The organism is Azospirillum sp. A29, from assembly GCF_042604625.1.
GTDB lineage: Bacteria > Pseudomonadota > Alphaproteobacteria > Azospirillales > Azospirillaceae > Azospirillum > Azospirillum palustre.
This window is the reverse complement of sequence record NZ_CP170466.1, coordinates 56,393-168,480: the sequence shown is the minus strand read 5'-3', so window position 1 is coordinate 168,480 and position 112,088 is coordinate 56,393. Positions and strand designations below refer to the sequence as shown.

At 67.1% G+C, this 112,088-nt stretch carries 106 protein-coding genes and 1 pseudogene (1 of these 107 cut by a window edge); 52 read left to right on the top strand and 55 right to left on the bottom strand.

The genetic code is table 11. The annotated features are described in order from the left end of the window. The 12 genes and pseudogenes from ABNQ38_RS15655 to ABNQ38_RS15600 form a co-directional block, all read right to left on the bottom strand. Window positions 1–1,735, bottom strand: partial view of a methyl-accepting chemotaxis protein gene (locus ABNQ38_RS15655; protein ID WP_377809208.1) — the 5' portion only. Its footprint begins 212 nt before the window's first position; the window shows 1,735 of its 1,947 coding nt (coding positions 1–1,735); its start codon is at window positions 1,733–1,735; its stop codon lies off the left edge, out of view. Between the two features lie 263 nt (window positions 1,736–1,998). Beyond that, window positions 1,999–2,334, bottom strand: coding sequence for a tRNA-binding protein (locus ABNQ38_RS15650; RefSeq protein WP_377809207.1), 336 nt, complete (start codon window positions 2,332–2,334; stop codon window positions 1,999–2,001). Between the two features lie 184 nt (window positions 2,335–2,518). Beyond that, a complete protein-coding gene (locus tag ABNQ38_RS15645) occupies window positions 2,519–2,953 on the bottom strand; it encodes a phasin family protein (RefSeq protein WP_098739651.1) in 435 nt (144 codons plus the stop codon). Window positions 2,954–3,126: 173 nt separating this feature from the next. Continuing rightward, window positions 3,127–3,825, bottom strand: a complete 699-nt coding sequence (locus tag ABNQ38_RS15640; RefSeq protein ID WP_377809206.1) for a TetR/AcrR family transcriptional regulator — start codon at window positions 3,823–3,825, stop codon at window positions 3,127–3,129. Window positions 3,826–3,903: 78 nt separating this feature from the next. Beyond that, complete coding sequence (locus tag ABNQ38_RS15635; protein WP_377809205.1) at window positions 3,904–4,386, bottom strand: YbaK/EbsC family protein; 483 nt, start codon at window positions 4,384–4,386, stop codon at window positions 3,904–3,906. A 264-nt stretch (window positions 4,387–4,650) separates the two neighbouring features. After that, complete coding sequence (locus tag ABNQ38_RS15630) at window positions 4,651–4,797, bottom strand: hypothetical protein (RefSeq protein WP_377810133.1); 147 nt, start codon at window positions 4,795–4,797, stop codon at window positions 4,651–4,653. Window positions 4,798–4,800: 3 nt separating this feature from the next. Beyond that, a pseudogene (locus ABNQ38_RS15625) lies at window positions 4,801–4,917 on the bottom strand (calcium-binding protein); the annotation flags it as partial. Between the two features lie 186 nt (window positions 4,918–5,103). Further along, window positions 5,104–5,964 carry a hypothetical protein gene (locus ABNQ38_RS15620; protein ID WP_377809204.1) on the bottom strand — a complete coding sequence of 287 codons (861 nt, stop codon included), beginning with the start codon at window positions 5,962–5,964 and terminating at the stop codon, window positions 5,104–5,106. Window positions 5,965–6,135: 171 nt separating this feature from the next. Then, complete coding sequence (proC, locus tag ABNQ38_RS15615) at window positions 6,136–6,960, bottom strand: pyrroline-5-carboxylate reductase (protein ID WP_377809203.1); 825 nt, start codon at window positions 6,958–6,960, stop codon at window positions 6,136–6,138. A gap of 55 nt (window positions 6,961–7,015) precedes the next feature. Then, complete coding sequence (locus tag ABNQ38_RS15610; RefSeq protein ID WP_109048371.1) at window positions 7,016–7,519, bottom strand: YbjN domain-containing protein; 504 nt, start codon at window positions 7,517–7,519, stop codon at window positions 7,016–7,018. 224 nt (window positions 7,520–7,743) lie between these two features. Then, complete coding sequence (locus ABNQ38_RS15605) at window positions 7,744–8,121, bottom strand: accessory factor UbiK family protein (RefSeq protein WP_377809202.1); 378 nt, start codon at window positions 8,119–8,121, stop codon at window positions 7,744–7,746. 115 nt (window positions 8,122–8,236) lie between these two features. Continuing rightward, window positions 8,237–11,503 (bottom strand): AsmA family protein, encoded by a 3,267-nt coding sequence (locus tag ABNQ38_RS15600; protein WP_377809201.1) that lies wholly within the window; start codon window positions 11,501–11,503, stop codon window positions 8,237–8,239. Window positions 11,504–11,779: 276 nt separating this feature from the next. Here ABNQ38_RS15600 and ABNQ38_RS15595 point away from each other — a divergent pair, with 276 nt between their 5' ends. Both ABNQ38_RS15595 and ABNQ38_RS15590 read left to right on the top strand, forming a co-directional pair. Then, window positions 11,780–11,962: a DUF4169 family protein gene (locus ABNQ38_RS15595; RefSeq protein WP_109048374.1), complete on the top strand. Its 183-nt coding sequence runs from the start codon at window positions 11,780–11,782 to the stop codon at window positions 11,960–11,962. Window positions 11,963–12,139: 177 nt separating this feature from the next. Next, entirely contained in the window at window positions 12,140–12,952 is an 813-nt protein-coding gene (locus ABNQ38_RS15590) for a DUF2189 domain-containing protein (protein WP_377809200.1), read from the top strand. A 66-nt stretch (window positions 12,953–13,018) separates the two neighbouring features. On the opposite strand, the gene ABNQ38_RS15585 is transcribed toward ABNQ38_RS15590, so the two are convergent. Continuing rightward, window positions 13,019–13,216 carry a DUF1192 family protein gene (locus ABNQ38_RS15585; protein WP_377809199.1) on the bottom strand — a complete coding sequence of 66 codons (198 nt, stop codon included), beginning with the start codon at window positions 13,214–13,216 and terminating at the stop codon, window positions 13,019–13,021. Between the two features lie 121 nt (window positions 13,217–13,337). On the opposite strand from ABNQ38_RS15585, the gene ABNQ38_RS15580 reads away from it, so the two are divergent. The 5 genes from ABNQ38_RS15580 to ABNQ38_RS15560 all read left to right on the top strand — a co-directional run bounded on the left by ABNQ38_RS15580 (window position 13,338) and on the right by ABNQ38_RS15560 (window position 17,104). Continuing rightward, complete coding sequence (locus tag ABNQ38_RS15580) at window positions 13,338–14,354, top strand: NAD(P)H-quinone oxidoreductase (protein ID WP_377809198.1); 1,017 nt, start codon at window positions 13,338–13,340, stop codon at window positions 14,352–14,354. A gap of 285 nt (window positions 14,355–14,639) precedes the next feature. Further along, window positions 14,640–15,254, top strand: coding sequence for a DUF1013 domain-containing protein (locus tag ABNQ38_RS15575; RefSeq protein ID WP_109442700.1), 615 nt, complete (start codon window positions 14,640–14,642; stop codon window positions 15,252–15,254). Window positions 15,255–15,318: 64 nt separating this feature from the next. Continuing rightward, complete coding sequence (locus ABNQ38_RS15570) at window positions 15,319–15,912, top strand: UbiX family flavin prenyltransferase (protein WP_377809197.1); 594 nt, start codon at window positions 15,319–15,321, stop codon at window positions 15,910–15,912. A gap of 119 nt (window positions 15,913–16,031) precedes the next feature. Continuing rightward, the gene (locus tag ABNQ38_RS15565; RefSeq protein WP_109452532.1) at window positions 16,032–16,712 is read left to right on the top strand and encodes a carbonic anhydrase; all 681 of its coding nucleotides are present in this window, start codon (window positions 16,032–16,034) and stop codon (window positions 16,710–16,712) included. A 131-nt stretch (window positions 16,713–16,843) separates the two neighbouring features. Beyond that, on the top strand, window positions 16,844–17,104 hold the full coding sequence (locus ABNQ38_RS15560; RefSeq protein WP_377809196.1) for a hypothetical protein: 261 nt from the start codon (window positions 16,844–16,846) through the stop codon (window positions 17,102–17,104). Here ABNQ38_RS15560 and ABNQ38_RS15555 read toward each other — a convergent pair. Then, window positions 17,080–18,855, bottom strand: coding sequence for a hypothetical protein (locus tag ABNQ38_RS15555; RefSeq protein ID WP_377809195.1), 1,776 nt, complete (start codon window positions 18,853–18,855; stop codon window positions 17,080–17,082). The genes ABNQ38_RS15560 and ABNQ38_RS15555 overlap by 25 nt on opposite strands. Before the next feature lie 195 nt (window positions 18,856–19,050). On the opposite strand from ABNQ38_RS15555, the gene ABNQ38_RS15550 reads away from it, so the two are divergent. Continuing rightward, window positions 19,051–19,464, top strand: coding sequence for a hypothetical protein (locus tag ABNQ38_RS15550; RefSeq protein ID WP_377809194.1), 414 nt, complete (start codon window positions 19,051–19,053; stop codon window positions 19,462–19,464). 1 nt (window position 19,465) lies between these two features. Here ABNQ38_RS15550 and ABNQ38_RS15545 read toward each other — a convergent pair whose 3' ends face one another. Together ABNQ38_RS15545 and ABNQ38_RS15540 are read right to left on the bottom strand one after the other, a co-directional pair. Beyond that, entirely contained in the window at window positions 19,466–19,924 is a 459-nt protein-coding gene (locus ABNQ38_RS15545; RefSeq protein ID WP_377809193.1) for a TIGR02444 family protein, read from the bottom strand. Between the two features lie 17 nt (window positions 19,925–19,941). Continuing rightward, window positions 19,942–21,036: an ATP-dependent 6-phosphofructokinase gene (locus tag ABNQ38_RS15540; protein WP_109096817.1), complete on the bottom strand. Its 1,095-nt coding sequence runs from the start codon at window positions 21,034–21,036 to the stop codon at window positions 19,942–19,944. A gap of 273 nt (window positions 21,037–21,309) precedes the next feature. Here ABNQ38_RS15540 and ABNQ38_RS15535 point away from each other — a divergent pair, with 273 nt between their 5' ends. Beyond that, the gene (locus tag ABNQ38_RS15535) at window positions 21,310–21,510 is read left to right on the top strand and encodes a YdcH family protein (protein WP_012974357.1); all 201 of its coding nucleotides are present in this window, start codon (window positions 21,310–21,312) and stop codon (window positions 21,508–21,510) included. A 143-nt stretch (window positions 21,511–21,653) separates the two neighbouring features. Here the strand turns inward: ABNQ38_RS15535 and ABNQ38_RS15530 are convergent, their stop codons facing one another. Continuing rightward, window positions 21,654–22,118 carry a group III truncated hemoglobin gene (locus ABNQ38_RS15530; protein WP_246307229.1) on the bottom strand — a complete coding sequence of 155 codons (465 nt, stop codon included), beginning with the start codon at window positions 22,116–22,118 and terminating at the stop codon, window positions 21,654–21,656. Between the two features lie 215 nt (window positions 22,119–22,333). Here ABNQ38_RS15530 and purE point away from each other — a divergent pair, with 215 nt between their 5' ends. From purE to ABNQ38_RS15510, 4 genes are all read left to right on the top strand, one after another. Continuing rightward, window positions 22,334–22,870 carry a 5-(carboxyamino)imidazole ribonucleotide mutase gene (gene purE, locus ABNQ38_RS15525; RefSeq protein ID WP_174471927.1) on the top strand — a complete coding sequence of 179 codons (537 nt, stop codon included), beginning with the start codon at window positions 22,334–22,336 and terminating at the stop codon, window positions 22,868–22,870. A 46-nt stretch (window positions 22,871–22,916) separates the two neighbouring features. Further along, window positions 22,917–24,041 carry a 5-(carboxyamino)imidazole ribonucleotide synthase gene (locus tag ABNQ38_RS15520; protein WP_377809192.1) on the top strand — a complete coding sequence of 375 codons (1,125 nt, stop codon included), beginning with the start codon at window positions 22,917–22,919 and terminating at the stop codon, window positions 24,039–24,041. A gap of 556 nt (window positions 24,042–24,597) precedes the next feature. Further along, window positions 24,598–25,773 (top strand): acyltransferase family protein, encoded by a 1,176-nt coding sequence (locus ABNQ38_RS15515; RefSeq protein ID WP_377809191.1) that lies wholly within the window; start codon window positions 24,598–24,600, stop codon window positions 25,771–25,773. A 333-nt stretch (window positions 25,774–26,106) separates the two neighbouring features. After that, a complete protein-coding gene (locus tag ABNQ38_RS15510) occupies window positions 26,107–27,858 on the top strand; it encodes an EAL domain-containing protein (RefSeq protein ID WP_377809190.1) in 1,752 nt (583 codons plus the stop codon). A 32-nt stretch (window positions 27,859–27,890) separates the two neighbouring features. On the opposite strand, the gene ABNQ38_RS15505 is transcribed toward ABNQ38_RS15510, so the two are convergent. The 4 genes from ABNQ38_RS15505 to fumC form a co-directional block, all read right to left on the bottom strand. After that, complete coding sequence (locus tag ABNQ38_RS15505; RefSeq protein WP_377809189.1) at window positions 27,891–28,106, bottom strand: hypothetical protein; 216 nt, start codon at window positions 28,104–28,106, stop codon at window positions 27,891–27,893. Between the two features lie 137 nt (window positions 28,107–28,243). Then, window positions 28,244–28,966 (bottom strand): DUF599 domain-containing protein, encoded by a 723-nt coding sequence (locus ABNQ38_RS15500; protein ID WP_377809188.1) that lies wholly within the window; start codon window positions 28,964–28,966, stop codon window positions 28,244–28,246. 93 nt (window positions 28,967–29,059) lie between these two features. Then, window positions 29,060–29,266, bottom strand: a complete 207-nt coding sequence (locus ABNQ38_RS15495) for a ribbon-helix-helix domain-containing protein (protein WP_376959508.1) — start codon at window positions 29,264–29,266, stop codon at window positions 29,060–29,062. 88 nt (window positions 29,267–29,354) lie between these two features. Then, complete coding sequence (fumC, locus tag ABNQ38_RS15490) at window positions 29,355–30,746, bottom strand: class II fumarate hydratase (protein ID WP_377809187.1); 1,392 nt, start codon at window positions 30,744–30,746, stop codon at window positions 29,355–29,357. 283 nt (window positions 30,747–31,029) lie between these two features. Between fumC and ABNQ38_RS15485 the strand changes: the two genes are divergently transcribed. Together ABNQ38_RS15485 and ABNQ38_RS15480 are read left to right on the top strand one after the other, a co-directional pair. Next, window positions 31,030–31,278 (top strand): hypothetical protein, encoded by a 249-nt coding sequence (locus tag ABNQ38_RS15485; protein ID WP_377809186.1) that lies wholly within the window; start codon window positions 31,030–31,032, stop codon window positions 31,276–31,278. 365 nt (window positions 31,279–31,643) lie between these two features. Next, window positions 31,644–31,859, top strand: coding sequence for a hypothetical protein (locus ABNQ38_RS15480; protein ID WP_098739627.1), 216 nt, complete (start codon window positions 31,644–31,646; stop codon window positions 31,857–31,859). A gap of 10 nt (window positions 31,860–31,869) precedes the next feature. Here the strand turns inward: ABNQ38_RS15480 and ABNQ38_RS15475 are convergent, their stop codons facing one another. Then, window positions 31,870–32,367 carry a GNAT family N-acetyltransferase gene (locus ABNQ38_RS15475; protein ID WP_377809185.1) on the bottom strand — a complete coding sequence of 166 codons (498 nt, stop codon included), beginning with the start codon at window positions 32,365–32,367 and terminating at the stop codon, window positions 31,870–31,872. Between the two features lie 111 nt (window positions 32,368–32,478). Then, window positions 32,479–33,561: a glycosyltransferase gene (locus tag ABNQ38_RS15470; RefSeq protein WP_377809184.1), complete on the bottom strand. Its 1,083-nt coding sequence runs from the start codon at window positions 33,559–33,561 to the stop codon at window positions 32,479–32,481. A 359-nt stretch (window positions 33,562–33,920) separates the two neighbouring features. On the opposite strand from ABNQ38_RS15470, the gene ABNQ38_RS15465 reads away from it, so the two are divergent. Further along, window positions 33,921–35,195, top strand: coding sequence for a lytic murein transglycosylase (locus ABNQ38_RS15465; protein ID WP_377809183.1), 1,275 nt, complete (start codon window positions 33,921–33,923; stop codon window positions 35,193–35,195). A gap of 27 nt (window positions 35,196–35,222) precedes the next feature. Here ABNQ38_RS15465 and ABNQ38_RS15460 read toward each other — a convergent pair whose 3' ends face one another. Further along, entirely contained in the window at window positions 35,223–35,777 is a 555-nt protein-coding gene (locus tag ABNQ38_RS15460) for a hypothetical protein (RefSeq protein WP_377809182.1), read from the bottom strand. A 389-nt stretch (window positions 35,778–36,166) separates the two neighbouring features. Here ABNQ38_RS15460 and ABNQ38_RS15455 point away from each other — a divergent pair, with 389 nt between their 5' ends. The 4 genes from ABNQ38_RS15455 (at window position 36,167) to ABNQ38_RS15440 (ending at window position 45,571) form a co-directional block, all read left to right on the top strand. Beyond that, window positions 36,167–37,222 (top strand): response regulator, encoded by a 1,056-nt coding sequence (locus tag ABNQ38_RS15455; RefSeq protein ID WP_377809181.1) that lies wholly within the window; start codon window positions 36,167–36,169, stop codon window positions 37,220–37,222. 259 nt (window positions 37,223–37,481) lie between these two features. Then, window positions 37,482–40,997, top strand: a complete 3,516-nt coding sequence (locus ABNQ38_RS15450) for an indolepyruvate ferredoxin oxidoreductase family protein (RefSeq protein ID WP_377809180.1) — start codon at window positions 37,482–37,484, stop codon at window positions 40,995–40,997. Between the two features lie 470 nt (window positions 40,998–41,467). Continuing rightward, window positions 41,468–43,159 carry a methyl-accepting chemotaxis protein gene (locus ABNQ38_RS15445; RefSeq protein ID WP_377809179.1) on the top strand — a complete coding sequence of 564 codons (1,692 nt, stop codon included), beginning with the start codon at window positions 41,468–41,470 and terminating at the stop codon, window positions 43,157–43,159. 363 nt (window positions 43,160–43,522) lie between these two features. After that, on the top strand, window positions 43,523–45,571 hold the full coding sequence (locus ABNQ38_RS15440; protein WP_377809178.1) for an ATP-binding protein: 2,049 nt from the start codon (window positions 43,523–43,525) through the stop codon (window positions 45,569–45,571). A gap of 62 nt (window positions 45,572–45,633) precedes the next feature. On the opposite strand, the gene ABNQ38_RS15435 is transcribed toward ABNQ38_RS15440, so the two are convergent. Together ABNQ38_RS15435 and ABNQ38_RS15430 are read right to left on the bottom strand one after the other, a co-directional pair. After that, window positions 45,634–47,157 carry a diguanylate cyclase gene (locus ABNQ38_RS15435; protein ID WP_377809177.1) on the bottom strand — a complete coding sequence of 508 codons (1,524 nt, stop codon included), beginning with the start codon at window positions 47,155–47,157 and terminating at the stop codon, window positions 45,634–45,636. Window positions 47,158–47,589: 432 nt separating this feature from the next. Then, window positions 47,590–49,500, bottom strand: a complete 1,911-nt coding sequence (locus ABNQ38_RS15430; RefSeq protein WP_377809176.1) for a PAS-domain containing protein — start codon at window positions 49,498–49,500, stop codon at window positions 47,590–47,592. A 333-nt stretch (window positions 49,501–49,833) separates the two neighbouring features. Between ABNQ38_RS15430 and ABNQ38_RS15425 the strand changes: the two genes are divergently transcribed. After that, window positions 49,834–50,298 carry a hypothetical protein gene (locus tag ABNQ38_RS15425; RefSeq protein WP_377809175.1) on the top strand — a complete coding sequence of 155 codons (465 nt, stop codon included), beginning with the start codon at window positions 49,834–49,836 and terminating at the stop codon, window positions 50,296–50,298. 42 nt (window positions 50,299–50,340) lie between these two features. On the opposite strand, the gene ABNQ38_RS15420 is transcribed toward ABNQ38_RS15425, so the two are convergent. From ABNQ38_RS15420 to ABNQ38_RS15385, 8 genes are all read right to left on the bottom strand, one after another. Then, entirely contained in the window at window positions 50,341–53,460 is a 3,120-nt protein-coding gene (locus ABNQ38_RS15420; protein ID WP_377809174.1) for an efflux RND transporter permease subunit, read from the bottom strand. Beyond that, complete coding sequence (locus ABNQ38_RS15415) at window positions 53,457–54,782, bottom strand: efflux RND transporter periplasmic adaptor subunit (protein WP_377809173.1); 1,326 nt, start codon at window positions 54,780–54,782, stop codon at window positions 53,457–53,459. Before ABNQ38_RS15415 ends, ABNQ38_RS15420 begins: the two co-directional genes overlap by 4 nt. 42 nt (window positions 54,783–54,824) lie before the next feature. Next, window positions 54,825–55,433 carry a TetR/AcrR family transcriptional regulator gene (locus ABNQ38_RS15410; protein ID WP_377809172.1) on the bottom strand — a complete coding sequence of 203 codons (609 nt, stop codon included), beginning with the start codon at window positions 55,431–55,433 and terminating at the stop codon, window positions 54,825–54,827. Window positions 55,434–55,674: 241 nt separating this feature from the next. Continuing rightward, on the bottom strand, window positions 55,675–57,249 hold the full coding sequence (locus tag ABNQ38_RS15405) for a BON domain-containing protein (protein ID WP_377809171.1): 1,575 nt from the start codon (window positions 57,247–57,249) through the stop codon (window positions 55,675–55,677). 266 nt (window positions 57,250–57,515) lie between these two features. Further along, window positions 57,516–57,917 (bottom strand): response regulator, encoded by a 402-nt coding sequence (locus ABNQ38_RS15400; RefSeq protein WP_098739611.1) that lies wholly within the window; start codon window positions 57,915–57,917, stop codon window positions 57,516–57,518. 71 nt (window positions 57,918–57,988) lie between these two features. Continuing rightward, window positions 57,989–58,327 carry an STAS domain-containing protein gene (locus ABNQ38_RS15395; RefSeq protein ID WP_098739610.1) on the bottom strand — a complete coding sequence of 113 codons (339 nt, stop codon included), beginning with the start codon at window positions 58,325–58,327 and terminating at the stop codon, window positions 57,989–57,991. Window positions 58,328–58,710: 383 nt separating this feature from the next. Then, a complete protein-coding gene (locus tag ABNQ38_RS15390) occupies window positions 58,711–59,025 on the bottom strand; it encodes a hypothetical protein (RefSeq protein WP_377809170.1) in 315 nt (104 codons plus the stop codon). A gap of 157 nt (window positions 59,026–59,182) precedes the next feature. Next, window positions 59,183–59,968: a tetratricopeptide repeat protein gene (locus ABNQ38_RS15385; RefSeq protein WP_377809169.1), complete on the bottom strand. Its 786-nt coding sequence runs from the start codon at window positions 59,966–59,968 to the stop codon at window positions 59,183–59,185. Between the two features lie 274 nt (window positions 59,969–60,242). Between ABNQ38_RS15385 and ABNQ38_RS15380 the strand changes: the two genes are divergently transcribed. After that, window positions 60,243–60,659 (top strand): ATP-binding protein, encoded by a 417-nt coding sequence (locus ABNQ38_RS15380; RefSeq protein WP_377809168.1) that lies wholly within the window; start codon window positions 60,243–60,245, stop codon window positions 60,657–60,659. Between the two features lie 379 nt (window positions 60,660–61,038). After that, on the top strand, window positions 61,039–61,224 hold the full coding sequence (locus tag ABNQ38_RS15375; protein ID WP_146255415.1) for a hypothetical protein: 186 nt from the start codon (window positions 61,039–61,041) through the stop codon (window positions 61,222–61,224). 60 nt (window positions 61,225–61,284) lie between these two features. Here ABNQ38_RS15375 and ABNQ38_RS15370 read toward each other — a convergent pair whose 3' ends face one another. Next, complete coding sequence (locus ABNQ38_RS15370; protein ID WP_098739607.1) at window positions 61,285–61,467, bottom strand: hypothetical protein; 183 nt, start codon at window positions 61,465–61,467, stop codon at window positions 61,285–61,287. A gap of 175 nt (window positions 61,468–61,642) precedes the next feature. Between ABNQ38_RS15370 and ABNQ38_RS15365 the strand changes: the two genes are divergently transcribed. Next, window positions 61,643–62,059 carry an RcnB family protein gene (locus tag ABNQ38_RS15365; RefSeq protein ID WP_377809167.1) on the top strand — a complete coding sequence of 139 codons (417 nt, stop codon included), beginning with the start codon at window positions 61,643–61,645 and terminating at the stop codon, window positions 62,057–62,059. A 15-nt stretch (window positions 62,060–62,074) separates the two neighbouring features. Here the strand turns inward: ABNQ38_RS15365 and ABNQ38_RS15360 are convergent, their stop codons facing one another. Next, window positions 62,075–63,961: a response regulator gene (locus ABNQ38_RS15360; RefSeq protein ID WP_377809166.1), complete on the bottom strand. Its 1,887-nt coding sequence runs from the start codon at window positions 63,959–63,961 to the stop codon at window positions 62,075–62,077. A gap of 8 nt (window positions 63,962–63,969) precedes the next feature. Further along, on the bottom strand, window positions 63,970–66,549 hold the full coding sequence (locus tag ABNQ38_RS15355) for a response regulator (protein ID WP_377809165.1): 2,580 nt from the start codon (window positions 66,547–66,549) through the stop codon (window positions 63,970–63,972). Between the two features lie 307 nt (window positions 66,550–66,856). Here ABNQ38_RS15355 and ABNQ38_RS15350 point away from each other — a divergent pair, with 307 nt between their 5' ends. Then, the gene (locus ABNQ38_RS15350; RefSeq protein ID WP_377809164.1) at window positions 66,857–67,159 is read left to right on the top strand and encodes a cupin domain-containing protein; all 303 of its coding nucleotides are present in this window, start codon (window positions 66,857–66,859) and stop codon (window positions 67,157–67,159) included. Window positions 67,160–67,167: 8 nt separating this feature from the next. On the opposite strand, the gene ABNQ38_RS15345 is transcribed toward ABNQ38_RS15350, so the two are convergent. The 5 genes from ABNQ38_RS15345 to betB all read right to left on the bottom strand — a co-directional run bounded on the left by ABNQ38_RS15345 (window position 67,168) and on the right by betB (window position 72,835). Further along, window positions 67,168–67,680: a hypothetical protein gene (locus tag ABNQ38_RS15345; RefSeq protein ID WP_377809163.1), complete on the bottom strand. Its 513-nt coding sequence runs from the start codon at window positions 67,678–67,680 to the stop codon at window positions 67,168–67,170. A gap of 155 nt (window positions 67,681–67,835) precedes the next feature. After that, window positions 67,836–68,258: a nucleoside-diphosphate kinase gene (gene ndk, locus ABNQ38_RS15340; protein ID WP_012974418.1), complete on the bottom strand. Its 423-nt coding sequence runs from the start codon at window positions 68,256–68,258 to the stop codon at window positions 67,836–67,838. Window positions 68,259–68,478: 220 nt separating this feature from the next. Continuing rightward, window positions 68,479–69,486: a choline ABC transporter substrate-binding protein gene (locus ABNQ38_RS15335; RefSeq protein WP_377809162.1), complete on the bottom strand. Its 1,008-nt coding sequence runs from the start codon at window positions 69,484–69,486 to the stop codon at window positions 68,479–68,481. Window positions 69,487–69,545: 59 nt separating this feature from the next. Next, entirely contained in the window at window positions 69,546–71,270 is a 1,725-nt protein-coding gene (gene betA, locus ABNQ38_RS15330; RefSeq protein WP_377810132.1) for a choline dehydrogenase, read from the bottom strand. Between the two features lie 95 nt (window positions 71,271–71,365). After that, the gene (gene betB, locus ABNQ38_RS15325) at window positions 71,366–72,835 is read right to left on the bottom strand and encodes a betaine-aldehyde dehydrogenase (RefSeq protein ID WP_377809161.1); all 1,470 of its coding nucleotides are present in this window, start codon (window positions 72,833–72,835) and stop codon (window positions 71,366–71,368) included. A gap of 280 nt (window positions 72,836–73,115) precedes the next feature. Here betB and ABNQ38_RS15320 point away from each other — a divergent pair, with 280 nt between their 5' ends. The 12 genes from ABNQ38_RS15320 to ABNQ38_RS15265 all read left to right on the top strand — a co-directional run bounded on the left by ABNQ38_RS15320 (window position 73,116) and on the right by ABNQ38_RS15265 (window position 85,110). After that, on the top strand, window positions 73,116–75,011 hold the full coding sequence (locus ABNQ38_RS15320; protein WP_377809160.1) for an ABC-F family ATP-binding cassette domain-containing protein: 1,896 nt from the start codon (window positions 73,116–73,118) through the stop codon (window positions 75,009–75,011). Continuing rightward, window positions 75,008–75,742 carry an exopolysaccharide biosynthesis protein gene (locus ABNQ38_RS15315; RefSeq protein ID WP_377809159.1) on the top strand — a complete coding sequence of 245 codons (735 nt, stop codon included), beginning with the start codon at window positions 75,008–75,010 and terminating at the stop codon, window positions 75,740–75,742. The genes ABNQ38_RS15320 and ABNQ38_RS15315 overlap by 4 nt, the downstream gene beginning before the upstream one ends. Window positions 75,743–75,794: 52 nt before the next feature. Then, window positions 75,795–76,382: a class I SAM-dependent methyltransferase gene (locus ABNQ38_RS15310; protein ID WP_377809158.1), complete on the top strand. Its 588-nt coding sequence runs from the start codon at window positions 75,795–75,797 to the stop codon at window positions 76,380–76,382. A 42-nt stretch (window positions 76,383–76,424) separates the two neighbouring features. Further along, on the top strand, window positions 76,425–76,817 hold the full coding sequence (locus ABNQ38_RS15305) for a VOC family protein (protein ID WP_377809157.1): 393 nt from the start codon (window positions 76,425–76,427) through the stop codon (window positions 76,815–76,817). 85 nt (window positions 76,818–76,902) lie between these two features. Then, entirely contained in the window at window positions 76,903–77,694 is a 792-nt protein-coding gene (locus ABNQ38_RS15300; protein ID WP_377809156.1) for a YdcF family protein, read from the top strand. 132 nt (window positions 77,695–77,826) lie between these two features. Next, entirely contained in the window at window positions 77,827–78,810 is a 984-nt protein-coding gene (locus ABNQ38_RS15295; RefSeq protein WP_109047816.1) for a septal ring lytic transglycosylase RlpA family protein, read from the top strand. An 87-nt stretch (window positions 78,811–78,897) separates the two neighbouring features. Further along, window positions 78,898–80,088 carry a D-alanyl-D-alanine carboxypeptidase family protein gene (locus ABNQ38_RS15290; RefSeq protein ID WP_377809155.1) on the top strand — a complete coding sequence of 397 codons (1,191 nt, stop codon included), beginning with the start codon at window positions 78,898–78,900 and terminating at the stop codon, window positions 80,086–80,088. A gap of 11 nt (window positions 80,089–80,099) precedes the next feature. Next, the gene (gene tmk / locus ABNQ38_RS15285; RefSeq protein WP_377810131.1) at window positions 80,100–80,771 is read left to right on the top strand and encodes a dTMP kinase; all 672 of its coding nucleotides are present in this window, start codon (window positions 80,100–80,102) and stop codon (window positions 80,769–80,771) included. Continuing rightward, window positions 80,768–81,898, top strand: coding sequence for a DNA polymerase III subunit delta' (locus tag ABNQ38_RS15280; RefSeq protein WP_377809154.1), 1,131 nt, complete (start codon window positions 80,768–80,770; stop codon window positions 81,896–81,898). Before tmk ends, ABNQ38_RS15280 begins: the two co-directional genes overlap by 4 nt. A 51-nt stretch (window positions 81,899–81,949) precedes the next feature. Further along, window positions 81,950–83,500 carry a methionine--tRNA ligase gene (metG, locus tag ABNQ38_RS15275; protein WP_377809153.1) on the top strand — a complete coding sequence of 517 codons (1,551 nt, stop codon included), beginning with the start codon at window positions 81,950–81,952 and terminating at the stop codon, window positions 83,498–83,500. Between the two features lie 9 nt (window positions 83,501–83,509). Continuing rightward, entirely contained in the window at window positions 83,510–84,304 is a 795-nt protein-coding gene (locus ABNQ38_RS15270; protein WP_377809152.1) for a TatD family hydrolase, read from the top strand. Further along, the gene (locus ABNQ38_RS15265; RefSeq protein ID WP_377809151.1) at window positions 84,301–85,110 is read left to right on the top strand and encodes an MBL fold metallo-hydrolase; all 810 of its coding nucleotides are present in this window, start codon (window positions 84,301–84,303) and stop codon (window positions 85,108–85,110) included. The genes ABNQ38_RS15270 and ABNQ38_RS15265 overlap by 4 nt, the downstream gene beginning before the upstream one ends. Before the next feature lie 46 nt (window positions 85,111–85,156). Here the strand turns inward: ABNQ38_RS15265 and ABNQ38_RS15260 are convergent, their stop codons facing one another. After that, window positions 85,157–86,254 (bottom strand): TRAP transporter substrate-binding protein, encoded by a 1,098-nt coding sequence (locus tag ABNQ38_RS15260; protein WP_377809150.1) that lies wholly within the window; start codon window positions 86,252–86,254, stop codon window positions 85,157–85,159. A 609-nt stretch (window positions 86,255–86,863) separates the two neighbouring features. Between ABNQ38_RS15260 and ABNQ38_RS15255 the strand changes: the two genes are divergently transcribed. From ABNQ38_RS15255 to ABNQ38_RS15245, 3 genes are read left to right on the top strand one after another with little or no spacing between them, the layout of a single operon-like run. Beyond that, on the top strand, window positions 86,864–88,036 hold the full coding sequence (locus tag ABNQ38_RS15255; protein WP_377809149.1) for an OpgC family protein: 1,173 nt from the start codon (window positions 86,864–86,866) through the stop codon (window positions 88,034–88,036). A 7-nt stretch (window positions 88,037–88,043) separates the two neighbouring features. Beyond that, complete coding sequence (locus ABNQ38_RS15250) at window positions 88,044–88,862, top strand: hypothetical protein (protein WP_377809148.1); 819 nt, start codon at window positions 88,044–88,046, stop codon at window positions 88,860–88,862. Then, a complete protein-coding gene (locus tag ABNQ38_RS15245; RefSeq protein ID WP_377809147.1) occupies window positions 88,859–89,656 on the top strand; it encodes an SGNH/GDSL hydrolase family protein in 798 nt (265 codons plus the stop codon). The genes ABNQ38_RS15250 and ABNQ38_RS15245 overlap by 4 nt, the downstream gene beginning before the upstream one ends. Before the next feature lie 46 nt (window positions 89,657–89,702). Here ABNQ38_RS15245 and ABNQ38_RS15240 read toward each other — a convergent pair whose 3' ends face one another. Then, window positions 89,703–90,086, bottom strand: coding sequence for a hypothetical protein (locus ABNQ38_RS15240; RefSeq protein ID WP_109096859.1), 384 nt, complete (start codon window positions 90,084–90,086; stop codon window positions 89,703–89,705). A gap of 36 nt (window positions 90,087–90,122) precedes the next feature. Then, complete coding sequence (locus ABNQ38_RS15235) at window positions 90,123–92,663, bottom strand: EAL domain-containing protein (RefSeq protein WP_377809146.1); 2,541 nt, start codon at window positions 92,661–92,663, stop codon at window positions 90,123–90,125. A 193-nt stretch (window positions 92,664–92,856) separates the two neighbouring features. On the opposite strand from ABNQ38_RS15235, the gene recO reads away from it, so the two are divergent. Next, entirely contained in the window at window positions 92,857–93,579 is a 723-nt protein-coding gene (gene recO, locus ABNQ38_RS15230) for a DNA repair protein RecO (protein ID WP_377809145.1), read from the top strand. Window positions 93,580–93,599: 20 nt separating this feature from the next. Further along, entirely contained in the window at window positions 93,600–95,825 is a 2,226-nt protein-coding gene (gene parC / locus ABNQ38_RS15225; RefSeq protein WP_377809144.1) for a DNA topoisomerase IV subunit A, read from the top strand. A gap of 57 nt (window positions 95,826–95,882) precedes the next feature. On the opposite strand, the gene ABNQ38_RS15220 is transcribed toward parC, so the two are convergent. Genes ABNQ38_RS15220 through ABNQ38_RS15205 form a run of 4 tightly spaced genes read right to left on the bottom strand, consistent with a single transcriptional unit; the run spans window position 95,883 to window position 99,169 of the window. Continuing rightward, complete coding sequence (locus ABNQ38_RS15220) at window positions 95,883–96,866, bottom strand: magnesium transporter MgtE N-terminal domain-containing protein (protein WP_377809143.1); 984 nt, start codon at window positions 96,864–96,866, stop codon at window positions 95,883–95,885. After that, window positions 96,863–97,516: a DUF6468 domain-containing protein gene (locus ABNQ38_RS15215; RefSeq protein ID WP_377809142.1), complete on the bottom strand. Its 654-nt coding sequence runs from the start codon at window positions 97,514–97,516 to the stop codon at window positions 96,863–96,865. The genes ABNQ38_RS15220 and ABNQ38_RS15215 overlap by 4 nt, the downstream gene beginning before the upstream one ends. Further along, window positions 97,513–98,586, bottom strand: coding sequence for a flagellar motor switch protein FliM (fliM, locus tag ABNQ38_RS15210; RefSeq protein WP_085089732.1), 1,074 nt, complete (start codon window positions 98,584–98,586; stop codon window positions 97,513–97,515). The genes ABNQ38_RS15215 and fliM overlap by 4 nt, the downstream gene beginning before the upstream one ends. A gap of 28 nt (window positions 98,587–98,614) precedes the next feature. Next, a complete protein-coding gene (locus tag ABNQ38_RS15205) occupies window positions 98,615–99,169 on the bottom strand; it encodes a flagellar basal body-associated FliL family protein (protein ID WP_109047803.1) in 555 nt (184 codons plus the stop codon). A 539-nt stretch (window positions 99,170–99,708) separates the two neighbouring features. On the opposite strand from ABNQ38_RS15205, the gene flgF reads away from it, so the two are divergent. Genes flgF through flgH form a run of 4 tightly spaced genes read left to right on the top strand, consistent with a single transcriptional unit; the run spans window position 99,709 to window position 102,872 of the window. Beyond that, entirely contained in the window at window positions 99,709–100,431 is a 723-nt protein-coding gene (gene flgF / locus ABNQ38_RS15200) for a flagellar basal-body rod protein FlgF (RefSeq protein WP_098739578.1), read from the top strand. Between the two features lie 31 nt (window positions 100,432–100,462). Beyond that, window positions 100,463–101,248 (top strand): flagellar basal-body rod protein FlgG, encoded by a 786-nt coding sequence (flgG, locus tag ABNQ38_RS15195; protein WP_377809141.1) that lies wholly within the window; start codon window positions 100,463–100,465, stop codon window positions 101,246–101,248. 54 nt (window positions 101,249–101,302) lie between these two features. Next, window positions 101,303–102,094: a flagellar basal body P-ring formation chaperone FlgA gene (flgA, locus tag ABNQ38_RS15190; RefSeq protein WP_377809140.1), complete on the top strand. Its 792-nt coding sequence runs from the start codon at window positions 101,303–101,305 to the stop codon at window positions 102,092–102,094. A gap of 13 nt (window positions 102,095–102,107) precedes the next feature. Further along, window positions 102,108–102,872 (top strand): flagellar basal body L-ring protein FlgH, encoded by a 765-nt coding sequence (gene flgH / locus ABNQ38_RS15185; protein ID WP_377809139.1) that lies wholly within the window; start codon window positions 102,108–102,110, stop codon window positions 102,870–102,872. Window positions 102,873–103,069: 197 nt separating this feature from the next. On the opposite strand, the gene ABNQ38_RS15180 is transcribed toward flgH, so the two are convergent. From ABNQ38_RS15180 to ABNQ38_RS15170, 3 genes are all read right to left on the bottom strand, one after another. Then, window positions 103,070–103,261, bottom strand: coding sequence for a hypothetical protein (locus tag ABNQ38_RS15180; protein ID WP_174472750.1), 192 nt, complete (start codon window positions 103,259–103,261; stop codon window positions 103,070–103,072). A gap of 164 nt (window positions 103,262–103,425) precedes the next feature. Beyond that, a complete protein-coding gene (locus ABNQ38_RS15175) occupies window positions 103,426–103,590 on the bottom strand; it encodes a hypothetical protein (RefSeq protein WP_377809138.1) in 165 nt (54 codons plus the stop codon). An 85-nt stretch (window positions 103,591–103,675) separates the two neighbouring features. After that, on the bottom strand, window positions 103,676–103,816 hold the full coding sequence (locus ABNQ38_RS15170) for a DUF1289 domain-containing protein (protein WP_377809137.1): 141 nt from the start codon (window positions 103,814–103,816) through the stop codon (window positions 103,676–103,678). Between the two features lie 287 nt (window positions 103,817–104,103). Between ABNQ38_RS15170 and ABNQ38_RS15165 the strand changes: the two genes are divergently transcribed. Further along, on the top strand, window positions 104,104–105,201 hold the full coding sequence (locus tag ABNQ38_RS15165) for an ATP-grasp domain-containing protein (RefSeq protein ID WP_377809136.1): 1,098 nt from the start codon (window positions 104,104–104,106) through the stop codon (window positions 105,199–105,201). On the opposite strand, the gene ABNQ38_RS15160 is transcribed toward ABNQ38_RS15165, so the two are convergent. From ABNQ38_RS15160 to ABNQ38_RS15150, 3 genes are all read right to left on the bottom strand, one after another. Then, window positions 105,164–105,382 carry a DUF6494 family protein gene (locus ABNQ38_RS15160; protein WP_377809135.1) on the bottom strand — a complete coding sequence of 73 codons (219 nt, stop codon included), beginning with the start codon at window positions 105,380–105,382 and terminating at the stop codon, window positions 105,164–105,166. The genes ABNQ38_RS15165 and ABNQ38_RS15160 overlap by 38 nt on opposite strands. Window positions 105,383–105,636: 254 nt before the next feature. After that, window positions 105,637–106,056, bottom strand: a complete 420-nt coding sequence (gene dksA, locus ABNQ38_RS15155) for an RNA polymerase-binding protein DksA (RefSeq protein WP_012974451.1) — start codon at window positions 106,054–106,056, stop codon at window positions 105,637–105,639. 274 nt (window positions 106,057–106,330) lie between these two features. Next, a complete protein-coding gene (locus ABNQ38_RS15150) occupies window positions 106,331–106,756 on the bottom strand; it encodes a flagellar assembly protein FliX (RefSeq protein WP_109047796.1) in 426 nt (141 codons plus the stop codon). A gap of 230 nt (window positions 106,757–106,986) precedes the next feature. On the opposite strand from ABNQ38_RS15150, the gene ABNQ38_RS15145 reads away from it, so the two are divergent. The 5 genes from ABNQ38_RS15145 (at window position 106,987) to ABNQ38_RS15125 (ending at window position 112,008) form a co-directional block, all read left to right on the top strand. After that, the gene (locus ABNQ38_RS15145) at window positions 106,987–108,129 is read left to right on the top strand and encodes a flagellar basal body P-ring protein FlgI (protein WP_174472755.1); all 1,143 of its coding nucleotides are present in this window, start codon (window positions 106,987–106,989) and stop codon (window positions 108,127–108,129) included. Next, window positions 108,129–108,518, top strand: a complete 390-nt coding sequence (locus ABNQ38_RS15140) for a rod-binding protein (RefSeq protein ID WP_211105829.1) — start codon at window positions 108,129–108,131, stop codon at window positions 108,516–108,518. Before ABNQ38_RS15145 ends, ABNQ38_RS15140 begins: the two co-directional genes overlap by 1 nt. Next, window positions 108,511–109,020, top strand: a complete 510-nt coding sequence (locus tag ABNQ38_RS15135; RefSeq protein ID WP_377809134.1) for a flagellar basal-body protein — start codon at window positions 108,511–108,513, stop codon at window positions 109,018–109,020. The genes ABNQ38_RS15140 and ABNQ38_RS15135 overlap by 8 nt, the downstream gene beginning before the upstream one ends. A gap of 271 nt (window positions 109,021–109,291) precedes the next feature. After that, window positions 109,292–111,178: a flagellar hook-length control protein FliK gene (locus ABNQ38_RS15130; RefSeq protein ID WP_377809133.1), complete on the top strand. Its 1,887-nt coding sequence runs from the start codon at window positions 109,292–109,294 to the stop codon at window positions 111,176–111,178. A 77-nt stretch (window positions 111,179–111,255) separates the two neighbouring features. Continuing rightward, the gene (locus tag ABNQ38_RS15125) at window positions 111,256–112,008 is read left to right on the top strand and encodes a flagellar hook assembly protein FlgD (RefSeq protein ID WP_377809132.1); all 753 of its coding nucleotides are present in this window, start codon (window positions 111,256–111,258) and stop codon (window positions 112,006–112,008) included. Window positions 112,009–112,088: the final 80 nt, after the last annotated feature.

Genomic DNA, 112,088 nt, shown 5'->3' with positions numbered 1-112,088 from the left:
GGCGAGAAATGTCGAGCAGCCGGACGGTCAAACGGCCCTCCGGCCCCTCCACGGTGCAGGGCGCCTCGACGCGGTAGCGCGGCAGGCTGCGGCGGTCGACATCGTCGGTCGCCGTGCGCACGGCGCGGACCAGCACATGCATCAGCTCGTCGATGCTGTGGGTCACCTCCGACGCGCCGGCGCGCAGCACGTCGGCCCGCTCCTCCGTCACCTTGGCCTCGCGCGACACCTCGTCGATGCGGGTCGACACATCGGTTGCGGCACCGGCGGTCTGGGCGACGTTGCGCGAAATCTCCTGGGTTGCTGACGCCTGCTGCTCCACCGCGGCGGCGACCGTGCCGGAAATGGCGTCGATCTCGCCGATGGTGCGGCTGATGTCGCGCACCTCCTCCACGCTACGGGCGGTGACCGACTGGATCTCGGCGATCAGGCGCGAAATCTCCTCGGTCGACCGCGAGGTCTGGTTGGCGAGGTTCTTCACCTCTCCCGCCACGACGGCGAAGCCCTTGCCCGCCTCCCCTGCCCGCGCCGCCTCGATGGTAGCGTTCAGCGCCAGCAGGTTGGTCTGAGCGGCAATGCCCTGGATCAGTTCCGCCACATCGCCGATGCGGCCGACGGCCGAGGACAGCGACTCGATGGTGGCCTCGGTCCGGTCGCTGGCGGCGACAGCCGCACGCGTGACGCCGACAGCATGGCCGACCTGGGTGCCGATCTCCTCGATAGAAGCGGAAAGCTGCTCCGCGGCCGACAACACCGCCTGGGCGTTGCTGAGCGCCTGGGCCGCCGCGGCAGCGACATTCTGGGCGTTGGCGCCGACAAGCCCGGCCGATTTCGCCATGGCGCCGGCATTGTGGTCCATCTCCTGGGTTCGGGCGGCGACCCGCTCCACCGCATGGCGGCTTTCCAGCTCCACCGTGTCGGCCATCGATTGCAGGGCCCTGCGCTTCTGCGCCTCCCCCTCGACGCGCTGGCGCTCCTGTTCGGCACGCAGGCGTTCGGCCTCGGCCATGCCGTCACGGAAGACGAGGACGGAGCGCGACATGGCACCGATCTCGTCCAGACGCTCGGCGCCCGCCACCCTGGCGGTCAGGTCGCCCGACGACAGGGCGGTCATCACATGGCTGAGCTGGCTCAGCGGGCGCAGCAGCCGGCGCGACACCAGATAGCCCGGAACCGCCAGCACGACAGCGCACAGCACCACCAGCATGGTGGCGAAGCGCATGCTGTCGTCGAAGGTCTTGAACATCTCCGCCTTCTTGATGCCGACATAGAGGATGCCGACCGGGTTGCCGGATGCATCCTTGATCGGGTCATAGGCGGCATAGTAGGGCTCGCCCAGGATCTCGACCATGCCGCGGAAGGGCGCGCCCCGGCGCAGCACCGAATCGTAGGCCGGCCCCTGCGCCAGCGTCGTGCCGACGGCACGGCTGCCGTCGGCGGCGGTGACGTTGGTGGCAATCCGGCGGTCGCCCAGGAACAGGGTGGCGGTGCCGCCGGTGATGCGCTTGATCTTGTCGACCGCCAGATTGTTGTCGTTCATCACGACACCGTCCAGCAGCAGCTTCCCGTCGGCGACGGAGAATCGGCCCCCGCGCTCCTGCAACGACGACCACGCGATGTCCATGCTGAGACGCTGCATCTCGATCGCCTGCCGTTCCAGATCGCGGACGATCACCTGTCCGATGGCGAACAGGATCGCAGTGCTGAGGACCAGCATGCCGACAAGATTCAACATGGTGACTTTCGTGGAAATCGAAAGCCGGCCGACGAAGGAGCGCAGGGCGTCCATGAGTGCCATCCACCAGAAAAACATATTGCAGATGCGAAGTCGTATTCGCTCCGTACTATGCCATCCGGTTTAGATTGCATTCATTTAAAATACACATTACCCCTGCGGCAACTTGTCGCCTTATGGCGCCTGCATCACTTCATCCCTGAAGCGATATTTCAGAACATAAAGCATGTTTGAATCTTTCACGACGACTTGTTGGAACGACTTCAGAACAGCCGGGAACCCTCCGGCACCGAGTGATCCGGACCGACCAGCACCACGGCACCCTCGGCATCGGGCAGGCCAAGGCACAGGACCTCGCTGGTGAAGGGGCCGATGCGCTTGGGCGGGAAGTTCACCACCGCCAGCACCTGCCGGCCGACCAAGGCATCGGCTCGGTAGTGGCTGGTGATCTGGGCCGAACTGCGCTTGGTGCCGATCTCGCCGCCGAAATCGATGGTCAGCTTGTAGGCCGGCTTGCGCGCCTCGGGAAAGGCCTCGACGGCGCGGACGGTGCCGACGCGGATGTCGACCTTGGCGAAATCGTCGTAGCTGATGGTCATGACGGGTCCGATGCTGTTCTGGCGATCCGCGCCAGGGTAGCGCGCCAGGGTCGGCATCGGAATGGGCAAGCGCACGCGGCCTCCATCGGACCAGAGTGGGGACCGAACGAGACAGACGCCGCAAACGAAAAAGGGGCCGCCGATGGCGACCCCTCTTCATGGAAATCCGGCTGACCGGAAAGGATCAGGCCTTCGCCTTGGCGATGGCGGCCTTGACCTCGTCCAGGCTGTCCGAGACGCGCTTGGTCAGGATCTCGGCGGCTTCGGTGTTCGACTTGGCGATCATCTCGCTCAGTTCGCGGATGTTCGACAGCGACTTCTCGAAGGCAGTCTTGACCAGATCGGCCTGCTTGGCGGCCTTCTCTTCCGGGGTGCCGGCAGCCGTCAGCTCACCGACGGCGCGGTTCACGTCTTCGGCGACGGTGCGCAGCACTTCGGCCTGACGGCGGACGATGGCCTGGAAGCCTTCGAAGGCCAGCTGGTTGGCGGCGGTAACCGCCTCGATGTTGCGACGCTGGCTGGCGATGATGGACTCTACGTCCACACCCGGAACCTTCAGGTCACCCATCAGCTTGGACGGATCGAATTCGAGAAAGGGGTTACCGCTGATCTTGGCCATGTTTCTCATCCCAGCATCGGTGTTTGCTGCCCGCATCTGAATACGGGCATGTTGCGTCGCAACATTACAGAGGCCGACTATGCAGAGTGCCGAAAAGTTAGTCAATCCGCTTTTTTGCGCCGCAGCATAACCTTGGCGGGAAAAACTCCCTGCCCCGGCTCGTCGGGCCGTTGCTAAATGCCTGATGCCATGGACTCTGTTCCCGATTGCTTGCCGAGCGGCCCGCGCGGCCGGGTCCAGCGGCAGAAGGTCGCGCCCCAGCGCTCCGCCCCGCGCAGGGCGTTGTCCAGCGCCGCCATGGTGCGCGACAGGTCGGCGGTGTCGTCATCGAGGAACACCCGCATGACGCGGGCATGGACGGTGCCGAGGCCGGCCACGAGTGCCGCCCCGCCGCGCCGGTCGGGATCGATCCCCGCCGCGCGCAGCATCCAGGCCATGGAGCGGCCGAAGGTGCAGGTGAAGGCAAGTGCCGCCGCCGGATCGGCCGGCAGGTCGCGCACGACGGACCGCAACCCCTCACGGTACGGACGAAGCGCGTCGAAGCGGCGCATCATCACATCGAACAGGCGGTCGCGGGCCGATTCGGTCGGATCGACGGGAGCATCACCGGCCAGAACGGTGGCGTCGGCGACGCGCGATACCGCCGCCAGCACGTCGGCGCGCCCGCGATAGCGATGATGGAAGCGAGACAGCGGGATGCCGGCGGTATGCGCGATCTCCAGCAGGCCGACGCGCCGCCAGCCCTTCTCGGCCGCCAGCCCCATCGCCGCCGCCGCAACAGAGCGGTCGAGCGCATCGGAATCCGCCAGATCGACTGTTGGATCGGAGCGGAAGCTGTTGTCTTCAGGCTTGTCGGACGACATGTCGGACATGGCACCACCTCCAGGCGACAGGGATTGCCTTATAAGGTGGTGTGTGGATGGGCGAACGTCACCCGTCCAACCGTTCAATCATGCCTTGCGGACAGCTTCCACCCGGCCGCCGGTCATACTGACCAGATCGGCGGGGGTCAGGCGGAAAACGGCATTGGGCGTGCCGGCGGCGGCCCAGATCGTTTCCAGCCGCAGCAGATCGCCGTCGATCAGCACCAGCGGCGGCACGGCATGGCCGATGGGCGGAATACCACCGATGGCGAAGCCGGTCGACTCGCGGACAAACTCCGGATCGGCACGCTCGATCTTCTCGCCGATCAGCCGGCCGACCGCCTTCTCGTCCACCCGGTTGGCGCCGCTGGCGACGACCAGAACCGGGCGACCGGTCTCCTTCGTGCGGAAAATCAGCGATTTGGCGATCTGCGCCACCTCGCAGCCGATGGCATTGGCGGCATCCTCCGACGTGCGGGTGCTGCCTTCATGCTCGACCACGCGATGGCCGAGGCCGATGCCGTCGAGCAGGGCCTGGACGCGGGCGGCGGAAGGGCTGAGCACCGTCACCGGCACCACCCCTTGCCGCCCTGGCGCGAAGGATCAACCGATGCGGTACAGGCTGCCGCCGACGCCGAGATTTTCGACAACTCCTTGGGGATCTCCATTTGCTGCTCCGTAGAAGTTGGCAACGGTAACTGCTCCGCTAAGGATACCGCCCGCCTGATAGTCGCTCGAGGAATAAATGATCAGGTCGTTCGAATAGGCACCGGAACCGTGTGAAAACCTGACATCCGAAATGTTTATTCCATTTAGGTAAAGAGTATCGTCAGATCATGAGAAATTGAAAATGGTGTCGGACCCATCGTTCTGACTAAAATCATATACGTAATTATCACTGTAGTTGCCCCCAATTAAGGTGTCGTCGCCCTGATTTCCGAACAGCCAATCTATGCCAGATTCGGTGGGCTGATCCCCAATGAGAAGGTCGTTGCCTGCCCCTCCAGCAAGCGAGTCGTTCCCCTGCCCTCCCTTCATACTGTCGTTACCGTCATCGCCATTGAGAACGTCGTTGTACGGCGATCCGAAAACTATATCGTCTCCACCACCTGCATTGACAGTAAGGCGACATTGATTGGCCCAAAGGTTTCCGAGTTCTGATTTCCATTATAGGTCGGCATCATCTCCTTATCTTATGGATTTTATTGAAAATTTGACCATGGAACAGCGATCATCGACTCGCATGTTGCGAGCGATGCGATCCGCATCCCTCAACCGAGTTTAGATCTAATTGCGCTGGAGGGACTTGAGGGCCGTGTAGAGGCCGGCGGCCTTTTGAACATCGGCGTCATCGTTGCTGCGCGTGAAAAGAACTGCACCAACAACCGCGTCGGCTCCGGATTTGCCATTGGTAACGGCATACCGGTGCATCCCCGACTTCCCGGACTGGTCGGGCGACGACAACGCCGAACTCAAGGATCCCGACAAAATGGATGCAAGCAAGCCATTGGCCGTCGCATCGCCGGAATCGAGATCAACAATGCTCATCTGGTCATCCGGAATATCGGCCGTGCGATCGAAACTGACGGATGACAACAAGGTGGAGGAACCGCTTCCAACATCCTGCCGGCTCACGGAGACCTCGCCAAGTCTCGCATTGGCCAGTGACGACGGATCGTAGGGATCTTCAGCGCCGCCCTCTTTCAAAATCGCTGACATATCGGGACGCACCACCCCAGCCGCAGCCAGCGATTTACGAATGATGTCGTTGGCAGCCCCGCCAAGAACGGCCACCTCGTCGTCCGACGTGTTGAGGGCCTTCTTGGTGAAGTCTGAAACCTTTCCCCAATAGTCCGACAACTTGTTGGAGTAGTCGGAAAAAGCGTTCATGAAGTTCGCGACGCCGACATTCCTTATCTTGTCGTTGCCGGGCGTGGAAATATCCGAAGGGGTGTACCCCTCGCCGATGGAATAGGACATTCCCGGCTTGAGATTCTGGATGGCGGATCTGAGATCGACGACCACCCCTGAGGCTCCCCCCGCAGGCCCGGCATTCGCCGGCGCCACAGCGGGTTTTTGAGGATTTGCCTGAACTGTGCTTGACGGCCGGATGTTTCCGGCCATCGCCGGATCTGATGTCACCTTCATGACGCGCTCCTTCGCAGGGTGAGCCGCCCGGTCCGGCCCCCGCAACTTGGCACGTCAGTCCCCAGCCCTAAATGCCCCTAAAGCGTGTTCAGAATGCACCTTTTCGTCACTTCCGGCAATCAGAAACTCTCTTCAAAGATGCACATTCTTTCGCGGCTTCGATCTATCCATTCAACCGGCCAGTTCGCGCGACCGCCGGGTGGCGGCGGCGATGGCAGAGGTCATTACCGGCTGCAAGCCCTCCGGCGCCATCAGCACCTCGAGCGCGGCCTGGGTTGTGCCGTTCGGGCTGGTCACCGCCTTGCGCAGATCGGCGGCCTCCTGCTGAGGCGAGGCGTCGAGCAGTGCACCGGCCCCCGACACGGTGGCGCGGGCCAGCCGCATCGCCAGATCGGCCGGCAGTCCGGCGGCCTCGCCGGCCTTCGCCATCGCCTCGACCAGGAAGAAGACATAGGCCGGGCCGCTGCCCGACACGGCGGTGACGGGATCCAGCAGCCCTTCGTCCTCCACCCAGGCGACATCGCCGACGGCGCGCAGCAGGCGATCGGACAGGTCGCGCTGGTCAGCGCTGACACGCGAATTGGCGACGGCGACGGTCATGCCCCGGCCGATGGCGGCCGGCGTGTTGGGCATGGAGCGGACCACGACCGTCCCCTCTCCCAGCAGCCGTTCGAAATAGGCGATGGTCTTGCCGGCGGCGATCGACAGGAAGACAGTGTTGGGGCCGACCAGGGCACGGTAGGACGGCAGCGCCTCCTCCATCACCTGCGGCTTCACTGCCAGGACGACCACGTTGGGAACGAAGCCATCCGGCAGGGCGTCGGCGCCGGATGCCAGGGTGACGCGGGAGTCGCCCGCCACCGATTGCGGCAGGCCGGCGCGGTCGACCACCACGACGCGCGACGCCGTCCCGGCGGCAAGCCAGCCGTCCAGCATCGCCCCGCCCATCTTCCCGCATCCGACCAACAGCAGCGACGCACCCGATTCCGCCGTCATGACCCCTGCCCCTCTCCGGTTCGCCGGGGCTTTCCCGCCCAGGCCTCTTGTCTTGTTACGCTTCGCCCATGGTGTCGAGAATGGCGGCGGACACCGCCTCGGACGCCGACTTCCCGCCCCAGATCACGAACTGGAAGGCGGGATAGAAGCGCTCGCATTCCGACAGGGCGATCTCCACCAGATCCTCAAGCTGCTCCACCGCGGCGCCACGCGCCCCGCGCAGCAGCATGGTCTGGCGGAACATCGGCGTATGCTCTTCCGAGCAAACGTCGAAATGGCCCAGCCACATGCGGCCGTTGACCTCGGCCAGCAGTTCGGCGACGGCGGTGCGGCGGGCGGCCTGGACCTTCATGTCGAACTGGCAGGAGAACTGCATCGCGGCGACGTCCGGCTGCCAGACGAAATAGAGCCGGTAATCGCACCAGCGCCCGCCGATCTCGACGACCAGCTCGTCCTCGGTGGCGCGGTCGAAGGGCCATTCGTTGGCAGTGACGATCTCCTCGACCACGTCGAGCGGATTGTGGGCGGAAGTGGTGGTCTCGACGGCGACTGCCGACATGTCCGCGTCCTCCTGTGAAGGCGCTATGGGCGGTACCGTTCACCAGGACCGAAGAGACGCGCCGGCGACAGCACGCGGTCCGGGCCAATACCCCAAGATGATGAAAAAACGGGCTGAATCGAGAGCGAGACTGGCGCCGACGCACACCCATCCGGCCGCGGGAAGCGGCGCGGACAAGGGACGACGGGAGGGGGCGTCGGGTGTGTGGGCGGCGGCGCCGACGCTCAGGCGGCCGGGGTGGCCTTGCTGCCAGGCTTGCCCTCTTCCGGCTTGGCGTCCGCCGGATCGGCCTCGACCACGGCGGGGACACCGGCGGCCTCGACCGGAACCGGCAGCGGCGCCTTCGCGGCGCTCAGCGATGCGACGGTCGCCTCAAGGGCGGCCAGCCGCTCGGCCATCACTTCCTGCTCCTCGCGGGCCTTGGCGGCCATGGCGCGGACAGCCTCGTATTCCTCGCGGCTGACCACGTCCATCCGCGACAGAACACGTTCGAGCTGGGCACGAAGCTGGCCTTCGGCCTCTTCGCGCAAGGACGAGAAGGCGCCGAGAGCGCCACCCGCCACACGGGCGAGATCGTCCAAAATCCTGTTGTCCACCTGCATCGCTCTGACTTCCGGTTACCGTTCGTTCATTATGGACGCCGCGCGCGGCGACTTCAACGCCCTTGGCCGTGTGGGCAGGCCGTCAATTTCGCCGGGGCATTATTTGGGCCGGCCGTCATTTCGCGGGGACCGCGTTGAAGCGGTCGCGCAGCGCCTTCAGGTCCAGGGTCTGGGTCGGGCCGGCCCAGGGGCCGGTCATGCGCAAGGTCAGTGGCGGCAGGTCGCCGTCCGTCTTCACCTTCAGGGTCAAACCCAAATCCACCTCCTCCTCGGCCAGCGAGACGGTGCCGGCCAGCGTGCCGTCGGCCGGCGCGGTGGTCAGGCGAGCATCCTCGGTGCGGATCACCCCGTTGTCGATGGCGAAGCGGGCGTCGAGCCGGTCGAGCTTCGTCTCTCCGCCCTGGAGCGCGCCGGCGACCGCGGTCAGCACCTCCTGCGTGCGCTCCACCCCGGCAAGGCGGCTGCGCAATGCCGCGAGGTCGACACCGCGCAGCACGCCGCCCGACGCCACCGCCCGGCCGCGGCCGGTCAGGCTGCGGAGCAGCGCATCGCCATGGCCGCTGCCCGACAGGGTCACGTCGAGATCGACTGTGCCGCCGCTGAGGCCGAGCCCGGTGAGGCCGGACAGCGCATTGCCCGTGTCGGCCTTGATGACGGTGAGATCGGCGTCGAGCTTCGGCGCCTGCCCGGCCGCCGTGGCGAGACGGCCGCTGAGGCCGATCTGGCCGCCCTGCCACTCGCCGTCCAGCTGCTCCAGTGTTGCGACGCCCTTGGACAGGGTCGCCCGCAGCGCCGGCTGGGCGATGCGCTGCCCGCCCACTGTCAGGGAGGTGGAGGTCAGGCCGAGGCGGCCGTCCAGCGACTGCATCCAGGCGAGGTCGGACAGCGGGTCGGCCGGCGTTGCGGCGGGATCGCCAGCGGCGGAGGCAGGACGACCGGCGCCGTCGCCGACCAGCGGGGCGTTGCGCAGCCGGTCGAGGTCGAGGTCGCCGGTCTGGATGTCGGCCTGGAAGGCGGGGCGTTCAGCCTTGCGGTCCAGCACCAGCTTGCCGCGCAGGGGCACGCCGGCGACCAGCCCCTGGAGGTTGTTCAGGGCAGGAGACGCCGCCGAACCCGACAGCTCGCCATAGAGATCGAGCGGGCCGTAGGCGCGGGCCAAGCCGGTGTCGGTGAACAGGGCGGCGATCCGCCCCATCTCCGGATGGGTGAGGCGCAGCTTGAGGTCGGCGCTGGGCGTGCGGTCCAGCCCGAGCAGAACGCCGCCGGCCTCCAGCGTGCCGCCGAGCATGCCGGCCGAGGCCTCCACCGCCAGCCGCTCGCCATCGCCGGCCAGCCGCGCCTTGGCGCTGACGGCACCCAGCCGCTCCGGCACCGGCAGGCCGCGCGGCCAGGACACCGCACTGGGCAGGCCGCCCAGCGACTTGGCATCGGCCGTCAGGGCGAGATTCACGCCGCGCAGCGGGATCAGGCTGGCGACCTGACCGTCGATGCGGGCCTGGAGGCCGGCGATGTCGTCCACCTTGGCCTCGCGCACCGTCAGCGCACCGGAGGCGACCGTGGCGTCGAGGCGCAGCCCCTGCACCGGCAGCCCGCCCACCGTCAGCTGCCCGACCCGCAGATCGAGGTTGGCGTCGGCAATGCCGATCATGCGCTGCGGTGTCTGGGCGGAACCGGTGGAGCCGTTGGCGGTCCCATTGCGCGGGCCGACGGCGCGGTTGGCCGGCTGCGCAGCGGTCTGGGAGGGCCCCTGGGAAGGCGCCTGGGCGGTCGTGGGATCGGCCGGCAGGTAGCCGTCCAGATTGAGGCGGTCAAGTTCCAGCCGGGCGCCGAAGGCGGGTCGGCCGCGGTCGACATAGGCGATGGCGCCGCTGAGGCGGCTGCTGTCGAAGCGGAAATCGAGGCCCGACAGCTCGAAGCGGTCGGCATGGCCCTGGAGACGGCCCGACAGCGAGGCTCGGCGCAGCCGGTCGGCCGGGACGCCGCGCAGGTCGAGCTTCGCCCAGTCCAGCAGGGCGCGCAAATTGTCGGCGTTCGCCTCCATCCGCACGTCCAGCGTCGGCTGGCCGCCCGGCGTCGTCACCTCCCCCGCCGCGACGAAGTCGGAGCCGCCGGGCAGAAGCGCGCTGATCCGGTCGATGTTCAGCCGGCCGCCGGAGAGGCTGGCCTCGATCCGGCCCTGCCGCACCACGCCGCGGTTGTAGGCGATGGCGTCGACGGCGACATCCAGCTTGGCCTCCACCCCGGCCGGCAGCACGAGGGACAGGGATTGCGCCTTGCCGCCGCCGGAAGCGTCCGTGGTGCCGGACGCGGCGGATGGGGCGGACGCGATGTTGCCGCCGTTGCGCGCACCCTGGGCCAGCCAGGCATCGAGGTCGAGACGGTTGACGGCGAGGGTCAGTTCGGTGCGCGGCTCCTCGCGCTTGGCGGGATCGCCGGCGCGGAGCGTGGCATTGCCGGTGGCACGCGTGTCGCCCAGCTGCGCTTCCAGCCCGGAGAAGGTGGCGAGGCTGGTCCCCGCCTCTACCGTCGAGCGCAGGCTGAAGGGCTGGGCCAGTGCCGCCGGGGCCCAGGAGGATTTCGGGGAGTCGATCAGCTTGGCGAAATCGCTGCCCTCGGCGCGCAGATCGCCCTGGACCTTCGACCCGTTCCCGCTGTTGCCGCCGCCGGTCAGGATGCCGGCGAAGCGCAGGGTGGCGTCGGTGTGCGGCATCGACAGGGTTGCGCGCACCGGCACCGCCGCCCCTTCGGTGAAGCGGCCGGCGGTCGCCTCGGCATGCAAGGACAGGCCGCGCAGGCGGAAGTCGCCCTGGATCTGGAAAGGGCCGTTCAGGCTGCCGGCGGCGATGCGGGCGCTGAGGCCCGCCACCGTCTCGGTCCGGCCGTTGCGGTCGTCGCGGTAGATGATCGTGCCGTTGTCGATCAGCACCTGATCGAAGCTGACGGCGGAAACCAGACCCTCGGCCGCCCCCAGCCCGTCGCCGCCGCGGGTACCGGCGGTGGACAGGTCCCAGTTGATGCGGCCGTCCTTCAGCACCTCGACCACGAAGGTGGGTTCGACCAGCGCGATGCTTTCGACCTGGATGCGACCGCCCAGCAGCGGGCCGAGCGCCACCCGGGCGTCGAGCTTCTTCAGGCGCACCATGTCGGGTTCGGCGGCGCCGGCGGCGTTGGCGAGCCGGGCGTCGCGCACCGTCAGCGCCGGCGACGGCAGCAGGGTGAAGCCGACGTCGCCCCGCAACTCCACCTGCCGGCCGGTCACCTGCGACACCCGCTCGGCGATGATGCCCTTGTAGGCGTTCCAGTCGATGAGGCTCGGCGCCGCCAGCAGCAGACCGGCCGAAACCGCCAGTCCGGCCAGTGCAGCGATCAGGATCTTCTTCACCGGGTTTCCGCCTTCCCTGCGACCGGCCCTGTCGTCGGCCGCGCCCCTTTGCCACGTCTACACAAAGACCAGTTCCCCCACCCATCGCACCGTCCGCTTCCGGTGCGCGCCATCCTTCGGTAAGCTAGCGCCCGCAGAAGAAACAAGCAATTTGGGCAATCCCACGGCCAAGTCGGGATCCGCCCGGATTTTTCGCAAAGTTTTTTCGTCCTGCCGCCCGCCGGAATCGGCCGTGCGGCACAGAACCCCCTGAAAACAGCCACCGGAGACCGTGCCATGGGCGACGTGGTCAACCTCAACCGTTTCCGCAAGACCCGCGACAAGGCGGAGCGCACCAGGGAAGCGGAGGCGAATCGGGCCCGATTCGGCCGCACCAAGGCGGAGAAGGAGCGCGACCGCAAGGATGCCGAGCGGCGCACTCAGACTTTGGATGGGCATAAGCTGGACGGGGAGGACTGACCGTATAAGCCGAAAGCACGGCAAAGACCAAGCTGCGGGGTGGGAATAACCTCTGCTTTTTTGTTACTATTGGGTATGCCGATAGTTCCCTATTGCGACTATCGGGGCGGTTGTGTGACAGTGCCGGTCATGGGCGCCGGCCGGCGCTTTCCTAGGCTGATGGGGAGGGCCGTCTTCATGGTCGACATGACGTCTTTTCGCGGTTCGGTGCAGACGCCTCAGACGCAAACCCCCAGCTGGCTGCCGGCAATCCGCTCGGTCGAGATGGACCGGCCCTGGGTCTGGCTGGCGTCGGCCTGGCAGGACATGATGGCCGCCCCAGGCATCAGCTTCGCCTACGGCGCGCTGGCGGTGATCTCCAGCCTAGTGCTGGTGGTCGGGCTGGCGACGCTGGACATGGAATATCTGCTGCTGCCGATGGCGGCCGGCTTCATGCTTGTCGGGCCGCTGTTCGCCGTCGGGCTCTATGAGACCAGCCGCCTGCTGGAGCTGGGCGAACGGCCGACGCTGGCCAAGGTGGTCGCAGCCTATCGCCGCAACGGGGTGCAGATCGCCGGGATCGGCATGGTGCTGATGCTGGCGCTGCTGGCCTGGATCCGCGTCGCCTTCCTGATCTTCGCCCTGTTCTTCTCCGGCGAACCGCCGGCGTTGGACCAGCTGGTCGACCGCATCTTCTTCTCGGCGGAGACCATTCCCTTCCTGCTGACCGGGACGGTGTTCGGCGGGATCATCGCGACGGCGGTGTTCTCCATCGCCGTGGTGTCGGTGCCGATGCTGCTGGACCGTGAGACCGATGTCTTCACCGCCATGGCGACCAGCATCGCGGTGGTGCGCGCCAACGTCAAACCCATGGTCGCCTGGGGCTTCCTGATCGCCCTGTTCATGAGCGCCGGGATGGTCACCGGCTTCCTCGGGCTGGCCATCGCCCTGCCGGTCGTCGGGCATGCCTCCTGGCATTGCTACCGCGATCTGGTCGGCATCGGGCGGTGAGATAGGGCAGCAGCCCACCCCATAAGCGGACAAAGCCCCTCTCCCCCGGCGGGAGAGGGGCTTTTTTCATCCCTTCTTGAAGAAGGCCTCGGCCGCCGATTTCTGCGCCTGCTTGGCGGCGATGGCGGCGCGGGCGCGGACGATTTCCGCTTCCAGCGTGGCGATGTAGGCCTCGATCTCGGCCACGCCCATCACGGTCAGGTCCTTGGGTGCCGGCTTGGCCTTGCGCGGCTCCAAATCCTCGAAACGCTCGTCGATGGCCATGATCGGGTTCCTCCCCCCTGCCGTGTTTTCAGCCCCTTGTCCGGCTTGTCAGGCCGGTTGGGCAAATCTACCTTTCGGGCCGGACATTGCCAAACAGACAAAAACGGAAGGGACGACCGACATGGGTCTAAGCTTGCCCGACAGCATGCGCTGCGTCGAGATCACCCAGCCCGGCGGGCCGGAGATGCTGCGCCCCGCCCGCCGCCCCGCCCCGGTTCCCGGCCCCGGCGAAATCCTGGTGGAAGTCGCCGCCGCCGGCGTGAATCGTCCCGACACGCTGCAACGCCAGGGCCGCTACGACCCGCCGCCGGGCGCATCCGACCTGCCGGGGCTTGAGCTGTCCGGCACGGTGATCGCCATCGGCGAAGGTGTGGAGAGCTGGGCCAGCGGCGACAGGGTCTGCGCCCTGGTGGCCGGTGGCGGCTATGCCGAATATTGCGTGGTGCCGGCGGTGCAGGCCCTGCCCGTGCCGGGCCCGCTGTCGATGGTCGAGGCGGCGGCGGTGCCGGAAACCTTCTTCACCGTCTGGACCAACGTGTTCGAGCGCGGCGCCCTGAAGCGCGGCGAGACCCTGCTGATCCATGGCGGATCGAGCGGCATCGGCACCACCGCCATCCAACTGGCCAAGGCCTTCGGCGCGACGGTGTTCAGCACCGCCGGCAGCGACGACAAGTGCCGCGCCTGCGAGGAGTTGGGTGCCAACCGCGCCATCAACTACAAGACCGAGGATTTCGTCGCGGTCATCCGCGAGGCGACCGGCGGTCGCGGCGTCGATGTGGTGCTGGACATGGTCGGTGGCGACTACATCGCCCGCGACATCGACATCATGGCGGTGGACGGCCGTCACGTCTCCATCGCCTTCCTGCAGGGGGCGAAGGTGTCGCTGAACATGGCTCCGGTGATGACCAAGCGGCTGACACTGACCGGATCGACGCTGCGCGCCCGCCCGGTTGCGGAGAAGGGCCGCATCGCCGCGGCCTTGCGTGAGCATGTCTGGCCGCTGCTGGAGACCGGCGGCATCAAGCCGCAAATCCACGCCACCTTCCCGCTGGAACAGGCGGACGAGGCGCACCGGCTGATGGAAAGCAGCGCGCATATCGGCAAGATCGTGCTGACGGTGGGGCCGGACGCAGCCTGATTTTGCGCTTTTCTTCGCCGCTGCGGCGCCGTCGGGCTTGCCATCCGCTGCCAAGACAGGTTAGCAGAGGCGAGCGGGCGGCCGGGATTTCCCGGTGCGCCTGCGCAAGCATGCTTACGCGGACCGGTATTCGCCCTATATCGTGGTGACGAGAATGGGGCGGCTGCCCCCGGAGTCGCGAAGCCGGGTCGCAAAGCCGTCCCCGCGCCGCATAACCAGTTTGAACGGCCGGCCGCACCACCCGCCAGCGGGTGCGGCCGGTAAAGAAGTTTGTCAGGAGGGATGATGGCTCTGCCCTTGATGCCGAAAGCGACAGCCGTCTGGCTGGTCGAGAACACGTCCTTGTCCTTCGAGCAGATCGCCGCCTTCTGCGGCATGCATTCGCTGGAAGTCCAGGCCATCGCCGACGGCGAGGTCGCGGTCGGCATGGTGGGGCTGGACCCCATCGCCAACGGCCAGCTGACCAAGCAGGAGATCGAGCGCTGCGAGAAGAATCAGGACCTGCGCCTGAAGCTTCTGGTCGCCGACCTGCCGCAGGTCGCCTCCCGCTCCAAGGGTCCGCGCTACACCCCGATCACCAAGCGCGGCGACAAGCCCGACGCCATCGCCTGGCTGCTAAAGCACCATCCGGAGCTGTCGGACGCCCAGGTCTGCCGCCTGATCGGCACCACCAAGCCGACCATCGCCGCGGTGCGCGACCGCACCCACTGGAACGTCGCCAACATCAAGCCGCGCAGCCCGGTGATGCTGGGCCTCTGTTCCCAGCGCGAGCTGGAAGAGGCGCTGGCGCTGGCGATCCGCCGCGGCGGCGTGCCGCGTGCCCCGGAGGATGCCGCCGAAGACTTCTACGGCGAAGGCCGCGAGGACGACCGCTATTCCGAACAGGAAGACGCGCACTGAGGGGGGTATCCCTCTCCCCGAGCGGGAGGGGGAATACCGCTTGATGAGAGCTTAGAAGCCGGCCATGACCGACCCCACCATCCCTCCGCCCCGCCTCGTCGTCGGCATCAGCGGCGCGTCGGGAGTGATCTACGGCATCCGCGTGCTGCAGACGCTACGGCGGATCGGCGTCGAATCGCATCTGGTGGTCAGCCGGTCGGCCGAGGTCACTCTGGCGCATGAAACCGCCATGAAGGTGGCCGAACTGCGGGCGCTGGCCGATGTCAGCTATGCCGCCGCCGACATCGGCGCGGCCGTGTCCAGCGGCAGCTTCCGCACGCTCGGCATGGTGGTCGCCCCCTGCTCCGTCCGGACGATGAGCGAGATTGCCAGCGGCGTCACCTCCACCCTGCTGACGCGGGCGGCGGACGTGGCGCTGAAGGAACGGCGCCGGCTGGTTTTGATGGTGCGGGAGACGCCGCTGCATCTGGGTCACCTGCGCACCATGACCGCGCTGGCCGAAATGGGGGCGGTGATCGCGCCGCCGGTCCCGGCCTTCTACGCCAAACCGCAGGGCATCGACGATCTGGTCGACCATTCCGTTGGCCGGGTGCTGGACCTGTTCGGGCTGGACGCCGGAAACCTGCGGCGCTGGGGCGAACGTCAGGGAGACACCTGACCCGCGACGGTCGCCTAACAGGTGGCTTGGAGCGCGGGCGCAATGCCATTATACCGCTGTCGATGCACCACGACGCGGAACCGGCATCGCCGCCGGCCGGCAAAGGGGAAAAGCCCATCATGCCCTTCAGCAGCAAACCGTCCGAGCCCATCCGCCAGCTTCTTGCCGGCATCAAGGCATTCCGCGCCCGCTATTACGAGCGACGCCCCGACAGCATGCGGCAGCTGGCGACCGAAGGGCAGCACCCGGAAGTCCTTCTGATCGGCTGCTCCGACAGCCGCGTCGACCCGGCGCTGCTGACGATGGCGGAACCCGGCGAGATGTTCGTCGTGCGCAACGTCGCCAACCTCGTCCCGCCCTACCAGCCCGACGGCGCCTATCACGGCACCTCGGCCGCCATCGAATATGCGGTCAAGGCACTGAAGGTGTCGGAGATCATCGTGCTGGGCCATGCCAAGTGCGGCGGCATCCAGGGCCTGATCCGGCTGCGCGCCGGGCAGAAGGCGGAGGACGATTTCGTCTCCCCCTGGGTGTCCATCGCCGGTTCCGCGCTCGACCCCTATGTCGGACCGGAAGGCTCCGAACAGGCGCGCGCCGATGCGGAGAAGCTGCAGAACACCCCGGCGGTGATCGAACGCGCCGCGGTCCGCGCGTCGGTCGAGAACCTGATGACCTTCCCCTTCGTGCGCGAAGGGGTGGAGGCCGGCACGCTGAACATCCATGGCTGGTGGTTCGACATCGAGTCGGGCGAGATGTGGGCGATCCATCCCGTCACCCGACTGTTCCAGCCGGTCGAGTGAGCGGCTCGGCGAGCCGTTTCAGGCCAGGAAGCGTTAACCCGAGCGCCGGCACGGGATTTGCCGGCCCCCTGCCCTGTTGAGGGCGAAGGAAGAACTCTCCTTCGCAATCCTCACAAGGGAAAGGGACTGCCATGAAGACCGCGCTCCGCTTTGTGATCGTCGCCGCCGTACCGCTGGCGCTCGCCGCCTGCAACCAGACCAGCAGCAACAGCGGTGGCGGCGGGCTGTTCGGCAACAGCGGCGGCGGGCTGTTCGGGTCGGGAGATTCCGACTCCTACGCCCGCAACGGCCGCTGCGACGACCCGCGCTACAACACCTCAAACGGCGGCCATGCCGAGTCCGGGACCGACGATTACGACTGCTCCCGCTACGGCAACGGCCTGAAGCGCTGAGCCAGCGCCGCCAGTTCCGCGGCCATGCGCCCGGCGACCGCAGGCCAGTCGCCGGGCGCCGGCTGCCGGAACAGGCGGGCGGTCGGATACCAGGGGCTGTCGTCACGGCCGGTCAGCCAGCGCCAGTCCGCCGAGAAGGGCAGCGCCACCCAAAGCGGCACGCCCAGCGCGCCGGCGAGATGGGCCGGCCCGGTGCAGGACGACACAACCAGGTCCAGGTTCGCCATGATCGCCGCGGTGTCGGCGAAGTCCGAGATGGCGGACCCCAGATCGGTGAAGCTCTCCGGCAGGACGCTCTCGGCGAGGCCGGCACGTCCAGGCCCCATCTGCAATCCATAGAACCGGCAGCCCGGCACATCGAACAGGCCACGCAGACCGGCGAGCCTGGGCGAGCGCTCCTCGTCGCCGAGAAACCGCGGGTTGCCGGCCCAGACGACGCCGACACGCAGCGCGTCCTGCCGCCCCAGCCGCTTCCCCCAGCGGGTGACCCGTACCGGGTCGGGGCGCAGATAGGGGATATCGGAGGGCACGCTGTCGAGGCCGGTGGCAAAGGCGTGCGGCAGGCTCATCAGCGGACATTCGAGATCGAAGGGCGGCAGCGGATCGCCACGGGCGATGACCTGTGCCGCCCCCTCAAGCCCGGCCGTCAGGGGCAGCAGGGGCCGCTGCACCTCCAGCACCACCCGGCCGCCATGGGCCGCCACCAGCGGGACATAACGCAGGAACTGCAATGTGTCGCCCAGCCCCTGTTCGGCATAAAGCAGGATGGTGCGACCGTTCAGCGGCTCGCCCTGCCATTGCGGTTGAGGGAACGGCCGCCAGGGCGGATCGGCATGGCTGTCGCGGCGGCGCCAGTCGAACTCGGGCCAGCCGCGCCGGTAATCGCCGACCATCAACCGGGCGAAGCCGAGATTCCAGTGCAGACCGACATCCTGCGGCCGGTCGGCCAGTGCGTGTTCAAACGCGACGGCAGCCTCCGCCGGGCGGGCCATGGCGATCAGGGCGATGCCCCGCGCCGCATGGACCGACGGGCCGGGTCGCAGGCGCTCCGCCATGGCGAAGGCGTCCAGCGAGTCCGGGAAGCGGGCGAGCTTGGCCAGGACGGCGCCCAGCACCTCCCACGGCTCGGCGGCATTGCGGTCGAGGGCCAGCGAGTCACGGGCGGCGGACTCGGCTTCCGCCCAGCGGCGTTGGGCTGCCAGGGCCGCGGCAAGGGTCGCATAAGCAACAGCGGACCGGACATTCAGACTCAGCGAGCGACGGGCGCAGCGTTCGGCCGACCGCGCATCGCCGCAGGACAGCAGGGCGGCGGCCCGGTTCGCCAGCGCGTCGGCATGGTCGGGCGCCAGGGCCAGCGCATGGCCGGCGGCCGTCAGCGCGGCCGGCACCTGCCCCAGCCTGCGCAACGCACCGGCGCGACTGGCATGGGCATCGGCGAGGTCCGGCATCAGGCGCAGCGCCCGGCCATAGTGCCGCACGGCGTCGTCGAGGGCGCCGGCGGACTGCTCGACACCGGCGAGGTTCGACAGCCCGCCGGCCCCGTCGGGACGCAACGCCACCGCAAGGCGCAGGCACCGATGCGCCTCCGCCTGCCGGCCGGTCTGGGCGGCGAGCACCCCCAGAAGCTGCATGGCGTCGGCATATTCGTGGTCGGCACCGAGGATTCGGCGGTAGATGTCCTCCGCCTCTGCCACACGGCCCGCCTGATGGTGGTCCAGCGCGATCAGCAGAGCCTGCGACAAAGTAACCATCGGGACTCTTGTGAAGTGATGGAGGGAGTAACGGGCTTGCTGCCAGGAACGGGATCATGCCTCTTCGAAACCCGTCCGGTCCAGCCGGGCCTGTGCCTGAAATCGTCGCAAACGGTCACAGAATTGGGATTTTCCCTGGATTGTCATGACGCTGACGCATCGTTATTGTCCGCGCCGTTCTTCGAGGAGCGGATCATGACCACCCGCCCAATCCGGGCACTCTGCCACTCCGGCCTTCGCCGGGTTATTCTCGCCGCCGCCCTGACCGTCTGTTTCGGGACCGCCGCCGTACAAGCCAATGAAGGCGCCAAGCCGAACGGCTGCCCGTGGTCCCAGGACGTGACGCTGGAGATCAACGGCAAGACGCTGACGCTGAAGCAGGATGTCTTCACCACCACCAGCGCCGAACCGATCGAGATCGAGGCTTTCAAGGTCGTCCCGCTGGTCGACCAACTGAAGCTGCGCATCATCGGCCCGAAGGGGCGCGAGTGGGAGGCGGCGCTGACCCGTCTGGTCAGCGGCAAGCGGTGCAGCGCCTTCTATGCCGGCAAGCCGGTGCTGGTGTCCAACACCGTGCGCGATCCGAACGAGCTGATCCTGAACCGGTAGGTCAGTTCCCCAGCACGTCCGGCAGCACCCTTACCAACTCCTCCAAAGCCGGGTCGCCGCCGGGCACCAGCAGCACCATGTTGGCGGCGGCGAGTTCCACGCCGCCGCCCGGCTGCGGGGTGAAGCCCGCCGCGGCGAACAGGCGGTCCTGCTGGACCCGCTCGGCCTCCAGTTCCGCGGCCTTCATGCGGCGATAGAAGGCGTCGTCCTCCGCCTTGGCACGGCGGCGCAGAGCGCGCAACGGACGCACAACCTCCTCCCGCCAGCCGGCGACCGCCCCGTCGATACGGGTCAGTTCATCGGCCGACAGGCGGATGCCGCATTCCAGGCCGGCCCAGGCGGCGAACAGCAGCACATTCACGTCGACCCCGCACCGGTCCTGAAGGGACAGGCAGCAGGCCGGCACTCCCGGCCGCCCATAGACGGCCAGGGAGAAGTCCCAGAAGGGATTCGCCGGCATTTCGCCCATCGCCTGGATCAGTCGCCGAAGCTGATGTTCAGGCCGCGGGCCGTCTTCACCAGCGCGCCGTCCAGCTCGACGCAGGAGTAATGCTCGATCGCCTCGGTGATCGGTACGTCGATGACGCCGCGGTTCGACCAGGCGACCATGCGGTTGAACTTGCCCTCCGCGATCAGGTCGACGGCATGGACGCCGAAGGCCGAGGCGATCAGGCGGTCGCGCGGGCTGGGCATGCTGCCACGCTGGACATGGCCAAGCACGGTGACGCGGGTTTCGGCTCCGGTGGCGTCGGCGATCTTCTCGCCGATATAGTCGCCGATGCCGCCATAGCGCTTCTCGCCGCCCTGAAGGATCTTCTTGACCCCGGTGCCTTCCAGCGTCTTCACCGCCTCCGACACCACGACCAGGGCGAAGTTGCGGCCGGAGTCGCGGACGCTCTGGATTTTGGCGGCGATGCTTTCGATGGAATAGGGGATCTCCGGGATCAGGATCACGTCGGCCCCGCCGGCGATGCCGGCCGCCAGCGCGATGTGGCCGGCGTCGCGGCCCATCACCTCCAGCACCATCACGCGGTGGTGGCTGGCGGCGGTCGGTTGCAGGCGGTCCAGCGCCTCGACCGCCACGGCGACGGCGGTGTCGTAGCCGACCGATACCTCGGTCTTGCCCAGGTCGTTGTCGATGGTCTTGGGCACGCCCACCATTGGGAAGCCGCCCTTCTGTGCCAGCTTGTGCAGGATGGCGAAGCTGCCATCGCCGCCGATGCCGATCAGCGCGTCCAGCCCGAGTTCGCGGTAGCCGCCGATGATCTCGTCGGAGCGGTCCTTCAGCGTGCCGTCGGGCATCGGATAGGCGAAGGGGTCGCCGCGGTTGGTCGTGCCCAGGATGGTACCGCCCTGGCGCATCATGTGGCCGTCGACGGAGCCGAGATCGAGCGTCTGGTACTGCACCGGGCGCTGGAGAAGGCCCTGGGTGCCTTCCTTGATGCCCAGCACCTGCCAGCCATAGCCGGTGGCGCGGTGGACCACCGCACGGATGACCGCGTTCAGCCCGGCGCAATCGCCGCCGCTGGTCAGGATGCCGATGCGCTTGCCGGCTTTATTAGGGGCAGTCATTGAGGGTTTCCCGTCCCGTTCGCCTGTTCGTTGAAATGGACCACCATGTTACCGGAACAGAACTTTCCCGCAATCGTTGCCCGCATCCGCAAAGGGGGCATTCCGCCGGCCACATTCTCTCTGGCGCGACGACAGGCATGCCAAAGGGCCGAGCCGGTGGTTTGCCGGTGCCGTGCCGTCGGAAATCTGGTATAGTCCGGCCCGCCCAGCCAAGGGTCACCCGCAAGAGCACCCCCGTCCCACCCGGGGCAACGGCCATTCCTAACGGGCGCGATGAACGAGCAAGAGATTTTGAAGGAAAAGCTGGCGAGCTTGCGCAGCGAGCACCGCGACCTGGACGATGTCATCGCCAGGCTGGCCGAACGCGCGCCTTATGACCAGTTGCAGATGCAGCGGCTGAAGAAGCGCAAGCTGATGCTGAAGGACCAGATCATGGTCCTGGAGAGCCGGCTGCTGCCGGACATCATCGCTTAACGGGACACGCAACGCGCGTTAGGCCGTCATCCCCGCGAAGGCGGGGATCCAGAACTCCGGGTCAAGCGTTTCGAGAGGCTGGATTCCCGCCTTCGCGGGAATGACGGTCGGCTTGAATGACGGGCTGGCCGGGAACTGACGCGTCACCCCTTTTTCGGCACCGTGAAGAACTGGATGCCCATCTGAAAGCTGCGGGCGATGTTCTCGGCCTTGCCGATCAGGAAGTTGGCGCCTTCTGCCGGCAGGACCTCGTGGGCGGTCTGGCGGAACAGGCCGAGCCAGCGTTCGAAATGCGGCGGCTCCAGCCCCAGCGAGATGTGGACTGGCATCGGACGCCCGTCGTAGCGCTGGGTCAGCAGGGCGATGGACGACCAGAAATCCATCATCTTGCGCAGATGCGGCTCCCAATCGGTGATGGCGCGGCCGAAGATCGGACCAAGCTCCTCGTCCTTCATGATCTTGCCGTAGAAGGTCCGCACCAGCGTCTCGATCGACGCCTCGTCGATGCCGACGGCGGCCATCCGTTCCTCCGCCATGGCGGCGCGGATGTCGCGGTGTTCCTTGCGCTGGGTGTCGCCGAGGTCTTCGCCGGAAACGGAGTCGGTCATGCGATGGGTCCGCCAAGTGAATTGAGCAGGGTCTATCCAGTCCATATAAGGCGGCACCATAAGTGGAACCATGTTCCGCCGGAAGGGCCGGAATGTCGCAGCCGCAGGGTGGGATTCGCGGGACGCAAACGCCAAGGAGCGGCGCCGCCTCTGGACAGAAGCCCGACTCTTCCTATAATGCGCCGCTTTCCGGACCTTGAGGAAAGCGCCAGGCCGTGACCGCCGACCACTCCCCCAACAGCACCGCTTCGGCTACCGGCGCCCAGCCGCTGGTCGGCATCATCATGGGCAGCCAGTCCGACTGGACGACGATGAAACACGCTGCCGACACGCTGGCGGCGCTGGGCGTCCCGCACGAGGTCCGCATCGTTTCCGCCCACCGCACCCCGCACCGGCTGGTGGAATACGCCACCACCGCCAAGGCGCGCGGGCTGAAGGTGGTGATCGCCGGGGCCGGCGGCGCCGCCCATCTGCCGGGCATGGCCGCGTCGATGACGCCGCTGCCGGTCTTCGGCGTGCCGGTCGAAAGCCACGCGCTGAAGGGCATGGACAGCCTGCTGTCCATCGTGCAGATGCCGGGCGGCGTGCCGGTCGGCACGCTCGCCATCGGCAAGGCCGGCGCCATCAACGCCGCCTTGCTGGCCGGCTCGGTCATTGCCCTGATGGACCCGGCGGTGGCCGACGCGCTGGACGGCTGGCGCGCCCGCCAGACCGCCGCGGTCGCCGAAGCCCCCGTCGACGATCCTGCCTGACAACTGGCCTGATAACTGGCCCGGACAACTTGAAAGCCTCACCGTCATGACCGGCACCCCATCCGGCACTCCCCTGCCCCGCCTCGCCCCCGGCTCCACCATCGGTATGCTGGGTGCCGGCCAGCTCGGCCGGATGACGGCGCTGGCCGCGGCACGTCTGGGCTACAAGACCCATGTCTATGCCCCGGACGCGGCCGACAGCCCGGCGGCGCAGGTCAGCGCCGCAGCGACCGTTGCCGGCTGGGACGATCTGGAGGCGCTGGAGCGCTTCGCCCGCTCGGTCGATGCGGTGACGCTGGAGTGGGAGAATGTGCCGGTCGCCACGGCCGAGCATCTGCGTCGCTTCACCAACCTGAACCCCGGCCCGAACGTGCTGTCGGTGGCGCAGGATCGCATCGCCGAAAAGAGCTTCGTCAACGCGCTGGGCATTGCCACCGCCCCCTGGCGCGCCGCCAGCAGCGCCGCGGAGGTTGCCCGCGCGGTGGCCGAGGTCGGTCCGCGCTGCGTTCTGAAATCGACGCGGCTCGGCTATGACGGCAAGGGACAGGCCCGGTTGAACAGCGGCAGCGATCCGGCAGCGGCCTGGGCCGGCATCGGCGGCGGCAAGCCCGGCGTGGAGGGCATTGTGGAAGGCTTCGTCACCTTCGCCTGCGAAGTGTCGGTGATCGTCGCCCGCAGCGGCGACGGCGCGATGGTCGCCTATCCGGCGGTGGAGAACCGGCACAAGGACGGCATCCTCGACGTCACCGTCGCGCCCGCCGCACCGGACAAGGTGTCGGCGGCAACCGCGGCGGAGGCCGACCGCATCGCGCGGCGCATCGCCGAGGCCCTGGATCTGGTCGGCGTGCTGGCGGTGGAGATGTTCGTCACCGCCGACGGCGCCGTGCTGGTCAACGAGATGGCGCCGCGCCCGCACAATTCCGGCCACTGGACGATGGACGCCTGCGCCACCTGCCAGTTCGAACAGCTGGTCCGCGCGGTCTGCGGCCTGCCGCTGGGCTCGGTGGAGCGGGTGGCCGATGCCGAGATGACCAACCTGATCGGCGACGACGTGCTGAGCTGGCCGGATCTGCTGGCCGAACCCGGCGCCCGCCTGCACCTGTACGGCAAGGCGGAAGCCCGGCCCGGCCGCAAGATGGGCCACGTCAACCGGCTGTTCCCGCGGCGCTGACGCCGGCACCACGGCAAAAGCCGAAAGGCCCCGCGACCATTACGGTCGGCGGGGCCTTTTTCATTTGGATGGGGGGCTCGGTCCCGTCGCCACCGAAGTACAGCCACTGCACGCGCTGCGCCGGTGGATGGACATCACCGGTTTCTCGACCGCGACGGGACGGCTGGAGAATGACGGTTGAGCCTGCCCGGCTCAAGGCAGAAAAAGCGCAACCTGAAGGCGCAAGCAGCGTACCGCTTCGAAGACAACCAGACGGTGTTTCGGGCTCCAGCCGGATATGGCGCCGCTCACAACGGGTATGACACCCCACAGTCGGGCAAATCCGCGGTCCTCAGGAAGCGGGCATTCCATCGCCACAACCTTTCGGAGGTAATCACCGGCCGGCGTTCGGAATAAGCCTGATTTCCGCTTTTTGGTTGCGGTTCCGACATTTACGTTCAGCCAACGGTAATCGGGCGCATAGCCCACATTGCTGAACAGATATCACCTTTTATAACAAACATATCGGCAGCCGGCATGAGAAGGCTGAGACAATAAGCCAATCTGGAGATCCGAAATGCGCTTTCCAGTTCTCGACGGCTGGCGCGGCTTATGCGCTTTGTTCGTCGCACTATTTCATTTCAACGCCGCAGGGCATTTCTACCTCGTTCCGTTCGTTCGCGGCAGCTATTTGTTTGTGGACTTCTTTTTTGCTCTCAGCGGTTTCGTCATCACCCACGCCTATATCCACCGCCTGAACTCGACCGCGGACGGCAGGCGTTTTCTGGTGAGACGCCTTGGCCGGGTCTGGCCGCTGCATGCCGCCACCCTGATTGCCTTCATTCCGCTGGAGATCGTGAAGGCACTGGCGGTCAGCGGCGAGACGGCGGCCTTCACCGCCCGCTTCGCGCCGTCCTCCATTCTCAGCAACCTGTTCCTTGTGCACTCCCTGGGTATCGAGGACGGGTTGACCTGGAACATTCCGAGTTGGTCGATCAGCGCCGAGTTCCTTGCTTACGTCAGCTTCGCAGCGCTCTGCCTGCTGGCCCGCCGCAGATGGCTGGTGACGGTATCGGCGGTGGCGCTATCGGCTGCCGGTGCCTTTGTGGTCATGGGATGGTCGGACCAATACATAGACACCAGTTTCGACTTTGGATATTTCCGCTGCCTCTATGGCTTCTTCACCGGCCATGTGGCGTATCGGCTGTTCCAGGCGGCCCGCGATGCCGGATTGCCCAGACTGCCGATGCGGCTGCCAATAGCCGGTTTACTCGAAGGTCTCAGCCTTGCCGCGGTCGTCGTCTTCGTCGCCACAGCCCGCGGGAATGCCCTGTCCTATGCCTCACCGCTGCTGTTCGGTTTGATCGTCTGGGTGTTCGCCTTCGAAGGCGGAGTTTTTTCACGGCTGCTGGCAATGCGGCCCCTCCAATGGCTGGGCGCCCGCTCCTACTCCGTCTACATGGTGCATGCGCTGGTCATCGCGCTGTATGAGAAGGCGGCGGTCGCGATGCAAAGGCTGTCGGGCCAGCCGATGTTCGTCGAGCAGGCGACCGACGGTGCCGAAGACCGGCTGATTTCCTTCGGTTCCACCTGGATGACGGATCTTCTGGCACTCGCCTATCTGGGCACGGTGGTCGCGGTCGCCAGCCTGACCTACCGGTTCGTGGAGATACCCGGACAATCCAGCTTCAACGCACTGCTGCTGAAGCGGCGAAAGTCCGCGGTCCGGCCGGCGGCGATGGAAGTTACCTGACCTTCTAACCATGATGCATGGCGAGGCGACTCCGGTGGAAAAGACCCGATAGGGCCGCCGGCTCATGCCGGATACCATCGACAACGGTCATTCTGATACCGGAACGATTTCGTCAATCTCCTGGTAACGTTATTTATCGCAACCATGAGCACCCGGCGAAGTTACTCCCGGTAGTTCGCATTTGCGAGATAGATGTCTCAAATTGTCGCGTCCAAGTCGGACGAAGGTCATTTCCCATCGATGCGGCTTTTATCTCGTATCGATATTGGTTACTCTCTGTTGCATTCAGGAAGAAACTCTATAAACTTTGATGTAATTTGTAGCCGGATGACGATGCCCTTGTCGCAGGAAAGCGCAGGTCGCTCCCCTTCCCCGATCGGACCGGCCGTCACCCCGGCCTCCGGCGCGGCCGGTCATCGCCGTCCACAGTCCAGCCGCGACCGCGACCGCTTCGTCGGCTTTGCCTTCGCCGCCGCCGATCTGCTGATTGAATCGGATCCCCAGGGCAACATCCTGTTTTCCGCCGGTGCCCGCTGCCGGCTGACCAAGGGCGAGGTCGGCGGGCTGGTCGGCAGCAACCTGATGGAGGTTGTGGCCCCCGGCGACCGCAAATACGTCCATGTCCTGTTTGACCGCATCCGCGAAAAGGCGCGGATCAAGCCGTCGCGCGTGATGTTCCAGGCCTTCGACGGTCAGCAGTTCCCGGCACTGCTCGGCGGCTGCCGGCTCGACTCCTGTCCCGGTTCCCTGTTCCTCACCGTGCTGCTGACCGCTCCGGCCCGTGGTAATGGCGGCAGTGGGGCTGTCACGGCGGCCCAGGGTGAACTGCTCGACCAGTGCGGCTTCGCCGGCATCTTGGAGGAGCGCATCCACGCCGCGCGCGAACGGGGACTGGAGCAGGGGCTGACCCTGCTGCTGGTCGAGGGGTTGCAGGCGATGGTGGACTCGATGCCGGAGGGAGCGGCGGCCGAGGTGCGCGAGGGCATCGACGCCTATCTGCGCGGCATCTCCGCCGACGGCGACAGCGCGGGGCAACTGACCGGCGACCGCTACGGCATCGTGCATGCCGCCGACATCGACGGGCGCGAGGTGCAGGGCCACATCGCCCAGATCATCGAGGCGGCGGGCGGTGCCCTGCCCGGCGGCATCCGGTCCTGGACGCTGGACATGGCCGACGACCGGCTGGACGCCGCGGATGCCGCCCGCGCGCTGGTCTACACCGTGCAGGCCTTCGCCTCCGCGCAAGGCGGCGAGTTCACCATCTCTAGCCTGGAGGATGGTGCCAACCGCCTGATGGCCGGGGCGGTGGAGCGGATCGGGCAACTGCGCGCCACCATCGACAACCGCGACTTCATCGTCGTTTACCAGCCGATCGTCGACATCGGCACCGGCGCCGTCCACCATCTGGAGGCGCTGACCCGGGTCGAAGGGACGAGCTCGCCGGCCGATTTCATCACCTTCGCCGAGGATGTCGGGCTGATCTACGACTTCGATCTGCTGCTGACCCGCACGGTGCTGGACACGCTGCAGGAGTTCCGCAAGGAACCGAAGCTGCCCGACGTGGCGATCAACCTGTCGGCCAAGACGCTGATGAGCCCGATCTTCTTCAAGCAGTTCCAGGCGGTCGTCGCCCCCTACGGCGATCTGGCCGCGAAGCTGCTCATCGAAGTGACGGAAACCGTCGTCGTCACCGACATCGCCAAGCTGAACGAGGTGTTGCAGAAGCTGCGCGAAAGCGGCTTCCGCATCTGCCTCGACGATGTCGGCGCCGGATCCACCAGCTTCCAGTCGCTGTACGGCATCCAGGCCGACTATGCCAAGATCGATGGCAAGTTCGTCCGCGGTGCCGTGAACAGCCCGCGCGACATGGCAATGCTGCGCAGCATGGTCGATGTCTGCCGCCAACTGGGGCTGGAACTGATCGGCGAGCAGGTGGAGGAGACGGTGCACGCCGAACTGCTGAACGGCTTGGGCGTGTCGTTTGCCCAGGGCTTCCTGTTCAGCCGGCCGTCGAGCGACTTCGCCTATTTCGCCAAGGACTGGTCGAAGGTGCGCAGCGGCGGCAAGGTGCTGCTAAAGGGCTGAGGCGCCGTGATCGCTGGAATGCCGGTACCGTCTCAGGCCAGGGCCGGGGACCGGCCGAAGCCCTCGAACACGCCCATTTCGTCGATGCTGTGGACCTGCTCGAGCCGATTGCGGGCCGCGTTCAGAAGTTCCCGGTTGCGGGCCAGCGTGTCACGGCCGGCATAACCATCGCGCAGGTGAACGCGGTTCAGCAGAGCCTCCGCCTGATCGAGGGCTTCCATGATGGTTAGTGCAGTATCGGCGTTCATTTTCGCCCTCTCGTTCCCTGAGCCGCGCCGACATGCTGTCGTGCGATCCTTGATGAACGGACCTTAGCTGCCGCAACTCGCCATCAGGTAGAGGATATTTGGTCACATGCACAAGAAAACGTGTGGGATTTTATTTATTATTTCGCTTTGCTTGAATCGTTTCTCTCCAACCACTGGGTCTGTACGCGGATGACCTTCTCGGTGGCGGAAAATGCCTGACGGCGGGTGAGAACGAAAACGACGCCGCTGGACGCCGCGATCAGCGGAATGGGACCGATGATCCAGACCAGGGCCGCCAATGCGAAGTAATAGGCGCGGATGCCCCCGTTCAGCGCGACGATGGCCAGGGTCAGCGCCTCGCTGATGGTCTGGGCGATCTCCCGGCGGTCCTGTGGCGGCACCGGCGGCATCGGCGCAGAGCCGATCAGGGCACAGCAGTAATTGTACTGACGCAGCGCCCAGGTGAACTTGAAGAAGCCGAAGGTGAAGATCACCACCATCAGCAGCATCTTGATCTCGAACATCTGGTGCGAGGTCGCAACGGCGAAGGACAGGTCCGATATCAACTGCTGCGCCCGCTCCGCCGCACCGAAGGAGCCGATCAGCCCGGCCAGCACCAGCATGTTGGTGGAGGCGAAGAAGGTGCAGCTGTGCATGGTGTGGCCGAACAGCTGCGCGTCCATGATGCGGTTGTCGCGCTCCAGCATCCGCTCGATCCAGTGGCGGCGCACGATCCGCAGATGCCGGTTCACCACGTTGCGCCCGGCCATCAGATGGTCCTGGGTGACGGTGAAGCCGACCCAGGAACCGATGAACCAGACGAAGGCGATGATGTCGAGCGTGGTGACGTCTGGCGGCATGGCGGCGGGGTCTTGGCAGGGTGATGAGGGGGTCAGGCACCCGTGTACGCCGGCAATGGGCGGGTGTCCACCTGCGGGTATCCGAGAGGCCCCCTACTCCCCGCGCCCCTGCACCGCCTTCAGCACGTGGACGCGGATGGCGCTGGACAGGTTGCCGGTCCGGGTCTGGTCGATCTCCTCGATCAGGGCATTGACCGACAGGCCGCGGGATAGCGCCACCGATTTCAGGGCGTCCCAGAACTCTTCCTCGAGGGAGACGCTGGTGGGATGGCCGGCGATCAGGACCGAACGCTTCTTCATGGTCACGCACGCATCGCAGTGGGAGATGGGGGTGGTCAGAGGAAGGCCGGTGCGGCCGGGATAACTCACCCCCACCCTAACCCCAAGCTTAGCCTGGACCAACCATCCGTTCGGGGCGAACCCATTGATCGAATTGCTCATCCGTCAGGAGTCCGAGTTCCCGCCCGGCCTCCTTTAGACTTGTCCCTTCCTTGTGGGCTTTCTTGGCGATCTTCGCCGCATTGTCATAGCCGATGTGGGGGTTCAGCGCCGTCACCAGCATCAGGCTGTCCGACACCAGCTTGGCGATGCGCTCGCGGTTGGCCTCGATTCCCACCACGCAATTGTCGGTGAAGCTGTTCGCGGCGTCGGCCAGCAGGCGGATCGATTGCAGGACGTTGAAAACGATCACCGGCTTGAACACGTTCAGTTCGAAATGACCGGTGGCGCCGGCGACGGTCACGGTGGTGTGGTTGCCCATCACCTGGGCGCAGACCATTGTCATCGCCTCCGACTGGGTCGGGTTGACCTTTCCCGGCATGATGGAGGATCCCGGCTCGTTCTCCGGCAGCGACAGCTCGCCGATGCCCGAGCGCGGACCGGAGCCAAGCAGGCGGATGTCGTTGGCGATCTTCATCAGCGAGACCGCCAGCGTGTTCAGGTGGCCGTGCACGTCGACCAGCGAATCGTGGGTCGCCAGCGCCTCGAACTTGTTCTCCGCGGTGACGAAGGGAAGGCCGGTGAAGGCCGCCACCTCCTCGGCGAAGGCTTCGGCGAATCCCGGCTTGGCGTTCAGTCCGGTGCCGACCGCGGTGCCGCCCTGGGCCAGCCGGTAGAGCTGCGGCAGCGCGCCCTTCACTCGGCCGATGCCGTAGGAGACCTGGGCGGCATAGCCGGAGAACTCCTGCCCCAGCGTCAGCGGCGTGGCATCTTGGAGATGGGTGCGGCCGATCTTGACGATGTCCTGGAAGGCGTCGGCTTTGGCGTCGAGCGCCGTGCGCAGATGCTCCAGCGCCGGGATCAGGCTGTGCACTATTTCGTCGGCCGCCGCGATGTGCATGGCGGTGGGGAAGCTGTCGTTCGACGACTGCCCCATGTTGACATGGTCGTTGGGATGGATCGGCGTCTTCGACCCCATGGTGCCGCCCAGTCGCTCGATGGCGCGGTTGGCGATCACCTCGTTGGCGTTCATGTTGGTCTGGGTGCCAGAGCCGGTCTGCCAGACCACCAGCGGGAAGTGATCGGCCAGCTGGCCGTCGATCACCTCGTCCGCCGCCTCCATGATGGCGGCCCCGAGTTTCGGATCGAGCACGCCCAGCTTCATGTTGGCGGCGGCGGCGGCGCGCTTCTGGATGCCCAGCGCGCGCACCAGCGGCACCGGCATGCGCTCTCCGCCGATGCGGAAATTCTGAAGCGAGCGCTGGGTCTGCGCGCCCCAGTAACGGTCGGCCGGAACGTCTATGGGGCCGAAGCTGTCGGTTTCGGTGCGGACACCGCTCATGGTCGGACCTTTCCTGATCGCCGCTTTTGGTCACGGGTGGGACGGGTTGCAAATTCCCCCGCCCCGCCTGATCTTTGCGGTGGATCCCGGAACGGCAAGGGCCGGGAATGCGCAGGCCAGGGCCACGCTCCAAGCGGGAGCTTGAGCGACTCGGCGGAAATCCTCGCTATTCACTCGAATTTGTTCTTGTTGCGTTCGCTGTTCTTCCGTACGATTTTCTCAACGATCCGCCGCAAGACCGGCGGCTGTCGACTGTGATTGGGACAGCGATTGGGGGAACAGGATGGACGATCTGGCATACGACCATGTCCGCGCCTTCATTGCCCGGACGCGCGTTGCTGAGATGAAGAGCCGCGGCTGGCGGGTTCTCGGCCCCGGTGAGGAGGGATCCCTGCTGATGGAAGGCCCGATGCTCGCCGGCCGGACCGCGGTTCTGGACGAGCCCATTGGCGGGCTCTTCGACGATCTGATCGCCCGGGCCCTGGAGCGCGCCGATGCCCGCGATCGCACCGCCGCCCGCCGCGCCGCTTGAGCGACTTTTCCGAGAGGCAGCATTTTCAGGGGCTTGCACTTGCCCAACCGGGTTGGCGGGACTGCACCCTTTGATAGTCCCTCCCTCCAATTCCCTCAAGCGATTTGAGCAACCGGGCGTAGCGGCGCGTGTTGTCATCGTGCATGCTACCCGCCAGGGCATCCAACGGTGATCGATAGCAGCAGGTCTTCAAACGTCGTCATAGTCGTTTTGAGGTAACTCTTGCGGAAGGTAGTAGGCAACGCGACCATAGATCGGAAGTACCCCCGAAGATACCACCTGCCGCATAGTCCCGTTAGGAAGTCTTTAACCGACCCGATGGCTTGATAAGGCCATCGGGAACGCTCAGGCCTAGGGAGATTTACATGATCGGCGCCGTCAACTCGAAGAAGATCAACGCCTCCTCCGCGGCCCATATCGCGCTTCTCGACCAATTCATCCGATTGACGCAAGACACCATCGTCGAACAGGACGATGCCTTCGTCCGCGACAGCTTGGTCGATCTTCTGTCGAACCTGCGCAGCGAGCGTGCAGACTACGCCGAGATCATCGGCGTTTCCGCGTTGAACCGCGCCGTCTGATCCCCGCCTTTTACTCTTCCCCGGTACCGACTTCCGCCGCAAGGCCGGAAAGGGCCTCCCCGGTCAGGCGATAGGGAAGCCATTCCTTCATCTGGCGGAAGCCGACCCGGTCGTAGAAGTCACGCGCCGGGTTCCAATCCAGAACGCTCAGATCCACCCGGCGGTAACCGCGCTCTACCGCGCGCTTCGCCACCGCGGCCAGGAGCTTGCGGCCGACGCCGTAGCGCCGGGCGTCGGGCGTGACGTAGAGATCCTCAACATAAAGGCCGGGCCGTCCCTCCCAGGTGGAGAAGTTGCGGAAGGTCAGTGCGAATCCGACAGGCGCGCCGTCCAGTTCGGCGATCAGCGCCTCGAACACCGGCTGCGGCCCCCAGCCGTCGCGGCGGAAATCCTCCTCGGTCGCCTTGACTGCATCGGCCTCGCGCTCGAACTCCGCCAGTTCGCGGACGAAGCGCAGGATGGTCGTGCAATCCTCCTCGACGGCGGGGCGGATGGTGACGGTCGGCATGGGCGGCGGGCTCCCTGATGATTTGCCAAATGGCATTGGGCGCAAAACGAAACGGGGAGCGGACCATAGCCCGCTCCCCGCACTTTCGCATCCCCGTTAAACCGGATGTCGTCAGTCGTCGCCGCCGCCCTTCAGATCCAGGATGCTGCGCAGTTCCTGCACGCGGCGCTCGGCGCTGTGTTCGGCCAGCACCCGCTTGCGCGCCCGGCGGCCGAGGTCGGTCAGGTGGTTGCGCGGCAGCATCATCGCCGTGGTCACGTCGTCGGTCTGGGCGGCGACCAGGATCTCGCGGCCGGGCTCGAAGAAGCTGTCCAGCCCCTCCCACTGATCGGCGACAATGGCAGCCCCGCAGGCGGCGGCCAGGAACAGCCGGGGCGACGGGCACCAGCCGATCCGGCGCTCGTCGTCTCGGGCCAGCGTCAGCGCGAGGCTGGCCGAGGCCAGCACATCGGCATGACGCGCCGGGTCGAGGTCGGGGAAGGTCAGGATGTTGGAGGCGCGCGGCACGCCATCGGGCAGATCGGCGCCGACCAGCGCGAAGCGCCGGCGGGTCAGCCGCTGGGCCGGGTCGATGAAGAAGCTGTCCAGCCCCTCGCGGATGCCGTCCGGCCCACCGACGATGCAGCAGAGATCGGCCAGATACTCCCGCTTGAAGTCGCCGGGCTTGTCGGCCTCCGGCACGATCCAGGGATAGAGCGGGGCCACCGACTCCGCCCCCGCCTTGGCACGGTAGCGGTCCAGCGCCGGCCCGCCGCAGGAGGCGAGCACCATGTCGAAGCCGGCCAGCCCGTCGGCCGGCAGGTGTGCCACCGCCTCTCCCGCTTCCAGTGCCGTCAGGCTGACCGCGGCTTCCGGATCGTAGAGCACGCGGCGCGGTACCTTGGACTGGCGGACAAGGTCGGCGGCAAGGCGGGCGTCCGGCCCCTGCGCCACCACCAGCGCCACGCCGGCATCGTCCGCCTGTGCCGTGGCCGCCAACGCCACCTCGTCCCAGGCGCCGTAGGACAGCACCTCGCCGCCGGGAATGGTCCAGGGGACAGGGGAGCCGGGGCCGGCCCGCTCGACCGCGACGACGCGATGGCCGCGGATCGCCAGCCCATGGATCAGCGCGCGCCAGCGCATGCTGTGCCCGCCATCCTTGCGGTACCCGTTGGTCAAGCCCCCGTTGGTCAAGCCGAGGATCACGATTTTCATGGCGTCGGCACCCTTGGCGTTCCGCGGCGGGAAGCCGCTTCCCGATGGAAGCGCTCCCAGATCAACGCGATTGGAGAAGGTGGTGTTCCGGCTTCCGGCCCCGTCCCGGCAGCCCTGCCCAAGACGACGTCAACCTGGACAAATCCGGCCGGGTTCGGCACCTGGAGACAGGGCTTTGCCGGACGGGGTTTGCGAAAGCGTTGCATTGAAATTTGATATGGACCGGTCCGGCGGCCCTGCAAGCGTATACCCCTCGCAATAGGCGTTTCCCCGACAGGGCTGCCCATTTGACGGTTGAGCCTTGCGGCCGGGGGCCTTAGGGTCACGGCCCGGTTTCCCCTCCGATCACGGTCGAGCGCATGCGACTTCCGTTCCGTCATCCCGCCCGCCTCCTTCTCGCCACCCTGCTGATGGCCGGCTGCCAGAGCACCGGAGCCACCGCCCCGGTCGCAACCGCTGCCTCGGCACCCGGCACTGCGACGGCGGCCGTCCAGCCCGTGGCGCAGCAGCCTGCCTCCTTCCCGGAATGGCTGGCGGCGCTGCGTGCCGAGGCGCTGGGCCAGGGCATCCGTCCGCAGACCTTCGACCGCGCTTTCCAGCGGGTGAAGCTGTCCGACCGCGTCGTCGAACTGGACGGCGCCCAGCCCGAGTTCACCCGGCAAGTGTGGCAGTATTTGGACAGCGCCGTGAATGAAAAGCGCGTCCAGGACGGCCGTCAGAAGTTGCAGGAGCATGCGGCGTTGCTTTCCCGCATCACCCGCCGCACCGGCGTTCCGGGAGAGATCCTGGTCGCCTTCTGGGGGGTGGAATCGGACTTCGGCAAGTCGACCGGAAACTTCTCGGTCATCGACGCGCTGACGACGCTGGCCTTCGAAGGCCGCCGCGCCGCCTATTTCCGGTCGGAGCTGCTGGCCGCCCTGCGCATCCTCGATTCCGGCGACATCGCGCCGGAGCGGATGACCGGCTCCTGGGCCGGCGCCATGGGCCAGACCCAGTTCATGCCGACCGTCTTCCTGCGCAACGCGGTGGATGAGGACAATGACGGCCATCGCGACATCTGGGGCAGCATGCCCGACGTGCTGGCCTCCACCGCCAAGTTCGTGCTGGCCAACGGCTGGCGACCGGGTGAGTCCTGGGGGCAGGAGGTGCAGCTGCCCGACGGCTTCCCCTACGATCAGGCGGAGCTGAGCATCACCAAGCCGCTGTCGGAGTGGCGCCGGCTGGGCGTCCGTCCGGTGGACGGCAGCGATCTGGGCGGCGAAGGCACGGCTTCGGTGCTGGTGCTTGCCGGGCATCGCGGGCCGGCCTTCCTGGTGCGCGACAATTTCCGTGCGATCATGCGCTACAACCCGTCGACCAGCTATTCGCTGGCTGTCGCCATACTGGCCGATCGCATGACCGGCAAGCCCGGCGTCCGTGGCCCCTGGCCGCGCGAGGAACAGGCGCTGAGCCGCGACGAGCGCATCGACCTGCAACAGCGTCTGGCGTCGCTGGGGCTGGAGCCGGGCGCCGCCGACGGCATCGTCGGGGCGAACACCCGCAACGCGGTGCGCCGCTTCCAGGCGTCGGTCGGGGAGATCCCGGACGGCTTCGCCACCAAGGCCCTGCTGGAGCGGCTGCGCCAGCGGTCGTGAGGATAAGGCTCTGACGGGTGGTGGGGCTTATCGCCCAGCTACCCCCTCGCCTCCCATGCCGCCGCGCAGCAGGCCCCAGGCGGCCGGCAGCAGGAACGCTGCGATCCCGGCGCCGACCAGCGCGTCGGGCGCTCCGTCCAGCAGAAACCATGTCGCCGCCAGCCCGGCCAGCCCGGCGAGCAGCGGTAGCACATCCCTGCGCGCGCACAGCCAGATCGCCCGCAGGGTCAGCGTGCCGCGCCGGCCGGCGAACAGCAGGGTCGCGGTCGCCACCGTCACGCCGATGGCCAGCAGCAGGGCCAGGCTGGCGAGCGGCACGTCGGGGATCGCCATGTCGGCGATGCTGCGCCCGGCCGTCACCACCAGAGCCACCGCCGCCACGGCCAGCGCCACACCGTGAAGAGTCGACAGGCGCGCGCGCCAGTCCGGCCGCCGCCCCAGCCCGACCAGCGTCACCGCATGCCCGGCAGCATGGCTCAGCACCAGCAGGGCCGCCGCCCACAGCGACACCGCCTGCGTCGCGTTGGCGCTGGCGAGCAGCAGGGCACCGAGCAGCCCGTTCACCACCATCGCCATCCGCATCGTGTGTTTCAGATCGTTCGACCCGCCGGAGGGGCGGGAGGTCCCACAGCCAAGGGATCCGCCGCCACAGGAACCACCACCGCAACCGCCGTCCATCGCACCATTCCTCCCGAGTGACCGAAGGAAGGAATCATAGGAGCGTGCAGGCCGCACGTCCATATTCATCAGAATTTCCTGATATGAATGTTTCCGTAGCACCGCCGGGAAGTCCGTATCGAAAGAGGTGATTGCTCGGCCGGGCTACTCTTTCGAACGGCTGCGGGGATAACCCTGTCCACCCAACGGTGCATGCCCTGTCTCATTGGTCGCTTACCCGTCCCCCTCCCATGAAAAGAGCGGGGGCGAGGCGGATATGGGGACGGACACAGCCGCATCATCGGAACCACTCCATGACGAAGCGACCCGCCTCCCCGATCAAGATCCTGATCGTCGACGACAATCCGCTGTTGCAGCGGGCGCTGAAGGACATGCTTGGACTGTGGGGCGTCGGCCAGATCACCGCCGTCGGCAACGGGCAGGAAGCCAAGGACGCGCTGCGGCGCGAGGTCTATGACCTGATGGTGACGGACTGGGTGATGGAGCCGGTCGGCGGCGCGCAGCTGGTCCAGTGGATCCGCCAGTCGCCGGGCAGCCTGCGGCCCAGCATGCCGATCATCGTGCTGACCGCGAATGCCGACCTCGCCACCGTGCGCAGCGCCTGGGATGCCGGCGCCGATTCCGTGCTGGCCAAGCCGGTGCCGGCCGCGACGCTGGCCCGCCGCATCGACGCGGTGCTGAACCGCCGCGACGGCGCGCCCCGCAGCGGCGGCGCGGAATCCCGCGGCGATTCCACGCGTCCCGCCGGCCAGGGCGGCGCATCGGCGGCAGGCCTGCCCGCTCTCCAGCCCGGCTCCCGGCCGGCCGGCCCGCGCCCCTCGATGGACGGTACGGCGCGGTTGCCGCCCCCCATTCCCCCGACCGCAATTCCTCCGGTGGTGCCCCCGGCCACGGCATCCGTCATGCCGCCCGACCGCGGCGGCGCCGCCATGCGCAGCGACGAACCGAAGCGGGTGCGGCTGATGCTGGCGCTCGACAAGCTGGAGGCGGCAATCGAGCGGCCCGACCCGATCGGCAGCCGGCTGCGCCACGCCCTGTCGGACGTGCAGATCGCCACCACCGGCGATTCCGCCGCGTCGTCCGTCGTCGCCTCGCTGTCCACCTGCGTCACCTGGGTTGAGCCGGACGTCGAGGGCTATGTCGATGCGCTCCAGGCCCATGCCGCGGCCCTGCGCTGGCTGGCGGGATCGGACGGCGGCACACAGTCGATGGCGGTGGCGCTGTGCCTGATCCGCACCCTGCGGGCCAGCGTCCGCACGCTGGCCGCGCGCGGCCACAGCGATTTCGGTAACTGGCCGGACGGCGGCAGCCCGACCTCTCCGGGCAAGTCCCCCCTGACGGGGCGTTGAGTCCCACCCCATATCGTCTGGAAGCGATCTGGGCGAGAGAGGGACGGAGAGGGAATTTCCGCAAGGCAGGGCATTCCATACGCTCCGTTACGGAAGACTGGCAGTAGCCGCGCCGTTCCTTGCTTTTTGCAGGACGGCCGGCCGCAGCCGTTGCGATATAAGACAGCCTTCATTACCTTTTTGCCCAGCGAACAAATCGGTTCCCCAGCACTCCGTCCAGGAGTTTGCCAGGCTGCCGACCGATGGGAGGGAATGAAGAATGGCGCTCGCAACTGTCTCGCTCGAAGACAAGTACGCGCTCGAACAGGGCCGTGTTTACCTGACCGGCACCCAGGCGCTGGTCCGCCTGCCGATGATGCAGCGCCAGCGCGATCTCGCCGCCGGGCTGAACACCGGCTGCTTCATTTCCGGCTATCGCGGCTCGCCGCTGGGCGGGTTCGACCAGAATCTGTGGAATGCCCGCAAATTCCTGGAAAAGAACCACATCCAGTTCCAGCCCGGCGTGAACGAGGAACTGGGCGCCACCGCGGTTTGGGGCAGCCAGCAGGTCGGCATGTTCAAGGGCGCCAAGTATGACGGCGTCTTCGCCATGTGGTACGGCAAGGGCCCCGGCGTCGACCGGTCGGGCGACGTGTTCAAGCATGCTAACGCGGCAGGCACCTCCCGCCACGGCGGCGTGCTGGTGCTGACCGGCGACGACCACAACTGCAAGTCCTCCACCTTCCCGCACCAGTCCGAACACGCCTATATGCATTCGATGATCCCGGTGCTGAACCCGTCGGGGGTGCAGGAGATCCTGGATTACGGCCTGATCGGCTGGCAGATGAGCCGCTATTCAGGCTGCTGGATCGCGATGAAGACCATCGCCGAGACGGTGGACACCTCGGCGTCGGTCTATATCGACCCGCACCGCGTCTCCCCTATCGTCCCCGCCGACTTCGCGCTGCCGCCGGGCGGCCTGAACATCCGCTGGCCCGACCCGCCGCTGGAGCAGGAATACCGGCTGATGAAGCACAAGCTGTACGCCGCGCTGGCGTTCGCGCGTGCCAACAAGCTGGACCGGGTGGTGATGGAGAGCCCGCGTCCGCGCTTCGGCATCGTCACCACCGGCAAGAGCTATCTCGACGTCCGTCAGGCCTTCGACGAGCTTAGCATCACCGAGGAGATGGCCGCCGATTGGGGCATCACCGTCTACAAGGTCGGCATGCCCTGGCCGCTGGAGCGTGACGGCGTCCGCCACTTCGCCGAGGGTCTGGAAGAGATCGTCGTGGTCGAGGAGAAGCGCGCGGTCATCGAGAACCAGCTGAAGGAACAGCTGTACAACTGGAACCCCGACGTCCGCCCCAGGGTGGTCGGCAAGTTCGACGAGCAGGGCGAGTGGATTCTGCCGAGCGCCGGCGAGCTGACCCCGGCGCAGATCGCCGTGGTGATCGGCCGCCGCCTGCAGCGCTTCATCGAGAACGAGAACCTCGCCCGCCGCATCGCCTTCCTCGATGCGCAGGAGAAGCAGAAGGCCCATGTGGCGCGCGTGGTGCGCAAGCCGACCTTCTGCTCGGGCTGCCCGCACAACACCTCCACCGTCGTGCCGGAGGGCAGCCGGGCGCTGGGCGGCATCGGCTGCCATTACATGGCGACGTGGCTCGACCGCTCGACCGACACCTTCACCCAGATGGGCGGCGAAGGCGTGCCGTGGGTCGGTCAGGCCGCCTTCACCGACGAAAAGCACATCTTCGCCAACCTTGGCGACGGCACCTACTTCCACTCTGGCATCCTGGCGATCCGTCAGGCCATCGCCGCCAAGGTGAACATCACCTACAAGATCCTGTTCAACGACGCGGTCGCCATGACCGGCGGCCAGCCCTTCGACGGCACGTTGACCGTGCAGTCCATCGCCAACGTCTTGCGGGCCGAGGGCGTGCAGCGCATCACCGTCGTCAGCGACGAGCCGGAGAAGTACGGCATCGGCAACGGCCTGCCGCAATACACCACCGTCGAGCACCGCGACGACCTCGACCGCGTTCAGAAGGAGATGCGCGAGGTTCCCGGCGTCAGCGTCCTGATCTATGACCAGACCTGCGCCACCGAGAAGCGCCGCCGCCGCAAGCGCGGCAAGATGGTGGATCCGGCCAAGCGCGTCGTCATCAACGAGCTGGTCTGCGAAGGCTGCGGCGACTGTTCGGCCAAGTCGTCCTGCGTGTCGGTGATCCCGCAGGAGACCGAGTTCGGCCGCAAGCGCCAGATCGACCAGTCGAGCTGCAACAAGGACTATTCCTGCACCAAGGGCTTCTGCCCCAGCTTCGTGACGGTGGAAGGCGGACAACTGCGCAAGCCGAAACCTGCGCAGGCGAAGTCGGCCGACGCCACTCCCCTGCCCGCCCCCGCCATCCCGGCCTTCGACAAGACCTGGAGCCTGTATGTCACCGGCGTTGGAGGCACCGGCGTCGTCACCATCGGTGCGCTGCTGGGCATGGCCGCCCATATCGAGGGCAAGGGCGTCGGCGTGCTCGACATGACCGGGCTGGCGCAGAAGGGCGGCGCCGTCACCAGCCACATCCGCATCGCCAACACGCCGGAGGACATCCACTCCGTCCGTATCGCCGCCGGCGGGGCCGACGCGGTGCTGGGTTGCGACCTGATCGTCGCGGCAGCGGGCGACGGCCTGTCGAAGATGACCGCCGGCCGCACGCGGGCCGTCATCAACACCCATGACAGCATCACCGCCGACTTCATCAAGAAGCCGGACATGGTGATCCCGGTCCGCGATCTGGTCGGCGACATCCGCAAGGCCTGTGGCGGCGAGACCAATGTCGACGCCTTCGACGCGACCAAGCTCGCCACCGCGCTGCTGGGTGACAGCCTCTACGCCAACCCGTTCCTGATGGGCTATGCGTGGCAGAAGGGGCTGATCCCGCTGAGCGAGGAGTCGATCCTGAAGGCGATCGAGCTGAACGGCATCTCGGTCAAGCTGAACGTCGATGCCTTCCAGTGGGGCCGCCGCGCCGCCGTCGATCTGCCCGCGGTCGAGGCCGCCGTCGCGAAATCCTCTGGGCCGCAGGAGGGGGCGCAGACCGCGCAGTCGCTGCTGCTCGACCAGCGCCGCCAGTCCGGCGGCCTGGACGAGGTGATCGAACGCCGCCACCGCTTCCTGGTCGATTATCAGGACGCCGCCTATGCCGCCCGTTACCACGCGCTGATCGACTGGACCCGCCGGACGGAGCAGCAGAAGGTGCCCGGCTCCACCGCGCTGACCGAGGCGGTCGCCCGTGCCCACTTCAAGCTGATGGCCTACAAGGATGAGTATGAGGTGGCGCGGCTCTACACCGACAGCGGCTTCGTCGAGAATGTCCAGCGCATGTTCGAAGGCGACTGGAAGCTGACCTTCCACATGGCCCCGCCGGTGATGGGCGAGACCGCCGAGGATGGGGCTGAGCCAAAGAAGAAGAGCTTCGGCCCGTGGATGCTGCCGGTCCTGCGCCTGCTGGCCAAGGGCAAGCGCCTGCGTGGCACCCGGCTCGACCCGTTCGGGCGCACCGCCGAGCGCCGCCAGGAGCGCCAGCTGATCGCCGACTATGAGGCGGTGGTGGGCGAACTGCTGAACGGCCTGACCCGCGAGAAGCTCGATCTGGCGGTGGAGATCGCCAAGCTGCCGATGGAGATGCGCGGCTACGGCCCGGTGAAGGCCCGTAACGTCACGGCGGCGAAGGCGAAGGAGGCCAGGCTGTTGGCCAACTTCCGCGCCCCGGTCGCCACCCCGCAGCCGCTGGCGGCGGAGTGAGGCTGGCCGACTGACCGGTCGAACTCAGCGATAACGGCGCCCTTCCCAAGCGCGGGAAGGGCGCGCCGACTCTGTCCAAGGCCATGGGAGCCGATGGGGCTGATGGATCGCATGCCATTAGTCGGCTTGGAAGCAAGACACACTCAGAGAAACCGACGGCATCGGTTTATCCGGGCAGTGGCTTTTCCATTACCCCATGAACAGGAACCAAAGTCTCATAGCGAAGACGACGGATTTTGTTCACCTTAACTCCGCGAGCAGCGCAGCAAACCCATTTCAGAGACGTCACAAACACCGCAGACAAGTGACGAATTGTGGCGCAATCGTTAAATAGTCCCCAAATTTCTGGACGGAATTCGGTGCCGCAAGGCGAATGCAGACTGAATTCGCTGCAACTTGGCTTGACGGGGTCATACGCATACGGCCGTATGATGATGGGAATATCCCCCCTGCCAAAGATGAGCCGGCCCATGGGCACCCTGCTAACCCGCATCAGCATCAGCAGCAAAATCTCCGCCATCGTCATCCTGATGGCGTTGATCGCGTCGGTGATCGGCATCATCGGCTTCGCCGCGATCCAGACCTTCGGCGGCAGGGTCGACGACATCCAGGTCCGCTCGCAGCGGGCGCTGCTCGCCGAACAGGTCAGCAGCCTGATCTACAAGACGGTGATGGACAGCCGCGGCCTCTATGCCGCCAAGTCGAAGGACGACGCACAGCTGTTCAGCAACGGGATCAGGGAGTCGACGGCGTCGATCGGCAAGCGGATGGCGGAGTGGGAACGCCTGCTGACGCCAGACCGCAAGGCCGACTTCCAGAAGATGATGGCCACCGCCAACGAATTCATCGCCGTCCGCAACGAAGTCGCCCGGCTCGGCGTCGAGGCCTCTCCGGAAGCGGCGCAGAAACACGGCGACACACCGGAAAGCCGGGCCGGGCGCATCGCGCTGGGCAAGTCCCTGGAGGCGGCGGCACAGCGGAACATGGACAGCATCCAGCAGGCGAACGACGAACTCGACGCCTTCAGCACCCACATGATCACCCTGATGCTGGTGGTCGGCATCGGCGGCATCGGCATGGCGGTCGTGGTCAGCGTCGCCGTGTCGCGCTCCGGCATCGTCAAACCCATCACCGGCATCACCGGAACGATGTCCCGCCTCGCGGATGGCGACCTGTCGGTCGAGGTTACGGGCAAGGACCGCGGCGACGAGATCGGCGGCATGGCCCGCGCGGTCGAGGTCTTCCGCCAGAACGCGCTGGACCGTGCCCGAATGGCGGCGGCCGAGGAGGCGGAGCGGCTGGACAAGGAGCGGCGCACCGCCGCGGTGGAAAGGCTGGTCGCCGGCTTCGACAGCAGCATGTCGGGCATCCTGCGCACCGTCAGCGCCGCCGCCACCGAACTGGACGCCACCGCGCAGAGCATGTCGCACACCGCCGAACAGACTAACAGCCAGGCCGCCAGCACGGCGGCGGCGGCGGAACAGGCCTCGGTCAACGTGCAGACGGTGGCGTCGGCGACCGACGAGCTGACGGCGTCGATCTCGGAGATCAGCGCCCAGGTCTCGCGCTCCACCACCATCGCCGCCCAGGCGGTCGGCGAGGCGCAGGCGACCAACCGGCAGGTCCAGGGGCTGGTCGAAGCCGCCCAGCGCATCGGCGACGTGGTGAAGCTGATCACCGACATTGCCAGCCAGACCAACCTTCTGGCGCTGAACGCCACCATCGAGGCGGCCCGCGCCGGTGAGGCCGGCAAGGGTTTCGCCGTGGTGGCCAGCGAGGTGAAGAACCTTGCCACCCAGACCGCCAAGGCGACGGAGGAGATCGCCGGCCAGATCCAGGCGATGCAGCAGGCGACCGGCGAAGCCGCGAACGCCATCACCGGGATTGGCGGCACCATCACCGCGATCAACGAGATCGCCACTTCCATCGCGTCGGCCATCGAGGAGCAGGGGGCCGCCACCGGCGAGATCGCCCGCAACGTCCAAGAAGCGGCGCGGGGAACCGAAGTGGTGACGGCGAACATCGCCGAGGTCAGCCAGGGCGCCACCCAGACCGGCAGCGCGGCGACCCAGGTGCTGGGAGCCGCAGGGGAACTGTCGCGGCAGTCCGAACAGATGAAGATCGAGGTCGAACGCTTCCTGGCCGGTATCCGCGCGGCGTAAGGACTTTGCGGAAGACGGGTGATTCCGACCGTATCCTCCGCCGCCGATAGGAGCGGTGAGGGAAAACGCCAACACACTGGCTTGGAAAAAAGGGCAGCTTCGGCTGCCCTTCCGCTTCGATAAATGGAACATTCGGAGCGGCCGCCGCGCACCTCTGCGGTTGCAAATCCCTGCGTAGCTTTTTCCCAGGACTGCGCCGTTGCATCGGACGTCTGTCCCAACACATACTCTGCCGGAAGATTATCCTTTTCGCATATTTATTACGTCGAATTGCTCTTGAGCGCCTGCCGGCCGATAGAACAGGGCGTCGGATCTTGCGGGTCCGGGCGGATGAGGGAGAGTTGGGTGGCGGAACAGCGGTTGATGTCCGATGAGTCGGACCGGAGCGAGGACCGTTATCGCGCTCTGTTTAACGCTCTCGACGACGGATTCTGCATCATCGAGTTCAGCGAGGATGCCGACGGCACCCTTACCGATTACATCCACATCGAGGCCAACGACGGGTACGAACGCCAGACCGGCATCCGCAACATCGTCGGCATGGCGGTGCGCGATCTGGCGCCGGCCGAGGCGGATGGCTGGATCGAGCTGTACGGCAATGTCCTGCGCACCGGCGAGCCGATCCGATTCGAGCGCCATTTTGCACTGGTGGAGCGCTATATCGAGGTATCGGCGGCAAGGGTGGAGCCGGCCAGCCTGCGCCAGGTCTCCGTCCTGTTCCGCGACATCACCGCGCGGCGCCGCGCCGAGGAAGCCCTGCGCGTCAGCGAAGCGCTGGCACGGGAGAATGTGCAGCGCGTCCAGCTGGCCCTGGCGGCGGGCGCCATCATCGGCACCTGGATTTGGGAAGTCCCCGGCAACCGCTTCACCGTCGACAAGCCCTTCGCCGATGCCTTCGGCCTCGATCCGTCGCTGGGCCGCGACGGGCTGAGCCTGGAGCAGGTGATCGTCAACGTCCATCCCGACGACAAGCCGGGGGTGGTCATCGCGGTGGAGAACGCCCTCGCCCGCGGCGGCGCCTATGCCCACCAGTACCGGGTGAAGCGGGCGGACGGGAATTACTATTGGATCGAGGCGAACGGACGGGTCGAGCTTGGGCCGGATGGCAAGGCGCTGAGCTTCCCCGGCGTGCTGATGGACGTTCAGGAACGCCGCGCGGTGGAGGCCGAGCGCGACCGGGCGGCGGCGGCTCTGCGCGCGCTGAACGAAACGCTGGAACAGCGCGTCGCCGAACGCACCGCCGAACTGATGCGCGCCGAGGAGCAACTGCGCCAGTCGCAGAAGATGGAAGCGGTCGGGCAGCTCACTGGCGGGCTGGCACACGACTTCAACAACCTGCTGGCAGGCATCTCGGGCGCCCTGGAACGCATCGCCGCCCGCATCGACCAGGGCCGCGTCAACGAGCTGGACAAGTTCATCATCGCCGCCCAGGGCGCGGTGCGGCGTGCGGCGGCGCTGACCCACCGGCTGCTCGCTTTCTCCCGCCAGCAGACTCTGGCACCGAAGGCGGTCAACATGAACCGGCTGGTCGGCGGCATGCTGGAACTGGTCCAGCGCACAGTGGGACCGGGCATCCAGGTGGAGATGGTCGGCATGTCCGGGCTGTGGGCGACGAGTGTCGATCCCTCGCAGCTGGAAAACTCGCTGCTGAACCTCTGCATCAACGCGCGCGACGCCATGCCGAAGGGCGGCCGGATCACCATCGAGACCGGCAACCGCTGGATCGACCATGAAGGGGCGCGGCAGCAGGACATGCAGCCCGGCCAGTATGTCTCGCTCTGCGTGTCGGACAACGGCACCGGCATGACGCCGGACGTGATCGAGAAGGCCTTCGACCCCTTCTTCACCACCAAGCCCATCGGCCAGGGGACCGGGCTGGGTCTGTCGATGATCTATGGCTTCGCCAAGCAGTCGGGCGGGCATGTGAAGATTTACTCGGAGGTCGGCGAAGGCACCATGGTGTGCCTGTATCTGCCCCGCCACCGCGGTGAGGCGGAGGAGGAGGAAGTTCGCGACGAGCCGGCCGCGACCCTGCCGGCGCGCGTGGGCGAGACCGTTCTGGTGGTGGACGACGAGCCGAGCCTGCGCCTGATGGTGATGGATCTGCTGAGCGACCTGGGTTATGCGGCAATCGAGGCGGCGGACGCCGCCGCCGGCCTGCGGGTTCTGCAATCCGACGCGCGCATCGATCTGGTGGTGACCGACGTCGGCCTGCCCGGCGGCATGAACGGCCGCCAGATGATCGATCTCGCCCGCGTCGGCCGTCCGAAGCTGAAGACACTGTTCATCACCGGTTTCGCCGAGAACGCGCTGCTGAACAATGGCCAGCTCGAACCCGGCATGTCGGTGCTGACCAAGCCCTTCGCCATGGATGTGCTGGCCTCAAGGATCAGGGAACTGATCGCGGGGTGAAGAGCGGTTCGGACAACAGGGTTTGGACGGCAAGATTTGGATGGCCAGATTTGAATGGCCGGTCAGATCCGCAGGCCGCACTCTTCGCCCTGGACCGTCCGGTTGCGGCCGTTGCCCTTGGCACTGTAGAGCGCCTTGTCGGCCCGGTTCAGAATGTCACTGACCGACCTGTGGCGTTCGTCCAGGCAGGCGATGCCGATGCTGACCGTCACGGTCACCGAACGGCCGGCATCGAGATCGATCAAGGTGTCCGCAACGGCCTGCCGCAGACTTTCCGCGACCGCGAACGCCCCCCTTCCGTCGGTTTCCGGCAGGACAATGGCGAACTCTTCGCCGCCGATGCGGGCAAAGGTATCGGTTTCCCGCAAGCGCTTGCGGATCACGCGGGTGACGCCGACCAGAACGGCGTCGCCTGCATTGTGGCCGTGGGTGTCATTGACCACCTTGAAATGGTCGATATCCAGGACGACGATGCTGAAGTCGCGCCGGTGGCGGCGGTGGCGCGCAAGTTCGGTCTCCGCCACCGAAATGAAACGCCGGCGATTCGGGATCCGGCACAATGGATCGGTTTCGGCCAGAATGACCAGTTCCTCCTCCCGCCGCTTCAATGCGCGATGGGCATCCGCCAGTTCCTCATGCGCAGCCTTGAGTTCGGCGTTCATCGTCTTGACGGTCACGTATTCGCGGAAGACCGTCCAGATCGCAACGCGGGTTGCCAACGCGGCAAGCGTCAGCAGGACCGTTCCGCTCACGCCGATCAGATACCCCAGCAGCGCCGCGGAACTGGAACGGGTGAATGCCGTCTCGTGATCCACCATGGCCACGACGAACAGGCCGTACTGCTGCAATTTCTGATAGCCGACTATCCGGTGGACGCCGTCGATGTAACTGGTCACCTCGAACACCCCGGAGTTGGGGGCATGCGGTTCCATGTAAGGTCGCGGCTCGACAACCTTTCCAAGATATTGTTCGTCGTAGTTTCCACCAAGAACCCGGGACAGCAATGTCCGATCCTGACGCAGAAGCGCGATCACGTCCTTTCCGGCCAGGGAAACCGACTCCGAAAAACGCCCAAGATAGTAGGGGTCGATCGACAGAACGATCACCCCGTCGAACTCGCCCCGGTCGTTGAAGATTTTGCGGGTGAACTGGATCGACCATTTCTGCGACACGCGGCCAAGCAGAGGCTTGCTGATGAACAGGAAATCGTCTTCCCGCTCCCGATGGACACGGAAATGCTCCCGATCCGAGAGATCGATATTGTCGGCAACTTCTTGTAGATTAGAGAACGAAAGTCGGCCATTACGACCGATTACAGCCACCTGAAACAGAAGATCTGGACTAAGAACGGAGAATAATTCCTGTGATGTTGATGAAATATTTTCCCTTTTCCTTGTATATTCGTTCCTCATCAATTGAGCGGCCTGATCGATCTGACGAATTGTTCGTATCAGGTATTCATGATAAGCCTTCGCCATCATCTGAGCATTGGTTTCAGCAACCTGCCGATCCAGATCGCGATAGGTGCTGATGTTGTGAAAGACGAAAGCCCAAAGCACCACGGTGGAGATGACGAAGGTCGTCATGAGGGCGCCAAGCCAAACGTTTCGATGATGACGGCCTCTCTGCACGGCTTTCGAATCCTTAAAATTTACCAGAGAGATTCGGAAAAAACTGTTAAACGATAAGACTGTCGATAATCGAGGCGAGTCTATCGGTATGTGAAATCCCGCCTTTAATCAGAGCCTTAATGCACGAATTGTTTTCATAGTCTGTAATTTTTTCTCAGATTCACATATAAAAATTGCCGCCGTCTGATTGCTTAGAATCTCACGCAAAGAAAATGAGTTTCTATGCTTTGCAATATCGTATCGAAATACGCTCATGCCACCGGGATGATTGAGGAAAACCCCGTCAATTCAGCGCGGGCCGGCCGAGAGATGTACAATCAAAGGAGGTTGCAAACCGTCCCCGGCCGTTGCCTGTGCGGCAGCGCCGGCCGCGTCAGACCGCAGCCGTCACCCTTCGAGACGGACTGGAAAGCGCAGCACGAACCGCGTGCCCCTCCCCGCACCATCCTCCAGCGCGATGCTGCCGCGCATCGTGCCAGTCATGATGTTGGCGCAGATGCTGAGGCCCAGACCGCTGGCGCCCATGCCGCGCTTGGTGGTGAAGAAGGGTTCGAAAATGCGGGAACGGATGTCGGCAGGAATGCCCTTGCCGTCATCGGCATAGTGCATCTCGATCCAGCCGGCCGGCTGCTCGCGGGCGGAAAGCAGAATGCGGCCGACCTCACCCTCGTCATAGGCATGGACCAGGGCATTGATGATCAGGTTGGACAGCACCTGCGCGAAGGACCCGGGATAGCCGTCGACGATCAAACCGGCAGGGATGTCGAGATCGACCCTCACCCGGGTGCGGCGCAGGCGGGGGCGCAGGCTCAGCAGCACCTCGTCGACATAGGCGGCGAGGTCGAAGGGGCGGCGCTCGCCGCTCGCCTGATCGGAAGCGACCTGCTTGAAGCTCTGGATCAGGCCGGTGGCGCGCTCGACGTTCGACAGGATCATCCGCGTCGATTCCCAGGCGACGTCCAGGAAGTCCTGGAGATCGCTGCGGCGGATGCGGTTCGCCTCGAACAGGGCGCGGATGCGGCCGACCTCCTCGCCCAGATGGGAAATGGCGGTCAGGGTGACACCGATGGGGGTGTTCACCTCATGCGCGACGCCGGCGACCAGCTGGGCCAGAGAAGACAGCTTCTCCGCCTGGATCAGGCTGGCCTGGGCATCACGCAGTTCGGCCTCCGCCCGCTTGCGCGCGGTGATGTCCAGCGCCACGGTGACGATGTGGGTGACCTCGCCCCCCTCGTCGGTCAGCGGCATCTTGGTGGTCAGCCAATCGCGCATCGCGCCGTCGCCGTCGGGCGCGCGGTCCTCGTGGAAAGGAACGCCCCGACTGCTGTCCACCACCAGCCGGTCGAGCGCCGTGGCACGGTCGGTCGCGGGACCGGGCGGCGGGGCAGCGGCAGGACCGTAGGTTTCGCGGTAGAAGCGGTTGGTCAGCCGCACCGTGCCGTCGCGGTCCTTCACGTCGATCAGCGCCGGGATGGCGTCGATCACCCCGGTCAGGATTTCGCGGCTCTGACGCAGCGCCTCGTCGGCGATGACACGGTCGGTGATGTCGGTAAAGGTCCGCACCTGTCCGCCGTCCGGCAGCGGTACCACCCGCACCTCGATGAAGCGCCCGTCGCCCTGGGGGCGGGCATAGACGAACTCCCGCTCCGGCCGGCCCAGGCGGTCCATCAGATACTTGGTCTTGGCATCCAGATCGTCGCCGAAATCGGGGGCTCCCGCCGGCATGGAGACCAGACCTGTGGAGATCTGGTGGCGCACGATGTCGGGCAGAGCCGGCTTGCTGCACATCACCTCCTCCGACACGCCGAGGATGTCCAGCGCATGGCGGTTCCAGGCGATGTAGCGCAGGTCGCGGTCCAGCAGAACGATGCCTTGCCCCATATTCTCCAGTGTCAGGCGCAGCATGTGGCGCTGCGTCGCAAGGTCGTCCTCTGCCCGGCGGCGCTCGGTCACGTCGGAGTAGGTGCGAACGAACCCGCCGGCAGAGGTGCGGCGGGTCCGCACCTCCAGCACGCGTCCGTCGGGGCGGCGATGCTCATAGAGCGGCGGATCGGCCCGGCGCGTCCGTTCCAGATGACCGGCCGCGAGGACATCGGGGTCGCCCGGACCATACTCGCCACGGCGGGCGAGGTAATGGACCATGCGGGCATAGTCGTCGCCGGGCATATAGCCCATCGGCACGTCGAACATCTCGTAGAGCCGGGGGTTGATCACGTGGACCCTGAGGTCGGCATCGACCAGCATCACGCCCTGGTCCATCTGTTCCAGCGCCAGCATGGCAAGATCGTCGCCGCTCACGGGCTCCGGTCCGGGAACGTCGGGCGCAGGGGATTGGTTCGTCGGGAGGTCGGGGGCCCGGGCTGGCAAGGTCGGCGCGCCATCCTTCGTTACGCGTGTCCACAATCGAACGTCCCACTGTAACAGCCGCGCCCCATCCTGCCGAGCTTTCGTCTGCGCCACGGCGTCGCAACAATGCGACATTTGTGGGACATTTTAAGCATTTCGGAACCTTTGCCGCACTAGCCTGTTTCGGGTGGCGACAGGTTTGTGCAAGATCGTCCGATGAGCGATACTGTGCCGTCCTGCATTCCGCTCACCCCGCTTTTCCTGCTCCCTTGAGGTAACCGCCCCTTGTCCGCACTGGCCGCCCTTCCCGCACCGACCAGCGCAATGCCCACCTCGGGCCTTGCGAAGCTGCGTCAGATGCTGGCGAGCGATGCCTCGGCGGTCCAGCCGATCCGCCGCGTCCCTGGTGATGAGGAACGCAAGCGCGGCAAGGAAGGCACCGAGGCGACCGGCGACGCGCTGCAGAGCAGCGGCCGCGCCGACGGAGAGTCGACGACAACACGGACGCGGACGGCTGCCGGTTCGTCCGGTGGATTTGCCATCGGCGGTGCGGCGGAGGACGCCGGCCCGGTCAATGGCGGCCCGGTTCCACTGAACGCCCTGCCCAACGCCGGCTATGTCGCCCAGAGCATTCATCAGGAGGCTATGGGCAGCGGCCTGACCATCGAACCCTGGTCCGAAGCCATCGACGCCTACCGCCGCGCCGATGCCGGGGTGAACACGCCGATGGTCACGCAGATCGCGGTGTGAACGTCCCTCTCCCAAGGCGGGAGAGGGAAATCCACGCGCCCCTCAGTCGTCGCCACCCGCCGGCATCGGGCCATGGGGGATGTCCGCCTTGCGGCTGCGGAACAGGTTGCTCATGAAGTGGCCGAAATCCTCCATGTAGAGGTAGAGCGACGGCGTGATGTAGAGCGTCAGCACCTGCGACACGCACAGACCGCCGACCACGGCGAGACCCAGCGGCTGGCGCAGTTCGGCCGCAGCGCCATGGGCGATGGCGATGGGCAGGGTGCCCATGATCGCTGCCATCGTCGTCATGATGATCGGGCGGAAGCGCAGCAGGCAGGCCTGCTCGATGGCGTCGCGCGCCGACATGCCGTTGCGCCGGGCGTCCACCGCGAAGTCGATCATCATGATCGCGTTCTTCTTCACGATGCCGATCAGCATCAGGATGCCGATGATGGCGATGACGCTGAGTTCGACGTCGAACAGCATCAGCGTGGCCAGCGCGCCGATGGCCGCCGACGGCAGGCCGGACAGGATGGTCAACGGGTGGATGAAGCTCTCGTACAGCACGCCCAGCACGATGTAGATCACCAGCACCGCCGCGGAGAGCAGCAGCGCCTGACCGGCCTGGGCATCCTGGAACACCTGGGCGGTGCCGGCGAAACCGGTGGTGACGGTCGGCGGCAGGCCCATCTCGCGCTCCGACGCGCGGATCAGGTCGACCGCCTGCCCCAGCGAGGCGCCGGGCGCCAGGTTGAAGGACAGGGTGACGGCCGGAAGCTGGCCCTGGTGGTTGACCGCCAGCGGGCCGGCGGTGCGCTCCACCCGCGCGAAGGCGTCGAGCGGCACCAGCTTGCCGGTCGTGGTGGAGCGGACATAGATGCGCGACAGCGAGCTGTCGTCCCCCTGGTATTTCGGCTCCAGCTCGATCAGCACCTGATAGTCGTTGCTGGGGGTGTAGATGGTCGAGACCTGCCGCTGGCCGAAGGCACTGTAGAGGGTCGAGCGCACCTGATCGATGCCGAGGCCAAGCGTGGCCGCCTTCTCGCGGTCGATATGGACGTAGGCCTGCGGGTTGTTCAGCTGAAGGTCGCTGGTTACGTCCTGAAGAATGGGAAGGCCGCGCAGCGTCTGCTCCAGCCGGCCGGACCATTGGTACAGCTCGTCCAGGTCCAGGCCCTGGATGGTGTACTGGTAGAGGCTCTTGGACGAACGGCCGCCGATGCGCAGGTTCTGCACCGGCTGCATGAAGACGGCCATACCGGGGATGCCGTTGACCTGACGGCGGATTTGCTGGATCACCTCGGTTGCCGACGGACGTTCGTCACGCGGCTTCAGGGTGAGGAACATGCGGCCCTGGTTGCCGGTGCTGCCGCCGACGCCGACGGAGGAAATGACGTCGACCACCGCCGGGTTGGCCTTCATGATGGCGGCGACCTGCTGCTGCCGCTCCGCCATCGACGGGAAAGCGATGTCGGCCCGCGCTTCGGTCGTCACCTGGATCTGGCCGATGTCCTCGGTCGGGAAGAAGCCCTTGGGGATCGCCTGATAGAGCAGCGCCGTGCCGATGACGGTACCGATCATCACCATTCCCATCAGCGGGCGGTGGCGAAGGGTCCAGCGCAGCGTGCGGGCATAGCCGTTCAGCACCGCTGAGAAACCGCCCTCCAACATGCGGCCGAACCAGCCCTCCTTCTGGTCATGGGCATGGGTGAGGAAGCGCGAGCACATCATCGGCGTCAGCGTCAGCGACACGAAGGCCGAGGCGCCGATGGACATGGTGACGACCAGGGCAAACTCGTGGAACAGCCGCCCGACCACGCCGCCCATCAGCAGGATCGGGATGAAGACCGCGACCAGCGACAGGGTGATCGACAGGATGGTGAAGCCGATCTCGCGCGAGCCCTTGATGGCGGCCTCGAAAGGCTTCATCCCCTCTTCGACGTAGCGGACGATGTTCTCCATCATGACGATGGCGTCGTCCACCACGAGGCCGACCGCCAACGTCAGCGCCATCAGCGAGATGTTGTCGACCGAGAAACCCAGCAGATGCATGCCGCCGGCCGTCGCGATCAGCGAGATCGGCACGGCCAGCGCCGGGATCAGCGTCGCCGACAGCCGGCGCAGGAACAGGAAGATCACCATGACGACCAGCACGATGGTCAGGCCCAGCGTGAACTGTACGTCCTCTACCGCCTGCCGGATCGATTCGGAGCGGTCGTTGACCACCTGGATGGCGGCGGCGGCGGGAAGCTGGGTCTGGAAGACCGGGACCAGTTCGCGCACGCGGTCGACCACGTCGACGGTGTTGGCGTCGGGCTGGCGCTGGACCGCCAGCATGATGCTGCGGGTGCCGTTCAGCCAGCTGGCCGTGCGGTCGTTCTCGACGCTGTCCAGCACCTGCGCCACGTCGCCGAGGCGGACAGGCGCGCTGTTGCGGTAGGCGACGATCAGTTGGCGGAAGGCGGCGGCATCGGGAAGCTGCGGGTTGGCGGCGATGACCAGCTGCTGCTGCTGGCCGGTCAGGGTGCCGACCGGCGTGTTGGCGTTGGCGGCGGCCAGCGCCTTCTGCAACTCGTCGATGCCGATGCCGCGCAGCGCCAGGGCGTTGGGGTTGACCTGCACCCGCACCGCGTATTTCTGCGAGCCGTAGATCTGCACCTGGGCGACGCCCGGCAGGGTCGCGACCTTGGGCTGGATCAGCGTTTCGGCGATGTCGTTCAGCTGCGCCAGCGGCAGGGTCGGCGAGTTCAGCGACAGGAACAGGATTGGCTGGTCGGCCGGGTTGACCTTACGGTAGCTGGGCGGGGTCGTCATCTCCGCCGGCAGCCGGCGCTGGGTACGGGCGATAGCCGCCTGCACGTCGGCCGCAGCCGCGTCGATGTCGCGCTCCAGCACGAATTGGATGGTGATGCTGGTGTTGCCGAGCGTGCTGTTCGACGTGATGGTGTCGATGCCGGCGATGGTCGAGAACTCACGCTCCAGCGGGCTGGCGACCGACGCCGCCATCGTCTCCGGCGAGGCGCCCGGCAGGGTGGCGGTGACACTGACCACCGGGAAATCGACCCGCGGCAGCGCCGCGGTGGGCAGCTGGCGGTAGGCCGCCAGACCGCTCAGCACCAAGGCCGCCGTCAGGAGAATGGTCATCACCGGACGGCGGATGCAGAGTTCGGAGAGGTTCACGTGGCACCCCCGGTGGTCTTGCCCTCGGCGGACTGACCGTTGGCCGCCCCATTGGTCGCTGCGCTGCGGGCAGCGGCGTCCTGGGTGGCGGAGCCCTGCTGGCGCCCGCCCTCGGCGGTCTCACCGCCCCCGGTGGAGCCGGTTGGGGCGGCGGGCTTGCCGCCGGCCCTCTCGGTGATCTTCGCGCCGGGGAACAGGCGCGACTGGCCATCGACCACCACCCGCTCGCCCGCCTTCAGGCCGGAGGCGACGACGCTGAGGCCTCCATGGTTGCGCTCGACGGTGACAGGGCGAACCTCCACCGTTTCGTCGGCCTTGACGACATAGACGAAGCGGCCCTTCTGGCCGGTCTGCACGGCAAGATCGGCAATGGTCAGGGCGTTCTGCTCGACGCGCAGGGTCAGGACGGTGTCGACGAACTGGCCGGGCCACAGGCGGGTGTCGGCGTTCGGGAACTCGCCCTTCACCAGGATGGTACCGGTCTGCTGGTCGACCTGGCTGTCGACGAAGGACAGCTTGCCCTCCGCCTTCTCGCCGTGGCCGCCGGCGATGGTGGCGGTCACGGAAAGCGAGCCGTTGGCCATCGCGGCGCGGATCGCCGGCAGATGCTTCTCCGGGACGTTGAAAGAGACGTTGATCGGGCGCAGCTGGGTCAGGGTGACCAGCGGGTTGGTGTCGGCGGCGCGGACCATGGCGCCGACCTTGGCGTTCGCCGTGCCGGTGCGGCCGTCCATCGGGGCGGTAATGCGGGTGAAGCTGAGCGAAACCTTCGCCGCCTCGATCGCCGCGAGGTCGGCCTTCACCGTACCCTCAAGCGCGTCGGCGGTGGCGACCGCGGCGTCATAGGTGGTGCGGGAGATGGCGCTGGTCCGCACCAGCTCGGCATAGCGCTTCACGTCGCCCTTGGCTTTCTCCAGATTGGCGCGGTCGCGCTCCAGATTGGCCTGGGCCTGACGCAGCTGGGCGTCGAGCGACCGGCTGTCGAGGGTGAAGAGCGTGTCGCCGGTCTTCACCTCCTGCCCTTCGGTGAAGTTGACCGTTTCCACCGCGCTGTCGACGCGGGCCTTGATGGCGATGGCGGCGATGGGCTGGACACTGCCGATGGTGACGATCTGTTCGGGCACGGCCTGAACCGCGACCGTCTGGGTCACCACGGGGACCGTCCGGCCGGCACTGGCCGGCGCCGCAGCCTTGGATTGCGACTTCTGGCCGTCCGCCGCCGCCGTCTTGCCATCCGCCCCGGCATTGTGGGTCGCATACCAATAGTACCCGCCGCCGCCGATCACAGCGGCCAGCAGCAGGACCAGAAAAAACCGTCTCATCCGATGGGACTCCAAACGCCGGAGCCAGGGGCCGGCACAGGCTTAGATAAAGGGGGGCAGGTTGGTGATGCCGGACATCAGAATGTCGATGACGGAGCGCTCCAGCGCCTCGCGCGGGCGGTCGCCCAGCTGCATGATGCCGCCGCGGACCATGCCGATGATCAGCAGCGGCACGACCTCCAGGTCGATCTTGCGGAACTCGCCGGACGCCATGCCGTCGGCCAGCACCTGCTGCAACGCGGTGGCGGTGCGCTGGCTACGGCGGCGCAGGATGCGGCGGGTGCGGTCGGCCAGATCGGACTGGTCGCCGCCCAGCAGCTTCAGCGTCTGCAACTGCTCGCTCAAGGTGTCGACCAATGCCGAGACCATGGCGGACAGCCGGACGGATGCCGGCACCTGCTGCGGCGCCAGTTCGGCGTTCAGCTTGTGCTCCAGCCCGCCCAGCGCGCGTTCCAGCGATTCCAGATACAGCTCTTCCTTGGAGGGGAAGTAGCGATAGAGCGTGGCCTTGCCCACGCCGGCCCGTTTCGCCACCTCTTCCACCTGGACCGAGGCGTAATCGCGGCCGGCGAAAAGCTCCGCCGCGGCGTTGAGGATCACCTCGCGCCGCCGAGCGCGCCAGTCGGGTATCTCTTCCGCATCAAGAGGCATGAATGGAACTCACGGGTTTCAAAAACTGACGATAGTCGAGATCCTTAGAGTGTCAAGGAACCTGTTTCCAATAAAAATGAATTCGGCGTCATGTGGGGGAACTGTTTCCTTTCCATGACAGGATCGAGTGGATTGACGATCCTTAGAACGTAAAAAGGCGCGAAGCCCGACCCGCCCAGGGGGGAATTACCTGGGAGGCCGGGCATCGCGCCCATTCAATCTAAGGCGGTGAAGCGGGACGTCAGCTCCGCGTGTTGGAGGAACGGCCGATCCCGGTCGAGCCAGTCACGCCGGTCGTCGAGCCAACCATCGAACCGGTGCCCGCCGACGCGGCGGCCGGGCCACCGCTGGCACCGGCACCGGTACCGGTGGCCGACGGGCTGCTGGACCCGGTGTTACTGCCGGTGCCGACGCCAAGGCCGGCGGCACCGGCGGTGGTGGTGTCAGAGCCCTGGAGACCGCTGTTGTCGGCCCTTATCGACGAAGAGGAACCGGTGGTCGAGATGCCGCCCGCACTCGCCATCGCCGAGGCGCCGGCACCGGTGGAACTGCCCCAGTTCGAACCGCCCTGGCTTCCGGTCTGCGCGCGGACGCGCAGGTTGTTCTGCACATGCGACACGCCGGAAACGGACTCGGCGACATCCTCGGCCCGGCGCTTGGTGTTGCGGTCGGGGACCATGCCAGTCAGCGTCACCTCGCCGCCGCTGACCGTCACCTCGATGTCGGAGGCGTCGATGTAGGCGTCGTCGGTCAGCCGGTCGCTGACATCCTCGCGCACACGCTCATCGGAACGGCTGTAGCCGCGCGGGCCACGGCCGCGATGCTGGGAGGCGCGCATCTGGTCCTCGTGACGGCGGCGCTCCGCATCGTCGTCGCCGAACCAGGAGGCGATTTCGTCGCCGGCCTGCTCCCAGAAGCCGCGCTGTTCGCCCCGGCCGCGGTTCTCGCCATAGCCGCGGCCTTCCTGGCTGCGGTACATGGCGCCACGGTCCTCGCCCCAGGAACGGTCGCGATAATCGTCACGGCCGTAGCCCGCGCCTTGGCTGGTGGAGGAACTTCCGCCGAAATCGCGCCGGCTCCAGTCGCCGCGGTTCCAATCGCCACGGTCGCGGCCTGATTCGTAACCGCCGCCGTAACCGCCGGGTTGGGAACCGTAATTCCGGTTGCGGTAATCGCCGCTTTCATAGGTGCGGTCGCCTGAATTCCGCTCGCCATACTCCCGGCCGCCATAGCCGAGCGAGCCGCGGCCACGGACGCCCTGGGCGCCTTCGCCATAAGGGCGGACGCCATAATCCCGGTCACGGTAGTCGGCGCTGCCGACATCGCGGCTGGTGTAGTTGCCCTCGGTTCCGGCATTGCCGGCACCGGCATAGCCGCCATAACCGCTGGAGCCCGACCGGCCGCCATAGCCGGCACCATAGCCGCCGCGGTTCATGTCACGCCCGCCGCCAAAGCTGCGATCATAGACCCGCTCCATCTCGCGGGAATTGTCGCGGCGGTTGTCGTCGGAAAAGGAATTGCGGCCGTAGCCACCCGATTCGTTGCCGACGCGCCCGCCATAGCCGGCATCGCGGTAGTCGCGGCCCTGATCGTCCTGGTGGCGATGGGCCTGGGTGCGATACATGCTCTCGTGTTGATTGCTGTCGTCCCCGCTCTGGGACCGGCTCCAGTCCCCTCCCTGTTCACGGCTCCGGTCCTGGCCGTAGACACCGGTGCGGCTGGGTCCCTCGCCCCAATCGCGGTGCCGGTTGGGTTCACGGTCCTCGTCGCGCCAGTCGCGGCCCTCGCCTCGCCACCGATTCTCGTACTGCGCCATCGTGGTCGGCTCCCTCTTTTCAGGATTCTTGAATGGGCGGACGGCGTCACGCATGGCTTCGCCACGCCCGTCTGTCCCGAACAACAGGGGCGGCCAAACGGCGTTCCGGAAATTCGGCGGCCGGTGACAGGGAAAACGGGGAGTCTTGGCACGAGGCTTGCGAAGGGGACCGCGGTTGGTTCCACGCATCACTTACGGCTTCGGCGCTTCATGCACCGAAGCCGTTTTCTTTTGCGCCCTTTTATTGAGCAGAGACTTCCATCTGCTTAATTTGGCAGCGACTGGTCGAGCAGACGGGCAACCGCGGCCCCCAACTCCTCGTTGAGGAACGGCTTGTAGATGATCTCATCCGCATTGAACATACGGGTCATCTTCAGCAGATAGCCGGCCGGCATGTTGGGTGCGCCGCCGGACATGGCGAGAATCTTCACGTCCGGCTGGGTGCTGCGGGCGGCCTTGATCAGCTCGATCCCGTCAACCTCCGGCATCAGCACGTCGGTGACAATCAGGTCGAAACTGCGGCGATCGAGGGCGCGGATCGCCGCCCGTCCATTCTCCGCCTCCGTCACGTCGAAACCGCGCCCCTCAAGATATCCGGCGACGGACAGCCGCACGGCCGGCGAATCCTCGACGACCAGGATATTGGGGCGATTGGCACTTCCCATCATGCACCCGGCTCCTTTTGGGAACCGCCTTATCGAAAAGCCGGCCGCGGCCGGCGGAAGTCTACGCGTGCCCCTCACCCACCCACTGCCGCGACGGCCGCAGCCGCGTCGGCATGGATCTGGAACAGGGACGAAAATCCGCTGACATCGAACATCTCGCGGATATTCGGCGCCATCGCGGACAGGACGATCGAACCGCGCTTCGCCCGGGCCGCCTTGGCGGCGACCAGCAGGGACCGAAGCCCGGCCGAACTGATGTAGGCAAGCTGGGCCATATCGACAACGATCCGTGTGCCCTCATCGCCGATGGCGGACATCAGAACGCGTTCGAATTCGCCTGTGCTGCCGCTGTCGATGCGTCCGACCGGGTGCAGCACCGTGACGCCATTCTCTGTTCGCTCGGCAATGTGCATACCCGGCTCCAGCCACATTCTTCCAGGCCTCCGGTTATAGCATGTCGGCGGAGTGCCGACGATGCCTTCGCAGTGCGGCGGAAATCGCGCTCATCGCGCCTCTCGGCCATCGACAGGCCCAGCGCGCCATAAGCGACCAGCGCCGTCTTGCGGAAGATGCCTGCGACCGGCCCGCGGTCGCCGGTAGGCGACGAAGCTCCCGGCCTCCACGGCTAGGCGGTAATGGTCGGGGTCTTCCAGCTTCCCCACCAACCGCATGCGGAAGCCGGCGAGCAGGTCGCCGTCGTCCGGGTCCAACAGGCGGACGGCGGCCACCGCGCGCGCCGCACCGCCACCCAGGGGAATGGCTCCATATGGCGGGGCTGCTGCGGGAGGCGGGACGCTCATGACTCGATAATTTCGGCGAAGTTCAGCAGGCCGATGGGCGAGCAATATTCAAGAACCCGCACGGTGGCCATGTCGATGATAACGGAGAAGCGCTTCAGCGATTCGACCGGAATGTCCGCCGGATCGGTCCGGTCGATCAGAATCTGCGCCGCCTTGAAGGCGGTAAGGCGGCCGATGCCGTAGGCACTGCTGGCCAGCGCCAGCATCGCCTTGTCGGCGCGCACGATCAGTTCGGTCGCCGAGAAGGTCGGGTTGTAGACGATGCCCAGCCGCCTGAGCGGGCGATAGGCCTGAATGGTGTCCAGTTGCACCGCGATGGGCGCGACGTGGATGGTGCCGGTGACGTTGCGCCCCGGCCGGCCCCCTTCGCAGGGTGCAACCCGTCAGATCGACCGCGATTCCGCCGGAGCTTGCAAGCGGTTCCCCAGATTTTCCTAATACATCAGGCCCGGCGCCTTCCGGGTGGCCTCAGCCGGGCGGCATTGCGCCGGCATGGGCGTTCTGCAAGGGGATTTCCTGCATGCGGCGCTGCTCCGGCCGCCATGGCGCCGCGTCGTCCTCATCCTCCGCGGCGTCCGGCCAGTCGAGGGACAGGTCCGGGCGCAGGTCGGGGAGGACGGTTTGCCGCAGTTCGGCCAGCGCCACCAGCGCGTCGCGGTCGCCGGCCGCTGCCGCCGCCTGAAGCCAAAGGGCGGCTTCGGCCGGATCGCGGGTGGCCCCGACCCCCTCGCGCAGGCACAGGCCAAGGCGGTATTGCGCGGCAGGATGCCCCTGTTCGGCAGCGGCACGCAGCCAGCGCACCGCTTCGGTCTCGTCACGGTCGACGCCGCGGCCGTCGAGCAGCAGCAGGGCGAGGTTGACCTGGGCGGGAGCGGAGTGCTGGAGCGCGGCAAGCCGGTACCACAGCGCCGCCTTGGCCGGATCGCAGGGCACGCCGGCGCCATGCTCGTGCATATAGCCCAGATTGTTCTGCGCGCCGACGTCGCCCTTGGCGGCGGCACGGCGATACCAGGACACTGCCCGGCGCGGGTCGGGCGGTACGCCGATGCCGTTGGCGAGCAGGAAGGCCAGCATGGTCTGCGCCGCGACATGGCCCTGGCGGGCGGCCCGGCGATACCAGGAAACGGAAGCGGCAACGTCGGCCGTCCGCAAGGCCTCCGCCAGCCGGTATTGCGCGTCGCTGTCGCCCAGTTCGGCCTTCATCCGGGTCCAGAGCGTGGGCGTGGCAAGCATGGGCGTGGCAAGCATGGACATGGCGCCGGCACCTTCGTCGATTGTCCCCCGGGGTTCCGTTCCACCAACACCGCGCGAACCGGCTTTATTCCGGTCGCCGCAGCGTTGTGGCCGAACCCCTTCGACCGAGTCTGTCCCCCTGCCGCCGCCCGTTCAACCTCCCCAGCCGGCGGTCGAGGAATTGTCACGCCGACGCCATCGGTTAAGAATGACCATCCCTTCGCGCCCCCGTGATACCCGGAGGCATAGGGGAAAAAGTGGGAGCGGGAGGCGAGTGCGGATGGAATGAAAAGCGGTGAACCGCCTGGAGGTGGTCCTGCGCAGCGAACTGTCGGAACTCGGCCGGCTGGCCGCCGCGGTGGAGAGCTTCATCGCGCGCAACCAGCTGCCCCCGGACCTCGCCTTCCGCTTCACGCTTTGCCTCGACGAACTCGTCACCAACATCGTCTCCCATGGCCACGGCGGTGCCGGCGGACATGGCATCCGGGTGCGGCTGGAAACCGATGGGCTGGAGCTGCGGGCGGAGGTGGAGGACGATGGCGACGCCTTCGACCCCTTCGCCGAGGCCCCGTTGCCCGACCTCGGCGGTGATCTGGAGAGCCGGCGGGTTGGCGGGCTGGGCATCTTTCTGGTCGGCAGAATGATGGACCGCGCCAGCCACCGGCGCGAAGGCGGATGTAACCTGACCCTGCTCGCGAAGCGCATCGGCTGACCGTCGGCGGTGGAGCGCAACCGCGAAGGGCAGCCTCGGAACAATCACGCTTCAAAAAATCTTCATGGAAGCCTTGTCCGTCTCGAACTCCGATCCAAGCGACGTCGTGAACGCCAAGTCCCCAATGTTGACAGGGTCATACAGATGGACCGGCGAACCTTACATGCTTTTCATCAAATGCAGGCGAGTTGCTGTCCATGACAATCCGGCAAGGCAGAGCGTTTCGCTCTGCAACAAACCGACACATGACAAGGGGGTCAAATTCTTGCACTATTGTGGATAGCCCCAGGTTGCGGCCGGGGCCGGCCGTTCGGGTAAGCCGATGCGGATCGGGGCAGGAGCATGGAAGGCGGGCGCTAACGTGTGGAGTCGACGCATCATGACAGGGACGCAGTGCCAAGAGGCACGGCTGCGCCTTGGCTGGTCGACACGGATGCTGGCGAACAAGGCTGGCGTTCCGTGGTACGCCGTGATGAACCTTGATTACGGCACGGGTGAAGTCGACCCGGCCATCGTCGACGCGCTCACCCGCGCCTTCAAGCAGGCGGGGCTGGAGCTGCGGTAACGGAAGGCCCCTCTCCCGGAATGGGAGAGGGAACCGTCTTCGCTCCGCCACCTCGTTCCCTCAGCTTGTTTTTCCAGCCTTGCCCTTCTCCGCCGGACGGTCGATGTGCTTGGCCGATTCGGTGTCGGGGGTGATCGGCTTTCCGGTGTCGGATACCTCCCTGGCCGCCTCGAGCGGGTCGGCGATGTCGCGGTCGGGCTCGTTGGACAGGATCTTGCCGCTGTCGGGTTTCTGGTCTGCCATGGAATCGCTCCTTCCGTCGGATGGTTCCATCACAACAGGCGGCTGCCGACATTCGTCCCGGATACACTCTGTTACCGAATCCATGACCGCCGGACACAGGCCGGCAACGATAGGCCGTCATCCTGATCGCTATGGACGCCCCCGGCCAAGACCGGGGAGCACCGGACGCGATAGGATGGACAGCATGAAAAAGACCCTGCTCGCCGTGGCCGCCGCTATCCTCGCCGTAACCGCGGCGACCGGAACGCCAGCAATGGCCCAGGGATGGCAGCCGGGCCCGGACGACCGTCCGGCCGGCCACCAGTACCCGCAGCCGCAGCCGCCCCGCGGGTACGAACATAGCCCGCGGTACGAGCACCCCGGCCGTCAGCCGGACCAACGTCCCGGTCCGCCGAAGGCGTATGGCTGGCGGGCCGGCGAGCGTCTGCCGCAGGAGTGGCGCGCGCCCCGTCACGTGATCGCACGCCCGGCCGCTTATCACCTGCACCGCCCGCCGCGGGGCCATCGCTGGGTCCGCGTCAATCATGACGCCGTGCTGGTCGTTTCCAGCACCGGCATCGTCGTAGAGATCGTGCCCGGCCTGTTCCGCTGACCGGAGTTCTCGCCCCTATTCGCCAAAGCCCTTCTGCGCCAGGACCAGGAAGATCTTCTCCTCCAGTTGGTCGGGCGTGAAGGGCTTGGCGATGTAGCCGCTGACATGGTGGGCCAGCGCCTTCTTCACCGCATCCAGCGTCGCCAGCGCCGTGACCATCAGGAAGGGCAGGTCACTGCGGCTCTCGCGCACCTGCTTCAACAGGTCCAGGCCGCTCAGCCGCGGCATCATCCAGTCGCAGACGATCAGGTCATAGGCCGCGCCGTCGGCCTGAAAGCGCTCCAGCGCCTCCTGGCCGTCGGCGGCGGTGACGATGTGGCCGATGCCCAACTCCTGGAGGACGGAGGTGACGAAGGCGCGCGGCCCGGCCTCGTCATCCACCACCAAGACGCGGTGGGAGGACAGGTCGATGAAGGGCACGCCGACCATGGCCAGCGCCTGCCGCAGCCAGTTGGCACGCGCCAGCCGTTCCTTCGGCCCCGGCGCATTCAGCAGCACATGACGGACGAAGCGCGGCCGGTGGCAGTGGCGGTAGAGCACGCGGGCCACCGCCAGCCGGCTCTTGCCGGAGCAGAAGGCCCCCTCCCCCGCCAGCCGGACGATGTCGAGCACGGTGTCGGCCGGCGGATCGTCCTTGGCCTGGATCAAGGGAGCCAGCACGCGCTGGGTGCGCAGGAAGGCGTTCTGGATGTCGTCGAGCTGGCCGCCGAGATACTCGCGCTCCTCGTCGGGGAAGGCGCTGGACAGCACGAGGCGCTGAACCTCCGCCAGCCCCTTCAGCTTCTCGTTCCGGTCCTTCCAGCAGTCCAGCAACCGGCCGGCGAAATCGCGGCTGTCGAAGAAGCTCTTCAGGTAATCGGCCACCGCCTTGGCCGCGGTGGGCGACAGCGGCATCTTCTGGAGCACGAACAGGATGCGCAGCTTCTGCACGAAGTTGCGGCCACGGGTGATCTCCGGGACCGTGTCTTCGTTGACCAGCAGGGCGGTGCGGCGTTGCAGCGCCGCTTCCGTCCGCGCACCGCCGACATAGGCGCCCTCGCGGTCGCGCAGGCGGGCGGACAGGTCGCTCAGCGCCAGAATCTCGCGCTGCACCGCCTCGATGCCGAACATGTCGCCGGCGCTGGCGATGGTGAAGCAGGCCGGCTTGGCCATCTCGCGGCGGAAGGCGGCGGCCAGCGCGTCGCGCAAACCCGGCATCGGCACCCGGCGCATCAACGCGTCCAGCCGGCGGAACACCGATGGGGCGTCGTCCGCCATCGGCCGGTCGGTGGCGATCAGAGTCACGATCAGGTCGATCAGGGTGGTGAAGGGGGCATCCCGCGCGCAGGACGCGGTGCCGGCGTCGCTCAGCAGGATCTCTCCCAGCAGCCGCTCCACCGGCGTCAGCGCGTCGGGATGCTCGGTGGTTTCGGCGAGGTTCAGCAGCGCCTCAGCCTTCTCGGCGAAGCTGCGGCAGACGGCGATGTGCTGGGTGACGGCGGCGTCGAGAAGGAAACGGCCGAGAAAGCCGCCGACGGACAACAGCTCCGCCGCCGTGCCGGGATAGTCGGGGGACAGGAAGTCGGGCGGCGGGTGCTCCTTTACCCGCTCGCGCGTCAGCCGGGCGATCTCGTTGACCAGCGGCGTCATGCCGCCCTTACGGTCCATCACCCGTTCGGCCTGGGTCAGGATGGCGACGAAGGTGGCGGTGTTGGACAGCCCGGTCTGATGGCGCGGGTGGTGCAGCAATTCCGTCGCGGTCAGCGCGTTCTCGTCGAGGAAGCGGCGGCAGAAACGGCCGACCCCGTCCCGGCCGGCCGGGGTGTAGAAATCGGCGGGCTCGCGACAGGCAGCGGGGGCGGAACCTTCCGCCTCTTCCAGCGTCGGTTCCGCGGCGGGGGCGTCGTGGCGGGACTCCTCCATCGCCGCCCTCACAGGGCCAGCAGGTCGCGAAGCGCACTGAGCAGCCGCTCGGGCGCCACCGGCTTCATCACGATCTGCCGCCCCTCCTGCGCCGTCAGCCCGGCCGCCGTCTCGCGCGAGGCGTAGCCGGTCAGGAACAGGATGGGCAGAAGCTGGTTGCGGCTCTCCAATGCGCGGGCCAAGTCCAGCCCGTTCATCTTCGGCATCGACACGTCGCTGACCACCGCGTCGAACAGGCCGCCGGCCTCGTCGTATCGGGTCAGCGCCTCCTGCCCGTCGGAAGCCTCCACCACCGTGCAGCCGGCCTCCTCCAGCACGAGGCGGAGGTAGCGGCGCACCGAGTCCTCGTCATCGACCAGCAGGATGACCGCCCCCTCTCCCTCCGCGACCTGCAGAGGGTCGATCCCAACCGGCGATGCCGGCGGTTCGACGGCGGGCAGATAGAGCGCGAAGGTGGCACCCCGCCCTTCCTCGCCCTCCAGTTCCACCGCGCCGCCTGACTGCTGCGCCGTGCCATAAACCATCCACAGGCCGAGCCCGGTGCCCTTCCCCGGCTCCTTGGTGGTGAAGAAGGGTTCCCAGACGCGGTCGCGGATCTCCACCGGCACGCCCGGCCCCTGATCGCTGACGCGGATCGCGACATAGCGGCCCGGCTTCAGGCCGCGGTGACGGGCGAAGAAGGCGTCGTCCGGCGTCTCCACCGCCAGGGCGATGGTCAGGGTGCCGCCGTGGGGCATGGCATCGCGCCCGTTCAACGCGAGGTTCAGCAGAGCCTGGTTCAGCGTCACCGGGTTGACCAGCGCGTGCGCGCTTTCGTCATCGGCGAGGATCCCCACGTCGATGCCGGCGCTGAGCAGGGGTTTCAGGAAGACGCGCAGGTCGCGCACCAGCGGGGCGACGGCGACCACCTCGCGCTCATCGGTCACCCGGCGGTGGGAGAAGTCCAAAAGCTGGGCCGTCAGCGCCGCCGCCCGTTCCGACGCCTTGGCGATCTCCTGCACGCAGGTCAGCACGCGGTCGGGATCGGCCGGATTGCGCTCCGCCAGCCGGGCGAAGCCGCCGATGGCGGTCAGCATATTGTTGAATTCATGGGCGATGCCGCCGGCCATGCGGCCCACCGCCTCCATCTTCTGGGCGCGCTGAAGCTCGCCCTCCACCCGGCGGCGGTCGGTGATGTCGTTCAGCACCAGCAGCACCGCCGGCCCGCCGCCATAGACGGCCTGACTGGCCGCGACCTCCAGCCGGCGGCGCTCGCCGGTCGGGCGGAGGGCGTCGCATTCCAAGCGGCGCTCCTCCCCCTCGGCAGCGGCGGCGAGCGTCGCGGCCAGTGCCTCGCCCTCCGCCAGAAATCCGGCGAGCAGTTGGCCTTCCAGCGCATCGGCGGCGACGCCGAGGATCGTCGCGGCGGCCCCGTTGGCGAACCGGATGGCGGCGCGGTCCCAGATGACGATGCCGTAGGGGGCCAGTTCGACGAGCTGGCGGTAGCGCAACTCGCTCTCGCGCAGGGCGCCGACGGTCTGTTCCAGCCGGGCGGTCTGGCCGGCCAGTTGCTCCTCCCGCGTTTTCAGCTCGGTGATGTCCATCAGGATCTTCACCACGCCGCCGGTGCCGGTGGCATGCTCGCTGATGCGGTACCAGCGCCCGTCGGACAGCCGGCCGTCGACCGGGGTGGAGTGCTGGAGATGGCGGGTCAGCCGCTGCTCCACCCAGGCGCCGATGTCGCCCTCCCCCTCGTACCCGCCGCGCTCGGCGGCGGCGCGCAGGATCTCGGCGAAGCTGCGGCCCGGGGTCAGCATGTCGGCGATGGTGGGATAGGCGCGGCGATACTGCTCGTTACAGATCAGCAGCCGGCCATCGGCGCTGAACAGCACGAATCCTTCCGACACGCTGTCGATGGCGTCATGCACCACCGCCTGCATGAAACGCGCGTCCACCAGCGCCAGCGTCTCGGCGGTGGCATCGACGCCGCAGCCACGATAGCCGCGGAACCGCCCGTCGGCGCCGCGCACCGGCACGGCGCTGAGCCGCAGCACGAGGTCGCGCCCGTCCACCCCCTCGAAGCTCAGCTCCAGGTCGTGGAAGGGCCGGCCGGCCTCGATGTCGGCACGGTATTCGGCCCAGGTCGCCTCGTCGGCGACCAGCACCCCAAGATCGAGAAGGGAATCGCCGAACACCGTCCGCGGGTCGCAGCCGAGCAGCGTGGTAAGCCCGCCCGACAGCGAGAGATAACGGTGGTCCGACCCGGTTTCCCAGAACCAGCCGGGCGTCACGGCGGCGAAGTCGCGGGAGCGGTCGCGCAGCCCCTCCAGCTCGTCCGTCGCCCGGCGCAGAGCGGCGTCGGAACGGGCCAGGGCGGCGGCGGCGGTCCCGGCGCGCCGGGCGCTCCACAGGGCCAGACCGCCGGCGGCAACCAGCGCACCGGCGACCGGCCAGCCGACATGCCCACTTGCAGACAGCGCCGCCAGGGTGCCGATGCCGGTCAGCCCGGCCAGCAGGCCCGGAAACGACGCGGAAAGACCCGACGGACCGGACACCGGTTTGGCGGCATCCCCGACGGGATGCGGTCGGTCGGTGCCTGCAACGTCCACGGGGCCTCCGTCTGTCCGAAAGGGTGCCGGAAGAGTTGTTGTCCAGTGACATCGTCACCGGATCGTCCCGTCTTAGGCTGTCAGGCGTTAACAGCAGGTTTAGTAGCTAAGCTTTCGCACAGCCGCGACAGCCAGAAGCGGTAGCGGCGATGGAAAGGAGATCCGGGAGGCCGCGAAACACGTAAAAACCGGTTGCCGTTCAAAAGCCGGTCGGTTTCGAAAGGACCATGCCATGCCGCCCATGACTCCCGAGGCCATTCCCCCGGCCACTCCCCTGGCAACCCCGGAGGGCCCCCCGAAGGCAGACGTGATTACGTGGAGCAATCTGCCGGCCCAGACCGCCGAAGGGGTGGAGCGCCGCAGCCTTCCCGGCACCGGCGCATCGCTGAAGCACATCGTCATCAAGGCCGGCACGTCCGCCCCACGCCACGACCACCCGCAAGAGCAGTTCGTCATCGTCGTCGAAGGCCGCGCCCTGCTGACCTGCGAAGCGGGGCCGGTGGATCTGCGGCCGGGCATGGTCATCCGTTTCGACCCCGGCGCCTGGCACACCGCCGATTTCGTCGAGGATACCGTGCTGATCGAGGTGAACTTGAACCCGGCGGGTTGAGAGGGAGGTCAGGCGCCGATATCGATATCGATCTCGTCATCGTCTTCCGGCGCCCGGCCCAGCAGCAGGTCGGCAGCGTCGAGGGTCAGTGCCTCGACCTCCTCGTTGCGCTCCTCGTCGGGCAGGCGCAGCGCGTGCATCAGCTGGGTCGCCAGATGGATCAGCATGGCGCGGACGCAGTCGTCTTCCGGATACTCCAGCGCCACCACGTCCTTCAGGAAGGCGCCGAGTTGCTCCGGCGAATTCCAGGGGTGGGTGATGACGGTCTCGAAGCCGCTGGTGCCGAGGAAGACGGAGTTCAGCGCGACGGCCTGACGGTTGATGCCGTCGACCGCCTCGTCCTGGTCGAGGTTGCCCTGGAGAACTTGGTTGAACGCGTCCAGGCTGAGGTCAATGAACTGGCGGACCAGCAGCCGCACCACGGATTCATCGGACAGATCGTTGCGGGCCTGCGGCTGGGTCAGCACCGGCAGCGGTTGCAGCAGCGCCGCGATGATCGGCTTTGCGGATTGGGATTCCATCGCGGGCAACTCCTGTCGGGATCGACCCCGGCATCTGCGGGGCAAAAGGTTTACGGCCCCCGATATTGCCAGAGCCTGATGCAAAACGCAAAAAAGGCCGCCCCCTCGCGGAAGCGGCCTCTTGCCGGGCCTGACTGGAGGTCAGACCCGAAAGATCAACCCACCAGCTCGATGCCGGCGAAGAAGAAGGCGATCTCCTGGGCGGCGGTCTCCGGGGCGTCCGAACCGTGGACCGAGTTGGCCTCGATCGACTCGGCGAACTCCTTGCGGATGGTGCCCTCGGCGGCGTTGGCCGGGTTGGTGGCGCCCATGATCTCGCGGTTGCGGGCAATGGCGTTCTCGCCTTCCAGAACCTGCAGGACCACCGGGCCGGAGATCATGAAGGAGACCAGATCGCCGAAGAACGGACGCTCGCGGTGCACGCCGTAGAACTGCTCGGCCTGGGCCTTCGACAGCTGAACGCGCTTCTGGGCAACGATGCGCAGGCCGCCGTCTTCGAACTTGGCGTTGATCTTGCCGGTCAGGTTGCGGCGGGTGGCATCGGGCTTGATGATCGAGAGGGTCCGTTCGACGGCCATGGTGGTGACTCCTGCGGGAATGGGGCTTTTCGCCGATTGAAAAACTCGCAGGCGCCGCCGGATGACCGGGGCGCCGGATGGGCGGCTTTATAGAGGCGCTTTCACGGCGCGGCAAGGCGTTCGTTTGGGGCCGGGTTCCCCGATCTTCGCAAAAAATACGGCCGCGATGGCATCCCAGCGCGGCCGGAGTCGAGGAGGCTTTGGGAAAGCAGGCGTCAGGTCAGGATTTGGCGGCACCCAGCTTGGCCTGGGCGGCGGCCAGACCGTCCTTGCCGTCCAGCGTAGTGACGCCGGACAGCCAGGTCTTCAGGACGGCGGGATTCTTCTTCAGCCAGTCGGCCGCCACCGCTTCCGGCTTGCGGCCGCCGTTCATGATGCCGTCCATCACCGAGTTTTCCATGTCCACGGTGAAGACCAGATTGGACAGGAACTTGCCGATGTTCGGGCATTCGGCGGCATAGCCCTTACGTACGTTGGTGCTGACGGTGGCGCCGCCGTAATTCGGGCCGAACCAGTCGTCGCCGTCGGACAGATAGGTGATGTCCATCGTCTTGTTCATCGGATGCGGCGCCCAGCCCAGGAAGGCGATCCATTTCTTGGCCCGCACCGCCCGCTTCACCTCGGCCAGCATGCCGGCCTCGCTGGACTCGACCATTTTGAAGTCCTTCAACCCGAATGCGTCGGCCTTCAGCATCTTGTCGATGATCAGGTTGCCGTCGTTGCCGGCCTCGATGCCGTAGATCTTGCCGTCAAGCTTGTCCTTGTATTTCGCCAGATCCTTGAAGCTCTTCAGCCCGGCCTCGGCGGCATAGGTGGGGACAGCCAGCGTGTATTTGGCGCCCTCCAGGTTGACGCGCGTCACCTCGACCGAACCGTCCTCCAGCACCGGCTTGATGAAGGTCTCCATGGTGGGCATCCAGTTGCCCAGGAACACGTCCAGCGACTTGGTCTTCAGCCCGAGATAGACGACCGGAACCGACGAGACGCTGGTGGTCGGCTTGTAGCCCAGCGCGTCAAGCGTGACGGAGGCGAGCGCCGTCGTCGCCGCGATGTCGGTCCATCCCACGTCGCCGAACCGCACCGACTTGCAGAATGCCGGATCGGCGGCAAGCGCCGTCCCCGCCGGCAGGGCGGCGGACCCGGCCGCCAGCATCAGGCCGACGGCCAGGGTGGAGAGTTTGGCGGCGGAGAATTTACCGGCAGAGAATTTACCGAATGTCTTGGCCATGTCCCTGTTCTCCTTGCTTGTGGTTTTCGTTGTCGTCTCTGTCGTGGTGGCTGCGGGTCTCAGGCCCGCCGCCGCTGGTCCTTCACTGGCTCCTTCTGTCTGATGGCGGCATCCGCGACGTAATAGGGCACGTCGGCGCGCGGCAGCGGCGGACGGCCGCGCACCGCGTCGGCCAGCTTTTCGGCCATCATGATGGTGGGCGCGTTCAGGTTGCCGGTGATGATCCGCGGCATGATCGAGGCATCGATGACGCGCAGCCCCTCCAGCCCATGCACCCGGCCCTGGCCGTCCACCACCGCGCCATCATCGGTCCCCATCCGGCAGGTGCCGCAGGGGTGGTAGGCGGTCTCGGCGTGGTGGCGGACGAAGGCGTCGAGGTCGGCATCGGTGACGCAATCGGCGCTGGGGCTGATCTCCTCGCCGCGATAGGGCGCCAGGGCGCGCTGGCGCATGATGTCGCGGGTGATGCGGATGCCGGCGCGGAACTCCCGCCAGTCCTGCGGATCGGCCATGTAGTTGAATAGGATGCTGGGCGCCTGCCCCGGATCGCGAGAGCGGGCATGGACGCGCCCCTTGCTGGGCGAGCGCATCGAGCCGACATGGGCCTGGAAACCGTGCGCCTCCACCGCGTTGGTGCCGTTGTAGCTGATGGCGACGGGGAGAAAATGGTACTGGATGTTGGGCCAGGGTACGTCGTCGCCGGTGCGGATGAAGCCGCCGGCCTCGAACTGGTTGCTGGCGCCGATGCCGGTGCCCAGGAAAAGCCATTCGGCGCCGATGGCCGGCTGGTTCCACCATTTCAGCGCGGGATAGAGCGACACCGGCTGACGGCAGTGATACTGGATATACATCTCCAGATGGTCCTGGAGATCGCCGCCCACCCCCGGCAGGTCTGCCACCGTCTCCACCCCCAGCGCGCGCAGCAGCGGCGACGGCCCCACCCCCGACCGTTGCAGGATCGCCGGCGAGGCGATGGCCCCGGCGCACAGCAGCACCTCCCGCCGCGCCCGCACCGTCACCGGCGTGCCGTTGCGCAGGTAGGTGACCCCGGCGGCGCGGCGTCCGTCGAACAGGATTCGGTCGGTCAGCGCGTGGGTGACGATGGTCAGCCCCGGCCGCTCCCGCGCCCGGTCGAGATAGCCGCGGGCGGTGCTGCACCGCCGCCCCTGCGCCGTCACCGTGCGGTCCATCGGACCGAAGCCTTGCTGGCGGTAGCCGTTCAGATCGGCGGTGCGGCCGTAGCCTGCCTGCGCCCCTGCCTCCACCATCGCCTCGTAGAGCGGGTTGACGCCCGGCTTGGCGGTGGTGACGAACAGCGGGCCGTCGCCGCCGTGATAGGCGTCGGGGCCGATGTCGCGCGTCTCCGCCTTGCGGAAATAGGGCAGGCAGTCGAGATAGCTCCAGTCCTCCAGACCCGGCAGCCCGGCCCAGCCGTCATAGTCCAGCGCGTTGCCGCGGATGTAGCACATGCCGTTGATCAGCGACGACCCGCCCAGCCCCTTGCCGCGCCCGCACTCCATCCGGCGGTTGTCCATGTGCGGCTCGGGTTCGGTCTCGTAGGCCCAGTTGTAGCGGCGGCCTTGCAGCGGGAAGGCCAGCGCCGCCGGCATCTGGGTGCGGTAGTCGAGCCGGTGGTCGGGTCCGCCCGCCTCCAGCAGCAGGACGCTGACACCGGCGTCCTCGGTCAGCCGGCAGGCGAGGACGTTGCCGGCCGACCCGGCGCCGACGATGATGTAGTCATACTCGCGCACCGCAGGGGCGAAGGAGGATGTGGCGGCGGGCATAGCGGCGCCATTCTCCGGCGCAGCGGTCCCGGAGGTCGGTTGGTTCGACATCGAACACCCCTTCTTTAAAAAGCGGCCTTCTCTGAAAAGCGGGCTTAGAACACCGACGAGTAGGCACCCAACTCGACCTGGACCGACTTGAGGCGCGTGTAATGGTCGAGCGTCTCGACGCCGTTCTCACGGCCGACGCCCGACTGCTTGTAGCCACCGACCGGCATCTCCGGCGGCGATTCGCCCCAGGCGTTGATCCAGCAGATGCCGGCCTCCAGCCGGTGGATCACCCGGTGGGCGCGGGCCAGATCGCTGGTGACCAGCCCGGCGGCGAGGCCGTAGCTGGTGGCATTGGCGCGCGCGACGACCTCTTCCTCCTCGTCGAAGGTCAGGATCGACAGGACGGGACCGAAAATCTCCTCGCGCACGATGGTCATGCCGTCGTGGCAGTCGGCGAAGACGGTCGGCGCCACATAGGCGCCGCGCGCGAAGGCGGCGCCTTCCGGAACCCCGCCGCCGGCCAGCAGCCGCGCGCCCTCGGCCTTGCCAGCCTCGATGTAGCGCAGCACCTTGTCGCGGTGGGGGAAGCTGGCGAGCGGGCCGAAATTGGTGTCGGGATCCAGCGGATCGCCCATGCGGATGCGGCGCACGCGGACCATCAGCCGCTCCTCGAACGCCGCCGCGACGCTGCGCTGGACGAGGACGCGGGTGCCGTTGGTGCAGACCTGACCGGAGCTGTAGAAGTTCGCCATCATGGCGATGTCGGCGGCGCGGTCGAGGTCGGCGTCGGCGAAGACGATCAGCGGCGACTTGCCGCCAAGCTCCATCGTCACCTCCTTCAGCGTCGATCCGCCGGCCGCAGCCATCACCCGCTTGCCGGTCTCCACCCCGCCGGTGAAGGACAGCTTCTCGATGCCGGGATGGGCGGCCAGCAGGGCGCCGACCCGGCCATCGCCCTGGACGACGTTGAACACGCCATCGGGCAGCCCGGCCTCGCTGTAGATCGCCGCCAGATGCAGGGCGGTCAGCGGCGTCACCTCGCTCGGCTTGAAGATCATGGCGTTGCCGGCGGCCAGCGCCGGGGCCGATTTCCACAGCGCGATCTGGATCGGGTAGTTCCAGGCGCCGATGCCGGCGACCACGCCCAGCGGCTCGCGCCGGGTGTAGACGAAGGAGGTCGGGCGCAGCGGGATCTGCCGTCCTTCCAGCGCCGGGGCGAGGCCGGCGTAATATTCCAGCACGTCTGCGCCAGTGACGATGTCGACCGCGCGCGTCTCGCTCAGCGGCTTGCCGGTGTCGAGCGTTTCGATTTCCGCCAGCGCGTCGTTGCGCTCGCGCAGCAGGGCGACGGCCCGGCGCAGCACCCGTGCGCGCTCCATCGCCGTCATCGCCCCCCACACCGCCTGTCCGGCCCGCGCGCTGTCGACGGCGCGGTCCACGTCCGTGGATGTCGCCTGCGCAACCTCGGCCAGTACCTCCCCGGTCGCCGGATCGACGGTGGCGAAGCGTTCCGCCCCTTCGTCTTCGACAGGACGGCCGTGGATGTAATGGGCCAGACGTCCGAACCGCGTCATGTCGCGTCTCCCTGATCCGAGGTCCAGAGGGTGCAGTGAATCGCAGCAATTCGATTGCCGGAGTCAGCGTGGTTTTTATTGATTGAACGTTCAATTAAAAAAGAACGGGTGGCGATTCCGTTCCTTGAATTGGTCGTGTTCAAACAAACCCGATGACTGGCACCAAGCCGAAGCAAGACGGAACCGGCTGCCCTGCGCGGGACAAAGCCGTGCCATTCGCGCGCCATCGGCCCTGCCCCGCTTCAAATTGGCGGCCCCTCGTGCTACATCCTCGCGCGCTATGCTGCACATCAATGACCTGACCTTCCGCTTCGGCGGCCGAGTGTTGTTTGACCATGCGACGGCGGTGGTGCCCAAGGGGCATCGCGTGGCGCTGGTCGGACGCAACGGCACCGGGAAATCGACCCTGCTGAAGCTGATCTCGGGCCAGCTGCAAACGGATGCCGGCGCCATCACCCTGCCGGCCGGCATGCGGATGGGCATGGTGGCGCAGGAGGCCCCCAGCGGCCCGACCACGCTGATCGACGCCGTGCTGGCCGCCGACACCGAACGCACCGCCCTGCTGGCGGAGGCGGAGACCGTCACCGACCCGATGCGCATCGGCGAGGTCCACGCAAGGCTTGCCGACATCGAGGCGCATTCCGCCCCGTCGCGCGCAGCGCAGGTGCTGTCCGGCCTAGGCTTCGACGCCGAGGCGCAGCAACGGCCCTGCTCCGACTTCTCCGGCGGCTGGCGGATGCGCGTGGCGCTGGCCGGCGTGCTGTTCTCCCGCCCCGACCTGCTGCTGCTGGACGAGCCGACCAACCACCTCGACCTCGAAGCCACCATCTGGCTCGAGGGCTATCTGAAGAACTACCCGCACACCATCCTGCTGGTCAGCCACGACCGCGAGCTGCTGAACGCCGTGCCGACCACGACGATCCACATCGACCAGGGCAAGCTCGTCACCTACAGCGGCAATTACGACCAGTTCCTGGCGCAGCGCCGCGCCAACCAGGAACGGCTGGCCTCGATGGCGGCCAAGCAGGACGCGCGGCGCAAGCACATGATGGCCTATGTCGACCGCTTCCGCTTCAAGGCCAGCAAGGCCCGTCAGGCGCAGAGCCGCCTGAAGCTGCTGGAGAAGATGGAGTCGATCACGCTGATGGAGGACGATCCCGAGGTCGTCTTCAACTTCCCCCCGCCCGACGAGCTGGCGCCGCCGCTGATCGCGCTGGAAGGGGTCAGCATCGGCTATGGCGACAAGGTCATCCTGCGCCGGGTCAACCTGCGCATCGACATGGAGGACCGCATCGGCCTCTTGGGCGCCAACGGCAACGGCAAGTCGACGCTGGTCAAGCTGCTGGCCAACCGGCTCCAACCGATGGCCGGCGAGATGCGGCGCCCGTCCAAGCTGCGCATCGGCTATTTCGCCCAGCATCAGGCCGAGGAACTCGACCTGTCGCTGACGCCGATCCAGCAGACCCAGCGCATCATGCCGCTGGCGCTGGAGGAGAAGGTGCGCGCCCATCTCGGCCGCTTCGGCTTCCCGCAGGTGAAGGCGGAGACCAAGATCTCCAGCCTGTCCGGCGGCGAGAAGGCGCGGCTTCTGCTGGCGCTGATGAGCCGGGAAGTCCCGCACATCCTGATGCTGGACGAACCGACCAACCATCTGGACATCGACAGCCGCGAAGCCCTGATCGAGGCGATCAACGACTTCCCCGGCGCCGTCATTATCATCAGCCACGATCCCCATCTGATCGAGATGACGGTGGACCGGCTGCTGCTGGTTGCCGACGGCACGGTGCAGGCCTATGACGGCGATCTGGACGACTACCGCCGCTATCTGCTCGACCGCGCCAAGGCGGAACGGGCAGTGGCGAAGAGTGGGGCCGAACGGGACGCCGGCCCCAACAAGAAGGACCAGCGCCGCGCTGCCGCCGAGGCGCGCACCGCGCTCGCTCCCCTGAAGCGCAAGGCCACCGACGCCGAGGCGCTGGTCACCAAGCTGAGCGAGGAAAAGCGCAAGATCGAGGCGAAGATGTCCGACCCGGCGCTCTACACCGGCCCGTCCGACAAGCTGACCAAACTGCAGATCGAACTGGGCACGGTGGAGAAGAAGCTGGCAACCGCCGAGGAGACCTGGCTGGAGGCGCTCGAACTCTACGAGAGCGCCGCGGCGGAGGCCGGCGTTTGAACGCCCGCCGGCACATCGACGGCTCCGGCGCCCACGGTCAGGCGGAGATGGGCCCAGTGGAGATGGATCGGGCGGAAATGGAACATGACGGCACCATCGCCCTGCCCGCCGCCTGCGATGCGGTGGAGGAGGAGCGGACCTCCGACGTGCTGGCCCGCTTCCGCGCCAACCTGCCGAAGGGGCGGGTCACGCTGGGCGACCTGATCCGGGCGCTGGGCGACCGCTCGCTCGGCACCATCCTGCTGGCGCTGGCGCTGCCGACCATCGCGCCGGTGCCGCTCGGCGTGTCCTGCCTGTTCGACCTGCCCATCGTGCTCTACACCGCGCAGATGGCCTTCGGCCGGCGCGGGGCCGGGCTGCCGGACTGGCTGCTGCGCCGCTCCATCGGTAGCGGGCTGGCGGCGCGGACGCTCGACGCCGCCATGCCGCGGCTGATGTGGATCGAGCGGATGCTGAAGCCGCGGCTACACCGCCTAGCCCGCATCGACGAGGAGCGCTGGTTCGGTCTGCTGCTGTTCATCCTGACGCTGACCTGCATCGTGCCACTGCCGCTGACCGGCTGGCTGCCGGGCTTCGCGCTAGTGCTGATCTCGCTGGGACTGATCGAGCGCGACGGCGGCGCCATCGGCATCGGGCTGGGGCTGACCGCGGCTGCGCTGGTGTTTTTGACGCTGGTGGCGAGCAGCCTGTCATACGCAGGTCACCAACTTCTGGCAGCAACTCTGCATTAGGACGGCCCCCCGGAGCGACGGGCGAGGGCCGTCCCGATCCAGGGAGGCCCACATGACCAAGACGGCATCCGCCACGCTTTCCGAATCCTGGCTGTTCTTCCGCCGCTGGCTGGCCGATCCCTGGGCGATGGGGTCGGTCGCCCCCTCCTCCCAGGCGCTGCGCCGCCGCATCACCCGCGAAATCCGCCGGGAGCCGGACGAGGCGGTGGTGGAGTTCGGCGGCGGCACCGGCCCGATCACCGCGGCGATGCTGGAGGCCGGCGTCCCAGCCGACCGGCTCTACAGCTTCGAGATCGATCCGGACCTCGCCCGCCATCTGCGCGCCCGCTGCCCGGCCGTCACCGTCATCGCCGACGACTGCCGCAAGGCGCCGGAGTTGCTGGGCGAGGCGCTGTGCGGCAAGGTCGCCACCGTGGTGATCGGCATCCCGATGATCACCTTCCCGCTGGAGTTCCAGCGCGAGGTACTGGACGCCACCTTCCGCATCCTGCGGCCGGGCGGGCGCTTCCTGCTCTACAGCTTCATGCCGCATTCGCCGCTGAGCCGCGAGGCGCTGGGACTGACTGGGGAACGGCTGGGCTTCACCCTGCAAAATCTGCCGCCGGCATCGGTATGGGGATACCGCCGCGCCGGAGAGTGATAGGGTCCTCCGCCCGGCAACCCATAACCAGCGAGAGCCTCCATGAAGTTCGGCTACACGATCCTCTATGTTCCCGACGTCGCGGCGTCGCTGGCCTTCTTCGAGAAGGCGTTCGGGCTGAACCGGCGCTTCCTCGCCGAAACGGGCGACTATGGCGAGCTGGACACCGGCTCCACCACCCTGTCCTTCGCCAGCCAGGAGCTGGCGCTGTCGCACCACCCCGCCGGCTATGTCTTCGCCAGCGCCAGCGAGAAGCCGCTGGGCATCGAGATCGCGCTGGTCACCGGCGACGTGGAGGCGGCGCACGCCACGGCGCTGGCCGCGGGCGCCAGCGAACTGGCGCCGCCGAAAGCCATGCCGTGGGGACAGACGGTGTCCTTCATCCGCTGCCCCGACGGCACGCTGGTGGAGCTGTGCACGCCGGTCGGCGGCTGACGGCAGCGGGGCCGGCGCGGTTGCCCTGCCCCGAACGCCGCGCTTATGGTCCGCCCTCCCGTCCACCATCGTGAGCCTGCCGGCGATGTCCTTCATCCTGTCGAAGCTGCTTTGGGGCGTCTTTGCGCCCGGCAATGCCCTGGTGCTGGCGGTGGCGCTGGGCGCGCTGCTGCTGCGGACGCGGCGCTGGCAGCGCGCCGGGCGGCGGCTGGTCACGCTGGCGGCGGTGCTGCTTCTGCTGGCGATGTACACGGGTCTCGGTGCGCTGGTCGCCCTGCCGCTGGAGAACCGTTTCCCGCGATTGGTGCCCGAGGGGCAGATTGACGGCATCATCATGCTGGGCGGTGCCCTCAACCCGCCGATCACCGCCGACCGCGGCGACCCGTCGCTGAACGACGCGGCCGAGCGCATCCTGGGCTTCGCCGACCTCGTCCGCCGCCATCCGGAGGCCAAGGCCGTCTTCACCGGCGGATCGGGCCGGCTGCTGGCGCCGGACCTGAAGGAGGACGTCACGGCCCGCGCCGCCCTGCTCCAGGCCGGCATCCCCGCCGACCGTGTGCTCTATGAGGCTGAGTCCCGCAACACCTGGGAGAATGCGGTCTTCAGCAAGGAGATGGTCAAGCCGGCGCCGGGCGAACGCTGGGTCCTCGTCACCTCGGCCATGCACATGCCGCGGTCGGTGGGCATCTTCCGCGCCGTCGGGTGGGAGGTGATCCCCTTCCCCGTCGACTACCGCACCAAGCAAGACGCCACGCCCTGGCTGCGCTTCGAGTTCGGGCAGAATCTGGTGATCCTCGACGACGCGGTGCGAGAATGGATCGGGCTGACCGCCTATTGGCTGATGGGCCGCACCGAAAGCCTGTTCCCCGGCCCATGACGGTCCGGCCCCCCTGCGGGCTGTGTCATCGTACCGCCGCCGCGTTCGAGCCATTGGCGCGGCGGTGCCACTCCGCTAGAGTGCCGCCGCCTTGGCGGTCGGGCCGGGTCGGGGAAAGAAGGAAATTGGCGGATGCGTCGCTGGCGCGGGGTGAGCAGGGTCGTCGTGCTGGTCGGCGTGGCAGCGCTCGCCGCCTGCGCGCAGAAGCCCGCCGGCACCGGCCCGGGCCTTCCGACCAGCGGCGTCTACAAGGTGGGAAAGCCCTATCAGATCAACGGCGTCTGGTATTATCCCAAGGAAGATTTCAGCTACGACGAGACCGGCATCGCCTCATGGTACGGCCCCGGCTTCCATGAGAAGAACACCGCCAACGGCGAGATCTACGACCAGAACGAGCTGACCGCCGCGCACAAGACTCTGCCGATGCCGAGCCTGGTGCGCGTCACCAACCTCGACAACGGCCGGTCCATCGTCGTCCGGGTCAACGACCGCGGCCCCTACGCCAACGGCCGCATCATCGACATGTCGCGGCGCGGCGCCCAGCTGCTGGGCTTCGACGGTCCCGGCACCGCCAAGGTGCGCGTGCAGATCCTGGCGGAGGAAAGCCGGGCCATCGCCGCCGCCGCGCGCCAGGGCACGCCCGCCCCGCTGCTGGCCGAGGTCGACGGCCCGCCGCCGAAGGCAGCCCCGCGCGGCCGGATCGAGGTGAGCGGCCCATCCGGACCGGCGACGACGCTTGCCGCCTCCCTGTCCCCTTCCGCCGGCACTCCCCGTGCGCCGGTGGTCGGCGCCCCCGTCCCGCCGCCGGCCACCGTCGCCGGCAGCATGGCGGAGGGCCGCTTCGTGCCGGCCCCGGTGGTGGCGCAATTGCCGGTGAGGGCGCATGAGGCGATCTATGTGCAGGTCGGCGCCTTCGGCAGCGAGGAGAATGTGGCCAAGGCCCGCGCCCGCCTGTCGTCCATCGGCCAGCGCGCCAGCGTCAGCCAGACGCGAACCGCCGGCCTGACCCTGCACCGTGTCCGCGTCGGACCGCTGGACAGCGTCGACAGGGCGGATACCCTGTTGACCCAGATCATCCAGGCCGGCCTTACGGAGGCCAAAATCGTGGTGGATTGATCCGGCCACCCGACACCACCCCCGGCCGCTCCTTATGAGCGCCAGCGACCCTATGCCTGTACCGAGTGCCCTTGGAGGATTGTTGCCATGAACGCTGTTGTCGTCCGCCTGTGTGCCGTTTTCGGCCGTTCCGTTGCTGTCGCGGCCGGAATTGCGATGGCCGGGGCCACGATTGGCGCCGGCTTCACCGCGGTCTCGGTCCAGGCCGCGACCCTCGACACCATCGCCAAGCAGGCGATCCTTGTCGATCTGACCTCTGACACCGTGCTGTTCGAGAAGAACGCCGACGAGCGCATGGCGCCCTCGTCGATGAGCAAGATCATGACCGCCTACATGGTGTTCGAGGCGATCAAGGGTGGCCGCCTGACGTTGGAGAGCACCCTGCCGGTCAGCGAGCGGGCCTGGCGGATGCAGGGCTCCAAGATGTTCGTGGAGCTTCACAACAACATCAAGGTCGACGACCTGCTGAAGGGCATGATCGTCCAGTCCGGCAACGACGCCTGCATCGTGCTGGCCGAGGGGCTGGCCGGATCGGAGCAGTCCTTCGCCGAACAGGCGACCAAGCGCGCGAAGGAGTTGGGGCTGAAGAACAGCAACTTCGCCAATGCCACCGGCTGGCCCGACCCCAACCATTATATGACCGCCCGCGATCTGGCGCTTCTGGCCGAACGGCTGATCAAGGACTTTCCCGAATTCTACAAGTACGATTCGATCCGGGAGTTCAAGTATCACGGCATCACCCAGGGCAACCGCAACCCGCTGCTCTACCGCAACATGAATGTCGACGGGCTGAAGACCGGACACACCGACGCTGGCGGTTATGGTCTGACCGCATCGGGCGAGCGTGAGGGGCGCCGGCTGCTGCTGGTGGTCAACGGCTTGCCCAACATGCAGGCGCGCGCCGACGAATCGGCCCGGCTGATCGAGTGGGGCTTCCGCGAGTTCGCCTCCTACACCCTCTATAAGGGCGGCGAGACCATCGAGCAGGTTCCGGTCTGGCTGGGCGAGCAGGACATGGTGCCGGTCGCCGTGCCGCAGAACCTGAGCGTCACCATGGCCCGCGCCGACCGCCCCGGCATGAAGGTGTCGCTGGTCAGCAACGCCCCGGTCGCCGCCCCGATCAAGAAGGGCGACACGGTCGGCAAGCTGGTGATCTCCGCCCCCGGCTTCCCGGGCAAGGAGGTGCCGGTGGTGGCCGCCCAGGACGTGCCGAAGGCCGGCATGTTCGGCCGCGCCTTCGCCGCCGCCAAATATCTCGTCTTCGGCAACAGCCTGTGACCGTGACGACGATGCCGACCGCACCGGCTCCTTCCGCCAAGCGCGGCCGCTTCATCACGCTGGAAGGCGGCGAAGGGGCCGGCAAGTCGACGCAGATGCGCCGTCTGGCCGACAGCTTGCGCATCTCCCTGCGTGCCCGCGGCATCGAGCTTGTAACGACGCGGGAGCCGGGCGGATCGCCCGGCGCGGAGGAGATCCGCGGCCTGCTGGTGACCGGCGAGACCGGCCGCTGGAGCGCGACCACCGAGGCCCTGCTGCACACCGCCGCCCGCCGCGACCATCTGGAGCGCACGGTGTGGCCGGCGCTGGAGACCGGAAGCTGGGTGCTGTGCGACCGTTTCTTCGACAGCACCATGGCCTACCAGGGCTATGGGCTGGGGCTGGGACGCGAGCGGATCGAGACCTTGCAGACGGCGGCGCTCGGCGGCTTCCGTCCCGACCTGACGCTGATCCTCGACATCGACGTGGAGACCGGCCTGCGCCGCGCCGTGGCGCGGCATGGCGGCGAGGACCGCTATGAGCGGATGGACATCGGCTTCCACCAGCGGCTGCGCGACGGCTTCCTCGACATCGCTAGGCGGGAGCCGGGGCGCTGCGCCGTGGTGGATGCCGACGCCGACCTCGATACCGTGCAGGCGCGGATCTGGGACACCGTCGCCACCCGCCTGGGGCTGGCGTCTTGAGCAAGGCGCGCTCCCCGGCCCCGGCGGGCCCAGCCGCCGAAGAGGCACTCGCCCCGCGGCGCAATCCCGACCTCGTCGGGCATGACGAGGCGGAACGGCTGCTGCTGGAGGCCTGGAACTCCGGCCGGCTGCCGCATGCCTGGCTGATCGGCGGCACGCCGGGCATCGGCAAGGCGACGCTGGCCTTCCGCTTCGCCCGGTTCGTCCTGGCCCAGGAGCCGCCCGGCAACAGCCTGTTCGGTGACTCCCTGGGGGGAGCGGCGCCGGTCACCTCGCTGCACATCGGCCCCGACCATCCGGTGTTCCGCCGGGTGGCGTCGGGCGGCCATGCCGACATGCTGACCATCGAACGCCAGCGCGACGAAAAGAAGGGCCGGCTGAAGCGCGACATCGCCGTCGACGACGTGCGCAAGATCGGCCCCTTCCTGCGCCGCACCTCGGCGGAAGGCGGCTGGCGCGTCGCGGTGATCGACGGCGCCGACCGCATGAATCTCAGCGGCCTGAACGCCATCCTGAAGATTTTGGAGGAGCCGCCGCCCGGCGCCCTGCTGCTGCTGGTCAGCGACAATCCCGGCGGCATGCTGCCGACCATCCGCTCGCGCTGCCGCAAGCTGACGCTGAAGCCGCTGGCCGAAGACACGGTGATCGACCTGCTGGGCCAGCATCGGCCCGACATCGCCGCCGACGACCGTCCGGCGCTGGCCCGCCTGTCGGAGGGCAGCGTCGGCCGCGCCATCGACCTTGCCGACGCCGGCGGCCTTGCGCTCTACCGCGAGATGATCGGGCTGCTGTCCGACCTGCCGCGCATCGACATCGTCGCGGCGCACGCCTTCGGCGACAAGCTGACCCGCAAGCAGGACGACGGGATGTTCGAGACGGCGACCGAACTGCTGGTCTGGTGGCTCGCCCGCTTCGCCCGTTCGCTCGCCCGCGGCTCCTGGCCGGCGGAGGTGGTGCCGGGCGAGGCCGCCCTGATGACCCGATTGGCGAACGCCCGCGGTCTTGAACGTTGGGTGGAGGTGTGGGAAAAGGTTCAGCGTCTTTTCGCGCGCGCGGAATCCGCAAACCTGGACCGCAAGCAGGTGGTCCTGAACGCCCTGTCGGCGCTGGAAACGGCAGCCGCCTAGGGTTACTTCAGAACCTGCCGGTTGAACCTGACTTGAAAGAAAGTGCCGCAAATGGCCGGGCCGAAGACCTTTTATCTGACGACGCCGATCTATTACGTGAACGACGTGCCGCACATCGGCCACGCCTACACTACGCTTGCCTGCGACGTCCTCGCCCGGTTCATGCGCCTCGACGGCTATGACGTGAAGTTCCTGACCGGCACCGACGAGCACGGCCAGAAGGTGGAGAAGTCGGCGGAGAAGGCCGGTATCGCGCCGCAGGAATTCACCGACCGGGTGTCGCAGAACTTCCGCGATCTCGTGTCGCTGATGAATTATTCCAACGACGACTTCATCCGCACCACCGAGCCGCGGCACGTCAAGTCGGTCCAGGCGCTGTGGACGGTTCTGAAGGATCGCGGCGAGATCTATCTCGGCTCCTACGCCGGCTGGTATTCGGTTCGCGACGAGGCCTTCTATGGCGAAGACGAGCTGACCACCAATGCCGAGGGCAAGAAGATCGCCCCCACCGGCGCCGAGTGCGAATGGGTCGAGGAGCCGTCCTACTTCTTCAAGCTCTCGGCCTGGCAGGACCGGCTGATCGAGTTCTACGAGCAGAACCCGGATTTCATCGCGCCGGCCGGCAAGCGCAACGAGGTGATGTCCTTCGTCAAGTCGGGCCTGAAGGATTTGTCGGTCAGCCGCACCACCTTCAAGTGGGGCATCCCGGTGCCGGGCGACGACGCCCACATCATGTATGTCTGGCTCGACGCGCTGGCGAACTACATCACCGCCGTCGGCTATCCCGACACTACCGGCGACTATGCCAAATACTGGCCGGCCGACCTGCACATGGTCGGCAAGGACATCCTGCGCTTCCACGCCGTCTACTGGCCGGCCTTCCTGATGGCCGCCGGCCTGCAGCCGCCCCGCCGCGTGTTCGCTCATGGCTGGTGGACGATCGAAGGCCAGAAGATGTCGAAGTCGCTGGGCAACGTCATCGCCCCGGACTCGCTGGTCAACACCTACGGCCTCGACCAGACCCGCTATTTCCTGTTGCGCGAAGTGCCGTTCGGCAATGACGGCGACTTCTCGCACAAGCAGATGGTCAACCGGATCAACGGCAACCTCGCCAACGATTACGGCAACCTCGTGCAGCGCGTCCTGTCGATGATCGGCAAGAACTGCGGCGGCGCCGTCCCGACGCCGGGTGCGTTCACCGAGGCGGACAACACCTTGCTCGGCTCGGCCTACGGCATGCTGGACATCGTGCGGGCTGAGATCAGGGCGCAGGCCTTCCATAAGGCGCTCGACGCCATCTGGGCCGTGGTCGGCGACGCCAACCGCTATGTCGACGAACAGGCGCCGTGGGCGCTGAAGAAGACCGACCCGGCGCGCATGGCGACCGTGCTCTATGTGCTGGCCGAGACGATCCGCCATCTGGCGATCCTGACCCAGCCGGTGATGCCCGACGCCTCCGCCAAGATCCTCGACCTGCTGGCACTGGGTCCGGATGCGCGCGGCTTCGGCACGCTGGGTCCGTCGGGGGCGCTGGCCGCCGGCACGCCGCTGCCGACGCCGCAGGGCGTCTTCCCGCGTTACGTCGAAGAACCGAAGGTCTGAGTTCCCAGTATGCTCGTCGACAGCCATTGCCATCTCGACTTTCCCGATTTTGCCGAAGAGCTGGATGCGGTCGTCGACCGCGCCCGGCAGGCCGGCGTCGGGCGGATGGTCACCATCTGCACCTACATCAGCCGTTTCGACCGCATCCTGGCGGTGGCGGAACGCTATGACGACATCCTCTGCACGGTGGGGGTCCATCCCCACCAGGCGGCGGAGGAGTTCGCCATTACTACCGTCGACAGGCTGGTCGAGCTGTCGCGCCATCCCAAGGTGATCGGGCTGGGCGAAACCGGGCTCGACTATTTCTACGACAAGAGCCCACGAGACCAGCAGCAGGAGTGTTTCCGCCGGCACATCCGCGCCAGCCTGGAAACCGGCCTGCCGCTGATCATCCACACCCGCGACGCCGACGACGACACCATGCGCATCGTCAAGGAGGAAGCGGCCGGCCAGCCGGTGAAGGGGCTGCTGCACTGCTTCAGCTCCGGCCGGGCGCTGGCGGAGGAGGCGGTGGAGTACGGCTTCACCCTGTCGCTGTCGGGGATCGTCACCTTCAAGAAGTCGGAAGAGCTGCGCGCCATCGTGAAGGACGTGCCGCTCGACCGCATCCTGGTGGAGACGGACGCACCCTATCTGGCGCCAATCCCCTTCCGCGGCAAGCGCAACGAGCCGGCCTATGTCGCTCACACAGCGGCCTGCGTGGCGGAGGTGAAGGGGGTGTCGGCCGACGAACTGGCCCGCGTCACCACCGACAACTTCTTCCGCCTGTTCGTCAAGGCCGTCCAGGACAAGGCCGCTGCATGAGCGAAGACGGCGCATCACCCGGTGCTGCGCGCGTAACCGTCCTTGGCTGCGGCGGATCGCGCGGCGTGCCGGTGATCGCCGGTGTGCCCGGCGGCCAGTGGGGCCGCTGCGACCCCGCCAACCCGAAAAACCGGCGCATGCGCCCGTCGGTGCTGGTCGAGCGGGACGGCGTGTCGGTGCTGGTCGACACCTCTCCCGACCTGCGGCAGCAGTTGCTGGACAGCGGCTGCGCGCGGCTGGACGCCGTGCTGTGGACGCACCAGCATGCCGACCATTGCCATGGCATCGACGAGCTGCGCGAGATCTGCCGCCACATGCATGCGCCGATCGACGCCTATGGCTGGGACGAGCATCTGCGCGACATCGAGATCCGCTTCCCCTACTGCTTCGATCCGCTGCCGGAGGGCTATCCCTTCTACCGGCCGGTGTTGAACAGCCACCGGATCGACGGGCCGTTCAGCGTCAGGGGGATGGAAATCACGCCGTTCGAGCAGGACCACGGCTATATGCGGACGGTCGGTTACCGGTTCGGCAGCTTCGCCTATTCCACCGACGTGGTGCGGCTGGACGATTGGGCGTTCGAGGCGCTGGCGGGGATCGACACCTGGGTGGTCGATTGCGGCCGGCTGGAGCCGCCGCATCCCGTGCATGCGCATCTGGCGCTGACGCTGGAATGGATCGCGCGGGTGAAGCCGCGGCGGGCCTATCTGACCCACATGGACAACTCGATGGATTACGACAGCCTGCGGCGGATTCTGCCGGAGGGGGTCGAGCCGGCCTATGACGGGCTGGTGATCGAGATTTAGGACTCGCGAGGAAGGGGGCGGAAACCCGCCCCCTTCCAGGAGAAGCTTACTTCTTCTTCTCAAGCGGCGGGGCCGCATAGACGAAGCGGTCGAAGCTGTATTCGGCGACGCGGAACCACAGATACTCCTCCTCGCGGAACTTCTTCCACGCGTCGTAGACCTTGCGGAACTTCTCGTTCTTCGCCGCCTCGTCCTCGTACACCTCGATGGCGGCCTGATAGCAGGCCTGCATCACCTCGTTCGGGAAGGGACGCAGCTGGGTGCCGCCGGCGACCAGACGCTTCAGCGCGGTCATGTTCTGGACGTCGTACTTCCCCAGCATGTCCAGCGTGGCGTCGGCGCAGGCCGCCTGAAGCGCCGCCTTGTAGGTCGGCGGCAGCGATTCGAACTTCTCCTTGCCGAACAGCATGGAGACCTGCGGGCCGCCTTCCCACCAGCCGGGATAATAGTAGTATTTGGCGACCTTCTGGAAGCCGAGCTTCTCGTCGTCGTAGGGGCCGACGAACTCGGCGCCGTCGATGGTGCCCTTCTCCAGCGCCGGATAGATGTCGCCGCCGCCGATCTGCTGCGGTACGACGCCCAGCTTGGCCATGATGGTGCCCGCGTAGCCGCCGATGCGGAACTTCAGGCCCTTCAGGTCTTCGACGGTCTTGATTTCCTTGCGGAACCAGCCGCCCATCTGGGTGCCGGTGTTGCCGGCGCCGATGGCGACGAGGTTGTGGCCGGCGAAGAACTCCGCCATCAGTTCCTTGCCGCCGCCATGGGTCATCCAGGCGTTCTGCTGGCGGGCGTTCAAGCCGAACGGCATCGCCGCGTCGAAGGCGAAGGTCGGATCCTTGCCGACGTAATAGTAGGAGACGGTGTGGCCACACTCGATCGTGCCGTCCTTGACCGCGTCCAGAACCTGGAGCGCCGGAACGATTTCGCCAGCCGCGAAGACGCGGATCTGGAACTTGCCGTCCGTCAGCTCGGCCACGCGCTTCGCCACGAATTCCGCACCACCATAGATGGTGTCGAGGCTCTTGGGAAAGCTGGAGGCGCAGCGCCACTTGATCTCGGGCGCGGACTGGGCGATGGCGGGGGCGGCAAGCGTGCTGGCGGCGACGCCCACACCGGCGGAGGTCAGAAATGCACGACGTTTCATCCAGAAGCTCCCTTGTCCATTCTCGTTATGCGTTCTTGTCGCCGGACCGGCGGACACCCCGCGCTGGAGGGGGCCGGGCCGCACCCGTCAAGGCCCGGTCCCTCACGGGACCGGACGAAACCGGGTGAGCGGGGAAAGGGGGAATGAGTGGGATGCACGCTCGACCGACCCGGACAGCGCACCGCGGGGAACCGCGGAACCGACAGGCGCCGGCGCAAAGCGCCCCCGTCCGGTCCCACGGCTTCCCATCGTTGGTGTGCGTTTCCTCCCGTCCATCCGGGTTTGCCGCCGGCCTTCCGGCCGATCCGCCCCAGCTTTCTTTTGCTGTCCTGATTATGCAGGAAGCAAACGGTCCGGATCAAGTGCGAACGGGAATTGAGGTCTGTATTTCAGAGGTTTAAGGCTGCGGCGCGAAGCCGCGGGTTCCATTCAACCATTGCCCCGACAACCGCCCAACCCCATTCCCGGCCCATTCGGCGCTTAATGCCTCGACTCCTGCGGCTGCACCCCCATCTTTTGCAAGGCGCGCCCCGGGAACCGGGCCCGGCTGAATTGTTGATGAGGGTGGAGCGGACACTTGCGGGTGGAACGGCCATGAAAGGCGCGGCCATGAGGGAAGGCACTGCGGCGGAGAGCGGAAACGAGACGGCGGCACGCGACCTGCGGCTGGACTTCTTCCGCGGTCTGGCCCTGTGGTTCATCTTCGTGAACCATATTCCTGCCAACCAGATCTCGTGGGCCACGCCACGCAATTTCGGGCTGAGCGACGCCACCGAGATCTTCGTCTTCATCTCCGGTTACACCGCCGCCCTGGTGTATGGCCGGACGCTGGACCGGCAGGGAATGCCGATGGCGGCGGCACAGGTGCTGCACCGCTGCTGGACGCTGTACGCCACCTACATCATCCTGTTCTTCGCCTACACCGCGCAGATCGCCTACACCGCCCGCGCCTTCGACAGTCCGCTGTTCGCGGAGGAGATGGGCATCGCCGGCTATTTCCAGGACCCGGTCACCGCCCTGACCCAGGCCATCCTGCTGAAATTCCGGCCGGCGAACCTGGATGTGCTGCCGCTCTACATCGTGCTTCTGCTGGCGATGGCGCTTCTCCTGCCGGCCCTGCGCCGCCGGCCGCTGAGGGTGCTGGCGGGATCGGCAGCGCTCTATCTGGCGGCGCGGCAGTGGGGGTGGAACCTGCCGACATATCCGGACGGCGGCGTCTGGTACTTTAACCCCTTCACCTGGCAGTTCCTGTTCGTGCTGGGCGCGTCGCTGCAATTCCAGCCGGATCTTCGGACGGCGCTAACTCGCTTCCGCCGGCCGGTGTCGGCGGCCGCCGGGGCCGTCCTGCTGGCCAGCCTGTTCCTGACGCTGTCCTGGAAATTCGCCCCGCTGCACGCGCTGATCCCGGTGTGGCTGACCGAGATCCTCTATCCGATCAGCAAGACCGACCTCGACCCGCTGCGCCTGCTGCATTTCTTCGCGCTGGCCTATCTGGTGCTGTGGCTGGTGCCGGCGGGGGCGTCCTGGCTGCGCGGATCGCTGGCCGCACCGGTGCTCGCCTGCGGGAAGCAGTCGCTACATGTGTTCTGCCTGGGCGTGCTGCTGTCCTTCGCCGGTCAGACGGTGCTGGTCCATGTCAGCGGCTCGCTTTCCGCCCAGTTCCTTGTTACGGTGCTGGGCATCGCCGCAATGGTGCTGATGGCGCGCTTCCTGAACTGGTACCAATCGGCGGAGCGGGCGCGGCGCCACCGGGTTGCAGCCACCACGAAGATGGGCACATGAGGGGTGCATGGCGAGAAGGCAGGGGCAAGGGCGGGGGCGGCGATTGCTGACCGTCACGGCGATCCTGCTGGCGGCCGCGCTGTTCGCTTCGCCGGATCGTCTCCTGGCCGGCCAGCCCGTTGTCCCCGCCGTCGATCCCCCCTGCGCCGTCCCGGAGTCCGTCCTCGCCCCCGGCAGCGGTCTGCCGCGGGTGTCGGCGCAGTTGGCCGCCGGCCGGCCGCTGTCGGTGCTGGTCGTCCATTCCGCGAAATCTCCGCCCAAGCCCGGCATCGTCGGCTATCCCGCCCGGCTTGAAAGCGAATTGAAGCGCCGCCTTCCCGGCCGCGAGGTCAGCACCGCCGTCCTGAGCCTTGCCGGCGAAGCGGCCCCGGCGATGGTCGCCCCGCTGACCCAGGCGGTTGAGGACCAGCGTCCGGCGCTGGTCGTCTGGCAGACCGGCACGGTCGACGCCATGCGCAGCCTGGATCTGGAGAGCTTCGGCACGGCGCTGCAGTCGGGCATCGCCGAGGTCCAGCGCCGCGGCGCCGACATCGTCATCATGGACATGCAGTACAGCATGCACACCGCGCAGCTGATCGACTTCGCCCCCTACGTGTCCTACATGTCCTGGCTGTCCCAGAGTTCCGACGTCTTTCACTTCCCCCGCTACGACATCATGCGGCATTGGGTGGAGGATGGCCGGGTCGATTTCGCCGACGAATCGGACGAGGCGAAACGGCGTTCTTATGAATTCGTTCACCAATGCATCGGACAATTGCTGGCACAAAGCGTCGCGACGATGATCGACCCTCTGTCGATCGGCCGGCGCACCGGAGCGAGCAATTGAGGTCTGTACTGCCGTCCGCCGTCCGCATCCTGTCGCTGATCGCCACTCTGACCATCGCCAACCTGGCCGTTTCCGTTCCGGCCCAGGCAGCAGAGTCCGCGGCATCCGCCAACTGCCAGCTTCCGCGGAGCGAGTCCGCCCTGTCGATCCCGCTGACGCAACTGTCGCAGCGCATCGCGACGGGCGTGCCGATCCGCATCGTCGCCATCGGCTCCTCCTCCACCGCCGGGGCGGGGGCGAGTGCGCCGGACAAGGCCTATCCGGCCCGGCTCGACCATTACCTGAGCGAACGGTTCCGCAACGCCGACATCGCGGTCCTGAACCGCGGGATCAACGGCGAGACCGACGACCAGACCGAAAAGCGGATCGAGGCCGACGCGCTGGCTGCCAAGCCCGATCTGGTGATCTGGCAGGTCGGCGCCAACACGGTGCTGCGCGACGGCGACCAGTCCTTGAGCGAGCGAGCGGTCCGCCAAGGCGTGGCGCGGCTGCGCGCCGCCGGGGTCGACGTGGTGCTGATGGACCTGCAATATTCCCCGAAGATGCTGGAAAAGACCGGCGTCGCCCCGATGCTGACCCGCATCGCCGGGATCGCTGCCGACAACCGCGTCGGACTCTTCCACCGCTATGACGTGATGCGGTCGCTGGTGGAGACCCGTGGGATGACCATGGCCGACCTGATCGGGCCGGACGGCGTCCATGGGAACGACGCCGGATACGACTGCGTCGCCCGCATGCTGGCGGTCGGCATCGAGGACGCGGTGAACGTCCACAACAGCAGCCTTCAACGGTAACAGAAGCGGGGGGCGGGCCTCCGCCCGGCAACGCCCCCTTGGCCCCTCAGCGCTGCATCATCGCGCTTTCCTTGCCGCAGAGGAAAAACACCTTCGAGTAGACCTTCAGCAGCGCATCGGTCAGCGCCTGCACCTCGGGGCTGCCCATGGCGCGCGGCTTGGCGGGGTCGACATGCAGGACGCAGCTGTCCTTCACGTCGTTGAAGGCGGCCAGCGCGTGGATGCGGTCGGGGCGGAACTCGTCGGGGAAATTCTCATCCATCAGCCAGAAGCACTGGAAGTTCCGGCAGGATTGCGGCCGCTCCTCGTAGATCGAGCAGCCCTTGCCCTGGTCGCAGGAGGCGCACCACTTGGCGGAGGGCTTCTTCAGCTCGGGCACGCCCATCAGCTTGCAGCACAGGGTGCATTCACCGCAGGTGCGGTCGGACATCACGGAAACTCCAAATAACGACAGCTTGCAGCGGCTCTACGCCGATGCTGGCAGGGCGATGTGCTCGTCCTCGGCGGCCAGAAGCCGCTCCACCACTTCCGGCAGGGCGGGACGGGCAAAGTGGTAGCCTTGGGCGTATTGGCACAGACCGCGCAGATACACCGCTTCGTCCGCCGTTTCCACCCCTTCCGCCACGCAATCCAGCCGCAAAATGGTGGCAAGCCCGGCGATGACCTGAACGATGGCGGCGTTGCCCTCCCCCGTCGACACCGCGCGGACGAAGCTGCGGTCGATCTTAAGCACATCCACCGGCAGCTTGTGCAGATAGGCCAGCGACGAATAGCCGGTGCCGAAATCGTCGATAGAAAGGCGCACGTCCATGTCGCGCAGGCTCTGCATCAGCATCCGGCATTCGTCCGGATCTTGGACCAGCAGGCTTTCGGTCAGTTCCAGCTTCAAGCTGGACGGCGGGATCGGCACCGCGTCCAGCAGGTCGCGCACGGCGCCGACGATGTCGTCGTCACGGAACTGGCGGGTGGAGACGTTGACGCTCATGAACAGCGGCACGGGCCTGGGGAAACGAGCCTGCCACGCCGCCAACTGCCGCACTGCCTGTCGCAGCGCCCAGCGGCCCATCGGCGCGATCAGCCCGGTCTCTTCGGCCAGCGGGATGAACTCCAGCGGAGACACCAGACCGCGGTCGGGGTGGTTCCAGCGCATCAGCGCTTCGAAGCCGGCGATGGCGCCGGTCTCCAGCAGAACGATGGGCTGGTAATGCAGGCAGAGCTGCCCCTGCTCCAGCGCGGCGCGCAGGTCGGCCTCCATGCGCATCGCGGCCATCGCCTGCCGGCGCAGATTGGCGTCGAACACGTCGATGCGCGCCCGCCCGCCGCTCTTGGCGCGGTACATGGCGAGGCTGGCGTCGCGCAGCATGTCCTCTGCCCGCTCGTAGCCGGTCTGGCTCAAGGCCACGCCGATGGAGGCGGTCAGGACCACGTCGTGCCCCTCGGCCAGCGTCACCGGGCGGGAGATGGCGCGGGCCATCCGCTCTGCCGCCTCCAGCGCGTCGCCGGCATCGTCCATCTCATCCACCAGCACGGCGAACTCGTCGGCGGACAGGCGGGCCAGCGTGTCGCCGACCCGGCGGCTGACGTCCAGGCGTTCGGCGACGATGCGCAGCATGCGGTCGCCGGCGCTGGTGCCGAGCGCGTCGTTGATCGCCTTGAAACGGTCGAGGTCGATGATGATGGTGGCGAAGGGACGGGAGCCGGCACGGCGGTTGCGGTCGAGCGCCTGCCCGATGCGGTCCAGCAGAAGCGTGCGGTTCGGCAGGCCGGTCATGCTGTCGTGGACGGCGTTGAACAGGATCTGCTGTTCGGCCTTCTTGCGCGCCGTGATGTCGGTCATAGAGCCGGCCATGCGGACCGCAAAGCCCTTGTCGTTGCGGACGGCCAGCCCGCGCACAAGCATCCACATCTCCTGTCCGCCCTTGCCGCGGATGCGGAACTCCTGCTGCAGGTGCGGACGCTCGCCGACCAGGTGCAGGCCGATCGCGGTGCGCAGCCCGTCGAGATCGCCCGGAAGGACCCGGTTGAACCATTCGTCGACGGAGCCGGCGATCTCCGCCTCCTCGAAGCCGAGCATCGCCTTCCAGCGCGGCGAGTAGTAGACCTCGCCGCTATCGATGTGCCAGTCCCACAGCCCATCGGCGGCCCCGGCGGCGGCGAGGGCATAGCGCTCCTCGCTCTGGCGCAGGCGCTGCTCGGCGGTCTTGCGGTCGGTCACGTCGGCCTGGCTGCCGACGAGGCGGATCGGCTTGCCGGCGGCGTCCAGAACGGCGATGCCGCGGCAGGCCATCCAGCGGATCGCCCCGGCGGAGTTGCGCATGCGGTATTCGACCTGGAAGGCCGCCTCCGCCCCGGTTTCCGATTCGGGCTCAGCCCGGCCGAGGGAGGCCATCGCATCGGTCAGGATGGCGCGGTCGGCAGCAAGGATGCGGCCCAGCCACTCCTGCGGCTCGTCGGTCAGGTCCGCCGGCGACAGCCCGAGAAGCGAGGCCCAGCGCGGCGAGTAATAGACGCGGTCGGTGACCAGATCCCAGTCGTAGAGCCCGTCGTTGCTGGCCGCGGCGGCGAGCGCATAGCGTTCCTCGCTGCGGCGCAGCTCCTGTTCGGCATGTTTGCGGTCGGTGATGTCGGCGACCGACCCGACCAGCCGGATCGGCTCGCCCGAATCGTCCATCACCGCCATGCCGCGGCAGACCAGCCAGCGCCAGTGCGGCTTCGCCGCAGCGGACGCATCGGCGCGGCGGACACGGTGTTCGATCTGAAAGGGGACGGACAGCCCGACCATCTGCGCCTCGAACGAGGCATGCAGCCAGTCGACGTCCTCCGGATGGACCAGCGAAAGCCAGTCGTTCGGCCGGTTGGATTCGCGGCTGGAATCGCCCGGCGGCAGCCCAAGGAAATCCTTGAAGCGCGGGGAGAGGTACAGCGTGTCGCTGCGCAGGTCCCAATCCCAGACGCCTTCGGTTCCGGCCTTTTCCGCCAGCAGATATCGGTCGATGTTGGTGTTCAAGACCCCTCGTCGGACCTGTCGGCGGTCAGCGATTGGTGGGGCCTCCCACCGTTGAGGGTCCGATGGTATGGGCATTTTGGTGAAGAAACCATAAATGCTCCAAGCACGCCGTTATCGCGGTTGCCGAGGGTTCCTTCTGCGAAATTTTTTCCTATATTAGGATAGCTCGCCACCTCTTCCGAAGCCGGCACCGATGGATTGGTCCGATCAGGGAATCGTTCTGTCCTCCCGTCCCCAGGGGGAAGGGTCCGCCGTCGCGACTGTGCTGACGCGCGAACACGGCCGCCATGCCGGGATGGTGATGGGCGGACGCTCGGTGCGCCAGCGCGGCACGCTGGAGCCGGGAACCCTGGTCCATGCCCGCTGGCGCGGCCGGCTGCCCGAGCATCTCGGCCATTTCACGCTGGAGTCGGTGAAGGGCTATGCCGCCAACTTCTTCGACGACGCCCAGGCGCTGGCCGCGCTCATCAGCGCCTGCGCGCTGGTGGAGGCGGCGCTGCCGGAGCGGGAGGCGCACCCCGCCCTGTTCGACGGGCTGCTCGCCCTGTTCGGCCTGCTGGACGGGCCGGCCTGGGCGGAGACCTATGTGCGGTGGGAGATCGGTCTGCTGGCCGAGCTTGGATTCGGCCTCGACCTCGACCGCTGCGCGGTGTCGGGGGCCAACGACTACCTCGCCTATGTCAGTCCGCGCACCGGCCGCGCGGTGACCGCGTCGGTGGGTGAACCCTACCGCGACCGGCTGCTTCCCCTGCCCGATTTCCTGGCCGGGCGCGGCGGCGGCGGACCTGCCGCGGTGTCGGACGGGCTGCGGCTGACCGCGCATTTCCTGGAACGCCACGTGCTGAACGGGCCGCTGCCGCCCGCACGTGAACGCTTGAGAGAACGTTACGCGAACGCGGTAGCGCGTTCCGCCTGAAACTGCTAGACCCCCTCATCATGAAGCCGCAAAACCCCGCCTCCGAAATCCTGGAAAAGCCGCTGGCCGACGCGCTCGGCGAGCGGTATCTCAGCTACGCGCTGTCCACCATCATGTCCCGCTCGCTGCCCGACGTGCGCGACGGGCTGAAGCCGGTGCACCGACGCCTGCTGTTCGCCATGAGCCAGCTCCGGCTGGAACCGACGACGCCGCCCAAGAAGTCGGCCCGCGTCGTCGGCGACGTGATCGGCAAGTTCCATCCGCACGGCGACACTTCCGTCTACGACGCGCTGGTGCGGCTGGCGCAGGACTTCTCCGTCCGCTACCCGCTGGTCGACGGCCAGGGCAATTTCGGCAACATCGACGGCGATAACGCCGCGGCGATGCGGTACACCGAAGCCCGCCTGACCGAGGTCGCCAAGGCCCTGCTGGAGGGCATCGACGAGGACGCGGTCGATTTCCGCCCGACCTATGACGGCGACGGCGACGAGCCGGCGGTCCTACCCGCCAACTTCCCCAACCTGCTGGCCAACGGGTCGAGCGGCATCGCGGTCGGCATGGCCACGAACATCCCGCCGCACAATGTCGGCGAGATCTGCGACGCGCTTCGCCACCTGATCAAGCACCGCGACGCCAGCATCGAGACGCTGGTCGGCTTCATGCCCGGCCCGGATTTCCCCACCGGCGGTCTGCTGGTCGAGTCGCGGCAGAATGTGATCGAGGCCTACCGCACCGGCCGCGGCGCCTTCCGCCTGCGCGCCCGCTGGGAGGTGGAGAAGCTGGGTCAGGGCACGTGGCAGATCGTCGTCACCGAAATGCCCTATCAGGTGCAGAAGGCCCGGCTGGTCGAGAAGATCGCCGAGCTGCTGCTGGCCAAGAAGCTGATCCTGCTGGACGACGTGCGCGACGAATCGGCGGAGGACGTCCGTCTCGTCCTGGTGCCGAAGAACCGCAACGTGGATCCCGAGGTGCTGATGGCCTCGCTGTTCCAGGCGACCGACCTGGAAATCCGCTTCTCGATGAACATGAACGTGCTGGGCGCCGACCATGTGCCGCGGGTGATGAACCTGCGCGAGGTGCTCCAGGCCTTCCTCGACCACCGGCATGAGGTGCTGGTCCGCCGCTCCACCCACCGGCTGAAGCAGATCGATCATCGCCTCGAGGTTCTCGGCGGCTATCTCGCCGCCTACCTGAACCTCGACGAGGTCATCCGCATCATCCGCGAGGAGGACGAGCCGAAACAGGAACTGATCCGCGCCTTCACCCTGACCGACGTGCAGGCCGACGCCATCCTCAACATGCGGCTGCGCAACCTGCGCAAGCTGGAGGAGATGGAGATCCGGCGCGAGCACGAGGCGCTGACCACCGAGAAGAACGGCCTGCTGGAGCTGCTGGGCGACGAGACCCTGCGCTGGAAGCGGATCGCCGAGGGTGTGGCCGAGATCAAGAAGAAGTTCGGCAGCGGCGCGCTCGGCAAGCGGCGCACCGATGTGGCTGACGCGCCGACGGTGATCGAGGTGCCGCTGGACGCGCTGGTCGAGCGCGAGCCGGTGACCGTGATCTGCTCGGCCAAGGGCTGGATCCGCACGGTGCGCGGCCACCTGACCGACGCCGAAGCGGAGGATGTCAAGTACAAGGACGGCGACGAGCGCGGCTTCATCGAGCGGTGCGAGACGACCGACAAGCTTCTGGTCTTCGCCAGCAACGGCAAGTTCTTCACCATCGGCGTCGACAAGTTGCCGCGTGGCCGTGGCTTCGGTGAGCCGGTCCGTCTGATGATCGACCTCGGCAACGACGTCGACATCGTCGACCTGTTCCGCCACCAGCCCGGCCGCACCCTGCTGGTGGTGGCGGAGGACGGCCGCGGCTTCCGCGTCGAGGAGGCGGAGGTGTTGGCCCAGACCCGCGCCGGCAAGCAGGTCCTGAATTTGGAAGACGGCAAGTCGGCCCGCATCTGCCAGCCGGTGAGCGGCGATACGCTCGCCATCATCGGCAACAACCGCAAGATGCTGGTCTTCCCGCTGGAGCAGGTACCGGTGATGACCCGCGGCAAGGGTGTCCAGCTTCAGAAATACAAGGACGCCAGCGTCGCCGACGTGAAAACCTTCACGCTGGCCCAGGGGCTGAGCTGGAAGAACGGCGAGCGGAACTTCACCGTCACCGACCTGACCGGCTGGATGGGCGACCGCGCCGGCCAGGGCAAGATGCCGCCGAACGGCTTCCCGAAGAACAACCGGTTTATGTGAGAATTTTATTCGGCAACAAGCCCCCTCTCCCGTCCTGGGAGAGGGGGCCTGTTGCTTTTACTTCGGCGTCGTGACCGTCGCCGTCAGCGGCACGCGGCGTTCGACCAGGGCCGAGGTGACCTCCTTGGCCTTCACCGGGTCCATGGCGGCGAGGATCGGCGCGGTCTTCTGTTCCTTCATCTTCTGGATGACGCCCAGCAGCACCGGCATGTCGAGTTCCTCGAAGATGCGGGCCGCTTCCTTCGGCTTCATCGTCTCGTAGATCTTCACCAGGCTTTCCAGCTGGGCCGACTGCTTCTCGTCGCCCTGGGCCATCAGCTTCTGGATGTCGGAGCGGGTCTTCTCCATCTCCGCCACCTTCTGGTCGATCCGCTTCTCGGCGGCGGCCAGCAGGGCCTCGCGCTGCTCCATCTCCTTGGTGCGGCGCTCGATCTCGGCGCGGCGTTCGGCGAAATGCTGGAGCAGTTCCTGGTTGTCGATGGGACCGAGCGGGGCCAGAGGCGCGTTGGCGACCGGAGCGTTGGCCGGACCGCTGGAGCCGCCGGGAGCCGGAGGAGCGTCCTTGCCGGCCGGCTTGGTGGTCGCGGCGGGCGTCTGCCCAGCCGCCATCTGGATGGGCGGCGTCGCCGGGGTGGAACCCTGCGGCCCCTGGGCAAGGCTGACCGGGAAGTCGGGCAGGCGGGCGTCGTGGGTGGCGAGGCGCCACAGATCGCCGACCCGCACGCCCAGCATCAGCACCGCAACGAAAATGGTCAGCGGCAGCAGGCGGAAACGGGCGCCGCGCATCCGTGCCCGCAGCCGCTGGGTCAAGGGCACCCGCGGCGTCGCCGGCTTGCGCGCCTTGGCCTTCGCCTTGCCCTTCTTCGCCAGCACCTTTCCCGCCGCAGGGCGGACGGCCGGCAGTTGCGCCTGCTGGGCCTGCTGGGCGGCCAGAGTGGGAGAGGTGCGGACGCCGGTCGGGGCGGCGCCAGCCGGGCGGATCACGACCTTGGGTTCGCCGCCCGCCGCAGCGGGCCCGCCGTCACTGGTGCGCATGGTCATCCAAGCCCCTTGCCGGCATTCTCGATTGCCTGAAGCAGTTCGCGTTCGGCCCGCGACAGGCTTTCGCCATCACGGGTGATGGGGTCGCGCGCCTCGGCCGGCGGTTCGGCGCGGGCGGCGGCACGGCGCGGCGGCGCCTCCAGCCGGGCCGGCGGCGGAGCGTGGTCGTCATGGTCGTGATCGTCCTCGACCGGCAGGCTGCGCAGGGCCGCGCGCGGCGCCACCAGCGGCGCCTTCGCCGGGCTGCGCGCAGCCAGCGTGGGGGCAACCGCCACGGAACGGCCGCCATCACGCCCGCTGTCGCGGCGGCCGGCATCACGTCCGCCGTCACGTTCGCCGACACCGCCCAGCCGGTTGGCCAGGGCATCAGCCGCCTCGATCATGAATTCCAGCTCGTCACGCAGGGTCTGCGCTTTGTTCACCGTGCGCTGAAGATCCTCGCCGGTGTCGCTGGCCGCCTTCTTCAGCGTGCGCACGCCGCTGTCGGCCCGCCCCATCGCCTCGTTCAGCCCCTGGATCAGTTCGGCCATCTCGCCGCGGCTCTCGCGCAGCTTGATGATCTGCTTGTTCAGGATGATCGCGTAGGCGATGGTGGCCGCCAGCAGGCCGACCATCACGACGTCGATGATGATGGAGACCAGCGGACTCATAACCTCATGACCTCCTGCTTGGGCAGTTCCTTTTCCAGGCGGACGGCGATGTGCCCGCCCTTGCGCCCCATCCGCCCCTGGAACATCGACACGTCGCCGCAGCGCAGTTCTATCGCGCCGTCGGGGGTGGCGTTCAGCAGGATGCGGGTGCCGACGCGCCAGTTCAGCACGTCGTGCAGGGTCATCGTCACCTCGTCCAGCACGGCCGACAGATCGACGTCCGTCACCATCAGTTCCGAGGCCAGGTGGGTTTCCCAGATCGAGTCACGGCCGAACTTCTCGCCCATGAACATCTGGAGCAGCAACTCACGCACCGGCTCCAGCGTCGCGTAGGGGATCATCAGCTCCAGCCGGCCGCCGCGATCCTCCATGTCGATGCGCAGCTTGACCAGCACCGCCGCGTTGGCGGGACGCGCGATGGTGGCGAAGCGCGGGTTGGTCTCCAGCCGGTCAAAGCGGAAGGTGACGGGCGACAGCGGGTCGAAGGCGGCCGACAGGTCGGACAGCACCACATGGACCATGCGTTCCACGAGGTTGCGTTCGATGGTGGTGTAGGGACGGCCTTCGATGCGCATCGCCGCCGTACCGCGCCGGCCGCCCAGCAGCACGTCGACGATGGAGTAGATCAGCGCGGAGTCGACGACCATCAGGCCGTAATTGTCCCACTCCTCCGCCTTGAACACCGACAGCATCGCCGGCAGCGGGATGGAATTCAGGTAATCGCCGAAACGCACCGACGAAATCTGGTCGAGGCTGACCTCGACGTTGTCGGAGGTGAAGTTGCGGAGCGAGGTGGACATCATGCGGACGAGGCGGTCGAAGACCACCTCCAGCATGGGCAGGCGTTCGTAGTTGACCAGCGCCGAGTTGACCAGCGCCATGATGCCGGAGTTGTCGCCGTCGCCGGCGCCACCCTGGTCGAAGCCCAGCAGGCTGTCGATCTCGTCCTGATTCAGGACGCGGGTCGACCCGCCGCCGCCCATGTCGCCGACATCGCCGCTGTCCTCAGCCAGTGCGGCCCATTCGGCGGCAAGCCGTTCTTCTTCGCTCAGTTCACCGGTGTCGCTCATCGGCCCCCATCCCCACCTGACCGGGCCCTCACTGGACCAGCATTTCCTTGAACAGCACGTCTTTCACCTTCACCGGGAACGCGGCGGCGGTGATGCGCAGAAGCAGTTCCTGGCGCAGCCGGTACATGCCGGCCGACCCGCGCAGGTCCTCCAGGCGCAGCTCGCGCAGGTAGACCTGGAAATTGTCGATGATGCGCGGCAGCACATGCTCCACCGCCCCGACATCCTCCGGCTTCGACAGCTGGATGGAGATCTTGATCTTCAGGAAGGCCGGACGCTTGTTGCCGGTGTTCAGATTCACCAGCATGTCCGGCAGGTCGTAGAAGATCGGGGCGGCATGGGCGGCGTCACCCTTGCCGGCCTCGGCCCCATGTTCGCCTTCCGCCGCCGCGGCGTGCTCCCCCTCCTCCGCCGGTTTCTCCTTCCCCAGCAGCCCATCGAGCAGGCCGGAGAAATAGACACCCGCACCGGCGCCGATCAGCAGAACCAGGGGAAGAACGACGAACAGGACCAGCTTCTTGCCGCTGAATTTCTTCCGGGGCAGGCCGTCGGTCAGTTCACCGGCATCGGTTTCGGCAGCCATGACATCCTGGGATCGTTCGAGGTACGCAACGGCTCAGGCATCCACCGCCTGACAAGGGTCAAAGCTACTTTTGGGATAGTTAATAACTCCTTTCGAGTGGGGAATGGACCGCCCCGGACGGGCAGGTTTCCACCCCCTGTCACCATTTCGGCACGGTTCTTGATTGGGACTGCCCGGCGATCCGCGCCCGCATTGCGTCCGCAGTCCGATTGGAGCGCAGGCGCGCCCGGATTCCGCCCCCGGCGGCCCGCCGTCCCCATTGGGACTGCCCTTGGGATTGTGGCCCGCCGACCATCGTCCTGCCGCCCCCCTCGTGCGGCGGGAACGGGAGAGTCTTGCCCGGTGACACCCGGCAAGGAACGCCCTCCCCCCGGCAGATTCTGCCCGGCATCCCCTGCCCCACCCGGCGGGACCGCCCGCCCCTTGCCCGTATTCAGCGGATTCCAAGGCTTCGGTGAAGTTGGCACGCCGCCTGCACTACCTCTTTCGCCGGTCGGACGCTGTCGTTCGATCCCTTCGCAAGGTGAAGAGGCCGCAAGATGGAAAATTCGATCTACGTCGCCCTGTCGCGCCAGATGGCGCTGCAACGCCAGCTTGACGTGACGTCGAACAACATCGCGAACATGAACACGACCGGCTACAAGAACCAGCGGATGCTGTTCACCGAATATCTGGAAAAGCCCGGCCTGCATGAGAAGGTCAGCTTCGTCCAGGACCGCGCGGTGGTGCGCGACCTGTCCAACGGCCCGATGACGCAGACCGGCAACCCGCTGGATCTGGCGCTGACTGGCCAGGGCTACTTCACCGTCGATACCGCCAGCGGCCCGCGCTACACCCGCGCCGGCAATTTCCGCCTGAACGACCAGCGCCAGCTGGTGGATGCCGGGGGCCTGCCGGTGCTGTCCAACAACGGCCAGCCCATCACCATTCCGGCCGGCACCAGCGACGTGAAGGTGAGCGGCGACGGCACCGTCGCCACCGAGCTGGGCCCGGTCGCCAAGCTGAACATCGTCACCTTCAAGACCGAGCAGCTGATGACCGAGGTCGGCAACGGCCTGTACGTCACCGACGAGCAGCCGCAGCCCGCCCCGGTCGAAACGAAAGTGGCACAGGGCTTGCTAGAGGGTTCCAACGTGAAGCCCGTGGTCGAGATGACGCAGATGATCGACATCCAGCGTCAGTACATGTCCGCTCAGAAGATGATGGACAACGAACACGAGCGCATCCGCACGATGCTTCAGCGTCTGGGCCGCACCGCCTGATCCAGACCGACGACGAGAGGAGAAGACCAGAATGCGCAGCCTCGCCATCGGCGCCACCGGCATGATCGCCCAGCAGCTCAACGTCGAGACGATCTCGAACAACATCGCCAACTCGACCACCACCGGCTACAAGAAGCAGCGGGCCGAGTTCCAGGATTTGCTGTACCAGAACTTCCGCCGCATCGGCTCGACCTCGTCGGATGCCGGCACCGTGGTGCCGACCGGCGTGCAGGTGGGTGCCGGCGTGCGCGTCGCCGCCGTGGCCCGCGTGCTGGAACAGGGCAACCTGAACATCACCGACAACAAGCTGGACGTGGCGATCAACGGATCGGGCTACTTCCAGGTGACGCTGCCCAGCGGCGACACCGCCTACACCCGCGCCGGCAACTTCAAGCTGTCGCCGGAAGGCATGATCGTCACCGCCGACGGCTATCCGATCCAGCCGAACATCACCGTCCCGACCAACGCGGTGGACATCTCCATCAACTCGTCGGGCGAGGTGCTGATCAAGCTGGACGGCCAGACCGCCACCCAGAATGTCGGGCAGATCCAGCTCGCCACCTTCGCCAACGCCGCCGGCCTGGAAGCCACCGGCGACAACCTGTTCATGGAGTCCGGCGCGTCCGGCCAGGCGGTGACCGGCAACCCCGGCGCACCCGGCTTCGGCCGCGTCACCCAGGGCGCGCTGGAGACCTCCAACGTCAACGTCGTGCAGGAGATCACCACCCTGATCACCGCGCAGCGCGCTTACGAGATGAACTCCAAGGTCATCAAGACCACAGATGAGATGATGCAGCAGGCCAGCCAGATGAGGTAACGCCGCCGACATCGCCGGCGCCTCGCTTCAGCCTTCACATCGGGAACCCCCGCCATGATCCGCCACTTCGCCAACCGCCGCCTGCCCGCCCTGCTCCTCGGTACCGCCCTGCTGACCGTTCCGGTCATGGGGTTCGGCATCGGGCAGGCCGCCGCGGCCTCGGCCATGGCTACGGCCCCGGCCGGCTCGGGTCTGGCACCCGACGTGGTGTATGGGATGCCGCATGTGGAGGCGGTTCTATCGGATGCGCTGTCGCGGGTCATCACCGCCGGACGGCTGCAGATGGAGCTGGACAGCCGCGCGGTGGAGTTGCGCGCTCCCCAGGGCGCCGGCGGGCTGGCGGTCGAGAACCTCTATTACAGCCCGGTCCAGGGCCGCTTCGCCGCGGAGATCGTGGTGACCGGCAGCCAGGTCCGCCTGCCGGTGTCCGGCCGCGCCTTCGGCGTGGTGCAGATCCCGGTGCTGTCGCGCCGGATCATTCCCGGCGACGTCATCGGCCCGGGCGACATCGACTGGCAGGACGTGCGCGCCGACCAGACTACCAGCGACACCGCCGCCACCGACGCGCAGCTGATCGGCATGACGCCGAAGCGCGGCGTGTCGACCAACCAGCCCGTCCGCCTGCGCGACCTGCAATCGCCGCGCATGGTCGACAAGGGCTCGATGGTCACCATCACGCTGACCACCCAGTCGATGACGCTGACGACCCAGGGCAAGGCCCTGCAGGACGGCGGCAAGGGCGAGGTCATCCGCGTCGTGAACACCCAATCCAACCGCATCGTCGAAGCGACGGTCGCGGGGCCCAACGTCGTCGCCGTGGCAAAGCCCGGCATCATCGCGCAGTAAGGAGAAAGCTCCAATGTCCGCCACCATGACCGCCCGCCTGATCCGCTTCGCGATGATCGCCACTGCTGCCACCTCGCTGACCGCCTGCGGCGCCGCCTCGCGCATCGCCGACATCGGCAAGGCCCCCGAGATGAGCGGCATCCAGGACCCGCAGGCCAAGACCGGCTACCAGCCGGTCAGCCTGCCGATGCCGACCCCGCTGCCGACGGAGCGCAACCCGAACTCGCTGTGGCGGACCGGTGCCAAGGCGTTTTTCAAGGACCAGCGCGCGGCCAAGGTCGGCGACATCCTGACCATCAACATCTCCATCGCCGATCAGGCCAAGCTGTCGAACGAGAGCAAGCGGTCGCGTGCCAACACCGAAAAGGCCGGCATGCCGAACCTGTTCGGCCTGGAAGGCGCCACGCTGAGCCGCGTCCTGCCGGCCGGCGCGTCGGCCGCCAGCTTGGTGGACCTGTCGAGCGACACCTCGAACGACGGCAAGGGTTCGGTCGACCGCAACGAGAAGATCGAACTGAAGGTGGCGGCGCTGGTGACCCAGACCCTGCCCAACGGCAATCTGGTCATCCAGGGTCATCAGGAAGTCCGCGTGAACTACGAGCTGCGCGATCTGCAAATCCATGGCGTGATCCGTCCGGAGGACATCACCGCGCAGAACACCATCAGCTACGAGAAGATCGCCGAAGCCCGCATCTCCTACGGCGGCCGCGGCCAGATCACCGACGTCCAGCAGCCGCGCTACGGCCAGCAGCTGTACGACATCATCATGCCGTTCTGAGGATCGTCGGGGTAACTGCGGCGGAACCGGCGGCCATGGCGGGAGACATCCCTCCGTGGCTCTGGGGTGCGTTGGGAACCGCCGCGATCTCTGGAACTCTTCGCTGGCGGATGGGAAATTGCTGCCGGCCGGAGGGTTGTGCCGGGCCGATGTTGCCGACTGGCCCTTTCTCGGCGAAACCGACGCGCTCCGCCGCTTCAGCCTTCCAGCGACTGCCGCGATGCCGCGGTGAATCCATCCATCATGCCGACGGCCATGTTGCCGCCAATCCGCCCCAAAGCCGGACCGATGAGTTCGGTCGCACGGCGGTAAGCCTCGCGCTGGGCCACGCAGTCGATCAGGTCCGCCGCGTTGGTGACGCTCTGGGACAGGGTGAGGTCGCTCGTCATGGTTCGTCTCCCTCATCCCGGCCATGATCGGCCGGTCGAGGATGACCATAAGCTCCACTCACACCGCCCGCTGTTGCGTGCATCACGTTTCCGGCGCGACGCCATGAAACGAAACGGCCCGGCCCCTCATCGGGAACCGGGCCGTTGCATGGCCGGTCGTCCGCTTACTGATAGCCGCCTTCGCGGGCGCGGTCCTTGGCGGCTTCCTCCTGCGCTTTCACGGTCTCGCTGCTGATCTTGCCGCCCACCTCATTGCCGGGATCGGCGGGCTTCTGCGGTCGGTCGTCGCGGACGGCGTCGGGCGGTTGCTGGTTCGGCTGATCAGCCATGATGCTGCTCCTTGATGGGTTTCGTCTGGCGATGACGAGGAAAACAGCAGAGGCGGAAGATCGTCGCGAGAAAGGTCCGGTCGCCTCACCCAGCCGGAGACTCGGGCTCGCCATCGGCATCGGCGCGCTCCAGGGCGGCGTTGATCTGGTCCAGCGTGCGGCCGCAACCGGTACAGACATCGCCGTCGATGGCGCACATGCCCAGGCAGTCGGGATCGTCGCTCATGGAACTGGCTTCCTTCGGAATTGGCGCTCAGGGGGCCATCCCTAACGGAAAGGCCGCTCTGTCTCAAGCGGTCCGGTTCGAAGGCAGAGGCTCCCAACCAGGGGTTTCCCCTCCCTCGCATGCCTGCCGAGACAATGTACGGTATCGGCGGCGGTGTCGATTGCCGATAAAACGATTAGGCCTTAAACCATCAACCCGTTTTCTCCCACGCGAAGGTGTGCATGCCCACGGCATTGCTGGTGTCCTGCGCGATGTATCGTTACGGTACCGCAAGGATGCCTGCCGCATTGAAGGCGGCGGGATTTCGTGTGTTCGTCATCTGTCCGAAGAACTCCCTGCTCGAGTTCTGCGACCAGATCGACGGCCGGCATTGTTTCTCTCCCGAATTGGCCGCCGATGACCTGACTGTGATCGCCGCGCGGGCTGCGGCACGGTTCCGGGCCGACATCGTCATCGGCTGCGAGGAGGCCGCCGTCCGCGTGCTCGGCATGGCGGGACGGTTGCAGGAACGGGTAAAGGCGGACAGCGCCGACGCCCGAAATCTGCGGTTCGTCCAGGCTTGGTGCAGCGACGATCCCTGGGAAGAGAAGCGGTCTCACTGTGTGGAAATGGCCGCGGCGGCGGGCATCCGGACGCCGCGTCAGGTCGCCGTCGATCCGCACCGTACCGCTGTGACCGATCTGGCCGCGCTTGGCGAACCGCTTCTGCTGAAATACGACGGCAGTTCGGCCGGCCGCGGGGTACATTTCGCATCCTCCGCCGGGCATGCACTGGCCATGGCGGCAAGCCGATCCGAGGAATACCCGGACCGGCAGGCGGTCGCGCAGGAATTCGTGCGCGGGCGCGCAGCGTCGGTATCGTTCTGCGCGCTGGGCGGGAAAATCCTGGAAGGCTTCGCCTACACGGTCCTGCGTCATGAGCCGGCCCCCTTCGGCCCGGCATCCGTGATCGAACTGACCCCCCATCCCGGGCTGATCGACATGGCCCACCGGATGGTGGAAGTGACGGGCTATTCCGGGTTCGGCGGCATCGACGCCATTCTGCCGGACGATGGCAGCCCGCCGGTTTTCCTGGAGTTCAATGCCCGGCCGACCCAGACAACCCATCTCGGCAACTTGGCTGGCAGCGACCTGTGCCGGGCGATGGCCTGCGCCCTGGCCGGCGTTCCCTATCACGCGGTCCTCGGCCGAACCTCAGGCAGGCAGGTCGCGCTGTTCCCGAGCGAATGGGCCCGCGACCCCAACAGCCCCTACCTGACTTCGGCCCACCACGATGTGCCATGGACCGAACACCGGCTGACCGCCGCGATCCTGACCGTTACCCCACAGCTCCATGGCACCCGGGCCGTCACTCCGGCGGCTGTTCAAGCGACAGCTCACCCGTAACTTCGTGCGTCAGCGCGATACCGTCGACCGTCAGCACCATGCGGGCCGATAGGGACTTCACTCCGTCCAGCCGTCCTTCGGCCAGTGCGCGGCCAACCGCAAGCTCGATCTCCCGCTGCGAAGTGACGCCAACCTGCTTCAGAAATTTACGCAGGTCGAGGTTCAGGGTCTCGTTGTCCATGGCTGCCCTCCCGGCTTGGAACCGTCATTTCGGATGACGTTCCGAACCCCGTGAGGACGGCTTGGTTCCATCGCCGGCCCTGAAGCCAACGGATGCACGGCAGCGGCAACAGCCTTGAAACGACGAAAGCACTGGTCGGGACCGGCGCTTTCCATCCGTTCGGTGCCATCTGTCCCGTGCAGTGCCGACGCGGCGCACCGCCCTGCCCCTGGTGAGCGGCACTGTGCGGACCTGCGGGACCGGAAGGCGCGGCGTCAGTCGTCGCGCTGGGTCCGTTCCATCCGTTCGTGACGCTCCTGGGCTTCGAGGCTCAGCGTCGCGATTGGTCGGGCATCGAGCCGGCGAACGGAGATGGGATCGCCCGTCTCCTCGCAATAGCCGTAGCTGCCGTCGACCAGACGCTCCAGCGCGGCGTCGATCTTGGAGATCAGTTTGCGTTCACGATCACGCGTCCGCAGCTCCAGCGCACGGTCGGTCTCGGCCGAGGCGCGGTCGGCGATATCCGGTTCCTGGATACCGCCTTCCTGGAGGCTGTTCAACGTGCCGGTGGATTCCGCCAGCAGTTCCGCGCGCCAGCGCAGCAGCTTCTGGCGGAAATACTCCCGCATGATAGGGTTCATGAACTCCTCGTCTTCCGACGGGGAATAGTTCTGGGGCAGAAGCGGCGACGTCATCCGAAAGCATCCAGCGAAAAAGGGGTGATCCGGGCGGCGCGGAGTATAGGCACGCCACGGCACGACCGCAACCCATTGGTTCGCCCCCGCAACGACCAAACAAGCCCTTGGAATAAAAAAGATTTGTCAGCGTTGCAGATTCGCCGCCACCGTCTGGCGGCCATGCATGGGCGAATCCGGCCGTCGCATGGGGATCTCATCGGCGGCACCCTGCCCCACCGGCACGGGGCGCCCGCCTCAACGCTTGAAGCGACCGTAAAAGCGACCGGTCGGTTCAGGAGGTCAGCTTCGCCAGTTCGACCTGGGCGCGCAGATCGATCTCGTCGAGGATTTCGGCCAGCCCCGGATCGTCGACCTGGGCACGGCGCGTCTGCACCACCTTCGCCAGATCGGTCAGCTTCTGCACCGACAGCGTACCGGACAGCAGCCCGTGCTGAATTTCCTCCAGACGGTCAAGCATCTCCTCCGCCCGCATCTTGCCGCGGGACGCACGCGCGGTGGCGTCGTCGGTGACGTCAACCTCCTGCAAGGCCAGCACGCCCGAAACACCGGCGCTGGCGGCGGTGCCGCTGACGCCGTGGGCGGAGCCGGCCTCTCCCACCAATTGCTTGGAGAAGGCCGCGCCGGACGAGCCTTCGGCCTTGCCGGTGCGGCGGACAGACCCACCGCCGCGTATGTTTCCGGAGCCTTCGACTTTCATGATCCGTGCAACCGTTTGCAGTAAAGGATTCGTAAACGCGCACACAATAGATGGATCAACCTTAACATCCGGTCAAGGCTTGCCGCAATCGGGCAAAAATTGCCGGCCGGCTGTGACCGAAAGGCGCCATATTCCGGACGTTTTTCAGGACAGGCACCGAAAGCCGCCGTTTACGGTCTCTGGCACGGCGTTTGTATAGGAACGGGCACGAGTTCAGGAGTGTCCGCGTCATGATCCCCACCGCCTTTCGCCTTCTGCGCCGCCGTGCCGTCCTGGCCGTGCTGACCGCCCTGCTGGCGTTCGGCATTCCGGCCGCACCGGCACTGGCCGCGTCCGCCCGTATCAAGGACATCGTCGATGTCGAAGGCGTGCGCGACAACATGCTGATCGGTTACGGGCTGGTGGTGGGCCTGAACGGCACCGGCGACAGCCTGAACAACTCGCCCTTCACCGAGCAGAGCCTGACCGGCATGCTGGAACGGATGGGCGTCAACACCCGCGGCACCAACCTGCGCACCAAGAACGTGGCGGCGGTGATGGTGACGGCGACGCTGGGCGCCTATGCGGCGCAGGGCACGCGCATCGACGTCACGGTGTCGGCGATGGGCGACTCCAAAAGCCTGCTGGGCGGCACCTTGCTGGTCACCCCGATGATGGGCGCCGACGGCGAGGTCTATGCCGTGGCCCAGGGGCCGATCGCCGTATCGGGCTTCACTGCCCAGGGCCAGGGCGCCAGCGTGACCCGCGGCGTGCCGACCTCCGGCCGCATCTCCTCCGGTGCCATCGTGGAGCGCGAGATCCAGTTCTCGCTTGCCGAGCTGCCGGTGCTGCGGCTGTCCCTGCGAAATCCCGACTTCACCACCGCCCAGCGGGTGGCGACCGCCATCAACATCCAGCTGCGCGGCAACCGCGCCCAGGCGACCGACCCGGCCTCCGTCCTCATCAACGTGCCGGACTCACGCCGCGGCGACGTGGTGGGGCTGGTGACGGAGATCGAGCAGCTGCGCATCACCCCCGATCAGGTCGCCCGCGTGGTGGTGGACGAGAAATCCGGTGTGATCGTGATGGGCGAGAATGTCCGCATCTCCACCGTCGCCATCGCCCAGGGCAACCTGACCATCCGCATCACCGAAACCCCGCAGGTCAGCCAGCCCGGCCCGTTCAGCCAGGGCCAGACCGCGGTGGTGCCGCGCACCGACATCCAGGTCGACGAGCAATCCAACAACCGCCTCGCCGTGATGAATTCCGGGGTGACCTTGCAGGAGTTGGTACAATCCTTGAATGCGCTTGGAGTGGGACCGCGGGACATGATCGCCATTCTCCAGTCGATCAAGGCCGCCGGAGCCCTGCAAGCCGAGATCGAGGTGATCTGATGACCATGAGCCCCGCCCTTTCCACCGCTTCGGCCGCGCGCAGCGCACCGCCCGCCTCGTCGCTGGTGGAGCGCGCCCAGGCCGCAGGGTTCGGCGTGCGCACCCTGGCAAAGATTTCCGATCTCGAGGCCAAGATCGACCCGGCAAAGCTTGCCCAGATCCGCAAATCCGCCAACGAGTTCGAGAGCCAGTTCGTCTCGCAGATGCTGGGCCCGATGTTCGAGGGGATCGGCACCGACGAGACCTTCGGCGGCGGGCGTGGGGAAGAGATGTTCCGCCCGATGCTGATCGAGCAGTTCGGCAAGCAGATCACCCAGCGCGGCGGTTTCGGCATCGCCAATCAGGTTTACGGAGAGCTTCTTCGCGCCCAGGAGGCCAGCCATGGATAAGGTCGACGTTCGTTTCCCCCAGCAGCCCAAGCCGGCCGCCAACCTGCCGAAGAACGCCCAGGAGCGCGCGGTCGCGCTGATCGAGCTGATGGGCCGCCTGACCGCCCTGCTGGAGCGCGAGGCCGCCGTCGTCCGCGCCCGCCGCCCGGCCAAGGAGCTGGCGCAGATCGTCAAGGACAAGCAGCCGATGACGCTGGTCTATGAAGAGATCAGCCGCATGCTGCGCGTTGACCGCGAGGGGTTGATCGCCCTGCCGCAGGAATTGAAGTCGGCGTTGAAGGACGGGACCGGCAAGCTATATGCGGCCACCGCCGACAATGCCGAGGCCCTGCGCATCGGTGGCGAGGCGCAGAAGGTGATGGTCGACACCGTGGTGACCGTCATCACACGCCAGCAGAAGGCGCCGACCACCGCCTACGCCGCCCACATGGGTGGCGGCCGCGGCTATTCCGCACCGCCCAGCGGGCCGCGCACCTCGGCGGCGCTGAACACCCGGCTCTGATCCGATCGACCTCCATCCGTGACTGCCGAGCTTTTTCGGACGGCCGCCTCCCTCCACAGGGGCGGCCTTTTTCTTTTTGTGCCCGGCAGCTACGGCAAGAAAGGCCCCGCACCCGGCGGAATTTGCCGGTCAGGACCGTGCGATGCGGCGGGAACTGCCGTCCGGCTCCCGACCAAGGGCGCGATAACAGGGGGCCGCGGTTGGCCCGCCCGTTGCATTGGTCCCAGCGCATCGCCGTTGGTGCGTTCCGCCGTCCCTGAGAGGCCCTTCCATGGAAGTCCAATCGAACAAAATCGCCGCGTCCTTGTTCGACGGTCTCAGCCAGTCCCAGCAGACGCAGGGGACCGGGACGAAGAACGACCTGTTCTCCAAGATGATGGACCGCATGCTGACCGATGCCGCGGCGCGCAAGCGCGAGCAGGCCGACGCGGCAGCCCGCGACTCCGCGAAAGACGCGGCGAAGGATGCCGCCAAGGAGGCTGCAAAGGATGCTGCAAAGGATGCCAGGGACGCCCGCGCCGCGGAGGCGCAGCGCCGGCAGCCGGTGCACGCGGAGCCGAAGCCCGACCTGACCCGCGACAAAACCGCTGAAACCCGGCGCCAACAGGATGCCGCCGACGCGACGCGTGCGGCCGAGCCGAAGGCCGGCAAGGACGACGATCCGAAGATTCAGGCCCGCCAGGAGGACCACCGTCCGGCCAAGGCCGAGAAGACAGCGAAAGACCAGTCCAAGACCGACAAGGCCAAGGGCGGCCCGGATAAGGCCAATGCCGACAAGGCGGGTGCGGACAAGACCGATGCGGCGACGGCCGGCGGCAGCGCCGATGCCGAAGACGCCGCCGCGACCGGCGATTCCGCCTCGGCCGACGCCGCCGCACAGGGCGAAACCATGGCAGACGCCGGCGGTGAGGACACGTCGGATGATTCCGCCGAGGGACAGGCCACCGCCCAACCCGCCGACCAGCCGCTGCCGCCTGTCCAGCCGACGGTGCAGCAACCGATCCCGCAGGCGAGCGACCTGATCCTTGCCGGCCTGATGCCGGCCGGACAGACGAAGGCGCCGGACAGCACGGATGACGCGGCCGGCGGTGCCGACGCCCCTGCAACCGGAGTGGCCGGGCCTGTCGATCCCGCCGCCCAGCGTGCAGCCCAGCTTGCCCAGGCGCAGGCCGCTGTCACCGGTGCCACGGCGGCCGCTCAGGCCGGTGCGGAAGCCACAGCGAAGGCCGGCGGCAAGACTGCCGCGGTCGGCAGCGACGCCTCCCAGACCGCGGATGCGGCCCAGGCCGAGCCCGGCGCACAGCCCGACGCCGAGGCCTTGCCGACCGACGATACCGCCCTGCCCGACCGCTTCGCCGGTCTGCTGGCCGCCGCCAAGGCGAAGGCCGGAGATGCCAGGCAATCCGGCAAGCATGCCGGAACCGAGGGCGGCAGCCGGAACGACGCCCAGCCCCAGGCGCCGACCGCGATGCAGCAGCCGACCACACCCACGGCGCCGGCCATGCCGGCGGCGGAAGCGGTCACGGCAGCCGCGACGGGCACTGCCGCCAAGACGCTGGAGGGCCTCGGAGGCGTCGAGGGAACCGCGGGGACCGGCACCTCTGCCGCCAGCCCGCACACCCATCCGGCGCTCGCCGCGATGGAAGGGATTCATGCCGGCATTCCCGGCCTCGACCAGCCGCAGGCCGCCACCGCGACCCTCCGTCCGTCGCGCGGCGCCGGCATGCCGATGGGCGTGCACGACCAGATCGCCGTCCACATCAGGAAGAGCGTCGCCGACGAGGTCGACCAGTTCACCATCAACCTGCATCCGGCCGAACTGGGCCGGATCGACATCAAGCTGGACATCGGCGCCGATGGCCGGGTCAATGCGATGGTCGCGGTGGAAAAGGCGCAGACGCTCGAACTTCTGCAACGCGACAGCCGCGGGTTGGAACGCGCCTTGCAAGACGCTGGATTGCAGACGGACGCCAACAGCCTGAACTTCAGCCTGCGCGGCGAGGGCAATCCCTTCGCCGGCGACGGCCGGGGCGACGGCAAGGGGACCGGATCGGGTAAGCGCGGCCGCGGCTTCGGCGGTGGCGGCGACGATGACGGGTCCGATGGTGCCGTCTACACCGCGACGCTCGGCGACGGGCGCGTCGACATCCGCGCCTGAGCGGGGCGGCCGGACCCGGCCGCATCCCGCCGTCGCATCAGAGAATTCGGCCCACAGGGCCATAAAGGACGACCGCCATGACCACGACCACCAACACGACCTCCAGCCCGACCCTGAACCAGTACGGCACCTATTCGGGTGGTCTCTCCACCGGGTCGAAGACGGCGTCCGAAACCTCCAAGACGCCCCAGACCGATGCCGAGAAGACCGCCTCGGCCACCAAGGGGCTGGGCGACAATTTCCAGACGTTCCTCACCATGCTGACCACGCAGATGAAGAACCAGGACCCGCTGAAGCCGCTCGACACCAACGACATGACCAAACAGCTGGTCGATTTCGCCAACGTCGAGCAGAACATCGGCACCAACAGCCGCCTGGACAAGCTGGTGCAGTTGCAGTCGGCCGGCACCGCCTCGACCAACCTTGCCTATCTCGGCCGCACCGTCGCATTCGAGGGCGACAATTTCCAGTATTCGCAGGGCATGACCCAGGCGCCGCTGGGCTATGAGCTGGCGACCTCGGCCAAGTCGGTGCGCGTCGACATCCTGGACTCCAACGGCAACATCATCCGCTCGATGCCCGGCGAAACCACCGCAGGCACCAAGCATGCCGTCAGCTGGGACTTCAAGGACAACAACGGCCGCGCGGTGCAGCCCGGCACCTATCGCATGAACGTGGCGCCGGTGTCCGAGAACAAGAACGACACCATCAAGACCACCACCTACACCTTCGGCACCGTCTCCGGTATCGGCAACAACAAGGACGGCGAGACGGTGCTGAACATCGGCACCAGCGAAGTTCCCCTGTCGAAGCTGACCACCGTCTACTGACCCGGATTCGTTGTACCGGCCGACTGCTGCAAGCCTGGACGGATGGGCCACCGCGACCGTCCTGTCCGTTCGGGTTAGCA

Excerpts from the sequence above, each read along its gene's own strand:
- ABNQ38_RS15650 (WP_377809207.1), bottom strand. The coding sequence starts at position 2,334 with ATGACCATCAGCTACGACGATTTCGCCAAGGTCGACATCCGCGTCGGC.
- ABNQ38_RS15645 (WP_098739651.1), bottom strand. The coding sequence starts at position 2,953 with ATGGCCAAGATCAGCGGTAACCCCTTTCTCGAATTCGATCCGTCCAAG.
- ABNQ38_RS15640 (WP_377809206.1), bottom strand. The coding sequence starts at position 3,825 with ATGTCCGACATGTCGTCCGACAAGCCTGAAGACAACAGCTTCCGCTCC.
- ABNQ38_RS15620 (WP_377809204.1), bottom strand. The coding sequence starts at position 5,964 with ATGAAGGTGACATCAGATCCGGCGATGGCCGGAAACATCCGGCCGTCA.
- proC (WP_377809203.1), bottom strand. The coding sequence starts at position 6,960 with ATGACGGCGGAATCGGGTGCGTCGCTGCTGTTGGTCGGATGCGGGAAG.
- ABNQ38_RS15610 (WP_109048371.1), bottom strand. The coding sequence starts at position 7,519 with ATGTCGGCAGTCGCCGTCGAGACCACCACTTCCGCCCACAATCCGCTC.
- ABNQ38_RS15605 (WP_377809202.1), bottom strand. The coding sequence starts at position 8,121 with ATGCAGGTGGACAACAGGATTTTGGACGATCTCGCCCGTGTGGCGGGT.
- ABNQ38_RS15595 (WP_109048374.1), top strand. The coding sequence starts at position 11,780 with ATGGGCGACGTGGTCAACCTCAACCGTTTCCGCAAGACCCGCGACAAG.
- ABNQ38_RS15590 (WP_377809200.1), top strand. The coding sequence starts at position 12,140 with ATGGTCGACATGACGTCTTTTCGCGGTTCGGTGCAGACGCCTCAGACG.
- ABNQ38_RS15585 (WP_377809199.1), bottom strand. The coding sequence starts at position 13,216 with ATGGCCATCGACGAGCGTTTCGAGGATTTGGAGCCGCGCAAGGCCAAG.
- ABNQ38_RS15580 (WP_377809198.1), top strand. The coding sequence starts at position 13,338 with ATGGGTCTAAGCTTGCCCGACAGCATGCGCTGCGTCGAGATCACCCAG.
- ABNQ38_RS15575 (WP_109442700.1), top strand. The coding sequence starts at position 14,640 with ATGGCTCTGCCCTTGATGCCGAAAGCGACAGCCGTCTGGCTGGTCGAG.
- ABNQ38_RS15570 (WP_377809197.1), top strand. The coding sequence starts at position 15,319 with ATGACCGACCCCACCATCCCTCCGCCCCGCCTCGTCGTCGGCATCAGC.
- ABNQ38_RS15565 (WP_109452532.1), top strand. The coding sequence starts at position 16,032 with ATGCCCTTCAGCAGCAAACCGTCCGAGCCCATCCGCCAGCTTCTTGCC.
- ABNQ38_RS15560 (WP_377809196.1), top strand. The coding sequence starts at position 16,844 with ATGAAGACCGCGCTCCGCTTTGTGATCGTCGCCGCCGTACCGCTGGCG.
- ABNQ38_RS15555 (WP_377809195.1), bottom strand. The coding sequence starts at position 18,855 with ATGGTTACTTTGTCGCAGGCTCTGCTGATCGCGCTGGACCACCATCAG.
- ABNQ38_RS15550 (WP_377809194.1), top strand. The coding sequence starts at position 19,051 with ATGACCACCCGCCCAATCCGGGCACTCTGCCACTCCGGCCTTCGCCGG.
- ABNQ38_RS15545 (WP_377809193.1), bottom strand. The coding sequence starts at position 19,924 with ATGCCGGCGAATCCCTTCTGGGACTTCTCCCTGGCCGTCTATGGGCGG.
- ABNQ38_RS15540 (WP_109096817.1), bottom strand. The coding sequence starts at position 21,036 with ATGACTGCCCCTAATAAAGCCGGCAAGCGCATCGGCATCCTGACCAGC.
- ABNQ38_RS15535 (WP_012974357.1), top strand. The coding sequence starts at position 21,310 with ATGAACGAGCAAGAGATTTTGAAGGAAAAGCTGGCGAGCTTGCGCAGC.
- ABNQ38_RS15530 (WP_246307229.1), bottom strand. The coding sequence starts at position 22,118 with ATGACCGACTCCGTTTCCGGCGAAGACCTCGGCGACACCCAGCGCAAG.
- ABNQ38_RS15520 (WP_377809192.1), top strand. The coding sequence starts at position 22,917 with ATGACCGGCACCCCATCCGGCACTCCCCTGCCCCGCCTCGCCCCCGGC.
- ABNQ38_RS15515 (WP_377809191.1), top strand. The coding sequence starts at position 24,598 with ATGCGCTTTCCAGTTCTCGACGGCTGGCGCGGCTTATGCGCTTTGTTC.
- ABNQ38_RS15510 (WP_377809190.1), top strand. The coding sequence starts at position 26,107 with ATGCCCTTGTCGCAGGAAAGCGCAGGTCGCTCCCCTTCCCCGATCGGA.
- ABNQ38_RS15505 (WP_377809189.1), bottom strand. The coding sequence starts at position 28,106 with ATGAACGCCGATACTGCACTAACCATCATGGAAGCCCTCGATCAGGCG.
- ABNQ38_RS15500 (WP_377809188.1), bottom strand. The coding sequence starts at position 28,966 with ATGCCGCCAGACGTCACCACGCTCGACATCATCGCCTTCGTCTGGTTC.
- ABNQ38_RS15495 (WP_376959508.1), bottom strand. The coding sequence starts at position 29,266 with ATGAAGAAGCGTTCGGTCCTGATCGCCGGCCATCCCACCAGCGTCTCC.
- fumC (WP_377809187.1), bottom strand. The coding sequence starts at position 30,746 with ATGAGCGGTGTCCGCACCGAAACCGACAGCTTCGGCCCCATAGACGTT.
- ABNQ38_RS15485 (WP_377809186.1), top strand. The coding sequence starts at position 31,030 with ATGGACGATCTGGCATACGACCATGTCCGCGCCTTCATTGCCCGGACG.
- ABNQ38_RS15480 (WP_098739627.1), top strand. The coding sequence starts at position 31,644 with ATGATCGGCGCCGTCAACTCGAAGAAGATCAACGCCTCCTCCGCGGCC.
- ABNQ38_RS15475 (WP_377809185.1), bottom strand. The coding sequence starts at position 32,367 with ATGCCGACCGTCACCATCCGCCCCGCCGTCGAGGAGGATTGCACGACC.
- ABNQ38_RS15470 (WP_377809184.1), bottom strand. The coding sequence starts at position 33,561 with ATGAAAATCGTGATCCTCGGCTTGACCAACGGGGGCTTGACCAACGGG.
- ABNQ38_RS15465 (WP_377809183.1), top strand. The coding sequence starts at position 33,921 with ATGCGACTTCCGTTCCGTCATCCCGCCCGCCTCCTTCTCGCCACCCTG.
- ABNQ38_RS15460 (WP_377809182.1), bottom strand. The coding sequence starts at position 35,777 with ATGCGGATGGCGATGGTGGTGAACGGGCTGCTCGGTGCCCTGCTGCTC.
- ABNQ38_RS15455 (WP_377809181.1), top strand. The coding sequence starts at position 36,167 with ATGACGAAGCGACCCGCCTCCCCGATCAAGATCCTGATCGTCGACGAC.
- ABNQ38_RS15450 (WP_377809180.1), top strand. The coding sequence starts at position 37,482 with ATGGCGCTCGCAACTGTCTCGCTCGAAGACAAGTACGCGCTCGAACAG.
- ABNQ38_RS15445 (WP_377809179.1), top strand. The coding sequence starts at position 41,468 with ATGGGCACCCTGCTAACCCGCATCAGCATCAGCAGCAAAATCTCCGCC.
- ABNQ38_RS15440 (WP_377809178.1), top strand. The coding sequence starts at position 43,523 with ATGTCCGATGAGTCGGACCGGAGCGAGGACCGTTATCGCGCTCTGTTT.
- ABNQ38_RS15435 (WP_377809177.1), bottom strand. The coding sequence starts at position 47,157 with ATGACGACCTTCGTCATCTCCACCGTGGTGCTTTGGGCTTTCGTCTTT.
- ABNQ38_RS15415 (WP_377809173.1), bottom strand. The coding sequence starts at position 54,782 with ATGAGACGGTTTTTTCTGGTCCTGCTGCTGGCCGCTGTGATCGGCGGC.
- ABNQ38_RS15410 (WP_377809172.1), bottom strand. The coding sequence starts at position 55,433 with ATGCCTCTTGATGCGGAAGAGATACCCGACTGGCGCGCTCGGCGGCGC.
- ABNQ38_RS15405 (WP_377809171.1), bottom strand. The coding sequence starts at position 57,249 with ATGGCGCAGTACGAGAATCGGTGGCGAGGCGAGGGCCGCGACTGGCGC.
- ABNQ38_RS15400 (WP_098739611.1), bottom strand. The coding sequence starts at position 57,917 with ATGATGGGAAGTGCCAATCGCCCCAATATCCTGGTCGTCGAGGATTCG.
- ABNQ38_RS15395 (WP_098739610.1), bottom strand. The coding sequence starts at position 58,327 with ATGCACATTGCCGAGCGAACAGAGAATGGCGTCACGGTGCTGCACCCG.
- ABNQ38_RS15385 (WP_377809169.1), bottom strand. The coding sequence starts at position 59,968 with ATGTCCATGCTTGCCACGCCCATGCTTGCCACGCCCACGCTCTGGACC.
- ABNQ38_RS15375 (WP_146255415.1), top strand. The coding sequence starts at position 61,039 with ATGACAGGGACGCAGTGCCAAGAGGCACGGCTGCGCCTTGGCTGGTCG.
- ABNQ38_RS15370 (WP_098739607.1), bottom strand. The coding sequence starts at position 61,467 with ATGGCAGACCAGAAACCCGACAGCGGCAAGATCCTGTCCAACGAGCCC.
- ABNQ38_RS15365 (WP_377809167.1), top strand. The coding sequence starts at position 61,643 with ATGGACAGCATGAAAAAGACCCTGCTCGCCGTGGCCGCCGCTATCCTC.
- ABNQ38_RS15360 (WP_377809166.1), bottom strand. The coding sequence starts at position 63,961 with ATGGAGGAGTCCCGCCACGACGCCCCCGCCGCGGAACCGACGCTGGAA.
- ABNQ38_RS15345 (WP_377809163.1), bottom strand. The coding sequence starts at position 67,680 with ATGGAATCCCAATCCGCAAAGCCGATCATCGCGGCGCTGCTGCAACCG.
- ndk (WP_012974418.1), bottom strand. The coding sequence starts at position 68,258 with ATGGCCGTCGAACGGACCCTCTCGATCATCAAGCCCGATGCCACCCGC.
- ABNQ38_RS15335 (WP_377809162.1), bottom strand. The coding sequence starts at position 69,486 with ATGGCCAAGACATTCGGTAAATTCTCTGCCGGTAAATTCTCCGCCGCC.
- betA (WP_377810132.1), bottom strand. The coding sequence starts at position 71,270 with ATGCCCGCCGCCACATCCTCCTTCGCCCCTGCGGTGCGCGAGTATGAC.
- betB (WP_377809161.1), bottom strand. The coding sequence starts at position 72,835 with ATGACGCGGTTCGGACGTCTGGCCCATTACATCCACGGCCGTCCTGTC.
- ABNQ38_RS15320 (WP_377809160.1), top strand. The coding sequence starts at position 73,116 with ATGCTGCACATCAATGACCTGACCTTCCGCTTCGGCGGCCGAGTGTTG.
- ABNQ38_RS15310 (WP_377809158.1), top strand. The coding sequence starts at position 75,795 with ATGACCAAGACGGCATCCGCCACGCTTTCCGAATCCTGGCTGTTCTTC.
- ABNQ38_RS15305 (WP_377809157.1), top strand. The coding sequence starts at position 76,425 with ATGAAGTTCGGCTACACGATCCTCTATGTTCCCGACGTCGCGGCGTCG.
- ABNQ38_RS15300 (WP_377809156.1), top strand. The coding sequence starts at position 76,903 with ATGTCCTTCATCCTGTCGAAGCTGCTTTGGGGCGTCTTTGCGCCCGGC.
- ABNQ38_RS15295 (WP_109047816.1), top strand. The coding sequence starts at position 77,827 with ATGCGTCGCTGGCGCGGGGTGAGCAGGGTCGTCGTGCTGGTCGGCGTG.
- ABNQ38_RS15290 (WP_377809155.1), top strand. The coding sequence starts at position 78,898 with ATGAACGCTGTTGTCGTCCGCCTGTGTGCCGTTTTCGGCCGTTCCGTT.
- tmk (WP_377810131.1), top strand. The coding sequence starts at position 80,100 with ATGCCGACCGCACCGGCTCCTTCCGCCAAGCGCGGCCGCTTCATCACG.
- metG (WP_377809153.1), top strand. The coding sequence starts at position 81,950 with ATGGCCGGGCCGAAGACCTTTTATCTGACGACGCCGATCTATTACGTG.
- ABNQ38_RS15270 (WP_377809152.1), top strand. The coding sequence starts at position 83,510 with ATGCTCGTCGACAGCCATTGCCATCTCGACTTTCCCGATTTTGCCGAA.
- ABNQ38_RS15265 (WP_377809151.1), top strand. The coding sequence starts at position 84,301 with ATGAGCGAAGACGGCGCATCACCCGGTGCTGCGCGCGTAACCGTCCTT.
- ABNQ38_RS15260 (WP_377809150.1), bottom strand. The coding sequence starts at position 86,254 with ATGAAACGTCGTGCATTTCTGACCTCCGCCGGTGTGGGCGTCGCCGCC.
- ABNQ38_RS15255 (WP_377809149.1), top strand. The coding sequence starts at position 86,864 with ATGAGGGAAGGCACTGCGGCGGAGAGCGGAAACGAGACGGCGGCACGC.
- ABNQ38_RS15250 (WP_377809148.1), top strand. The coding sequence starts at position 88,044 with ATGGCGAGAAGGCAGGGGCAAGGGCGGGGGCGGCGATTGCTGACCGTC.
- ABNQ38_RS15240 (WP_109096859.1), bottom strand. The coding sequence starts at position 90,086 with ATGTCCGACCGCACCTGCGGTGAATGCACCCTGTGCTGCAAGCTGATG.
- recO (WP_377809145.1), top strand. The coding sequence starts at position 92,857 with ATGGATTGGTCCGATCAGGGAATCGTTCTGTCCTCCCGTCCCCAGGGG.
- parC (WP_377809144.1), top strand. The coding sequence starts at position 93,600 with ATGAAGCCGCAAAACCCCGCCTCCGAAATCCTGGAAAAGCCGCTGGCC.
- ABNQ38_RS15220 (WP_377809143.1), bottom strand. The coding sequence starts at position 96,866 with ATGACCATGCGCACCAGTGACGGCGGGCCCGCTGCGGCGGGCGGCGAA.
- ABNQ38_RS15215 (WP_377809142.1), bottom strand. The coding sequence starts at position 97,516 with ATGAGTCCGCTGGTCTCCATCATCATCGACGTCGTGATGGTCGGCCTG.
- fliM (WP_085089732.1), bottom strand. The coding sequence starts at position 98,586 with ATGAGCGACACCGGTGAACTGAGCGAAGAAGAACGGCTTGCCGCCGAA.
- ABNQ38_RS15205 (WP_109047803.1), bottom strand. The coding sequence starts at position 99,169 with ATGGCTGCCGAAACCGATGCCGGTGAACTGACCGACGGCCTGCCCCGG.
- flgF (WP_098739578.1), top strand. The coding sequence starts at position 99,709 with ATGGAAAATTCGATCTACGTCGCCCTGTCGCGCCAGATGGCGCTGCAA.
- flgG (WP_377809141.1), top strand. The coding sequence starts at position 100,463 with ATGCGCAGCCTCGCCATCGGCGCCACCGGCATGATCGCCCAGCAGCTC.
- flgA (WP_377809140.1), top strand. The coding sequence starts at position 101,303 with ATGATCCGCCACTTCGCCAACCGCCGCCTGCCCGCCCTGCTCCTCGGT.
- flgH (WP_377809139.1), top strand. The coding sequence starts at position 102,108 with ATGTCCGCCACCATGACCGCCCGCCTGATCCGCTTCGCGATGATCGCC.
- ABNQ38_RS15180 (WP_174472750.1), bottom strand. The coding sequence starts at position 103,261 with ATGACGAGCGACCTCACCCTGTCCCAGAGCGTCACCAACGCGGCGGAC.
- ABNQ38_RS15175 (WP_377809138.1), bottom strand. The coding sequence starts at position 103,590 with ATGGCTGATCAGCCGAACCAGCAACCGCCCGACGCCGTCCGCGACGAC.
- ABNQ38_RS15170 (WP_377809137.1), bottom strand. The coding sequence starts at position 103,816 with ATGAGCGACGATCCCGACTGCCTGGGCATGTGCGCCATCGACGGCGAT.
- ABNQ38_RS15160 (WP_377809135.1), bottom strand. The coding sequence starts at position 105,382 with ATGGACAACGAGACCCTGAACCTCGACCTGCGTAAATTTCTGAAGCAG.
- dksA (WP_012974451.1), bottom strand. The coding sequence starts at position 106,056 with ATGACGTCGCCGCTTCTGCCCCAGAACTATTCCCCGTCGGAAGACGAG.
- ABNQ38_RS15150 (WP_109047796.1), bottom strand. The coding sequence starts at position 106,756 with ATGAAAGTCGAAGGCTCCGGAAACATACGCGGCGGTGGGTCTGTCCGC.
- ABNQ38_RS15145 (WP_174472755.1), top strand. The coding sequence starts at position 106,987 with ATGATCCCCACCGCCTTTCGCCTTCTGCGCCGCCGTGCCGTCCTGGCC.
- ABNQ38_RS15140 (WP_211105829.1), top strand. The coding sequence starts at position 108,129 with ATGACCATGAGCCCCGCCCTTTCCACCGCTTCGGCCGCGCGCAGCGCA.
- ABNQ38_RS15135 (WP_377809134.1), top strand. The coding sequence starts at position 108,511 with ATGGATAAGGTCGACGTTCGTTTCCCCCAGCAGCCCAAGCCGGCCGCC.
- ABNQ38_RS15130 (WP_377809133.1), top strand. The coding sequence starts at position 109,292 with ATGGAAGTCCAATCGAACAAAATCGCCGCGTCCTTGTTCGACGGTCTC.
- ABNQ38_RS15125 (WP_377809132.1), top strand. The coding sequence starts at position 111,256 with ATGACCACGACCACCAACACGACCTCCAGCCCGACCCTGAACCAGTAC.